General features: G+C 73.4%; 108 protein-coding genes, 2 tRNA genes and 3 pseudogenes (1 of these 113 running past the window's edge). 46 read left to right on the top strand and 67 right to left on the bottom strand.

Features of this window, described 5'->3' with window-relative positions; translation table 11 throughout:
- Window positions 1-508, top strand: the 3' portion of a protein-coding gene (locus tag ACFP3R_RS18025) for a dolichyl-phosphate-mannose--protein mannosyltransferase (RefSeq protein WP_380637377.1). It extends 1064 nt beyond the left edge of the window; 508 of the gene's 1572 nt are visible here — the last part of the coding sequence; its start codon lies off the left edge, out of view; it ends in the stop codon at window positions 506-508.
- Window positions 509-559: 51 nt separating this feature from the next.
- On the opposite strand, the gene ACFP3R_RS18020 is transcribed toward ACFP3R_RS18025, so the two are convergent.
- The 5 genes from ACFP3R_RS18020 to ACFP3R_RS18000 form a co-directional block, all read right to left on the bottom strand.
- Window positions 560-1954 carry a hypothetical protein gene (locus ACFP3R_RS18020; protein ID WP_380637376.1) on the bottom strand — a complete coding sequence of 465 codons (1395 nt, stop codon included), beginning with the start codon at window positions 1952-1954 and terminating at the stop codon, window positions 560-562.
- A gap of 164 nt (window positions 1955-2118) precedes the next feature.
- Complete coding sequence (locus tag ACFP3R_RS18015) at window positions 2119-4116, bottom strand: serine/threonine-protein kinase (protein ID WP_380637375.1); 1998 nt, start codon at window positions 4114-4116, stop codon at window positions 2119-2121.
- Window positions 4117-4372: 256 nt separating this feature from the next.
- A complete protein-coding gene (locus tag ACFP3R_RS18010) occupies window positions 4373-5686 on the bottom strand; it encodes an alpha-lytic protease prodomain-containing protein (protein ID WP_380637374.1) in 1314 nt (437 codons plus the stop codon).
- Window positions 5687-5804: 118 nt separating this feature from the next.
- The gene (locus ACFP3R_RS18005; RefSeq protein WP_380637373.1) at window positions 5805-8789 is read right to left on the bottom strand and encodes a UvrD-helicase domain-containing protein; all 2985 of its coding nucleotides are present in this window, start codon (window positions 8787-8789) and stop codon (window positions 5805-5807) included.
- Window positions 8790-8838: 49 nt separating this feature from the next.
- A complete protein-coding gene (locus tag ACFP3R_RS18000; RefSeq protein WP_380637372.1) occupies window positions 8839-9180 on the bottom strand; it encodes a winged helix-turn-helix transcriptional regulator in 342 nt (113 codons plus the stop codon).
- A gap of 157 nt (window positions 9181-9337) precedes the next feature.
- Here ACFP3R_RS18000 and ACFP3R_RS17995 point away from each other — a divergent pair, with 157 nt between their 5' ends.
- The gene (locus ACFP3R_RS17995; RefSeq protein ID WP_380637371.1) at window positions 9338-10204 is read left to right on the top strand and encodes an NAD(P)-dependent oxidoreductase; all 867 of its coding nucleotides are present in this window, start codon (window positions 9338-9340) and stop codon (window positions 10202-10204) included.
- Between the two features lie 35 nt (window positions 10205-10239).
- Here ACFP3R_RS17995 and ACFP3R_RS17990 read toward each other — a convergent pair whose 3' ends face one another.
- The 6 genes from ACFP3R_RS17990 to ACFP3R_RS17965 all read right to left on the bottom strand — a co-directional run bounded on the left by ACFP3R_RS17990 (window position 10240) and on the right by ACFP3R_RS17965 (window position 16497).
- The gene (locus tag ACFP3R_RS17990; protein WP_380637370.1) at window positions 10240-10845 is read right to left on the bottom strand and encodes a hypothetical protein; all 606 of its coding nucleotides are present in this window, start codon (window positions 10843-10845) and stop codon (window positions 10240-10242) included.
- A 43-nt stretch (window positions 10846-10888) separates the two neighbouring features.
- Window positions 10889-11554, bottom strand: coding sequence for a Crp/Fnr family transcriptional regulator (locus ACFP3R_RS17985; protein ID WP_380637427.1), 666 nt, complete (start codon window positions 11552-11554; stop codon window positions 10889-10891).
- 336 nt (window positions 11555-11890) lie between these two features.
- Window positions 11891-13177: a histidine--tRNA ligase gene (gene hisS / locus ACFP3R_RS17980; RefSeq protein ID WP_380637369.1), complete on the bottom strand. Its 1287-nt coding sequence runs from the start codon at window positions 13175-13177 to the stop codon at window positions 11891-11893.
- A gap of 539 nt (window positions 13178-13716) precedes the next feature.
- On the bottom strand, window positions 13717-14745 hold the full coding sequence (locus ACFP3R_RS17975) for a helix-turn-helix domain-containing protein (protein ID WP_380637368.1): 1029 nt from the start codon (window positions 14743-14745) through the stop codon (window positions 13717-13719).
- Between the two features lie 207 nt (window positions 14746-14952).
- Window positions 14953-16155, bottom strand: a complete 1203-nt coding sequence (locus ACFP3R_RS17970) for a helix-turn-helix domain-containing protein (RefSeq protein WP_380637367.1) — start codon at window positions 16153-16155, stop codon at window positions 14953-14955.
- Between the two features lie 198 nt (window positions 16156-16353).
- A complete protein-coding gene (locus ACFP3R_RS17965) occupies window positions 16354-16497 on the bottom strand; it encodes a hypothetical protein (RefSeq protein WP_380637366.1) in 144 nt (47 codons plus the stop codon).
- A 108-nt stretch (window positions 16498-16605) separates the two neighbouring features.
- Between ACFP3R_RS17965 and ACFP3R_RS17960 the strand changes: the two genes are divergently transcribed.
- Window positions 16606-16797, top strand: coding sequence for a hypothetical protein (locus tag ACFP3R_RS17960; protein WP_380637365.1), 192 nt, complete (start codon window positions 16606-16608; stop codon window positions 16795-16797).
- 278 nt (window positions 16798-17075) lie between these two features.
- On the opposite strand, the gene ACFP3R_RS17955 is transcribed toward ACFP3R_RS17960, so the two are convergent.
- From ACFP3R_RS17955 to ACFP3R_RS17935, 5 genes are all read right to left on the bottom strand, one after another.
- Window positions 17076-17148 (bottom strand) — tRNA-Ala (locus ACFP3R_RS17955).
- A 70-nt stretch (window positions 17149-17218) separates the two neighbouring features.
- Window positions 17219-17878 (bottom strand): divisome protein SepX/GlpR, encoded by a 660-nt coding sequence (sepX, locus tag ACFP3R_RS17950; RefSeq protein ID WP_380637364.1) that lies wholly within the window; start codon window positions 17876-17878, stop codon window positions 17219-17221.
- Between the two features lie 157 nt (window positions 17879-18035).
- Complete coding sequence (locus ACFP3R_RS17945; protein ID WP_380637363.1) at window positions 18036-18692, bottom strand: GNAT family N-acetyltransferase; 657 nt, start codon at window positions 18690-18692, stop codon at window positions 18036-18038.
- Window positions 18693-19916, bottom strand: coding sequence for a molybdotransferase-like divisome protein Glp (glp, locus tag ACFP3R_RS17940; protein ID WP_380637362.1), 1224 nt, complete (start codon window positions 19914-19916; stop codon window positions 18693-18695). It lies immediately after the preceding gene.
- Window positions 19917-19933: 17 nt separating this feature from the next.
- Complete coding sequence (locus ACFP3R_RS17935; RefSeq protein WP_380637361.1) at window positions 19934-20815, bottom strand: UTP--glucose-1-phosphate uridylyltransferase; 882 nt, start codon at window positions 20813-20815, stop codon at window positions 19934-19936.
- A gap of 35 nt (window positions 20816-20850) precedes the next feature.
- Between ACFP3R_RS17935 and ACFP3R_RS17930 the strand changes: the two genes are divergently transcribed.
- The 4 genes from ACFP3R_RS17930 to mscL all read left to right on the top strand — a co-directional run bounded on the left by ACFP3R_RS17930 (window position 20851) and on the right by mscL (window position 23020).
- The gene (locus ACFP3R_RS17930; RefSeq protein WP_380637360.1) at window positions 20851-21417 is read left to right on the top strand and encodes a 5-formyltetrahydrofolate cyclo-ligase; all 567 of its coding nucleotides are present in this window, start codon (window positions 20851-20853) and stop codon (window positions 21415-21417) included.
- A gap of 101 nt (window positions 21418-21518) precedes the next feature.
- Window positions 21519-21872 (top strand): FmdB family zinc ribbon protein, encoded by a 354-nt coding sequence (locus ACFP3R_RS17925; RefSeq protein WP_380637359.1) that lies wholly within the window; start codon window positions 21519-21521, stop codon window positions 21870-21872.
- An 84-nt stretch (window positions 21873-21956) separates the two neighbouring features.
- A complete protein-coding gene (locus ACFP3R_RS17920; protein WP_380637358.1) occupies window positions 21957-22466 on the top strand; it encodes an SAF domain-containing protein in 510 nt (169 codons plus the stop codon).
- A gap of 119 nt (window positions 22467-22585) precedes the next feature.
- Complete coding sequence (mscL, locus tag ACFP3R_RS17915; protein ID WP_380637357.1) at window positions 22586-23020, top strand: large conductance mechanosensitive channel protein MscL; 435 nt, start codon at window positions 22586-22588, stop codon at window positions 23018-23020.
- A gap of 575 nt (window positions 23021-23595) precedes the next feature.
- Here mscL and ACFP3R_RS17910 read toward each other — a convergent pair.
- From ACFP3R_RS17910 to ACFP3R_RS17885, 6 genes are read right to left on the bottom strand one after another with little or no spacing between them, the layout of a single operon-like run.
- Window positions 23596-23787: a hypothetical protein gene (locus tag ACFP3R_RS17910; protein WP_380637356.1), complete on the bottom strand. Its 192-nt coding sequence runs from the start codon at window positions 23785-23787 to the stop codon at window positions 23596-23598.
- Window positions 23784-24284, bottom strand: a complete 501-nt coding sequence (locus ACFP3R_RS17905; protein ID WP_344033797.1) for a MogA/MoaB family molybdenum cofactor biosynthesis protein — start codon at window positions 24282-24284, stop codon at window positions 23784-23786. The genes ACFP3R_RS17910 and ACFP3R_RS17905 overlap by 4 nt, the downstream gene beginning before the upstream one ends.
- 53 nt (window positions 24285-24337) lie before the next feature.
- On the bottom strand, window positions 24338-25357 hold the full coding sequence (locus ACFP3R_RS17900) for a sensor histidine kinase (protein WP_380637426.1): 1020 nt from the start codon (window positions 25355-25357) through the stop codon (window positions 24338-24340).
- Window positions 25357-26052: a response regulator transcription factor gene (locus ACFP3R_RS17895; RefSeq protein ID WP_380637355.1), complete on the bottom strand. Its 696-nt coding sequence runs from the start codon at window positions 26050-26052 to the stop codon at window positions 25357-25359. Before ACFP3R_RS17895 ends, ACFP3R_RS17900 begins: the two co-directional genes overlap by 1 nt.
- Window positions 26007-26297 (bottom strand): hypothetical protein, encoded by a 291-nt coding sequence (locus tag ACFP3R_RS17890; protein WP_380637354.1) that lies wholly within the window; start codon window positions 26295-26297, stop codon window positions 26007-26009. The genes ACFP3R_RS17895 and ACFP3R_RS17890 overlap by 46 nt, the downstream gene beginning before the upstream one ends.
- Before the next feature lie 27 nt (window positions 26298-26324).
- Window positions 26325-27749: a S1C family serine protease gene (locus ACFP3R_RS17885; RefSeq protein WP_380637353.1), complete on the bottom strand. Its 1425-nt coding sequence runs from the start codon at window positions 27747-27749 to the stop codon at window positions 26325-26327.
- A 413-nt stretch (window positions 27750-28162) separates the two neighbouring features.
- Here ACFP3R_RS17885 and ACFP3R_RS17880 point away from each other — a divergent pair, with 413 nt between their 5' ends.
- Window positions 28163-28759 carry a proteophosphoglycan 5 gene (locus tag ACFP3R_RS17880; protein WP_380637352.1) on the top strand — a complete coding sequence of 199 codons (597 nt, stop codon included), beginning with the start codon at window positions 28163-28165 and terminating at the stop codon, window positions 28757-28759.
- On the opposite strand, the gene galT is transcribed toward ACFP3R_RS17880, so the two are convergent.
- The 8 genes from galT to ACFP3R_RS17840 all read right to left on the bottom strand — a co-directional run bounded on the left by galT (window position 28748) and on the right by ACFP3R_RS17840 (window position 37494).
- Window positions 28748-29827, bottom strand: a complete 1080-nt coding sequence (galT, locus tag ACFP3R_RS17875; RefSeq protein WP_380637351.1) for a galactose-1-phosphate uridylyltransferase — start codon at window positions 29825-29827, stop codon at window positions 28748-28750. The genes ACFP3R_RS17880 and galT overlap by 12 nt on opposite strands.
- Window positions 29824-30621 carry a DeoR/GlpR family DNA-binding transcription regulator gene (locus ACFP3R_RS17870; RefSeq protein ID WP_380637350.1) on the bottom strand — a complete coding sequence of 266 codons (798 nt, stop codon included), beginning with the start codon at window positions 30619-30621 and terminating at the stop codon, window positions 29824-29826. The genes galT and ACFP3R_RS17870 overlap by 4 nt, the downstream gene beginning before the upstream one ends.
- A 1-nt stretch (window position 30622) precedes the next feature.
- Complete coding sequence (locus ACFP3R_RS17865) at window positions 30623-32617, bottom strand: beta-galactosidase (RefSeq protein WP_380637349.1); 1995 nt, start codon at window positions 32615-32617, stop codon at window positions 30623-30625.
- Between the two features lie 123 nt (window positions 32618-32740).
- Window positions 32741-34165: a sensor histidine kinase gene (locus tag ACFP3R_RS17860; RefSeq protein ID WP_380637348.1), complete on the bottom strand. Its 1425-nt coding sequence runs from the start codon at window positions 34163-34165 to the stop codon at window positions 32741-32743.
- A complete protein-coding gene (locus ACFP3R_RS17855) occupies window positions 34162-34857 on the bottom strand; it encodes a response regulator transcription factor (RefSeq protein WP_380637347.1) in 696 nt (231 codons plus the stop codon). The genes ACFP3R_RS17860 and ACFP3R_RS17855 overlap by 4 nt, the downstream gene beginning before the upstream one ends.
- Before the next feature lie 51 nt (window positions 34858-34908).
- Window positions 34909-35520 (bottom strand): trimeric intracellular cation channel family protein, encoded by a 612-nt coding sequence (locus ACFP3R_RS17850; protein WP_380637346.1) that lies wholly within the window; start codon window positions 35518-35520, stop codon window positions 34909-34911.
- A gap of 11 nt (window positions 35521-35531) precedes the next feature.
- On the bottom strand, window positions 35532-36659 hold the full coding sequence (locus ACFP3R_RS17845) for a GNAT family N-acetyltransferase (protein WP_380637345.1): 1128 nt from the start codon (window positions 36657-36659) through the stop codon (window positions 35532-35534).
- A gap of 10 nt (window positions 36660-36669) precedes the next feature.
- Window positions 36670-37494: a 3-hydroxyacyl-CoA dehydrogenase family protein gene (locus ACFP3R_RS17840; RefSeq protein WP_380637344.1), complete on the bottom strand. Its 825-nt coding sequence runs from the start codon at window positions 37492-37494 to the stop codon at window positions 36670-36672.
- A gap of 75 nt (window positions 37495-37569) precedes the next feature.
- Here ACFP3R_RS17840 and ACFP3R_RS17835 point away from each other — a divergent pair, with 75 nt between their 5' ends.
- On the top strand, window positions 37570-38223 hold the full coding sequence (locus ACFP3R_RS17835; RefSeq protein ID WP_380637343.1) for a histidine phosphatase family protein: 654 nt from the start codon (window positions 37570-37572) through the stop codon (window positions 38221-38223).
- A gap of 4 nt (window positions 38224-38227) precedes the next feature.
- Here the strand turns inward: ACFP3R_RS17835 and ACFP3R_RS17830 are convergent, their stop codons facing one another.
- A complete protein-coding gene (locus ACFP3R_RS17830) occupies window positions 38228-38530 on the bottom strand; it encodes a hypothetical protein (protein WP_380637342.1) in 303 nt (100 codons plus the stop codon).
- Between the two features lie 85 nt (window positions 38531-38615).
- On the opposite strand from ACFP3R_RS17830, the gene bluB reads away from it, so the two are divergent.
- The 4 genes from bluB (at window position 38616) to ACFP3R_RS17810 (ending at window position 42529) form a co-directional block, all read left to right on the top strand.
- The gene (gene bluB / locus ACFP3R_RS17825; protein WP_380637341.1) at window positions 38616-39248 is read left to right on the top strand and encodes a 5,6-dimethylbenzimidazole synthase; all 633 of its coding nucleotides are present in this window, start codon (window positions 38616-38618) and stop codon (window positions 39246-39248) included.
- A 75-nt stretch (window positions 39249-39323) separates the two neighbouring features.
- Window positions 39324-40829: a diguanylate cyclase gene (locus ACFP3R_RS17820; protein WP_380637340.1), complete on the top strand. Its 1506-nt coding sequence runs from the start codon at window positions 39324-39326 to the stop codon at window positions 40827-40829.
- 54 nt (window positions 40830-40883) lie between these two features.
- The gene (locus ACFP3R_RS17815; protein ID WP_380637339.1) at window positions 40884-41462 is read left to right on the top strand and encodes a TetR/AcrR family transcriptional regulator; all 579 of its coding nucleotides are present in this window, start codon (window positions 40884-40886) and stop codon (window positions 41460-41462) included.
- 71 nt (window positions 41463-41533) lie between these two features.
- A complete protein-coding gene (locus tag ACFP3R_RS17810; protein ID WP_380637338.1) occupies window positions 41534-42529 on the top strand; it encodes an alpha/beta fold hydrolase in 996 nt (331 codons plus the stop codon).
- 51 nt (window positions 42530-42580) lie between these two features.
- On the opposite strand, the gene ACFP3R_RS17805 is transcribed toward ACFP3R_RS17810, so the two are convergent.
- Entirely contained in the window at window positions 42581-43228 is a 648-nt protein-coding gene (locus tag ACFP3R_RS17805) for a response regulator (RefSeq protein WP_380637337.1), read from the bottom strand.
- Between the two features lie 252 nt (window positions 43229-43480).
- Here ACFP3R_RS17805 and ACFP3R_RS17800 point away from each other — a divergent pair, with 252 nt between their 5' ends.
- Window positions 43481-46681, top strand: coding sequence for a penicillin acylase family protein (locus ACFP3R_RS17800; RefSeq protein ID WP_380637336.1), 3201 nt, complete (start codon window positions 43481-43483; stop codon window positions 46679-46681).
- A gap of 84 nt (window positions 46682-46765) precedes the next feature.
- On the opposite strand, the gene ACFP3R_RS17795 is transcribed toward ACFP3R_RS17800, so the two are convergent.
- Window positions 46766-47791, bottom strand: a complete 1026-nt coding sequence (locus ACFP3R_RS17795; RefSeq protein ID WP_380637335.1) for a hypothetical protein — start codon at window positions 47789-47791, stop codon at window positions 46766-46768.
- A 199-nt stretch (window positions 47792-47990) separates the two neighbouring features.
- Here ACFP3R_RS17795 and ACFP3R_RS17790 point away from each other — a divergent pair.
- A tRNA-Arg gene (locus ACFP3R_RS17790) sits at window positions 47991-48063 on the top strand.
- 188 nt (window positions 48064-48251) lie between these two features.
- Here the strand turns inward: ACFP3R_RS17790 and ACFP3R_RS17785 are convergent.
- The 9 genes and pseudogenes from ACFP3R_RS17785 to ACFP3R_RS17745 all read right to left on the bottom strand — a co-directional run bounded on the left by ACFP3R_RS17785 (window position 48252) and on the right by ACFP3R_RS17745 (window position 54992).
- Entirely contained in the window at window positions 48252-48875 is a 624-nt protein-coding gene (locus ACFP3R_RS17785) for a tyrosine-type recombinase/integrase (RefSeq protein ID WP_380637334.1), read from the bottom strand.
- A 160-nt stretch (window positions 48876-49035) separates the two neighbouring features.
- The gene (locus ACFP3R_RS17780; RefSeq protein WP_380637333.1) at window positions 49036-49308 is read right to left on the bottom strand and encodes a hypothetical protein; all 273 of its coding nucleotides are present in this window, start codon (window positions 49306-49308) and stop codon (window positions 49036-49038) included.
- Window positions 49305-49514 carry a helix-turn-helix transcriptional regulator gene (locus tag ACFP3R_RS17775; protein WP_380637332.1) on the bottom strand — a complete coding sequence of 70 codons (210 nt, stop codon included), beginning with the start codon at window positions 49512-49514 and terminating at the stop codon, window positions 49305-49307. Before ACFP3R_RS17775 ends, ACFP3R_RS17780 begins: the two co-directional genes overlap by 4 nt.
- 12 nt (window positions 49515-49526) lie before the next feature.
- A pseudogene (locus ACFP3R_RS17770) lies at window positions 49527-51100 on the bottom strand (replication initiator).
- Between the two features lie 26 nt (window positions 51101-51126).
- Window positions 51127-52320: an FtsK/SpoIIIE domain-containing protein gene (locus ACFP3R_RS17765; protein WP_380637331.1), complete on the bottom strand. Its 1194-nt coding sequence runs from the start codon at window positions 52318-52320 to the stop codon at window positions 51127-51129.
- A gap of 579 nt (window positions 52321-52899) precedes the next feature.
- Window positions 52900-53748: a helix-turn-helix domain-containing protein gene (locus ACFP3R_RS17760; protein ID WP_380637425.1), complete on the bottom strand. Its 849-nt coding sequence runs from the start codon at window positions 53746-53748 to the stop codon at window positions 52900-52902.
- 367 nt (window positions 53749-54115) lie between these two features.
- The gene (locus tag ACFP3R_RS17755) at window positions 54116-54400 is read right to left on the bottom strand and encodes an AMED_5909 family protein (protein ID WP_380637330.1); all 285 of its coding nucleotides are present in this window, start codon (window positions 54398-54400) and stop codon (window positions 54116-54118) included.
- Window positions 54400-54606: a hypothetical protein gene (locus ACFP3R_RS17750; protein WP_380637329.1), complete on the bottom strand. Its 207-nt coding sequence runs from the start codon at window positions 54604-54606 to the stop codon at window positions 54400-54402. The genes ACFP3R_RS17755 and ACFP3R_RS17750 overlap by 1 nt, the downstream gene beginning before the upstream one ends.
- 5 nt (window positions 54607-54611) lie before the next feature.
- A complete protein-coding gene (locus ACFP3R_RS17745) occupies window positions 54612-54992 on the bottom strand; it encodes a plasmid replication, integration and excision activator (RefSeq protein ID WP_380637424.1) in 381 nt (126 codons plus the stop codon).
- Between the two features lie 227 nt (window positions 54993-55219).
- Here ACFP3R_RS17745 and ACFP3R_RS17740 point away from each other — a divergent pair, with 227 nt between their 5' ends.
- Both ACFP3R_RS17740 and ACFP3R_RS17735 read left to right on the top strand, forming a co-directional pair.
- Window positions 55220-55963 (top strand): DUF5919 domain-containing protein, encoded by a 744-nt coding sequence (locus ACFP3R_RS17740; protein ID WP_380637328.1) that lies wholly within the window; start codon window positions 55220-55222, stop codon window positions 55961-55963.
- Between the two features lie 10 nt (window positions 55964-55973).
- On the top strand, window positions 55974-56447 hold the full coding sequence (locus ACFP3R_RS17735) for an NUDIX hydrolase (protein ID WP_380637327.1): 474 nt from the start codon (window positions 55974-55976) through the stop codon (window positions 56445-56447).
- Here the strand turns inward: ACFP3R_RS17735 and ACFP3R_RS17730 are convergent.
- Both ACFP3R_RS17730 and ACFP3R_RS17725 read right to left on the bottom strand, forming a co-directional pair.
- Window positions 56432-56992 (bottom strand): HD domain-containing protein, encoded by a 561-nt coding sequence (locus ACFP3R_RS17730; protein WP_380637326.1) that lies wholly within the window; start codon window positions 56990-56992, stop codon window positions 56432-56434. The genes ACFP3R_RS17735 and ACFP3R_RS17730 overlap by 16 nt on opposite strands.
- Before the next feature lie 109 nt (window positions 56993-57101).
- Window positions 57102-57302 (bottom strand): hypothetical protein, encoded by a 201-nt coding sequence (locus tag ACFP3R_RS17725; protein WP_380637325.1) that lies wholly within the window; start codon window positions 57300-57302, stop codon window positions 57102-57104.
- Between ACFP3R_RS17725 and ACFP3R_RS17720 the strand changes: the two genes are divergently transcribed.
- From ACFP3R_RS17720 to helR, 4 genes are all read left to right on the top strand, one after another.
- On the top strand, window positions 57286-57726 hold the full coding sequence (locus tag ACFP3R_RS17720; protein ID WP_380637324.1) for a hypothetical protein: 441 nt from the start codon (window positions 57286-57288) through the stop codon (window positions 57724-57726). The genes ACFP3R_RS17725 and ACFP3R_RS17720 overlap by 17 nt on opposite strands.
- 797 nt (window positions 57727-58523) lie before the next feature.
- Entirely contained in the window at window positions 58524-59003 is a 480-nt protein-coding gene (locus tag ACFP3R_RS17715) for an NUDIX hydrolase (RefSeq protein ID WP_380637323.1), read from the top strand.
- A 418-nt stretch (window positions 59004-59421) separates the two neighbouring features.
- A complete protein-coding gene (locus ACFP3R_RS17710) occupies window positions 59422-60624 on the top strand; it encodes a glycosyltransferase (RefSeq protein ID WP_380637322.1) in 1203 nt (400 codons plus the stop codon).
- A gap of 113 nt (window positions 60625-60737) precedes the next feature.
- Window positions 60738-62939 carry an RNA polymerase recycling motor ATPase HelR gene (helR, locus tag ACFP3R_RS17705; protein WP_380637321.1) on the top strand — a complete coding sequence of 734 codons (2202 nt, stop codon included), beginning with the start codon at window positions 60738-60740 and terminating at the stop codon, window positions 62937-62939.
- 187 nt (window positions 62940-63126) lie between these two features.
- On the opposite strand, the gene ACFP3R_RS17700 is transcribed toward helR, so the two are convergent.
- Entirely contained in the window at window positions 63127-63441 is a 315-nt protein-coding gene (locus ACFP3R_RS17700) for a helix-turn-helix domain-containing protein (RefSeq protein ID WP_380637320.1), read from the bottom strand.
- Between the two features lie 167 nt (window positions 63442-63608).
- Here ACFP3R_RS17700 and ACFP3R_RS17695 point away from each other — a divergent pair, with 167 nt between their 5' ends.
- Both ACFP3R_RS17695 and ACFP3R_RS17690 read left to right on the top strand, forming a co-directional pair.
- On the top strand, window positions 63609-63839 hold the full coding sequence (locus ACFP3R_RS17695) for a transcriptional regulator (RefSeq protein WP_380637319.1): 231 nt from the start codon (window positions 63609-63611) through the stop codon (window positions 63837-63839).
- A gap of 180 nt (window positions 63840-64019) precedes the next feature.
- On the top strand, window positions 64020-64940 hold the full coding sequence (locus tag ACFP3R_RS17690; RefSeq protein ID WP_380637318.1) for a hypothetical protein: 921 nt from the start codon (window positions 64020-64022) through the stop codon (window positions 64938-64940).
- Here ACFP3R_RS17690 and ACFP3R_RS17685 read toward each other — a convergent pair.
- Window positions 64921-65088, bottom strand: coding sequence for a hypothetical protein (locus ACFP3R_RS17685; protein ID WP_380637317.1), 168 nt, complete (start codon window positions 65086-65088; stop codon window positions 64921-64923). The two genes, ACFP3R_RS17690 and ACFP3R_RS17685, sit on opposite strands and share 20 nt — an antisense overlap.
- A gap of 31 nt (window positions 65089-65119) precedes the next feature.
- The gene (locus ACFP3R_RS17680) at window positions 65120-66262 is read right to left on the bottom strand and encodes a Fic family protein (RefSeq protein WP_380637316.1); all 1143 of its coding nucleotides are present in this window, start codon (window positions 66260-66262) and stop codon (window positions 65120-65122) included.
- 470 nt (window positions 66263-66732) lie between these two features.
- On the opposite strand from ACFP3R_RS17680, the gene ACFP3R_RS17675 reads away from it, so the two are divergent.
- Complete coding sequence (locus tag ACFP3R_RS17675) at window positions 66733-67362, top strand: MBL fold metallo-hydrolase (RefSeq protein WP_380637315.1); 630 nt, start codon at window positions 66733-66735, stop codon at window positions 67360-67362.
- A gap of 836 nt (window positions 67363-68198) precedes the next feature.
- On the opposite strand, the gene ACFP3R_RS17670 is transcribed toward ACFP3R_RS17675, so the two are convergent.
- From ACFP3R_RS17670 to ACFP3R_RS17660, 3 genes are all read right to left on the bottom strand, one after another.
- Window positions 68199-68507, bottom strand: a complete 309-nt coding sequence (locus tag ACFP3R_RS17670) for a hypothetical protein (protein ID WP_380637314.1) — start codon at window positions 68505-68507, stop codon at window positions 68199-68201.
- The gene (locus ACFP3R_RS17665) at window positions 68491-68730 is read right to left on the bottom strand and encodes a DUF397 domain-containing protein (protein ID WP_380637313.1); all 240 of its coding nucleotides are present in this window, start codon (window positions 68728-68730) and stop codon (window positions 68491-68493) included. The genes ACFP3R_RS17670 and ACFP3R_RS17665 overlap by 17 nt, the downstream gene beginning before the upstream one ends.
- Window positions 68731-68879: 149 nt before the next feature.
- The gene (locus tag ACFP3R_RS17660) at window positions 68880-69755 is read right to left on the bottom strand and encodes a helix-turn-helix domain-containing protein (RefSeq protein ID WP_380637312.1); all 876 of its coding nucleotides are present in this window, start codon (window positions 69753-69755) and stop codon (window positions 68880-68882) included.
- A gap of 260 nt (window positions 69756-70015) precedes the next feature.
- On the opposite strand from ACFP3R_RS17660, the gene ACFP3R_RS17655 reads away from it, so the two are divergent.
- Complete coding sequence (locus ACFP3R_RS17655; RefSeq protein WP_380637311.1) at window positions 70016-70849, top strand: SAM-dependent methyltransferase; 834 nt, start codon at window positions 70016-70018, stop codon at window positions 70847-70849.
- 402 nt (window positions 70850-71251) lie between these two features.
- Here the strand turns inward: ACFP3R_RS17655 and ACFP3R_RS17650 are convergent, their stop codons facing one another.
- The 6 genes from ACFP3R_RS17650 to ACFP3R_RS17625 form a co-directional block, all read right to left on the bottom strand.
- Window positions 71252-72046, bottom strand: coding sequence for an alpha/beta fold hydrolase (locus ACFP3R_RS17650; protein WP_380637310.1), 795 nt, complete (start codon window positions 72044-72046; stop codon window positions 71252-71254).
- Window positions 72047-72337: 291 nt separating this feature from the next.
- Window positions 72338-73054, bottom strand: a complete 717-nt coding sequence (locus ACFP3R_RS17645) for an SRPBCC family protein (RefSeq protein ID WP_380637309.1) — start codon at window positions 73052-73054, stop codon at window positions 72338-72340.
- A gap of 2 nt (window positions 73055-73056) precedes the next feature.
- Window positions 73057-73641 carry an ArsR/SmtB family transcription factor gene (locus ACFP3R_RS17640; protein WP_380637308.1) on the bottom strand — a complete coding sequence of 195 codons (585 nt, stop codon included), beginning with the start codon at window positions 73639-73641 and terminating at the stop codon, window positions 73057-73059.
- A gap of 182 nt (window positions 73642-73823) precedes the next feature.
- Window positions 73824-74315 (bottom strand): methylated-DNA--[protein]-cysteine S-methyltransferase, encoded by a 492-nt coding sequence (locus ACFP3R_RS17635; RefSeq protein WP_380637307.1) that lies wholly within the window; start codon window positions 74313-74315, stop codon window positions 73824-73826.
- 13 nt (window positions 74316-74328) lie between these two features.
- Window positions 74329-75786, bottom strand: a complete 1458-nt coding sequence (locus tag ACFP3R_RS17630; RefSeq protein WP_380637306.1) for a DNA-3-methyladenine glycosylase 2 family protein — start codon at window positions 75784-75786, stop codon at window positions 74329-74331.
- A 118-nt stretch (window positions 75787-75904) separates the two neighbouring features.
- Window positions 75905-76090: a hypothetical protein gene (locus ACFP3R_RS17625; protein WP_380637305.1), complete on the bottom strand. Its 186-nt coding sequence runs from the start codon at window positions 76088-76090 to the stop codon at window positions 75905-75907.
- A gap of 293 nt (window positions 76091-76383) precedes the next feature.
- On the opposite strand from ACFP3R_RS17625, the gene ACFP3R_RS17620 reads away from it, so the two are divergent.
- Together ACFP3R_RS17620 and ACFP3R_RS17615 are read left to right on the top strand one after the other, a co-directional pair.
- Window positions 76384-80445 (top strand): nSTAND1 domain-containing NTPase, encoded by a 4062-nt coding sequence (locus ACFP3R_RS17620; RefSeq protein ID WP_380637304.1) that lies wholly within the window; start codon window positions 76384-76386, stop codon window positions 80443-80445.
- A gap of 426 nt (window positions 80446-80871) precedes the next feature.
- Window positions 80872-81363, top strand: a complete 492-nt coding sequence (locus ACFP3R_RS17615) for a DUF2165 domain-containing protein (RefSeq protein WP_380637303.1) — start codon at window positions 80872-80874, stop codon at window positions 81361-81363.
- 71 nt (window positions 81364-81434) lie between these two features.
- On the opposite strand, the gene ACFP3R_RS17610 is transcribed toward ACFP3R_RS17615, so the two are convergent.
- The 4 genes from ACFP3R_RS17610 to ACFP3R_RS17595 all read right to left on the bottom strand — a co-directional run bounded on the left by ACFP3R_RS17610 (window position 81435) and on the right by ACFP3R_RS17595 (window position 87487).
- On the bottom strand, window positions 81435-82937 hold the full coding sequence (locus ACFP3R_RS17610; protein ID WP_380637302.1) for a carboxylesterase/lipase family protein: 1503 nt from the start codon (window positions 82935-82937) through the stop codon (window positions 81435-81437).
- Between the two features lie 25 nt (window positions 82938-82962).
- Window positions 82963-83538 (bottom strand): TetR/AcrR family transcriptional regulator, encoded by a 576-nt coding sequence (locus tag ACFP3R_RS17605; protein ID WP_380637301.1) that lies wholly within the window; start codon window positions 83536-83538, stop codon window positions 82963-82965.
- 290 nt (window positions 83539-83828) lie between these two features.
- Window positions 83829-86222, bottom strand: coding sequence for a helix-turn-helix transcriptional regulator (locus tag ACFP3R_RS17600; RefSeq protein ID WP_380637423.1), 2394 nt, complete (start codon window positions 86220-86222; stop codon window positions 83829-83831).
- Between the two features lie 8 nt (window positions 86223-86230).
- A complete protein-coding gene (locus tag ACFP3R_RS17595) occupies window positions 86231-87487 on the bottom strand; it encodes an Hsp70 family protein (protein WP_380637300.1) in 1257 nt (418 codons plus the stop codon).
- A gap of 243 nt (window positions 87488-87730) precedes the next feature.
- Here ACFP3R_RS17595 and ACFP3R_RS17590 point away from each other — a divergent pair, with 243 nt between their 5' ends.
- The 3 genes from ACFP3R_RS17590 (at window position 87731) to ACFP3R_RS17580 (ending at window position 92003) form a co-directional block, all read left to right on the top strand.
- Window positions 87731-88636 carry an IniB N-terminal domain-containing protein gene (locus tag ACFP3R_RS17590; protein ID WP_380637299.1) on the top strand — a complete coding sequence of 302 codons (906 nt, stop codon included), beginning with the start codon at window positions 87731-87733 and terminating at the stop codon, window positions 88634-88636.
- 95 nt (window positions 88637-88731) lie between these two features.
- Window positions 88732-90564 carry a dynamin family protein gene (locus ACFP3R_RS17585; protein ID WP_380637298.1) on the top strand — a complete coding sequence of 611 codons (1833 nt, stop codon included), beginning with the start codon at window positions 88732-88734 and terminating at the stop codon, window positions 90562-90564.
- The gene (locus ACFP3R_RS17580) at window positions 90564-92003 is read left to right on the top strand and encodes a GTPase family protein (RefSeq protein ID WP_380637297.1); all 1440 of its coding nucleotides are present in this window, start codon (window positions 90564-90566) and stop codon (window positions 92001-92003) included. The genes ACFP3R_RS17585 and ACFP3R_RS17580 overlap by 1 nt, the downstream gene beginning before the upstream one ends.
- A 19-nt stretch (window positions 92004-92022) precedes the next feature.
- On the opposite strand, the pseudogene ACFP3R_RS17575 reads toward ACFP3R_RS17580, so the two are convergent.
- A pseudogene (locus ACFP3R_RS17575) lies at window positions 92023-92820 on the bottom strand (LysR family transcriptional regulator); the annotation flags it as partial.
- 76 nt (window positions 92821-92896) lie between these two features.
- Between ACFP3R_RS17575 and ACFP3R_RS17570 the strand changes: the two are divergent.
- On the top strand, window positions 92897-93715 hold the full coding sequence (locus ACFP3R_RS17570; protein WP_380637296.1) for a PhzF family phenazine biosynthesis protein: 819 nt from the start codon (window positions 92897-92899) through the stop codon (window positions 93713-93715).
- 10 nt (window positions 93716-93725) lie between these two features.
- On the opposite strand, the gene ACFP3R_RS17565 is transcribed toward ACFP3R_RS17570, so the two are convergent.
- Complete coding sequence (locus tag ACFP3R_RS17565; protein ID WP_380637295.1) at window positions 93726-94151, bottom strand: nitroreductase family deazaflavin-dependent oxidoreductase; 426 nt, start codon at window positions 94149-94151, stop codon at window positions 93726-93728.
- A gap of 366 nt (window positions 94152-94517) precedes the next feature.
- Here ACFP3R_RS17565 and ACFP3R_RS17560 point away from each other — a divergent pair, with 366 nt between their 5' ends.
- A complete protein-coding gene (locus tag ACFP3R_RS17560) occupies window positions 94518-95501 on the top strand; it encodes a LysR family transcriptional regulator (RefSeq protein WP_380637294.1) in 984 nt (327 codons plus the stop codon).
- Window positions 95502-95651: 150 nt separating this feature from the next.
- Here ACFP3R_RS17560 and ACFP3R_RS17555 read toward each other — a convergent pair whose 3' ends face one another.
- On the bottom strand, window positions 95652-96449 hold the full coding sequence (locus ACFP3R_RS17555; protein ID WP_380637293.1) for an NAD(P)H-binding protein: 798 nt from the start codon (window positions 96447-96449) through the stop codon (window positions 95652-95654).
- 95 nt (window positions 96450-96544) lie between these two features.
- On the opposite strand from ACFP3R_RS17555, the gene ACFP3R_RS17550 reads away from it, so the two are divergent.
- From ACFP3R_RS17550 to ACFP3R_RS17535, 4 genes are all read left to right on the top strand, one after another.
- Window positions 96545-96919, top strand: a complete 375-nt coding sequence (locus ACFP3R_RS17550; RefSeq protein WP_380637292.1) for a winged helix-turn-helix transcriptional regulator — start codon at window positions 96545-96547, stop codon at window positions 96917-96919.
- Window positions 96920-97070: 151 nt separating this feature from the next.
- The gene (locus tag ACFP3R_RS17545) at window positions 97071-98132 is read left to right on the top strand and encodes a gamma-glutamylcyclotransferase (protein ID WP_380637291.1); all 1062 of its coding nucleotides are present in this window, start codon (window positions 97071-97073) and stop codon (window positions 98130-98132) included.
- A gap of 90 nt (window positions 98133-98222) precedes the next feature.
- Window positions 98223-98819, top strand: a complete 597-nt coding sequence (locus tag ACFP3R_RS17540) for a DUF4232 domain-containing protein (protein WP_380637290.1) — start codon at window positions 98223-98225, stop codon at window positions 98817-98819.
- Window positions 98820-99605: an alpha/beta fold hydrolase gene (locus ACFP3R_RS17535; RefSeq protein WP_380637289.1), complete on the top strand. Its 786-nt coding sequence runs from the start codon at window positions 98820-98822 to the stop codon at window positions 99603-99605.
- Between the two features lie 201 nt (window positions 99606-99806).
- On the opposite strand, the gene ACFP3R_RS17530 is transcribed toward ACFP3R_RS17535, so the two are convergent.
- Window positions 99807-100229 carry a hypothetical protein gene (locus tag ACFP3R_RS17530; RefSeq protein ID WP_380637288.1) on the bottom strand — a complete coding sequence of 141 codons (423 nt, stop codon included), beginning with the start codon at window positions 100227-100229 and terminating at the stop codon, window positions 99807-99809.
- A gap of 335 nt (window positions 100230-100564) precedes the next feature.
- Here ACFP3R_RS17530 and ACFP3R_RS17525 point away from each other — a divergent pair, with 335 nt between their 5' ends.
- The 5 genes from ACFP3R_RS17525 (at window position 100565) to ACFP3R_RS17505 (ending at window position 105244) form a co-directional block, all read left to right on the top strand.
- On the top strand, window positions 100565-101362 hold the full coding sequence (locus ACFP3R_RS17525) for a hypothetical protein (protein WP_380637287.1): 798 nt from the start codon (window positions 100565-100567) through the stop codon (window positions 101360-101362).
- Window positions 101363-101496: 134 nt separating this feature from the next.
- Window positions 101497-101757: a hypothetical protein gene (locus ACFP3R_RS17520; RefSeq protein WP_380637286.1), complete on the top strand. Its 261-nt coding sequence runs from the start codon at window positions 101497-101499 to the stop codon at window positions 101755-101757.
- A 1-nt stretch (window position 101758) separates the two neighbouring features.
- Window positions 101759-102010: a hypothetical protein gene (locus ACFP3R_RS17515; RefSeq protein ID WP_380637285.1), complete on the top strand. Its 252-nt coding sequence runs from the start codon at window positions 101759-101761 to the stop codon at window positions 102008-102010.
- A gap of 1 nt (window position 102011) precedes the next feature.
- Window positions 102012-104816, top strand: coding sequence for an FtsK/SpoIIIE domain-containing protein (locus ACFP3R_RS17510; RefSeq protein ID WP_380637284.1), 2805 nt, complete (start codon window positions 102012-102014; stop codon window positions 104814-104816).
- Window positions 104813-105244, top strand: a complete 432-nt coding sequence (locus ACFP3R_RS17505; RefSeq protein ID WP_380637283.1) for a hypothetical protein — start codon at window positions 104813-104815, stop codon at window positions 105242-105244. Before ACFP3R_RS17510 ends, ACFP3R_RS17505 begins: the two co-directional genes overlap by 4 nt.
- Window positions 105245-105301: 57 nt before the next feature.
- Here the strand turns inward: ACFP3R_RS17505 and ACFP3R_RS17500 are convergent, their stop codons facing one another.
- Window positions 105302-105709, bottom strand: a complete 408-nt coding sequence (locus tag ACFP3R_RS17500; protein WP_380637282.1) for a GNAT family N-acetyltransferase — start codon at window positions 105707-105709, stop codon at window positions 105302-105304.
- A gap of 35 nt (window positions 105710-105744) precedes the next feature.
- On the opposite strand from ACFP3R_RS17500, the gene ACFP3R_RS17495 reads away from it, so the two are divergent.
- The 3 genes and pseudogenes from ACFP3R_RS17495 (at window position 105745) to erm (ending at window position 108566) form a co-directional block, all read left to right on the top strand.
- Window positions 105745-106461 carry a GNAT family N-acetyltransferase gene (locus ACFP3R_RS17495; protein WP_380637281.1) on the top strand — a complete coding sequence of 239 codons (717 nt, stop codon included), beginning with the start codon at window positions 105745-105747 and terminating at the stop codon, window positions 106459-106461.
- A gap of 41 nt (window positions 106462-106502) precedes the next feature.
- Window positions 106503-107510 (top strand): NADP-dependent oxidoreductase, encoded by a 1008-nt coding sequence (locus ACFP3R_RS17490; protein ID WP_380637280.1) that lies wholly within the window; start codon window positions 106503-106505, stop codon window positions 107508-107510.
- A 198-nt stretch (window positions 107511-107708) separates the two neighbouring features.
- Window positions 107709-108566 (top strand): annotated as a pseudogene (gene erm, locus ACFP3R_RS17485) (23S ribosomal RNA methyltransferase Erm).
- Here the strand turns inward: erm and ACFP3R_RS17480 are convergent.
- Window positions 108502-110202, bottom strand: coding sequence for an FAD-binding oxidoreductase (locus ACFP3R_RS17480; RefSeq protein WP_380637279.1), 1701 nt, complete (start codon window positions 110200-110202; stop codon window positions 108502-108504). The pseudogene erm and the gene ACFP3R_RS17480 overlap by 65 nt on opposite strands.
- Window positions 110203-110218: 16 nt before the next feature.
- On the opposite strand from ACFP3R_RS17480, the gene ACFP3R_RS17475 reads away from it, so the two are divergent.
- Together ACFP3R_RS17475 and ACFP3R_RS17470 are read left to right on the top strand one after the other, a co-directional pair.
- On the top strand, window positions 110219-110785 hold the full coding sequence (locus ACFP3R_RS17475) for a TetR/AcrR family transcriptional regulator (protein ID WP_380637278.1): 567 nt from the start codon (window positions 110219-110221) through the stop codon (window positions 110783-110785).
- Window positions 110782-112287 carry a glycerol-3-phosphate dehydrogenase/oxidase gene (locus ACFP3R_RS17470; protein WP_380637277.1) on the top strand — a complete coding sequence of 502 codons (1506 nt, stop codon included), beginning with the start codon at window positions 110782-110784 and terminating at the stop codon, window positions 112285-112287. The genes ACFP3R_RS17475 and ACFP3R_RS17470 overlap by 4 nt, the downstream gene beginning before the upstream one ends.
- Before the next feature lie 229 nt (window positions 112288-112516).
- On the opposite strand, the gene ACFP3R_RS17465 is transcribed toward ACFP3R_RS17470, so the two are convergent.
- Window positions 112517-112730, bottom strand: a 214-nt coding sequence (locus ACFP3R_RS17465) for a hypothetical protein (protein ID WP_380637276.1), incomplete at its 5' end; no start/stop codon positions are given.

The raw sequence follows: 112730 nt of genomic DNA, 5'->3' as shown, positions 1-112730 counted from the left end.
CCCGTGGGAGTCGAAGCCGTGGACGTGGCCGATGGGCCTGCGGCCGATGCTCTACTACTTCGAGGGCGCGGTGACGGGCTGCGGCGCGGCGACCTGCGTGGGAGCGATCATGCTGGTCGGCACGCCCGCCATGTACTGGCTGGCGTTCCCGGTGCTGGCGTGGGCGCTGTGGCAGGCGATCAGCCGGCTTGACTGGCGGTACGCGGCGGTGCTGGTCGGGTACGGCGCGGGCTTCCTGCCCTGGTTCATCAACGTCGACCGGCAGATGTACCTGTTCTACGCGTTGCCGATGGCGCCGTTCCTGGTGCTGGGCATCGCGCTCGCGCTGGGCGAGGTGCTGGGCCGCGCCTCGGACGGCCCGGAGCGCCGCGGCACGGGCCGCCTGGCGGTGGCCCTGTACGTCGGCCTGGTGGTGGCCAACTTCGTCTGGCTGTGGCCCATCCTCAACGGCAACCCGATCACCCCCGAGCTGTGGGACGCCCAGAAGTGGCTGCCGTCCTGGAACTGAGCCCGCGGTGACGGCGGCGGTCCCGGCCGCCGCCGTCGCGCCCCCGCCCGGTCAGGCCGGGGATCCGGCGGGCCCGGGAGCGGCCGCCGTCCTGGCGGTGACCTCGGGCCCGTCCTGCGAGGACGGCGCGGTGGACACCAGGGCGGGCGGCACGTCGGCGGGCGGCGTGAACACCTCTTCCGGGCGGATGCGCGGCGGCGTCGTCGACGTCCACGGCCTGAGGTTCTGCACGACGTTCTCGTAGAAATCGGTCACGGCATCGAGCACGGAATCGATGAACGAATTCCGACCCGTTCCGCGCTTGCTCCCCATCGGCGTCGTGGTGGCCACCCGGAAACCGCGGATCTCCTTCGCGGGATCCACCACGAGAACCGCCGGATCGGTCCTCACCACCCGCAGCAGCTCCGACGCGCCGGCACCGCGCCCGTGCAGCGTGAACGCCTCCAGCCGAACGGTTTCCGGGGCGTCCCTCAACTGCCGGACCAGCCAGTTGACCCGCGTGGTGGGACGGCCTTCGCGGGGACCGTCGAAGTCGACGTGGCAGACGACCCGACCCGCGCGCAGGTCGGCGGTCACCTGGAGGGTGCCGACCGTGCCCGGGATGCGGATGCCACCGGTGAGGCGCCCGTCGGAGACGAGCTGCCCGACCTGCGAGGTGACGCGCAGCTGGGGCTCGGCCAGCTCCTTGCGGGTGAGGGCGGGCGTGACCTCCGCGCCGAGGCGACGGCCGAGCTGGAGGCAGGCGAAGCGGATCAGCGCGTCGAAGCGCACCGCGACCTCGGGGGCGGCCTTGTCGGTGGCGCGCAGCGTCCCGGCCTGGATCGCCTCGCGCAGCGGGACCCACGAGGCGCCCATGTCCTCGAACGCCATCGCGCCTGATCGCGGGTGCTCCAGGTAGCGGATCAGCTCACCGAGGATCCACGCCTGGTCCGCGTCGGCGACGCCCCGGTGCTCCTTCTGCACGACGGCCTCGCAGAGCACCTGGGTCCACGACCAGTGGTGCAGGGCGACCTTCTTCAGCTTGCGCCGGTCGACCGGCGTCGGGTGCAGGCCGGGCAGCGCCGGGATCTGGTTGGAGATCGTGACCACCGCGTCGAAGCCCTGCTCGCGGGCCACGTCCAGGTAGTTCTCCAGCTGCTCGGCGCGCAGTTCGTTGTTGCCGGTCTTCACCTCGACCAGCGCGGTCCACGACCGCTGGCCGCGCACCACCCGGATCAGGCCGTCCGGGATGAGCCTGCGCCCCTCGAACTCGAAGGGCACCTCGATGAACGTCTGCACGGCCGCCGCGGGGGCGCCGAGCGGTTGCGTGAGGGTGCGCCCGAATTCACGCACCGCGGACATCACCGCGAGCAACGCGGAAGTCGCTCGGCGTTCCTGTTCCTCCGCGCCGTTGATCCCCGAAGTGGGAATCAGCCGGGCGGCGTGCCAGCTTTCCTCGGACGACATCGGCCACCTCGCGCATCATTCCCGGCCACACCGATCACCGCCTTTTTCGGGAGCGGCCGGGCAGGTGTTACCGGAGCACCGCGCGTTCACCCTTTTGCCGCAACGGCCCGCACCGGGCACGGCGGACCCGACCGCCGCCGTGCTCGCGCGCCCCTCGGACCGGGTCAGCGCACGGGCCGGGTCGGCGGCTCCGGCCGGTCGATCATCCTGGTCACCGGGCCCTCCTTGCTCAGCCCCGCCTGCGACAGCCACGAGGACAGCTCGGCCCGGATGGAGGCCAGCGACGGCCGCTTGGCCGGGTCCGCGTCCAGCGCGCTGGTCAGCAGCCGGACGTGGGCGCTGCGCTGGGGCAGCTTCACGCACGGCTCGCCCTGCGCGGCCGCCATCAGCGAGGAGATCGGGTTCTCCCGCGACCCGCGCGGCGGGTGGCCGGTCAGCGCGTAGCTGACCGTGGCGGCGAGCTGCCAGGCGTCCGAGGCCGGGCTGGCGGCCTCGCCCCGGGCGGTCTCCGGGGCCAGGAAGTCGGGGGTGCCGACCATCATGCCGGTGGCGGTGAGCGTGCTGTCGCCCTTGGACCGGGCGATGCCGAAGTCGATCAGGTGCGCGGTGCCGTGGGTGTCGACGATGACGTTCGACGGCTTCACGTCCCGGTGCAGCACGCCCTCCTCGTGCGCGGCGACCAGCGCGTCGGCCATGTTCACCCACAGCCGGGCGGCCAGCGTGTCGGCCAGCAGGCCCTGCTTGAGCACCACCTCGGACAGCGGCTGCCCGTCGATGTACTCCATGATGATCGCCAGGCCGTCCGGGTCCTGCACGATGTCGAACACGCGCACGCAGTTCGGGTGCCGCACGGCCGCCAGGGCGCGGGCCTCGCGGACCATGCGCTGCTCGGTCTCGTTGTCCGGGGCGTGCGCGAGCTTCACCGCGACCGTGCGGGCCAGCTGCTCGTCCACGGCCAGCCAGACCGTGCCGAACCCGCCCCGGCCGAGCTGGCGGACGCGCCGGAACCGGCCGCTCGCCGGGTTCCACACCCTGCCGGAGTCGGTCACCGGGGTCGGGTTGGAGCCGCCCGTCGAGTGCCCGCCCGCGTTCGGCCCGAACGGCAGCGGACCGGGGGTGTCGGCCAGCTTGGCGGGCTGCTCCACGCGCGTGGGCGGGTAGGAGGTGGGCGGCCTGGGCGTCGGCTGCGAGGGCGCCGGCTGCGAGGGCCGCCCGTCGGCGACCCGCGTCGGCGGGTACTGCCGGTGGGGCGGCGTCACGGGCCGGTACGGCGCGGGCTGGTAGGGCGGGATCTTCGCGGGCTGGTAGGGCGGCGGCTTCTCCGACTGGTAGGGCGGCGGCTTCTCGGGCTGGTACGGCGGCGGCTGGTGGGCCTGCGGCTGGGTCTGCCTGGGCTGCGGCTGGGTCTGCTTGGGCTGGGACGGCAGCTGCTTCTGGGACGGCTGCGGCGGCGGCGTCCTGGACGCCGCGGGTTGCGGGTTCGGGTTCCCGCGATCGCGACCGGGGCGGTTGAGCATGGCGGTAGTCAACCCGAAAACCTTGACCACCAGGGAGCCCATCAGGGCGATCGGGAAGAACCCGAGCAGCAGGTGGCCCACCAGCGTCACGGGCAGTGCCGACGTGGCCACCAGCAGCACCAGGAACGGCGGCCAGAACACCCGGCGCGGCCAGCTCGGGCCGAGCCGGAAGGCCGAACCGGCCTGGAGCATGACGAACAGCAGGCACAGCAGCGCCAGCAGGCCCGTCACCCCGCCCGCGATCATGAACACCACGCCGCCGTTGAACGCCTCCAGGATCGACGGCGCGCCGACCAGGTAGTCGAACTGGGTGAACGCCACGCACGGCGACCCGTCCAGGGACCGGACGCCCTCGGCCGCGCCGGTGCGCAGCAGCTTGTAGGTGGCCGAGAAGGCCACCCACGGCAGGACCAGCGTGCTCGTCACGCCGAGCACGGCGAAGATCGCGCCCGTGATCGGCCCGTAGGAGTTGCCGACCACCCGGCGCACGGTGATCGACAGCAGCGCGGCGACGGTCGGCAGCGCGCCGACGAGCGCGCCGAACGCGGTGGCGGTCCACGCCCAGTCGCCGGGGCACAGCCCCACGCCGGCCCAGCCGTGCAGCCACGCCAGCAGCGACTCGGCCAGCTCCACGACGCGCACCACCCCTTCTCCTCGCCCCTCAGGGTACGGGTGCGGGGCCCGCCGCCGGGGTCGCTCGACCGACGCGGTCCCGTTCCGCACCGGTCACGCCGGTGTCACGGCGGGTCGGGCGGGCGGGTCGGGCGGGCGGGTCCGGGAGCGGGTTCGGCGGTGGGTTCGGCAGCCGGGCCGGGAGCGGGTTCGGGAAGTCCGGGGAGCGGGTTCGGGAACGCGGGGAAGGGGCCCGGCCGGAGCCGGACCCCCGCGCGTGCGGTCGCCGCTAACCCACGCGCTCCCACAGGGCGGGCACCGTCGGTGGATCCCAGCCCGTTTGGGACGTGTGCCCCTGCAAGCACCTGTACCCGGCGCCGGCGTACGTCACGAGGGAGCCCGCCGCGTACGCGACACCCGGCTGCCAGGTGGTCTGACCCGGGTTCGTGGTCGTCGTGGTCGGTGACGTCGGGTCCGTCGTCGGCGACCCGCCCTCGACCACCAACCGCAGGCCGTAGACCTGGAGGATCTCGTTGACCGGCTGGAAGTAGATCGTCCCGCCGGACGTGCAGTTCCCGGAACCACCGGAGGTGACGCCCTGCGCCTGGTCACCGGTCAGCCACGAGCCGCCGGAGTCGCCGGGCTCGGCGCAGGCGTTCGTGCGGGTCAGACCGGTGATGGTGCCCTCGGGGTAGGTCACCGAGGCGTTCTTCTGCTGGATCGTGCCGCAGCGCCAGCCCGTGGTGGAGCCGGAGCGGCACACCGACGCGCCCACCGCCGCCTCGGTGCCGCCCCGCACCGGCACCGTGCCGGGGTAGCGGTTGACCAGCGGCCGGCCGGTGTTGCCCGCCGCCGTGCGCACCCACGCGTAGTCGTTGCCCGGGAAGCTGGACGCGACGACCGACCCGGTGGGCTGGGTGGTGGCGGTGCCCGCGCGCCCGCAGTGCCCGGCCGTGACGAACCCGCCCTCGACCGGGAACCCGACCGAGCACCGGGAGCCGCCGAAGTAGTAGGCGTTGCCGCCGATCACGTCGATCAGCGGGCGCGGTTCCTCGGCGGAGCGCTCGACCCGGACCGCGTCCCCGGTCAGGCCGCCGGCCTCGGCGAACGCCCGCCCGGCCGCGACGTCGCGGGCCAGCACGACGACCGCGTTGGTGGGCGTGTCGACGTACCAGCCGGGCACGCTCTTGGGCGCGTTGCGCGCGTTCGCGTCGAGCCTGGCCTTGAGCGCGTCGAGCTGCGCCAGGGTGCGCGGAACGAGCCTGGGGGTGGCGCCCGCGTCCCGCACCGACCGGACCTGGGAGGCGGTCGTGACGCCGACCACCAGCTCGCGGGCGTCGGCTTCGAGCCAGGCGCCCGCGAACGCGGGGCCGAGGCGGGCCTTCAGGGTGCTCTCGGTCACGGCCGCGGCCGCCTCCCGGTCGAGGCGGTCGCGCGCCTGGTCCGGGGTGATGCGGAAGTCGCGGGCCATGGCCGCGACGAGGCCGCCGTCCGGGTCGGTGCGCGGGGGTGGGCCGGCGCTCGCCGTGGTGGTCAGGGCCGCCGCCAACCCGGCAGCGCCCAGGACCGCCGCGGCGATCGCGGCAACTGGTCGTCGAGTCATCCGCTGTCTCCTCGCAGGGGGTGGTGACACGGGATCCGAGGACCGACGCTAGCCGGCGAGGCGGTGCGGGGGATGTGCCAGTCGGGTCCTAACGTCGCGTTATGGTCCAGTCCAATTCCTAGAGCAGGCTGAGCTGCGTGCCCTTGCGCCTGCGCCGCGGCCGGGGGTCGCCGACCTGCTCGAAGGACGCCAGCGACGCCAGGAACGGCGACCGCGGCCGCGCGGTGGTGTGGCTGAGGAACAGGTGCCGCCGCGCCCGGGTCATGCCGACGAACAGCAGGCGGCGCTCCTCGGCCACGGCCTCCGCGTCGTCCTCGCCCGGCCACCGCATCGGCAGCAGGCCGTCCTCGCAGCCGACGACGAACACCACCGGGAACTCCAGGCCCTTGGAGGCGTGCAGGGTCAGCAGCGAGATGCGGTCGGCCCGCGGGTCCCACGTGTCGACCTCGACGCCCAGCGCCAGCTCCGTGCGGAACCGCTCGACGTCCGCGCCGCACTCGCCGGCGAGCGGTTTGAGCAGCTCGTAGGCGGTGTGGTCGTCCCCGGCCACGGCGCGCACGCGCTCCAGCACGGTCCCGCCGGGCGCGTGCGCGACCTCGTGCGCGATCCGGGCCACGCCGGGGCGGTCGGCCAGCCGGTCGTGCGAGCGCTTCTGGAACGGCAGGCCGGACCTGGTCAGCGCGTCCACCAGGGCGCGCGACTGCCGATCGGTCCGGTAGAGCACCGCGAAGTCCGAGAAGCCCAGGCCCCGCGTGCCGTCGGAGGACACCCGGCCGCTGTCGAACGAGTGGAACGAGGCCCCGCCCAGCACCTGCTCGACCGTCCGCGCCACGAACGCCGCCTCGGCGGCCTCCGACGGGGCGTGGTGCACGCCGATCGCCGCGTCGCCGTGGTCCACCACCGGCGTCAGCTCGCGACCGGGCACCAGCGACGACGGCGCGATGACCTCCAGCGCGCCGCGCACCACCGCCGCGGACGACCGGTAGTTGCGGGTCAGGTGCACGGTCCGGGCGGTCGGGAAGTCCTCCCGGAAGCGCAGGAAGAACCCGACGTCCGCGCCGCGGAACCGGTAGATCGCCTGGTCCGGGTCGCCGATCGCGGTCAGGTTGCCGTCCGGCGGCGCGAGCAGCCGCAGCAGCCGGTACTGCTGCTCGTCCACGTCCTGGTACTCGTCGACCGACACCCACCGCCACCGGTCGCGGTAGGCCGCCACCAGCTCGGGCGAGCCCTCCAGCAGGGCCAGGGGCAGCGCGATCAGGTCGTCGAAGTCGACCAGGTCCTGCTCGCGCAGCGCCGCGAGGTACCGCTCGTCCCGCGTCGCGACCAGCGCCTTGGCGGCCTTGTCGTCGGCGGCCAGGGTCCGCGCCACGGCCAGCTGCCGGTCCGGGTCGGCCACGCCGAATGACGCCGACAGCCCCACCGCCGCGTGGTGCTCGCGCAGCACCAGCACCCCGAGCGAGTGGAACGTGGCGATGGTCAGGTCGGCCGCGTGGTCGGGCGCGAGCACGGCCAGCCGCTCGGCCATCTCCTCGGCCGCGCGGCGGGTGAACGTGATGGCCAGGCACGACGGGGCGGGCACGCCGCGCGCGGTCACCAGGTCCGCGATCCGGTGCGTCAGCGTGCGGGTCTTGCCCGTGCCCGGCCCGGCGATGATCAGCAGCGGCCCGCCCCCGACCTCGGCGGCCGCGCGCTGCTCCGGGTCCAGCCCGTCGAGCAGCGACCCGTCCCCGCGGGCCGGTTCCGGCTCGGCCGGACCCTCCACAACGGACTCCTCCGGCGCCTTCGCGGGCGCCTTGCGCGGCGCCTTCGCCGGCACCGCGGGCTCGACGGGCTCGGCGTCGAACAGGGCCGGCGAGGACGCGCGCCGGGTCAGCTCACCGGGCTCGAACACCCGGATCACGCCGTACTCGCCGTCGTAGCCGGAGTCCCGCACCACCTCGCCGCGCCGCAGCCGCGCCACCGCCTCGGCCAGCAGCGGCGAGTGCGCCCCGATGTCGTCCACCGGCACGTCCTGGAGGATGACCAGCTCCGGCCCCAGCGCCGCGGTGAGCTTGTCGACCTGCGCCAGCACCCTCTTGCTCTTCGGCCCCACGCCGAGGATCTCGCCCACGATCTCCGGCAGCGGCACCAGGCTGGTGAAGCCGCCGGAGGGCGCCGGGGTGTCGCGGTCGGCCAGCTCCTCCACCCGGCTGAGCACGCCCACCGTCAACGGCTTGGCGCAGACCGGGCAGATCCCGTTGTGCGCCAACGTCTCCCGCGGCTCCAGGCGCACACCGCACTTGCGGTGGCCGTCGACGTGGTACTTGCCCTCCTCGGGGAAGAACTCCAGCGTGCCGCCGAACCCCTCGCCCGTCTCCAGCGCGCGCCGCACCGCGTAGTAGTCCAGGTCGGTGTCGAACACCGTGGCCTCGCGCCCCAGCGCGGGCGGCGAGTGCGCGTCGGAGTTGCTGACCAGCCGGTACCGGTCCAGACCGGACACCCGCCGGTTCATGTCCGGGTCGGACGACAGCCCCGTCTCCACCGCGAAGACGTGGTCGGCCAGGTCGGCGTAGCAGTCCTCGACCGCGTCGAACCCGGACTTCGAGCCGAGCACCGCGAACCACGGCGTCCAGACGTGCGCGGGGACCAGGTAGCCGCCGCACTCCAGGGTGATCTCCAGCAGGTCGCGGGAGTCGAGCCCGAGGATCGGCCGCCCGTCCGAGCCGATGTTGCCGATCCTGGCCATGCGCGCGTTGAACCGGGCCGCGGACTCCAGGTCCGGCATGTAGACCAGGTGGTGGACCTTGCGCGTGTGGCCGTCGCGCTTGTAGATGGTCGAGATCTCCACCGACAGCATGAACCGCACCGGCGCGGCGGCCAGCGACGGCGGCAGCGTGCGGTCGATCTCCCGGTCGAGGTCCTCGCGCAGCCGGAAGAGGCCCGGCGCCGCCTCGACCAGGTTCTCGGTCAGGTGGTCGTACCAGGCGGGGTGGGTGAAGTCCCCGGTGCCCACGAGCGAGATGCCCTTGCGCCGCGCCCACCACGTGAGGTGTTCGAGGTCGCAGTCGCGGCTGCACGCCCGTGAGTACTTGGAGTGGATGTGGAGATCGGCCACGAAACGCACCGAACCGATGGTAGTCCCGACCCCCGACACCGCCCGGACGGGCCGCCGCTCAGCCGGTGGCCCCGTCGACCGACGGCACCGGGACGTTCTCCCGCCCCCACTCCCCCAGCGGCTCCAGCGCCAGGTTGAGCGCGCGCCCCCGGTCGGTCAGCGAGTACTCGACCCGGGGCGGCACCTCGTCGTGCGCCTCGCGCCGCACCAGGCCGTCCCGCTCCATCTCGCGCAGGTGCGAGGCGAGCACCTTCTCGGTGACCCCCGGCAGCAGCCGGCGCAACCGGCCGAAGCGGCAGCACGGGTGCTCGCCCAGCGCCCAGAGGATCGAGACCTTCCACTTGCCCTCGATCACGGTCATCGCCGCGTCGAGCCCGCACCCGTGCGCGAACGCCCTCATGCCCCCACCCCTCCGGGCCTCATCCCCCTGGCCCCCATCCCTCCGGCGCCCATCCCTCCGGCGCCCACCCCTCTGGCCTGCTCGCTTCCCCCAGGGTAACCACGCACCCGCAAGTGCGTACTTGATCAACTGAGCGGCCCGCGGCGACCCTGGGCCCGTGACCAAGACCCCGCTGACCCTCCTCGGCCTCGGCGCGATGGGCGCCGCCCTCGCCGAGTCCTGGCTCGCCGACGACCACCCCCTGACCGCCTGGAACCGCACGCCCGCGCGCGCCGAGGCCCTCGCCGGCCGGGCGGCGGTGACGGGCACGGCCGCCGAAGCGGTGGCGGCCAACCGCCTCGTCGTGCTGTGCCTGCTGGACGACGCCTCGATCACCGAGGCCCTGGACGGCGTCGACCTCACCGGCAAGGACGTCGTCAACCTGACCACCGGCACCCCGGCCGAGGCACGGGCCCGAGCCGGGTGGGCGCGGGAGCGGGGCGCCCGCTACCTCGACGGCGGGATCATGGCCGTCCCGCCGATGATCGGCGTGCCGGACTCGGGCGGCTACGTGTTCTACAGCGGCTCGCCGGACCTGTTCGAGGAGCACGGGTCGACCCTCGCCGTGCCCGCGGGCGCCCGGTACGTCGGCGAGGACGCGGGCTTCGCCGCCCTGCACGACCTGGGGCTGCTCAGCGCGATGTACGGGATGTTCGCGGGGGTGACGCACGCCTTCGCCCTGATCCGCGGTGAGGACGTCTCCCCCGCCGCGTTCGGCGTGCTGCTGGCCGAGTGGCTCACCGCCATGGGGGGGCACGCGGTCGAGACGGGGAAGCGGCTGGAGAGCGGCGACCACACCACGGGCGTCGTGTCCAACCTCGCCATGCAGGCCGCGGGCATCCCGGCGTTCCTCGACACGGCCGAGGCTCAGGGCGTGAGCCCCGAGCTGCTGGCGCCGTTCTTCTCCCTGGTGCGACGCCACGTCGCCGAGGGGCACGGCGACGAGGACGGCGCGGGCCTGGTCGACCGGCTCCGCGTCGGCTGACCGGTGGTGGGCGTGGCGACGCCCACCACCGGTCCTCAGCCCGTGTGCTCGCGCTTCGGCACGTGGATCCAGGCCACCTGCTGGAAGCCCTTCACGTCCACCTCGACCGGCCGGAAGGCGATCCGGTCGAGGCCGCGCTCGCCGCTGAGCACGACGTCGGTGTGGAAGCGGTCGGACACGACCAGGCCGAAGTCCTCCTCCGGGGCATCGGCGACGGCCTGGCGGAACGGCGCGGCGTCGATCAACCTGGCCGCCGCGACCACCGCCTCACCGGTGACGTTCGGCGGGTCGATCACGGTCGCGCCCGCGTCCAGGGAGATCCGCAGACGCAGGCGGTGTTCGTCGTTGAAGGGTTTGTTGACGTCGGCCAACGCCAGGTCGAGCTCGTGCAGCACGATGTCCGCCGCGACCCACGCCTTCGGGATGCCCGCCTCGAAGGCGAGGAGCGCGCTGTCCCCGTCCGTGCGGCGGAAACGCCGCACGGACGCGTAGACCGAGTGGTGGTCCAGGCTTTCCAGGGCTTGGTCGAGCGCCGAGGTCAACGCCTGGTCGAGGTGTGCCTGCCTGCGCCGACCGCTGGAGCTGGAGTTCGCCACGTCCAGCTTCACGACGGTGCAGTCGGTGGCAAGGGGAACGCTCACGGTACGCCTCGCTGATGGGGTTGTTGATCGGGAACGTTGCCTTTTACCTTTCAGGGCACTCCCCGGTCCCACCACATCCGTTGATGTCTTCTCCGCAGATTTGCCTTGACAAGGCCGCGCGGAGGCAGCGGAGGCACGGGACGAGCACCTTCCGCTTCCGCGGCATCGGGTCTAGGAGGTTGCGCCTGCGCAACGCCTGCACGGCCCGGTGCGCGGACGGCCCCGAGATCTCGGCCAGTTGACCCAGTTCCTCCTGGGTCAGCGGCACCAGCAGGCTCCCGGACGCGGGATCGTCGGCGTAGACCTCGGCCACCTCGACCAGGACCCGCAGCAGGCGCGGCACCGCCGTGCCCGGCCCGCCCTCCAGGCGCTTGCTCTCCAGTTTGTGCAGCTTGCCGACGACCAGGCGCAGGATGTCGCCCTGCACGAGCGGGTGGTCGTAGAGGAACCGGAGAAATCGGTGGCCCGGGATCTTCACGACCGCCACTTCGTCGTGCGCCACCACGGAGGCGGTCCTCCGCCCCTCGGCGAAGAACGCCATCTCGCCCAGCAGCTCACCGGGGCGACGGATGCCCAGCAGCCGGACGCGGCCCTCGGTGTCCCTGTTCTCGATCTTGACGTGACCGCGGCGCAGCACCATCACGCAGTCACCGGTCTCGCCCTGCCTCATGAGGCAGGCGCCCGCGCCGAACCGGGCGAGGCGACCCATGCTGATCAAGTCGTCGAATTGTTCGAGGGGAATCCTCGACTGGAAGGTGTGCACGCCCCGAACCGCCCCCTGCCGTTCACGGAGAGTCCAGCTGTTCACCACATGGAGGAACAGGATGCCCGTTCGCCGCCCGGAATTCCAGTCGAGACAACCAAAAGATCAAGGTCCGTTCACCTGGCGGCGCAGGGAATTCCACCCAACGGGAAATGGATCACGCACAATTCCTTTATGGACAGCCCGGACCGGCGGGTCCTCGCGCGAGGTGAAAAGGAAACAGCGTTGTTTCCACGCGACCGGGCGGGGGTGGCCGACGACCACCCCCGCCCGGAGCCGGGATCAGTCGGCCCCGTCGGCGCCCAGCGGGCGCTCCGGCTCGGCGGTCCCGTCGGCGGAGCCGGCGCGCAGGTGGACGAACCCGGTGAAACCCTGCGCCTCCAGGCGGTTGAGCTGCGCCGGCAGCTTGCCGCTGCGCCGCAGCACCGTGGTCTCCCGCCCCCGCGCGCGTTCGGCGCGGGCGCGCTCCAGCGCGTGGGAGACGGGCACGTCGGCCTCGAACAGCACGGCCAGGGCCGAGCGGGCGGGCACCTCGGGGATCAGGTCCACGATGCGCTCGAAGCCCAGGGAGAACCCGCAGGCCGGCACGTCCCTGCCCAGCGAGCGGCCCACGAGCCGGTCGTACCGGCCGCCGCCCGCGACGGACGAGGACGAGTCCGGGTGCGAGATCTCGAAGATCTGGCCCGTGTAGTAGCCCATGCCCCGCACCAGCGTCGGGTCGAACTGCCAGCGGATCGGGCGGGTCGAGTCGAGGTCGGCCAGGCACCCGACCGTCGTGGCCAGGTCGGACACCACCTCGTCGGCCAGGTTCGGCACGGCGTCGGCGAGCCGGTCCGCGACCTGGTCCGCCAGCCCGGTCAGCCCCTCGATGACCGACCGGACCTCGTCCACGGCCGTCGCGGGCAGGCCGCGCTTCTCGACCAGCTCGGCGCGGACGCCGTCCCAGCCGATCTTGTCGAGCTTGTCCAGGCCGATGAAGAACCCGGACCACTCGGCCTCCGCGAGCCCCGCGTGCGCGGCCAGCGCCGACAGGAAGCGCCGGTCGGACAGCCGCACGGTGGTGCCGGTGATGCCGACGGCGTCCAGCGCCTCGGTCGTCGCCTCGATCAGCTCGACCTCGGCGAGCACCGAGGCGTCGCCGACCAGGTCGATGTCGCACTGGTAGAACTGGCGGTAGCGGCCCTTCTGGGGGCGCTCGGCCCGCCACACGGGGGCGAACTGGAACGCCCGGAAGGGCGTGGGCAACGCGGCGTGGTTGTTGGCGTAGAAGCGCACCAGGGGCACGGTCAGGTCGAACCGCAGGCCCAGGTCGACGAGATCCCCGACCGGGGTCCCGGCCTCCACGTCCTCACCGAGGCCCCGCCTGAGGACCTGGAAGATCAACTTCTCGTTCTCGCCGCCCTCGCCGCCCCGCAGCCGCCGGATGTCCTCCAGCGCGGGCGTCTCGATGCGGTGGTAGCCGTAGCGGTGGTAGACCTCGCTGATCCGGCCCAGGACGTGGTCACGCGCGGCGACGCGGTCCGGGAGCAGGTCACGGGTGCCACGCGGCGGACTGTTGTCGATCTTCACCTATCGGCCCTCTACGACTCGCGTTCTGCGGGTTCGCCCGGCCCGCGGCGCACTTCGGGGCACCCACCGGGGCCCGCCCCACCACGACCCGAACCGCTGAAAGGTACCCCTCCGACGACGAGCGCGTTCACCTACCGACACCGGACGGGAACGAAGGGTCCCGAGAGGACCCGAACCAAGACGTGGACCGGAATCCGGGACCCGGCCCCGAATCGGAGGTCCGGGGGCACACCCCCGGGACAAACGACGAGGCGAGGCGGTTTGCGCTCTCCGCAAACACACCCCGCCCCTCGACGAGTGGACCTGAGTACACAGCATGAGAACTCCGTTGTGGCTGCTCAGGGGCCTGAGCTGCTGATCAGGACCGTTGGCTCCCGAGACACCCACACCTGAGGTTGTGCACCTCTCCAGCCCCTGGGCTGTCTCCCCCACACCCCTGGGAGACAGCCCAGGGGCTGTTGCCACCTCCACAGGGAGGCAAGGACCCTGTTCGCCTCCCGCTTGCCGTGGTCAAGCAGAAGACTCGGGCGCTGACCCCGTCAGAGGTCTGTCACGACTGTGCAGTCGCGGAGTGACCGCACCAGTTTCGAGGCGAGGACCCAGCGGATGGCGGGGTCCTCGAAGGCGACCGGTTCACTGGTGACGGGGATGAGGGTGTCGGCTCCCTGGCGGTAGTGCAGGCCGTCGACTCCATGAATCGGGTGTTCACGTGCACGGATGACGAAGTGCCCTTCCTTGCGCAGGGCGGGGCAGACACGGGTCGCCAGATGGGCGCAGGGCAGGCAGATCGGGGGTTCGGCGACGACCATCCCTTCGGGCCACCCCGACCACTCACGGGTGCGGTCGGGAATGAGCCAGAGGGTGCCGTCGTCGTTGCGGTCGGCGGGGTTTCCGCAGACCTGGCAGAGCAGCTTGCGCATGGCGCGGCGTTGGCGGTGGACGTGGATCTGGGCGAACCTGGGCGTGCCGTGGCCGGGGTTGATGGTGGCGCGGTCCCACAGGACGCCCTGGCTGTCGCGGTCGCCGAGGATCTCGTCCGCGTAGGCGATTCCCCTCCCGCCGGGGAGCACCACCAGTCGCGGGTCCTCCACCACCTCCTCGCTCCACATGGCGATGTAGGGGACGACGAGACGTGACCTGCCCATCCCCACGTTGCCGGGGTGGTCCGGGACGCACGCTGTCAATGCTGATGGCATCAGTGCTGTTGCCTCCGTCGACATGGGTCTGTTCGGGCAGCGGGCAGGACGGGTGAGGTCAGGCGGTTCGTCGAGCGTGACCGGTGTCTTCGACATTCCCGTGCAGCGCTCTGCCGCTGTCGATGCCGGGCACCACCACTTCGGTTTCGCCCTCACGACCTCGAAGTAGCGGTCGAACCGGGCGAACACAGCGACCACGCCCGCGATGAACGCCGCACCCGGCTGGAGATCACCCGCGAGAATCCGCGTGACGGTGGAGCGATTCACCCCAATGGCCCTGGCCAGAGCAGAGTCGGATCGCAGACCAGCGGCTTCGCGGGCCCGGCACAGCTCTTCCCTGCGAAGCCGAATGCCGTACAACGAAGGTTCCACCACGTCCCTCCTCGCCGTTTTATCAGCGGATTGCGGCGGTGCTCGGCCACGGGGTCGCACCGCAGCACTCGCATTAGTTCGACACCTGCTCACGAGCGCATCCGAAGTCCTCCGAAAACGCTCATAGCGTCACCTCCCGTGTCGGAAGTGACGCTATGAGTGATTGGCCTGCGCCCGGTAGGACAGAGCGTCCTACTTTGTCCCCGATCAGGTGGTGGAGTCCACACCCAGCCGGCGCGCCAGGCCGAAAAGCGACGATGCCTTCACGCGGCGTCGCTGGTTCTCGACCAACTCGCCGACCACGAGCCGCGGCAACGTCTGGTAGCGAATCCAGTCGGGCGCCATTCTTTCCATCGTCAACAGGGTGTCGAGCGCCTTCTGATCTTGGCCGAGCCGCGCGAGAGCGCAGGCGCGGTCGGCCAGGTGCCGGGCACTGGACGCCAGTGGCAGCCGTCCGTCTCGCGGCATCTTCTTAGCGGCGTTCAGGGCGTCGGCGTAGTTCTCCGTCACCACGTGCACGTCGACGGTCTGCATGACGACCTGGCTGGGACCGAACGCCGTCTCGTAGTCGTCGCGGTCGTACCCGATCCGATCAGCCGCCTCCCCCGCCGACCTCATGAAATCCCGTGCGTCATCCACCCTCTGAGCACGTCCGGCCGCCGTCGCGGCGGTGATCAGCAGGCTGCCGAACGCGGACAGGTGCTCAGGCGCAACATCGCCGCTCGGCTCGATGCCGACCGCCGTAGCGGTCGAAACCCGGATCGACTCGTCGTAGCGACCCTGCACGAGGAGCTGCCAGGCAACCGAACCGCGCAGCGTCGCGTGCAACAGCGGATCATCAGCGCCTTGTGAGGCGGTCAGCGCCATCCGAATGGCCAGGTACGCCGGGTCCGGTTGTCCCATGTGCACCAGGGTGCAGCCTGTTACCCAGTACAACCGGGCCAACAGGTCGTTGGCCTTGCTCGACTCCGCCGGACTTGCGGCGTGCACCGTGGCGCGCACCTGGGTGAGAGCCGACGGCAGGAGCGACGCCAACAGCTCGTACCTGCCGGCCCAGTAGGCACCCCAGGCGTAATCCACCGTGCGCTTCGCCTCGTCAAGCGACAATGCATCACCCTCAACGTGCCCGAGAAGATCATCAACCGAGGTGAGTGCGTGGCGGATCGCCACAACGCCGGTATTCGGCTCCTCGGAGGGCACCGATGCCCCCTTGGCGAGCAACGAAGACGTGTCGAGATCGAGCGCACGCGCGATCTTGTGCAGGGTGCCGATCGATGTTCCCCGGCGGTTCTGCTCAAGCTTGCGGATCACATCGACGCTCACCCCAGCCCTGGCGGCCAGGTCTTGCTGAGTCATCTGCCTGCCACGGAAGCGGCGGATGCGATCTCCGATAGTGGTTTCCGGGTTCATCTGCGGAACCTCCCGTTCAGCGGACGGTACCTACGGTACGCATTACCCAGTCAGATGAGGACGCCGACGGCATGGCACCTCCCGGCAACGGAAGAGTGCGCCACAGCCCGAACCAAGCTCCGTTGCTTAACTCCAGACACCCGAATGGATTAACGTCAGTGGTCCAAGGCTGAGTGACGTAGTTGCCCCTACGCAACGTCAGAACAACAGCGCGGCCCCGAGGCCGACGAGCAGGGTCGCGAACATCGCGAGTGCGAGCGCGATCATCTGCCGGGGAGCGTCACCAAGCACGAGAACCGCGATGCCGACACCGAGGGAGGTGATGCAGGCGATGAAGGGCACCACCCGATCGCCAGGGGAAGGACGAGCACCCAGACCCAGGGGGCGAGCACTTCGGTGGCCACCCTGACGATCCACCGGTGAACGGTCCTGGTGTCAGTGGACGTGGTCATGGTGGTCCTGGAACTCCTTGACAGCGGCTGTGACGAGGTCCGAGCCGGCGAAGGCGTCCGCGATGCGGACGAGCTGCGCGGCTCATCGATCTCACCGATGACGACGGGCGCGGTGGTCAACGGCGGCAGGTTCCGGCGCTTGGCTTCGAGCGCGACGGCGACGCTGAAGCCGAACCGCCAGGCGACGTAGAGCAGACCGGCGACGCTGCCCGCGCCGAGCAGCCGCAACCCGAGCCGCAGGTTCGGCCGGCTGACGTGGCGCGCCGGCCGGGACATCAGCAGGACGTCGAGCAGCACCCGGCCGAAGCAGGTCGAGTACACGGCGAGGTACCGGGTCACCCAGGGCCGATCACCGTATGCGGAGTGGACCTCGGTGATCCCGTGCTGCCGCGGACGCATATGCCAAAGGGCGGACACCGGCTTATCCGGTTCCCGCCCCTGGAGGTGTTCGTACACCTTGGTCTTCGGTGGAGCTGAGGGGAATCGAACCCCTGACCTACTCGATGCGAACGAGTCGCGCTACCAACTGCGCTACAGCCCCGTGTTCAGTTGTCGTTCCGTCGTGCGGGCGAAGCATATCAGGCCCGAGGGGGTGGTCCAGCCACCCCCCTCTACTCCCCCACCGCCCGCCGGTACGGCAGCGCCTCCGGCCCGTCCAGCTCCACGAACACCGGGTCCTCGTCGTCGGTCTCCACCACGACCGTGCCGGGGCGGACCTCGTGGCGGAAGCGCGGCTGCGGGGCCAGGCCCGCCTCGTCCTCCACCTCGCCGACGACCTCGTCCGCGTGCCGGGCAGGCTGCGGCGCGTGCCGCCGCCGGGCCTGGGCCAGGCGCGCCTGCCGCCGTGCCCGGACGTCCTCCTCGATCTTCACCTGGCGGCGCAGGTACCCGAGGTAGGACACGAGGGTCACGTCCACCGCGGCGTGCGCCCACCACAGCACCGGCAGCACCAGGCCCGCGACCAGACCCGCGACCAGGGCGAGCACCAGGAGGGCGCCGACGACCCGGCGGCGGAACGCGTACTTGGCCTGGGCCGCGATCGCCGCGCCCTCCGGGTCGTACCCGCCGCGACCGGGGCGGAACGGCCGGGGCGCGTACTCCAGGTCCGGCTCGTCGTACTCGTCGTAGTCGTCGAACTCGTCGTCGGGCATGGCGTCGTACTCCTCCTCCATGCTGCCGCGCGACGCATCGGCGCGCTTGCGAGCGACCATCGGGACGAGGACGACCAACCAGGCCACGACCAGTCCCACGACGATCAGCGAACTCGGCATCCCCGTCACCTCCCCCTACCTCGCGGCGCGCTCGGTGCGCACGCCACGCTAGTCACAACAGTCACACCTGTGTCGGAGGCTCGCCGCCCGGCATACGTACGAAAGTGTGGTGTATCACCCACTTTCGGGGTATCCGAATAAGCCTCTTGGCCCAAGATCACGCGGTTCGGACGTACCCCTGGGCGGCCAAACGGCGCACCAGACCCTCCGGCGAGGTCTCCTCGGAGGTCATCGCGAAGCACAGGTGGTCGCGCCAGGCGCCCGCCACGTCGAGGTAGCGCCGGAACAGGCCCTCCTCGCGGAACCCGGCCTTGGTCAGCACCCGCAGCGACGCCGCGTTCTCCGGCCGCACGGTCGCCTCCAGCCGGTGCAGGCCGCCCTCGCCGAAGCAGTGGTCGACCGCCAGCGCCAGCGCCGCCGTGGCCACGCCGCCGCGCGCCCGGTCGGCCGCCACCCAGTAGCCGACCCACGCCGAGCGCAGCGAGCCGCGCACGACGTTGCCCACGGTGATCTGCCCGGCCAGCTCACCGTCCACGGTGATCGTGAACGGCATCGCCTGGCCGCGCCGGGCCGAGGACTTCAGCGCCGACCACTGGGCGGGCCAGGCCAGCGCCGCGTTGCGCTCGTGCCACCCGTCGACCGCGGTGGGCTCCCAGTCCTCCAGGTACGCCTGGTCGCGCAGCCGGATCCGCGACCACGGCGAGGCGTCGAGCAGCTTCGGCGGGCGCAGCGCCACCAGGCCCGCGGCGACCCGCAGCGGTCCGAGCCGCGCGGGCCAGCCGGGGTGTCGCCCGCCCTCCCACGCCAGACCCATCTATCCCCTTTGCGCCAGGAAGGTGACCAGGACCTCGTCGCCGACCGCCACGTCCGTCACGTCCTCGTCGACCACGACCAGGCAGTTCGCCTCGGCCAACGAGGCCAGCAGGTGCGCACCCGACGTACCCAGCGGCTGCACCAGGTACTCGCCGCTCTCGGCGTCGCGCAGCAGTTGGCCGCGCAGGTAGCCGCGCCGCCCCTTGGTCGAGGTCAGCGGCGACAGCAGCCGGGCGCCGACCGCCCGCCGGTACGGGTTGCGCTTGCCCAGCGCGGCCCTGATCAGCGGCCGGACCAGCACCTCGAACACGACCAGCGCGCTCATCGGGTTGGCGGGCAGCAGGAACGTGGGCACGGCGTCCGGGCCGAGCCGCCCGAAGCCCTGCACCGAACCGGGGTGCATGGCCACCCGGGTGCAGTCCAGGTCGCCCAGGTCGGCCAGCGCGGCGCGCACCTCGTCGCCGATGACGCCCCCGACGCCACCCGCGACGACCACGATCTCCGACAGCAGCAGCCTGCCCTCGACGACCTCCCGCAGCCGGCGCGGGTCGGCGGACAGGATGCCGACCCGGCTGACCTCGGCGCCCGCGTCCCGCGCGGCGGCGGCCAGGGCGTAGGAGTTCACGTCGTAGACCTGCCCCTGGCCGGGGGTGCGGTCGACGTCCACCAGCTCCTCGCCGACGGAGATCACCGACACCCGCGGCCGGGGGTGGACCAACACCTTGTTGCGCCCGACGGCGGCCAGCAGGCCGACCTGGGCGGCCCCGATGGACGCGCCGCGGCGGACCGCGACGTCACCGGTCTGCACGTCCTCGCCGGTGCGGCGCACGTAGGCGGCGGACGGCACGGACTGCCGCACGGCCACCTTCGCCGGGTGCTCGTCGGTGTGGCCGAGGGGCACCACGGCGTCGGCCAGCGTCGGCAGGGGCGCGCCGGTCGCGACCCGGACCGCCTGGCCCGGTTGCAACCGCCGCGGTTGGCGCGACCCGGCGGGGATCTCGCCCACCACCGGGAGCGTGACCGGGTCCTCGTCGGCGTTCTGCACGTCCACGCTGCGCACCGCGTAGCCGTCCACCGCCGCCTGGTCGAACCCCGGCAAAGCGCGCTCGGCGACGACCTCCTCGGCGCAGAGCAGCCCCTGCGCCTCGGAGATCGCGACCCTCACCGGGGCCGGCCGCACCGCGGCGGCCACCACCCTGGCGAGCTGCTCGTCCACTGACCTCATGTGTTGTTGACCCTCGTTCAGGAGTTGTCGAGGCGTTCCCGCAACCACTCCCCCAGCTCGGCACCGTAGTCCGGGTGCTCTAGTGCGAAGTCAACCGCAGCCTTGAGGAAACCCCCGGGATTGCCGAGGTCGTGTCGCCCACCCCGGTGGACGACGACGTGCACGGGGTGACCCTCGTTGATCAGCAGCGCGATGGCGTCGGTGAGCTGGAGCTCGCCGCCGGCGCCCGGCGTGATGCGCTTGAGCGCGTCGAAGATCGCCCGGTCGAGGAGGTAGCGGCCGGCCGCGGCGAACGTCGAGGGCGCGTCCTCGGCCTTGGGCTTCTCCACCATGCCGATGACCTGCTTGACGTCGTCGTCACCGGTCTCGCGCACGTCGAAGACGCCGTAGGCGGAGATCTGCTCCCGGGGGATGTCGAACGCGCACAGCACGCTGCCGCCGAACTGCTCGCGGACGGCCGCCATCTTGCCCAGCACGCCGGTGGGCAGCACCAGGTCGTCGGGCAGCAGGACGGCCACGGCCTCGTCCTCGCCGGTCAGGTTGCCCTCGGCGCAGCCGACCGCGTGGCCCAGGCCCAGGGCCTTGTCCTGGATCGCGGTCTCGACGGTGAGCAGGGTGGACGCGCGGCGGACCTTGTCGAGCAGGTCGGACTTGCCGCGGGCTTCGAGCGTCCGCTCCAGCTCCGGCTGCGGGCGGAAGTACTCCGCCACCGCGTCCTTGCCGGGGGAGGTCACGATCACCAGCTTGGTCGCGCCCGCCTCGGCGGCCTCGGTGGCGACCAGTTCGATGCCGGGGGTGTCGACGACCGGCAGCAGCTCCTTGGGCACCGCCTTGGTGGTCGGGAGGAAGCGCGTGCCCAACCCCGCCGCGGGCACGATTGCTGTCTGGAAGGCGCTCATGAACTGCGAGGGTAACGGCGTGCGTGAGGTGATCTGTGACGACGTCCGGTGAACGTGACCAGAAGCTCACGCTGCGCACACGGCTGCGGGCCCTCCGGCGCAGCGGACCGGTGCCCGACATGTCGGCCGAAGTGCTGCTCGCCGTTGATGCTTTTGCCGTTTCCGCCGGTCAGACCGTGTGTGCTTATCTCGCTTCGCGGTTCGAGCCGGGGTCGTTGGCGATGGTGGGGGCGCTGCGGTCGCGCGGGTGCCGGGTGCTGCTGCCGGTGGTGGTCGGGCCGGCGCTGGACTGGGCGGTCTACGACGGGGAGCTGAGGGCCGGGGCGTTCGGGCTGCGGGAGCCGGTGGGGCCGCTGCTGGGCCCGGCGGCGGTGGGGTCGGCGGCGCTGGTGCTGGCGCCCGCCCTGGCGGTCGACCACGCGGGGGTGCGGCTCGGCAAGGGCGGCGGGTACTACGACCGGGCCCTCGGGTTGTCCACAGGTCCGGTGGTGGCGGTTGTGCGCGACGAGGAGTTCGTGCCCTCCCTGCCCGCCGAGCCCCACGACGTGCCGGTGGACGCGGTCCTGACGCCGTCGCGGGGGCTGGTCCGGCTGCCGCTGTGACGCTGACCTGTGGTGTTTGCGCGGTCTATGCCGGGTGACGCATCATTGGTGTTGGCACTCTCGACGTCCGAGTGCCAAGAGGACTCGTTGGAGGGCTTGCCGTGCCGACCTACCAGTACGCCTGCACCGAGTGCGACCACCGGTTCGAGGCGGTGCAGTCCTTCTCCGACTCCGCCCTGACCGAGTGCCCGCAGTGCTCCGGCAGGCTGCGCAAGCTGTACGGCGCGGTGGGCGTGGTGTTCAAGGGCAGCGGCTTCTACCGGACGGACAGCCGGGCCTCGTCGTCCGCGGCCGCGTCCTCCTCGAAGGGCGAGTCGAAGGGCGAGTCGAAGGGTGACTCGAAGGGCGGGTCGAAGAGCGAGTCGTCCTCTTCGCCCGCTTCGCCGACGCCCTCGTCGTCGTCCGCGTCGTCGTCTTCCTCGTCCTCGTCCGCACCGGCCTCCGCCGCGTCCTGACGTTCCCGACCGCCGCCCCCGAGTTGTCCACAGCTCGGGGGTTCGCCCTTTTCCACCCCCCGCCACCCCCCTAGCGTCGAAGCCGTGATCCTCCACCTGAGAAGGTTCCTGGCCCTGCTGCTGGCGCTGGTGGCCGCCGTCCTGGCCGTGCTGCCGGACGGCCCGCTGGTCGACGTGCTCGTGGCGGCGCGCGACCTGCCGCCGGACGTGCCCCTCACCGAGGCCGACATCCGCGAGGTCGCCATGCCACCGCCCCTGGCGCCGTCCGGGGCCGTGTCGCGGGCCGCGGCCGTGGGGCGCGGGCTGGTGGGCGCCGCGCGGGCGGGTGAACCTCTGACCGACGCGCGGTTGGCGCCGGTCGACCCCGGGGTGTCGGCCGTGGCGGTGCGGCTGGCCGACGGCGGCGTGGCCGGGTTGCTGCGGCCGGGCAGCCGGGTGGAGGTGGTCGGCGCCGGGGCCCAGGTGCTGGCGGCGGACGCCTCGGTGGTCGCGGTGCGCGACGAGGAGGTGGTCGTGGTGTCGGCGGCGCGCGCGGCGGCCCGGCGGGTGGCCGCCGAGTCGCTGGCGGGGCCGGTCACGCTGATCCTGCGCTGATCCCGCGCCGACCCCGCGCCGAGGAGTCCGGACGCGTACCCGGCACCTCCTCGGGGTAGGTCGTGGGGTCGTTACCCTCCGCTCGCCCCATAGAACTCATGCGAACAAGGAGCCGGCTCGTGATCAAGGGCTTCAAGGACTTCCTCATGCGCGGGAACGTCATCGACCTGGCCGTGGCCGTGGTCATCGGCACCGCGTTCAACGACATCGTGAAGTCGTTCACGGAAAAACTGATCAACCCGATCGTGGCGTCCTTCGGCGGCGCGAACGTGAACGGGCTGGCGGTCCAGCTCGGCGACAACGAGAAGACGGTGATGGATTTCGGCTCGGTCATCACCGCGATGATCAACTTCCTGATCGTCGCGGCGGTCGTCTACTTCATCTTCGTGCTGCCGATGAACACGATCAGGGAACGGCGCAAGCGCGGCGAGGAAGCCGGGCCGCACGAGCCGACCGATGTCGAGCTGCTGAAGGAGATCCGGGACCTGTTGGTGGCGCAGCAGGGCGGGTCCGGGCCGAGCGTGCCGAGGAAAGGACCGTTCAACGAGAGCTGACCGACGCGGCGCACCGGGCTGGTGAGCCCGGTTCGGCGCGCCTCTGGTGTCGCAGGTTCGGTGTCGCAGGTTCGGTGTCGCAGGCCGGGCACCACGGGCCTGATGCCCCGGACGGGTGCTGCGAGCCCGGGTGCCGCGAGCCCAGGTGCCACAAGCCCGGGTGCCGCGAGCCAGGTGGCACCGAGGCAGGGGTGCCGCAGGTTCGGCACCGCCGGCCGGGTCGTGCCGCGAACCCGGTCCGGCGGTGGGCGCGGGAAGGGGTTGTCCAACCGACGCGGCCGGCGGCTGGCCGTTCCCAACATCGGGCGGTCACCACCCTGAACCCATCGGAGGTCCCGTGCTCACCGCCGTCCGTTCCGCGGCCGCCGCGCCGGCTGTCGCGGCCGGTCTGACCGTCGTCACCGCGCCGGCCGCCACCGCGGCGCCCCGCGTCCTCTACTTCTCGGACCTGGACCGGTGCCGCGTGGCGCAGCTCAACTACGCCCGTTCGGGGTGGTTCATCCGCCAGGGCTGCACCGCGGACGTCCACGTCAACGGCACGCCGGCCCGCCGGCGGCTGATGGTCGAGCAGCGGGTCAGCCGTGGTGGGGCGGGCGGTTCTCCTCGTACCACTCGTCCCCCCGCGCCGCGGGGCGCGGCTCGTCCGACGACGACTCCGGCAGCACGTCGCCGAAGACCTCCGCCAGGCGCCGGCGACGTGCCGCCTCCTCCGCGTCGGCAGCGGCTGCCGGCGCGGAGGGGGCGGCGGTGTCGTCCGGTCCGGTCACGCCTCGTCCAGGCCGGACAGCTGGTCGATCACGTACGGCACGAGCGCCGACAACGTCGCCATGCCGTCGCGCACCGCCGCCCGCGAACCGGCCAGGTTCACCACGAGGGTGCTGCCCGACACGCCGACGAGGCCGCGGGAGATGCCCGCGTCCACCGCGCCCGCCGCCAGGCCCGAGGCCCGCAGCGCCTCGGCGATGCCGTTGATCGGCCGGTCGAGCACGCCCTGCGTGGCGTCCGGCGTCATGTCCCGGGGCGACACACCAGTGCCGCCGACGGTGACCACGAGGTCGACGCCACCGATGACCGCGGTGTTGAGCGCGGCGCGGATGCCCGCCACCTCGCCCTCCACCGCGACGGTGCCGTCGACGATGAACCCTGCTTCTTCCAGCAGCTCCGTGACCAGCGGCCCCGTGCTGTCGTCGTGCTCACCGTGCGCCACCCGGTCGTCCACGATCACGACCAGGGCGCGTCCGAGGCGCTGCGCGCTGCGTTCCATGCGGATCACCGTATCCGGTGCCCCGATCCGGTGGTTCCGTGCCCTTCCGGCCGTCAAGCGGCGCGCGACCGGTCCGACGCGCTCAGCGGCAGGCGCACCTCGAACCGGCAGCCCGGCCCGTGGTTGCGGGCGGCGATCGTCCCCCGGTGCGCCTCCACCAACCCGCGCGCGATCGCCAGCCCCAACCCGCCACCCACCGGCTGCCGGTGCGGCGCCCCCCGGAAGGCCACCTCGAACACCCGGGGCAGGTCGGCCTCCGGGATGCCGCCGCACGAGTCGTCCACGCGCAGCAGCGCCGACGAGCCGTCCACGTCGACGCGCACGGCCACCGTCCCGTCCGGCGGCGTGTGCCGGATCGCGTTGGACAGCAGGTTGCGCACCACCCGGGCCAGCTCGGGGTCGCTGCCGAGCACCACGGGCCAGGTCGCCGCGTCCGCCCTGAGCACCACGCCCTTGCGCGAGGCCACCGGCCCCTCCGCCGCCACCACCTCGCTCACCACGTCCGCCAGCGGCACCTCGGACAGCGTCAGCCTCAGCGCGCCCGCGGTGATGCGCGACAGCTCGAACAGGTCGTCGACCATCCCGGACAGCGCCGACGCCTCCCCCGAGATCCGGTCCGCGTAGTCGGCCACCTCCTCCGGGCGCGCCACCACGCCGTCCGCCAGGGCCTCGGCCATCGCCCGGATGCCGGCCAGCGGCGTGCGCAGGTCGTGGCTGATCCACGCGACCAGCTCGCGCCGCGACGCCTCCGCGGCGCGCTCCCGGGCCCGCGCCTCCCGCTCCCACACGCTGCGCCGCGCCAGCGCGCGCCCCAGCAGCACCGCCGTCGGCACCGTCACCACCGCGACCAGCAGGCACACCAGCAGGGTCGTCGTCAGCACCGGCGTGAACATGAACCCGCTGACCGCCAGCACGCCGCCGATGGTCGACACCACCGGCACGAGCCCCAGCACGGTCAGCGCGGTGGCCAGCGACCCGTGCGACAACCGCCGCAGCAGGACCGCGCCCAGCAGCGCCGGCGGCAGCGAGAACAGCACCGCGTACGGGAGGACGTGCCAGATTTCGACCAGCATCACGCACCGCCGCCGTACCGGTAGCCCACGCCCCACACGGTCAGGATGCGCCCGGGACGCGCCGGGTCCGCCTCCACCTTCTCCCGCAGCCGCCGCACGTGGACGGTCACCGTGGACTGGTCGCCGAACTCCCAGCCCCACACCCGCGACAGCAGCTCGGCGCGGCCGAACGCGGTGCCGCGGTGGGTCATGAAGAACACCAACAGGTCGAACTCGCGGGTGGTCAGCGCCAGCTCGCGGCCGTCCAGCCCGGCCGACCGCGCGCCCACGTCGACCCGCAGCCCGCCGTCGACGAGCACCGACGACGACCGCGCCGGCGCCACCCGCGACCGCCGCAGCACCGAGGTCACGCGCAGGGCCAGCTCGCGCGGGCTGAACGGCTTGGTCACGTAGTCGTCGGCGCCCAGCCGCAGCCCGGCGATGCGGTCCTCCTCCTCGCCGCGCGCGGTGAGCACCACCACCGGCACCGCGCCGCGCGCCCGCAGCCGCCGGCACACCTCCAACCCGTCCACGCCGGGCAGCATCAGGTCCAGCACCACCAGGTCCGGCTCCCGCTCGGCGAACCGGCGCAGCGCGCCCTCGCCGTCACCGACCAGCTCGACCTCGTGCCCGGCCAGCTCCAGGTACCGGCGCACGACGTCGCGCACCGTCACGTCGTCGTCCACGACGAGCACCCGTCCGACTGCTTCTTCCACCAGAGCCTCACCAGTTGGTCGACAGGAGGTGGTCGACCGCGGGAGCGATCACCGCTCGCGCCGCGGGCCGCGGTCGTCGCCGGCACCACCGACCACATGGTGGACGACAGCCGGGTCCGCTCGACCCCGGCCTTGCCCGGCCCGGACACGTCGGCCGGCCGGATCGCCGCCGAGAACAGGAGGCCGCACGCCGGCAGGTGAGGGGCGGCCTGCCGGTATGCGGCCTCGGTACCGGCTCGGGGCACGTGAGCCGGGGTCTTCGGGTGTGCCGGTCAGCGCACCTCGACGGGCTGGCCGCCGAGGGTGACCTCCACGGTGCGGCCGTCACCGGTGGTGAGCTGCACCTTGTCGCCGGGCGCGCGGGACCGGACGGCCGCCACCAGGGCGTCGGAGCTGTCGATGGGCCGGTCGCCGAACCGGGTGATGACGTCGCCGTCCCGGATGCCGGCCGACGCGGCGGCGCTGCCCGAGGTGACCTCGCTGACCTGCGCGCCACCGCGGGGCGCGTCGGTCACCTGCACGCCCAGCACGGTCTGGGTGGCCTTGCCGGTCTCCGCCAGCTCCTTGGCGGTGCGGCGGGCCTGGTCGATCGGGATGGCGAAGCCGATGCCGACCGAGCCGGCCTGCGACTGGCCGGTGTTCGGGCTGTAGATGGCGGAGTTGATGCCGACGACCCGGCCCCGCATGTCCACCAGCGGGCCGCCCGAGTTGCCGGGGTTGATCGCGGCGTCGGTCTGGATGGCGTTGAGCACGGTCGCCTGGCCGCCGCGCTCGCTGCCGGCGCTCACCGGGCGGTTCAGCGAGCTGACGATGCCGCTGGTCACCGTGCCGTTGAGGTCGAACGGCGAGCCGACGGCCACCACCTGCTGGCCGATCCGCAGGTCGCCGGAGTTGCCCAGCTCGGCGGTCGGCAGGTCGGAGACGTCCTCGGCCTTGACCACGGCCAGGTCGGACGTCGGGTCGCGGCCGACGACGCGGGCGTCGAACGCGCGGCCGTCCTGGAGCTGCACCTGGATCGCGCCGCCGTTCGCGGCGGACTCGACCACGTGGTTGTTGGTCAGCACCAGGCCGTCGGAGCTGAGCACGAAGCCGGAGCCCGCGCCGCCCTGCACCTGCACCTGCACCACGGTGGGCAGCACCCTGGCCGCCACCTGCTCGATGGAGCCGTCGGGCGAGCTGCCGGTCTGCTGGGCGGGCGGCACCTGGTTGAGCGCGTTGACCACCGGCCCGGACCGGTCGGCCGCCTCGTAGCCGACGTAGCCGCCGACCCCGCCCGCCACCCCGCCCACGGCGAGCACGAGCGCGGCGATCCCCGCGACCACCTTCCCCCGGCCCCGGCGCGGGGCGGGAGCGGGTCCGAGCGATCCGGGTGGCGCGTAGTAGGGGCCGGGCGAGCCGGGTCCGAACGGCGGCATCGCGCCCGAGGGGGTGGGCGACGACGCGCCGTGGTCCGCGGCGTGGGTCTGCGAACCGGGGTGGGTCTGCGAACCGGGGTGACCGGGGTGGAAGCCTCCCTGCCAGGCTCCCGCCCCGGCGCCCGGCAGTCCGGCGCCGCCCTGCACGGCGCCGAACGAGCCGGTCCCCGTCTGACCGGTGCCGCCCTGCGCGGCACCCGTCGAGTCGAAGTCGGTCCGGCCGGGGTCGCCCTGCACGACCCCGGCCGAACCGGAGGTGGTCTGACCGGCGTCGCCCTGCACGCCACCGGTCGAACCGAACGGGCTCTGACCCGAGCCGCCCCGCGCGGCACCCGCCACACCGGGGCCGGGCTCGTCGGATCCGAATCCACCCGGGCGGCCGGCGCTGCCCTGCACAGCGCCCGCCGGCCCGGTGTCCGACCGACCGGTCCCTGCCACCGGTCCGTCGGGGTCCGGCCGACCAGCACCCTGCTGCCGGTGACCGGAGTCCTCATGACCTCGCTCGGCGCCGCCGCGGGCCCAGGGGCTCGACTGCTGGGGATCGCGCGGCTGCTCGCTCTCGGTCATGTCCACAACTCTGCGGTTTCCGCCTGAGAGGAGCCTTAAACGAAACTGGGCATCAGTTGTGAAGTCCTCGGGCGGACCCCTCGGGGGTTCACGCACCGTGACGGCCACCCGCTGGGACCATTGGGCCCATGCGCGAGGTCCAACTGCCCGAACCCCGGTGGATGCGGGCGCGGTGGGCCGCGTTCGCCGCCGTCTGCGCCGCTCGCGGCTGGGGCGACAACTGCCGCGCCGCCGGCCCGCGGTGGCACTACGACGACGGCGGCGGCAACTGGGCGGACCTGGTCCACATCGACGCGGACCGGGCCGTGCTGCTCGGGCACGACCACGAGTACTCCGAGACCTACCACGGCCGGGCCGCCGAGTACTTCGGGGAACCGGAGACCGACCTCCTGGCCGGCGCGCCCGACTGGTGGGCGGGCCCCGTGCGCGCGGCCGAGGCCGACGGGCTGTGGGTCGGGTTCGCCTACGGCTTCCGGGACGGCTGGCTGCGCGCCGACTACGACGCCGACGACGGCTTCGACTCGGTGAACCCGCCGTTCGCCGACGAGGCCCGCTGCCGCGGGCTCATCGACGAGTACACCGGCGGGCACGCCACGACGGCCGCGGTCGACGCGCTGATCGCGGCCGACGCCGACGTCACCGGGGAACTGGTGGCCGCCGTCGTCGGTCCCGGGCTCGACGCGCGGGCGGGCGCGGCCGCCGCGCGGGCGTTCCTAGGCGCGTAGCCGCTCCGCGATCTGCTCGGGCGTCGCGTCGTTGATCCACACGCCCATGCCGGACTCCGAGCCGGCCAGGTACTTGAGCTTGTCCGCGGTGCGCAGCACCGAGAACACCTCCAGGCGCAGCCACGCCAGGTCGCGCCCGGTCCGCACGGGCGCCTGGTGCCACGCCGCGATGTAGGGCAGGGGCCGGTCGTACAGGGCGTCCAGCCGGTGCAGCACGGTCAGGTACAGCGCGGCGAAGTCGTCCCGCTCGGCGTCGGTCAGCGCGGGCAGGTCGGGCACCTGCCGGTGCGGCACCAGGTGCACCTCGACCGGCCAGCGCGCCGCGGCGGGCACGAACGCCGTCCAGTGCTCCCCCTCCGCGACCACGCGCGTGCCCGCCGCCCGCTCGGCCGCCAGCACGTCGCCCACCAGGGGCCGGCCGTGGGCTTCCCGGTACCGCCGCGACGCGGACAGCACCCGCTCGGTCCGGGGCGTCACGAACGGGTAGCCGTACACCTGCCCGTGCGGGTGGTGCAGGGTCACGCCGATCTCCTCGCCCCGGTTCTCGAACGGGAAGACCTGCTCGACGCCCGGCAGCGCGCCCAGCGCGGAGGTGCGGTCCGCCCACACGTCCACCACGGTGCGCACCCGCGACACCGGCAGCCGCCCGAACGAGCTGTTGTGGTCGGAGGTGAAGCAGACCACCTCGCACCGGCCGCGCCCGGCGGCCCGCGCCACCATCGGCATCCCGTCCACCGCGGCGGGCAGGTCCGGCACGCTCTCCGCGAAGGACGGGAACCGGTTCTCGAACACCGCCACGTCGTAGGACGGCTCGGGGATCTCGGTCGGCTTGCCCGGGGTGGACGGGCACAGCGGGCACAGGTCGGCCGGCGGCTTGTACGTGCGCGTCTGCCGGTGCGCCGCCATCGCCACCCACTCGTCGGTCAGCGGGTCGCGCCGCACCTCCGAGAGGGGCTGCGCGCGCGGCAGGTCCCGGGTGTCCACCGCGTCGCGCGCCGGCGCGTCCGGGGTGTCGTCGAAGTAGATGATCTCCCGGCCGTCCGCGAGCCTGCCCGTCGTGCGCCTCACGCCAGTTCCTCTCCCCGCCCCGGCACCCGCGCCAGGACCAGTTCACCGACCTGCTCCCCCAGCACCACCCGGGCCTGCTCGGGCAAACCCCCGTCGGTCACCAGCACGTCCGCCTCGTCCAGCGCGGCGATGGTGGAGATGCCGACGGTGCCCCACTTGGTGTGGTCGGCCACGACCACCACCCGGCCCGCCGCGTCGACCAGCGCGCGGTCGGTCTCGCTCTCGTTGAGGTTGGGCGTGGTGAAGCCGGAGCGCTCGGCCATGCCGTGCACCCCCAGGAACACCACGTCCAGGTGCAGCGACCGCAGCGCCTGCACGGCCACCGGCCCGACCAGGGCGTCCGACGGCGTGCGCACCCCGCCGGTGAGCACCACGGTCCGGTCGGTGCGCCCGCTCTGCTGGAGCACGTCGGCGACCCGGATCGAGTTGGTCACCACGGTCAGGTCCGGGATGTCGTCCAGGAACCGGGCCAGCGTCCACGTGGTGGTGCCGGCGGACAGGCCGATCGCGGTGCCGGGGCGCACCAGGCCCGCGGCGAACGCGGCGATGGCCTCCTTCTCCGGCAGCGAGCGCACGGACTTGGCCTCGAAACCGGGCTCGTCGGTGCTGCGGCCGACCACGGAGGTGGCACCGCCGTAGACCTTCTCCACCAGGCCGCGGGCGGCCAGCACGTCCAGGTCGCGGCGCACCGTCATGTCCGAGACGCCCAGCCGCACCACCAGGTCGCTCACCCGCACCGCGCCCGTCCGGCGGACCTCTTCCAGGATCACCGCTTGCCTCTGCCGCGCCAGCACCTCACACCTCTCCCCTGACCACGACCACGCCGCCGGCGGGCACCACCACGCGCCCGGTCACCCGCTCACCGGACAGCAGTTCGACGCCCGCCGCGGGCAGCTCCGCGTCGCCGCCCCCGTGGTTCACCGCGACCAGCCACGATACGGGCGCGCCCGCCCGCTCCCCCCGACGGCGGACGACCTCGACGCCCTCGGGCCCGCGCGGCACGCCCGCGTGCGCCAGCACCCCGCGGACCAGCCGGTCCAGCCCGTCGCCGGTCAGGCCGCACGCGAGGTACCAGGCGGCGCCGTCGCCCCGGTCGTTGCGGGTCACCGCGGGCACGCCGGCCAGCGGCCCGTCGGCGTAGGAGGCCAGCACCTCCGCGCCCTCGGTCCGCAGGTCCTCGGTCCACACGCGCGCGGTCGAGCCGTCGTCCAGCGCCACGGCCGCGCCCTCGCCCAGCGGGTGGAACTCCTCGGTCCGCACGCCCAGCAGCTCCCGGAACGCGCCGGGGTAGCCGCCGAGGTGGACGTGGCCGCGGCCGTCGGTGATGCCGGACAGGTAGGTCACCAGCAGCCGGCCGCCGCCCTCGACGTAGCGCTCGTAGGGGGTGGCGTCGTCCACCAGGTACAGCGCGGGCAGCACGGCCGCGGCGTAGCCGGACAGGTCCGCGCCGGGCGGCACGAAGTCGACCGTCACCCCGGCCCGCCACAGCGCGCGGTACAGCGCCAGGGCGTGGTCCTGGTAGGAGAAGTCGGCCGTGGGGTGCGCGGGCTGCCCCAGCGCCCACCGCGACTGCCAGTCGTAGACCAGCGCCACCGACGCCTCGACGGTCGAGCCGACCAGCTCGGCCAGCCGCGCGTACTCCGCGCCCACCCGCTCCACCTCGCGGAACACCCGGGTGTCCGGGCCCGCGTGCGGGACCATCGCCGAGTGGTAGCGCTCCGCGCCCGCCCGCGACTGCCGCCACTGGAAGAACAGCGTGCCGTCCGCGCCGCGGGCGACGTGCTGGAACGAGTTGCGCCGCAGCTCGCCCGGCTCCTTGGCGAGGTTGCGCCGCTGCCAGTTCACCGCCGAGGTCGAGTGCTCCATGAGCAGCCACGGCCGCCCGCCGGCCAGCCCGCGCACCAGGTCCGCGGAGAACGCCAGCTCGACGTGCCGCTCCGGGTCCTCGGCGCGGGTGTAGTGGTCGTTGGACACGAAGTCGACCTCGGCGGCCCACCGCCAGTAGTCCAGCGCGCCGAACGTCCAGGTCACCATGAAGTTCGTGGTCACCGGCACGCCGGGGGTGACCTCGCGCAGCACGTCCCGCTCGGCCGTGAACAGCTCCAGCAGGGCGTCGGAGGAGAACCGGTCGAAGTCCAGCAGCTGCCCGGGGTTGCCGAGGGACGGCGTGGCGCGCGGCGGCAGGACCTGCTCCCACGAGCCGTAGCGCTGGCTCCAGAACGCGGTGCCCCACGCCTCGTTCAGCGGCTCCAGGTCGCCGTACCGGGCCCGCAGCCACGCGCGGAACGCCACCGCGCACCGGTCGCAGAAGCACCGCGACACGTGGCAGCCGTACTCGTTGCCCACGTGCCAGGCGGCGAGCGCCGGGTGCTCCCGGTACCGCTCGGCCAGGGCGCGGGCCAGCGCGACGGCCTTCTCCCGGTAGACGCCCGAGGAGGGGCAGTAGGACTGCCGGGAGCCGTGGGAGAGCCGCACGCCCCCGGCGGTCTCGGGCAGGACCTCCGGGTACGCGGTGGTCAGCCAGGGCGGCGGCGAGGCGGTCGCGGTGGCCAGGTCGACCCGGACGCCGCCCTCGTGCAGCCGGTCGAGCGCCCGGTCCAGCCAGCCGAACTCGTAGCGGCCCTCCTCGACCTCGATCAGGGCCCAGGAGAAGATGCCCACGCTGACCAGGTTCACCCCGGCCCGCCGCATCAGCGCGACGTCCTCCGCCCACACGGACTCGGGCCACTGCTCGGGGTTGTGGTCGGCGCCCCAGGCCAGGCCGCGCACACCGGTGGGCCACGTCGTCATGCCGTCAGGGTGCTCGATCCAGAGCGCAAACGTCAACACAGTCCAACAAGAGCACTCGTCGGAACCGGCGGTTTTCCCGACGATCACCACACCCTGGTGAGTCTTGTTTACTGTGTGTTCGGTCTACCGGCTTGCGTCACCCGACGAGTGGTTGACCGGGTGCGCCAGCGGCGTCGGCCGGCCGGGCAGCCGCAGCGCGAACAGCGCGCCGCCCTCCGGGGCCCGCCCCACGTACGCGGCGCCGCCGTGGCGCTCCGCGACCTGCTTGACGATCGCCAGCCCCAGCCCGGAGCCGGGCAGCGTGCGCGCCTCGTCCGAGCGGTAGAAGCGCTCGAACACGTGCGGCAGGTCGTCGTCCGCGATGCCCGGACCGGAGTCCGCCACCTCGACCACCGCGCTGCCGTCGCCGAGCTGCCGCAGCCCCAGCCGCACCACGCCCCGCGCCGGGCTGAACTTCACCGCGTTGTCCAGCAGGTTCAGCACCGCCCGCTCCAGCGCCGAGGAGTCGCCCAGCAGGGACCACGGCTGCGCGTCGACGACGAACCGCACGTCCGACGCGCGGCGCCGGGCCCGGTCCAGCGCCCGCTCCACCACCTCGACCAGGTCCACCGGCTCGTGCACGACCTGCGGCGCGTCCTCGCGGGCCAGCTCCACCAGGTCGCCGATCAGCGTGGTCAGCTCGTCGAGCTGGGCGCGCACGTCGGCGTGGATCTCGGCCTTGTCCTCGTCGGCCAGCGTCGGCGAGCCGGGCCGCTCCGAGGCCAGCAGCAGCTCCAGGTTCGTGCGCATGGACGTCAGCGGCGTGCGCAGCTCGTGCCCCGCGTCCGCGACCAGCCTGCGCTGCCGCTCCTGCGACTCGGCCACCGCGCCGAGCATCGCGTTGAACCGCTGCGACAGCAGCGCCAGCTCGTCGTCGCCGGAGACCGGGATCGGGCGCAGGTCGCCGGTCAGCGCGACCCGCTCGGTGGCCTCGGTCAGCCGCTGCACCGGCCGCAGCCCCGTGCGCGCCACCGCCGTGCCCGCCACCGCCGCGACCAGCACGCCCAGGCCGCTGATCACGAACAGCACCACGGCCAGCTTGCCCAGCGTGGTGTTGAGCGGCTTGGTGGACTGGGCGATCAGCATCGCCTGCCCGTCGCCGTAGGGCAGGGTCAGCACCTGGAACCCCGACCGGGTGTCGACCCAGGAGTTCTCCAGCGCCACCCCGCGCGCCACGTCCAGGTCGGCGGGCTGGGTGGGCGGCGGGCTGGTGCCCTTCGGGTAGTAGATCTGGCCGGAGGTGTCCAGCACGCCGATCCGGATGTCCCCCGCCGCCAGGAAGGCGCCGGGGATCTCCGTCACGTCGTTGTTGACCTTGGGCGCGGTGACCGCCGCCTGCGCCCGCTGCCGGAGGTTGGACTCCAGCTGGTCGTGCAGGTTCCGGCTCACGGTCATGTAGGCGCCCAGCGAGACGACGGCCACCGCGCCCGCCACGCAGAACGCGGCGAGCAGGGTGACCCGGGCGCGCAGCGAGACCCGCTGCAACCGCCCGTTGGCGGCGTCGATCACGGAGGGGTCTCCCGCAGCACGTAGCCCACGCCGCGCACGGTGTGCAGCAGCCGGGTCTCGCCCTCGGCCTCGGTCTTGCGGCGCAGGTAGCCCACGTAGACCTCCAGGGCGTTGCCCGAGGTCGGGAAGTCGTAGCCCCAGACGTCCTCCAGGATGCGGCCGCGCGTGAGCACCTGCTTGGGGTGCGCCAGGAACAGCTCCAGCAGCGCGAACTCGGTCCTGGTCAGGCTGATCGGCCGCTCCCCGCGCCGCACGTCGCGCGTCCCGGGGTCCAGCTCCAGGTCCGCGAACCGCAGCACCGCGGCCGCCGACCCGTCCCTGGGGTCGTCCGGCGTGGCGCGCCGCAGCAGCGCCCGCAGCCGGGCCAGCAGCTCCTCCAGCGCGAACGGCTTGGGCAGGTAGTCGTCCGCGCCCGCGTCCAACCCGGACACCCGGTCGGACACGGCGTCGCGGGCGGTGAGCACGAGGATCGGCAGGTCGTCGCCGGTGCTGCGCAGCCGGCGGCACACCTCCAGGCCGTCCAGGCGGGGCATCATCACGTCCAGCACCATGGCGTCGGGGCGCTGGTTGACGACGGACTCCAGGGCCTGCTGGCCGTCGCCGGCCAGCTCCACCTGGTAGCCGTTGAACTGCAGCGAGCGCCGGAGCGACTCCCGCACGGCCCGGTCGTCGTCGACAACGAGGATGCGCATGGGATCAGTTTTGCCGGTGGTCCTGAGAGCCGCCTGAGAAGCCCGTGTGAGCTACCCGTCAAGTTTTCCGGGCACCGGGGCGTTCCAGTCGCGCCACAGGGCGAGCAGCCGCAGGCCGACGATGAGGGCCGACCCGACCGGGCTCACCAGCGCCGCCGGCAGCCCGAGCTGGTGGCCGACCACGACGACGACCGCGCCCACCAGGGCCGCCACCGCGTAGATCTCGCGCCGCAGGACCAGCGGGATCTCGCGCAGCAGCAGGTCCCGCAGCGCGCCGCCGCCGATGCCGGTGGTCATGCCGACCAGGCACGCCGCGTACGGCGGGGCGCCCAGGGCGAGCGCGGTGGCGGTGCCCCCGGTGACGAACAGGCCCAGGCCGACCGCGTCGAGCAGCAGCACGGCCCGCCGGAGCCTGGCCACGGTCGGGTGAGCCCAGGACACGACCAGCCCGGTGCCCCCGGCGACGGCCAGGTAGGGCCAGTTCACCAGGGCGGCCGGCGGGTGCACGCCGAGCAGGACGTCCCGGATCGTGCCGCCGCCCAGCGCCGTGGTCAGGGCCAGCACGACCACGCCGAACACGTCCAGCCGGGCGCGCACCGCCGCGACGGCCCCGGAGGCGGCGAACGCGGCGATCCCGACCAGCTCCAGCGCGGCGAGCAGCACGGGTGGTCAGGTTAGAAGAAATCCGCCAGGCGGGGGACACCCGGTGCGCCGACCAGCCGATCGAGCACCCGGCCGTCACCGTCCAGCAGGCCCGCGCGCCGCAGCGCGGAGCTGTCCTGCATCCCGCTGAACCAGGGCCCCAGCGCGCGGGCGTGCAGCCGCACGTCGCCACCGCCGCCCGCCTCCACCCGCACCCGGCCGTCCTCGACCACGAGCCGCCGCCGGCCCGCGTGCCACGGCGCGTGCTCGTCGACGACCTCCAGGTCCACGGTCGTGGTCAGCCCCTCGGCGGCGGGCCAGCCGCGCGCCGCCACGGCCGCCGGCAGGTCCACCACCCGCAGCAGCCAGGCGGACGCGGTCGTGGTGAACCGGATCGCCTGGTCGGTCAGCAGCCCGGTGGTGGCGGGGTCGGTGACCCGCACCGCCACCCGCTCCAGCACCCCGGCCCAGCTGCGCAGCTGGGCCAGCAGCCCGAGCTGGGTCGCCGCGTCCCGGGCGACCAGGTCGTGCACCCGCAGCCCCTCGGCGTCGCGCTCGGCGGTCAGGTAGCCGCGGACCTCGCCGTCGTGGCCGGGCACCACCGACACCACGGCGCGCTCCAGCACGTCCGCCGCCCGGAAGGCGGGTGCGGCGCGGTCGAGCATCCCGTTGACCGTGGACGCGAGGTCGCAGTAGCAGGCGTGCAGGGCCGCGAGGTCGCCCTCGACGGCCGGGCGGGTGTCCGCGCGGGCGCCCGCGGGTATCCGGTCCAGCGGGAAGTCCAGGCGCTCGAACACCCCGGACCGCTCCCACCCGCGCGACCGGTACAGCGCGGGCACGGTGGCGTACAGCACCGACAGCGCCTGCCCGCGGTCGCGCATGTCGCGCAGGGCGGCGTCCAGCAGGGCGCTCGCCACGCCACGACCCCGCGCCCACGGGTCGACCGCCACCCCGCCGATCCCGCCCGCGGGCACGGTCGAGCCGCCCCAGAACTGGTGGAAGTCCGAGATCGCGAGCGCGCCCGCGAGCCGCCCGTCCAGCTCGGCGGCCAGCCCCCGCGTGCCGGGGCGCGCCTCGACCGGGTCGGACCGGCCGAACGCGACCCGGTGCAGCCGGCCCAGCGGCTCCAGGTCGTCGGGGGTCAGCTCGCGGATCGGCACGGGTCCCCGCCTACCAGGTGAAGAAGCCGCGGCCGGTCTTGCGCCCGAGGTGGCCGGCGGCGACCTTCTCCCGCAGCAACGCGGGCGGCGCGAACCGGGGGCCCAGCTCGGCGGCCAGGTGCTCGGCGATGGCGAGCCGGACGTCCAGGCCGACGAGGTCGGTCAGCCGCAGCGGTCCCATCGGCCAGCCGTAGCCCAGGCGCATCCCGGTGTCGATGTCCTCGGCGCTCGCCACGCCCTCCTCCAGCATCCGGATCGCCTCCACCCCGACGGCGACCCCGAGCCGCGAGGTGGCGAACCCGGGCGCGTCCCGCACCTCGATCACGGTCTTGCCCAGCTGCTCGGCCCAGGCGCGGGCCCTGGCCACGACCTCGGGCGACACGCCGTCGTGGTGGACCAGCTCGACCAGCTGCTGGACGGGCACGGGGTTGAAGAAGTGCATCCCGAGCACCCGCTCGCCGGGCAGGCCCGAGGCCAGCGCGGAGATCGAGAGCGACGAGGTGTTGGAGGCCAGCACGGCGTCGGGGCAGGCGCTCGCGGCGGCGGCCAGCACGCGCCGCTTGAGCTCCACGTCCTCGGGCACCGCCTCGACCACCAGCGCCGCGGCCACCGGCTCCAGCCGCTCCGCGACCACCAGCCGCGCGAGCAGCTCCTCCGGGTCGGCGTCGAGCCTGCCCCGGTCGGCGGCCTTGCCCAGCGACGCCGCCACGGCCCGCCGGGCGGCGGGGACCCGGTCCGCCCCGGACTCGACCAGCACCACCTCGTGGCCGCCGGCGAGCAGGAGGTGCGCGATCCCGGCGCCCATCGTGCCGCCACCGATCACCACGGAGATCATCGGACCGCCTCCATGTAACACCCGAGGGCTGGTTTTCCGGCGAACTGTAACACCGGGGCCGGGCACCATGGTCCCGTGAGGATCATCCTGCTGCGCCACGGCCAGAGCCTGGGCAACGTCGACGAGCTGGCGTACTGCCGCATCCCCGACCACGCCCTCCCGTTGACCGAGACCGGCGAGCGGCAGGCCCGCGCGGCCGGCTCGCGGGTCAGGGGACTGCTGGGCGGGAACCCGGTCGCGGTCTACGTGAGCCCCTACACGCGCACCCGCAACACCCTGCGGCTCCTGGACCTGGGCGCGCAGGCCGAGCGGACCACCGCCGAGCCCCGGCTGCGCGAGCAGGACTGGGGCAACCTCCAGGACCCGGTCCAGCAGGAGGTGCTCAAGCAGCAGCGGCACGCGTTCGGCCACTTCTTCTTCCGGCTGCCCAACGGCGAGTCGGGCGCGGACGTGGACGACCGGCTGGCCGCGTTCCTCGTCGACCTGGAGGCGCGGATGCGCGAGCCCGGCCACCCGGCCGACGTGCTGGTGGTCTCGCACGGCCTGACCATCCGCCTGCTGTGCCGGCGGCTGTTCGGCTGGAGCATCGAGCTGTTCGAGTCGCTGTCCAACCTCGACACGTGCGAGGACCGGGTGCTGACGGACGACGGCGGCGGCTGGCGGCTGGACCGGCCGTTCGAGCAGTGGCGCGACTCCCCGGACGGCGAGGTCCAGGGACCGCTCGGCTAGGTCGTCACAGCTCCTCCGGCCCGGAGCGCGCCAGGCCGCCGAGCGAGGCGGTGCCCGCCACCGCGAGCACCAGCAGGGCGTGCCAGTCGGGCGCCAGGTGGCCCTCGTCGCCCACGACGAAGCCGGCGTAGAGGCCCCAGCACTGCGCCGCCGCCAGCAGGGAGCCCGCCGGGGTGGTCCACCAGGAGACGACGAGCACCACCACGACCAGCAGGGCCAGGGCCGGTGCCGGCCAGCGGCCCACCACCGCGGTCACCACGACCCCGCCGGCGAACCCGAGCGCGGACCCGTGCGCTGTGCCCATCATGACCGGGCATTCAACGCCCGGCTGAGACGCACACCACCCCCGTCGACGAGGAGTTCACCGGATCGCGTGAGGCACGATCGTCCGAATGAGGTTCTACGACGTCCTGCACCGCCGGAGGGACACCCGGGGTGAGTTCACCGGCGCCCCGATCCCGCCGGAGGTGCTGCGCCGGGTGCTCAGCGCCGCGCACGCCGCACCCAGCGTGGGCCTGTCCCAGCCGTGGGACTTCATCGTGGTGCGCGACGAGCGCACCCGGCGCGCCTTCCGCGACCACGTCCAGGCCGAGCGCAGCGTCTTCGCCGCCGAGCTGGACGGGGAGCGCGCGGAGCTGTTCGACCGGATCAAGGTCGAGGGCGTCCTGGAGTCCACCCTCGGCGTCGTCGTCACCTACGACCCGGAGCGGGGGTCGCCGGCGGTCCTGGGCAGGCACGCCATCGCCGACGCGGGCCTGTACTCGGTGTGCCTGGCCATCCAGAACCTGTGGCTGGCCGCGACCGCCGAGGGGCTGGGCGTGGGCTGGGTGAGCTTCTACCGCGAGGACGTGCTGCGCCGGCTGCTGGACGTCCCGGCGCCGCTGCGGCCGGTGGCCTGGCTGTGCCTCGGACCGGTCGCGGCGCTGCCGGACACCCCCGACCTGGAGCGGCACGGTTGGCGCAACCGGATGCCGCTGGAAGAAGTCCTGCACGAGGAGCGGTACACCCGGCGTCCGGGCCGGTAGCCTGTGGTAGCCGTGCCGGCGGCGGGCGGGCTCCGCGTACCCGTCCCGCCGAGTCGGAATGGGGTGTCAGCACGAGTGGAGCAGCGAGAGCCACCGGCCTCGGAGCAGGCGTCGCAACCCGACCACGAGGTCAGGGAGTTGCTGAACGCCGGTCGGCTGGCGGAGGCGAACACCCTGTTCGACCGGGTGGTGAACCACGCCCCGGCCGGGCAGGACCGCTGGGAGCGCTCCGCGGTCCTGGTCAACCGGGCCAAGCTCGCCTGGCGGCTCGGCCGCATCCCGCTGGCCCTGGAGCTGGCCGCCGAGGGCTGGACCGACCTGGAGGGCGAGCCGAGCGACAAGCCGGCCGCCGCGCAGGCCATGCACGCGCTGGGCTACCTGCTGGAGGGCATCGGCAACCGGCGGGCGGCCGTGGACATGCTCCGGCTGTCGGTCCAGGTGGCCCGGCGGGCGGCGCGGGCGTCCGGGTCGGCCACCGAGGTGCTCGCCTACTGCCTCCAGGCGCTGGGCGGCACGCTGAACTTCCGCGCCATCTCCTCGCCGCCCGAGCTGGCCCCGGCGATCTTCGAGGAGGCCCGCGGCTACCTCGGCGAGGGCCTGGAGCTGGCGAAGGACGAGCAGATGCGCCGCGCGCTGCTGGGCGCGTACAGCCGGTCGCTGGCGGGCGTCGGCGAGCTGGAGCAGGCCGAGGAGCACGCCCGGGAGACGCTGCGGCAGGCGCGCGAGGCCGACGACAAGTGGGCGCTGGCGGTGGCCAACTGGGTGCTGGCGGTGGTGTGCCGCGAGCAGGACCAGCTGGTGCGGGCCCGCACCCTGGCCAGCCGGGCGGTGGCCGCGTCCGAGGCGATCAACGACCCGTCGCTGCTGCTGCGGTTCTCCCTGGACCTGGCCGACATCTGCGCGCGGATGAACGACCACGTGGGCGAGGCGGCGGCGCTGCGCTGCTCGGTCGCGGCGGGCCGGACCGCCACCGAGACGCTCCAGGAGGGCCTGGCGCAGGCGCTGGAGCAGCGGCGGGTGGCGGTGCAGGCCCAGCGGCTGGCGGTCGCCGCGCAGGAGGCCGCGGCCCGGGACCCGCTGACGGGCCTGGCGAACCGGCTGGGCCTGGAGCGCTCGGCGCCCGCCCTGCTGGAGGGCACGGCCGCGAAGGGCCGCGTGCCGTGGCTGGTGCTGGTGGACGTGGACCGGTTCAAGGGCGTGAACGACGACGCGGGCCACGCGGCGGGTGACGCGACGCTGCGCGAGATCGCCCAGCTGCTGCGCCGCGAGTGCCGGGCCGACGACCTGGTGGCGCGGTGGGCGGGCGACGAGTTCGTGGTGCTGCTCGGCGACGCGGGCGGCACCCGGGACGTGGGGCCGGCGGTGGCCGAGCGCATCCGCGCGGCGGTCGACGACCACGACTGGACCGTGGTGCTCGGCCCGGTGCGGCGGCCCACGGTGAGCGTCGGCGTGGCCGCCGGCCCGGCCGCACTGGACCAGCTGTTCGCGGCCGCGGACATGGCGCTCTACCGCGCGAAGCGCCACGGCCGCAACCGCGTCGAGGTGGAGCCGCTGGTCTCGGGGCTCGTGAGCGGGAACTGAGCCGGCGGGGTCGGTTTTGTTGACCGACCGTTCCATTATGGCTAGCGTGGCGACATGGCCAGGACGAAGGAGTTCGACCCGGACGCGGCGCTGCGGGCGGCGCTGGACCTGTTCTGGCGCAAGGGGTACGAGGCGACCTCGGTGCAGGACCTGGTGGACCACCTGGGGGTCGGCCGGGCCAGCCTCTACGCCACCTTCGGCACCAAGCACGAGCTGTACCTCCGGGCGCTGGACCGGTACTGCGAGGAGACCGTCGGGCGCTCGGCCTACCTGCTGTCGCCCGCGGGTCCCGCGCTGCCCGCGGTGCGGGCGCTGATCCGCTCGTTCGCCGAGGACGCGCTGACCGACCCGGACCGCCGGGGCTGCTTCGTCACCAACACCGCCGTGGAGTGCCTGCCGCACGACGAGGCCGCGGGCCGGCGCGTGGACACCGGCCTCAACGGACTGGAGTCGGCGATCGCCGGCGCCCTGGTCCGGGCCCGCGACCAGGGCGAGCTGGGCGCGGACCGGGACCCGCACTCGCTGGCCCGGTTCCTGGTCACCCTGGCGCAGGGCCTGCGCGTGATCGCCAAGCGCCCGGACCCGCGCCGCCTGCGCGACGCCGTGGACCACGCGCTGTCGCTGCTCGACTAGCGCTCGCCGCGCCCTCTTCGGCGTTCGCACTGCCCCAATAATAGAACGATCAGTCAAGAATGGATGCCATCGTGGACCGACGAGCACTGCTGGCCTCCGGCCTCGCGACCGCCGCCCTGGCCGCGACCGGCCCGAGCGCCACCGCCTTGGCCGACACCTCTTTGACCGACACCTCTTTGGCCGACACCGCCGGCACGCCCTCGGACGCGGCGCTGGCCCGCTCCCTCGGCTTCCGCAGCGCCCACGCGGAGGTCAACGGCACGCGCCTGCACCACGTCACGGGCGGAGAGGGGCCGCCGCTGGTGCTGCTGGGCGGCTGGCCGCAGACGTGGTGGCAGTTCCGCAAGATCATGCCGCCGCTGGCCCGGCGGCACCGCGTGGTCGCGGTGGACCTCCGCGGCATGGGCGGGTCGGCCACCCCGGCGGGCGGCTACGACAAGAGGACCATGGCCCGCGACGTGCTGGAACTGGTGCGGGAGCTGGGGCTCGGCCGGGTCGACGTCGCGGGCCACGACATCGGCGCGATGGTCGGCCACAGCCTCGCGGCCAACCACCCCGGGGCGGTCCGCAGGCTCGCCCTGCTCGACGTGGCCCACCCGGACGAGAGCATGTACGACCTCACCCTGGTGCCCCGCCCCGGACAGCCCCTCTTCCTGTGGTGGTTCGCCTTCAACCAGGTCCGGGCGCTGCCCGAGCAGCTGCTCGCCGGCCGGTACCGGCTGCTGGTCGACCACCTCTGCGCGATGCTGCTGAAGGACCAGAGCGCCATCACCGACCGGGACCGGGCGATCTACGCGGCCGCGTACTCCTCCCCCGACCACGTCCGGGCGGCCAACGGCTGGTACCAGACCTTCGGCCAGGACGTCGAGGACCACCGGGGCTACCCGCGGCTGGCGCTGCCGGTGCTCGGGCTGGCGAACGAGGACGCGCCGGAGTACCTGGCGGAACCGCTGCGCCGCCACGTCGTGGACCCGGAGCTCGTGGTCGTCCGGGACAGCGGGCACTACCTGGCCGAGGAGCGGCCGGAGGTCGTGACCCGCGAGCTGCTGGCGTTCTTCGGCCGGTGACGGCGGGGCGCCCGGCCGGGGGTCGTCGACCGGGCGGGCGTCGCCCGGGACCTAGGCGATCAAGCCGCCGCGGAAGGCGACCAGCGCCGCCTGCACGCGGTTGACCGCGCCGATCTTGCCCAGCACCGAGGAGACGTACCCCTTCACGGTCGCCTCGGACAGGTGCAGCGTGCCGCCGATCTCGGCGTTGGACATGCCCTGCCCGATCAGGACGAGCACCTCGCGCTCCCGCTCGGACAGCGAGGCCAGCAGCCGGCGGGCGGGTTCCGCGGCCCGCTCGCCGTCCGCGACCGCGGCCAGCACCCTGGCCGCCACGCCCGGGTCGAGCACGGCCCCGCCCAGGGCGAGGTCGCGCACCGCCCGGACCAGCTGCTCCGGTTCGGTGTCCTTGAGCAGGAAGCCCGAGGCGCCCAGGCGCAGGGCCTCGGACACGTACTCGTCCACGTCGAACGTGGTCAGCATGGCGATCCGCGGCGGGTCCGGCATGGTGCGCAGCTTGCGCAGCGCCATCAACCCGTCGGAGGAACGCATCCGGATGTCCAGCAGCACGACGTGCGGGCGGTGCTGGCGCGCCAGGTCGGCCACCAGGTGCCCGTCGTCGCACTCGGCCACGACCTCGATGTCGCCGGCGCTGCTGAGGATCATGCGAAGGCCGGACCGGACGAGGTCTTCGTCGTCGGCCAGCATCACCTTGATCACGACGCCTCCCCGCGTTGGCGTTTCGTGTTCGTACCCGCCCAGCATCGCGCACGAACACGCAAGCTGACGTTAATTCACCGTTATCTCACCACGGAACCACACGGTCACCGCCCGTTGACAGTTGCCAGGCGGAAAGCGAGGTCAGGCGGGTACTCAGGGTAATTTCCGCAGGCTAACGCGAAGGACTTTCGCGAATCTTTACTTCTGAGTAACGTGCGTCACACGACCCCTGCCTGGAAGGAGCTTCGCGTCATGCGAAGAGCCGCCCGATCGCTCGCCGTCGTGCCCTTGCTGGCCGCCGCCCTCGCCGTGCCGCCCGTCTCGCCCCTCGCGGCCGCCGCGCCGCCCGAGCAGGTCCGGACCGCCGCGTTCGCGCCCGACGACCACTGCCTCGGCCAGTGCCACGACGTGCTGCCGCCCGGCCAGAACGGCAACGCCACGCTCACCGACATCCTCGCCCACCAGGTGTTCGGCACCCGGCCGGCGCACTCCGCCGACCAGCTCGGCAAGTACGACGCCCTGCCCTCCGGCTACGGCGGCCTCACCAACGAGCAGCTGGGCGCGTTCTTCAACGACGCCTCCTTCGGCGTGCCCGCCGACCAGGTGGAGAGCACGATCCGGCCGCGCGAGGACGTGACCATCGTCCGCGACAAGACCCTGGGGATGCCGCACATCCACGGCACCACCCGCTCCGGCACCGAGTTCGGCGCCGGGTACGCCGCCGCGCAGGACCGGCTGTGGCTGATGGACCTGTTCCGCCACCTCGGGCGCGGGCAGCTGTCCGGGTTCGCGGGCGGCGCCGAGGGCAACCGGGCGCTGGAGCAGAGCTTCTTCGGCCAGATCCCCTACACCGAGGCCGACCTCCAGCGCCAGATCGACCAGGTGGCGACCCAGGGCCCGCGCGGCGCGCAGGCGTTGCAGGACGTGCGCGACTACATCGCGGGCATCAACGCCTACCTGGAGGACGCGGTCGAGGGGCGGTACTTCCCCGGCGAGTACGTGCTCACCGGCCACGCCGACGCCATCACCAACCGGAACGACATCCAGCCGTTCCAGCCGACGGACCTGGTCGCGATCGCCGCCGTGGTCGGCGGGCTGTTCGGCGCGGGCGGCGGCGGCGAGGTGCAGAACGCCCTGGTGAAGCTCGCCGCCCAGAACCGCTACGGCGCGGTGGAGGGCGAGCGGGTGTGGCGGTCGTTCCGCGAGCAGAACGACCCGGAGGCCGTGCTGACCCTGCACGACGGGCAGCGGTTCCCCTACGCCACCACGCCCGCCGCCCCGCAGGGCGTGGCGCTGCCCGACGACGGCGCGGTGACGCCGGAGCGCATGGTCTACGACGAGACCTCCTCCCGGGCGTCCACCGTGGACGTGCCGGACGGGCTGGAGGCGGTCGAGGGCCTGTTCTCCGACGGCGTGCTGCCGCGCGACCTGCTCAGCCGCAAGCAGGGCATGTCCAACGCGCTGGTCGTGTCCGGCCCGCACACCGACAGCGGCAACCCCATCGCCGTGTGGGGACCGCAGACCGGGTACTTCGCCCCGCAGCTGCTGATGCTCCAGGAGCTGAACGGGCCGGGGCTGCGGGCGCGCGGCGTGTCGTTCGCGGGCGTGTCGATGTACGTGCAGCTGGGCCGGGGCCTGGACTACTCGTGGAGCGCGACGTCCTCGGGCCAGGACATCACCGACACCTACGCGGTCGAGCTGTGCGAGCCGTCCGGCGCGCCCGCCGCCGCGGGGTCGCTGCACTACCGCTACCACGGGCAGTGCCTGCCGATGGAACGCCTGGAGCGCAAGAACTCCTGGAAGCCGACCGTCGCCGACCCGACGCCCGCCGGCTCCTACACGCTGGTCGTGCACCGGACGAAGTACGGGCTCGTGCAGAGCCGGGCGCGGGTGGGCGGGAAGTTCGTCGCCTACACCTCGCTGCGGTCGACCTACCTGCACGAGGTGGACTCCATCATCGGGTTCCAGGAGTTCAACGACCCCGACGCGATCCGGTCCGCACCGGACTTCCAGCGCGCCGCCGAGCGCGTCGGGTACGCGTTCAACTGGTTCTACGTGGACTCCCGGGACACCGCGTACTTCAACTCGGGCGCGAACCCGGTGCGCGGGTCGACCGTCGACCCGCACCTGCCGGTGAGGGCCGAACCCGCCTACGAGTGGGAGGGCTGGGACGCCGACCGCAACACGGCGACCTACGTGCCGTTCGCGCAGCACCCGCAGTCGGTGAACCAGGACTACTACATCAGCTGGAACAACAAGCAGGCGCTGGACCACTCGGCGTCGGGCTACGGCATGGGCTCGGTGCACCGCGGCGACCTGCTCGACGACCGCGTGCGGGCGCTCATGGCGCGGGGACCCGTCACCCGGGCGTCGCTGACCAGGGTCATGGCCGAGGCGGGCCTGGCCGACCTGCGGGCCGAGCAGGTGCTGCCGGTGCTGCTGCGGGTGCTGGACTCCGCGCCGGTGACCGACCCGGCGCTGGCGCAGGTCGTCGCCGGGCTGCGCGAGTGGCAGCGGACCGGCTCGCTGCGCACCGAGACCAGGCGCGGGAGCAGGGCGTACGCGCACGCCGACGCGATCCGGGTGCTGGACGCCTGGTGGCCGCGGCTGGTGGAGGCCCAGTTCAAGCCCGGTCTGGGCGACGCGCTCTACGGGCAGCTGACCCGGGCGCTCCAGGTGGACGAGGCGCCGTCCGACCCCAACGGCACCACGCCGCACAAGGGTTCCGCGTTCCAGAACGGCTGGTGGAGCTACGTGCACAAGGACCTGCGGTCCGTGCTCGGGGACTCCGTGCAGGGCCCGCTGGGCGGGCGCTACTGCGGCGGCGGTCAGCTGTCGGCGTGCCGCCAGGTGCTGCTGGACAGCCTGCGTGCGGCGGCGGCCGTGCCCGCCACGGCGGTCTACCCCGGTGACGGCACCTGCGCGGCCGGTGACCAGTGGTGCGCGGACAGCATCGTGCACCGGGCCATGGGCGGCATCACGCACGACGAGGTGAACTGGCAGAACAGGCCCACGTACCAGCAGGTCGTGCAGTTCCCGTCCCGGCGCGGGGCGGACTTGCGCAACCTGGCGGCCGGCGCCACCGCGACCGCGAGCAGCTACGAGAAGGGCTGGTACAGCTCGCCGCCGTCGAACGCGGTGGACGGCAGGTCCGACACCCGCTGGGCCAGCGACTGGTCGGACGACCAGTGGTTGCAGGTCGACCTGGGCTCGGTGCGCCGGGTCGGCCGGGTCGTGCTGTCCTGGGAGGGCGCCTACGCCAGGGCGTACCGCGTGGAGCTGTCGACCGACGGTTCCCGGTGGCGGACCGCGTACGAGACGACGGCGGGCGACGGGGGAAACGACGTTGCGCCGTTCACACCCGATGAGGCACGATTCGTACGAATGACGGGTATCCAACGGGCCACGAGTTACGGATACTCGGTTCACGAGCTTGAGGTCTACGTTTCGTAGACCGGTCCGCAGGAAGACCCCGGTCCACCCCCAGGGACCGGGGTCTTCCGCCTTTTCCGGGCCTCTCCCCCGGCTCGTGCGGGCTCAGGGCAGGGGCCAGGCGCCGTTGGCGGGGTGGGTCCCGTTGCCCGGCGTGCCGTTGTTCCGGACCCCGTTGTTCTGCGCCGCACCGCTGCCGTGCGTCCCACTGCCGCTCGGCGTGGCACTGCTGCTCGGCGTCGAGCCGCTCTGAGTCCCGCTGTTCGGCGTCGCACTGCTCTGCGTCGCACTGCTCTGGGGCAGCTCGTGGTGCTCGTGGTGGTGGACCGGCAACCCCACCTGCTCGGCGAACTCGGTGGCGACGTTCGAGCCCCCGTACACGCCCAACGCCTTGGCCAGGTGCAGCCGCACGTCGGCGCGGCTGCCGTCGTCCAGGCGCGGGAGGGCGTTCTCGAAGCTGGTCACCAGGGTGTCCGCCCAGTGCCGGTCGCGGCGGTTCGCGGCGATCTCCACCAGCTCCGCGAGGTGCCTGCTCAGCGCGACGGCCTGCTCGACCTGGTAGCCGTTGCGCGTGAGCCACCAGACCGTGGCGCTGGACAGGTCGCCGAACACCTCCTCGCGGAGGTACGCCATCTCGGCGCGCTCCGCGTCCCGCTCGGCCTGGCGCATCGCGCTGGTCTGCAACAGCTCGATGTGCTTGCGCGCCACCGCCAGGTCACCCTCGGCCACGCTCAACACCACCCCGTCGGCACGGGCCCACACGTGCGTGCCGTCGACCTGCCGTTCGGCCGCCAGCTCATCCCCGAGCTGGTGCTGGAGCGGGACGTGGTGCACGAGCATGGTCCGCTCGGTCAACCCCCTGGCCCGCTGGATGATGTCGTTGACCGCGGCGTTGCGCGGCGAGTTGTGCCGGGCGCCGCTCGTCAGGTCGACCCGCCAGTGGATCGTCATCTTGACGTGGAAGTCCAGCCCGTAGACGGCGCTGGGCAGCGGCGACTCGAACTGGTGCTGGTGGGTCGTCGAGGCGGGCACGAACGTGTACTCGTCCGCGTCGGCCCGGTTCCGGCGCCACCAGGCGCGGGTGGAGGCGAGGGGGCCGGGACGGAAGTCGGGCCAGGGTCGACTGGTCATGGAGTGGCTTTCGTCAGAGGGGAGGTGCCCTCTCTGTACCCCACCGGACGCGGGCGGAGAAGATGGTCCGCACCACTTCCCCCGGACAGCCGCAGTGCGGAGACCCCGGATCTCACCGGGGGTGCACAACGCTGCCCCCAGGCGGGTGACACCCCCGTCGGCCGGAGCTCGGCGGGGGACGCGGTAGGATACTGCACGCGCCCTCGTAGCTCAGGGGATAGAGCATCGGTTTCCTAAACCGTGTGTCGCAGGTTCGAATCCTGCCGGGGGCACTCACCTTTCGCCGGGTGAATCAGGCCCTGAGCTGCGGCAACGCGCTCGGGGCCTGATCTTTTACCTCAGTCGTCGTCGGTGGGAATCTGCCCCTGTTTGCCGCCGTTCACGGACTCACCACGGACTGATCTTGGACGTGACGAAGGCCCTCGAACGTGGTCCGAGGGCCTTCCGACTCGCCTGGCGATCACTCGTCGAACAATCCTTCGATGGTCCTGTTCACGGTCTCCCGCTGCCCGTCGATGCACTTCGCGTAGACCTTCAGCAGCACGTCGACCGAGTGGCCCGCGCGCTCCGCGACCTCCGGGGCGGGAACGCCTCCGTTGAGCCACAGGGAGACCGCCGCGTGCCGCAGGTCGTAGGGCCGCCCGGCGAGCGGAGAAGCCGCCTGAGCGGGCGGCAGGGCGTAGCGGCGCGCTTCTTCCCACACGCGGGAGTAGGTGGACGAGGACACCACCCCACCGCCCGGCGAGCGGAACAGCCTCCCGTCAGGACCGGTGCCGTACCGGTCGAGGTGGTCCCGCAGCGCTCCAACCAGGACCGGAGGAATGGGCACCGGCCGGACCTCCTTCCGCCCCCGGTGCTTCAGGCCGCGCCGGTCGTGCACCTCCCCCGAGTCCGTCCACCGCTTGCCCGCCGCCGGACGTGACTCACCGAGCATCAACATCCCCCAGCCCTCTTCCGGAAGGGCGCAGTCGTCCACGCGGAGCGCCAGGCCCTCAGCCGGTCGCGCCGCCGCGTAGTAGCCGGTCGCGAAGAACGCCGCCAGGTGCGCGCCCCGTTCCCGGTTCCGCCGTCCCACGTAGGTCACCGCCGTCCGTCCCGCGTGGTCGGGGGCAGCAGAGGTACCGCGACAGCACGCCCCGCAGCTCCGCCACCTCAGGCCGCCCGATCCCGTCCCGGACGAACGCGGCCCCCGCCGTCGCCAGGGCCTCCACGGTGCTCCCCCGCGTCGTCGCAGCCGCATCCGGTCACTTAATGTCTACATAGGACTGTGAGAACTCCAGTAAGGACAACGAGTTGCGCCGCCGGAGTTCCGAGACAGGAAGCCCGGAGTCCACGTCGAAAGGCTCGCCGTTCCGCGCCGCCCGGGTCAACTCGGACAGCCGACCGGTGGCCAACGCCTTGGTCGCGTACCACTCCGAGTGCTCCCGCTTGTCCGTCAGCCACCGGACCGGGTAGGGCCGCTTCCGCCCCGCCCGCTTCTTGACCTCCCAGAACTTGACCTTGAACGTGGTGCTCATGCCGCCGCCCCGTAGAGGTCGTCGAGCCACGTCAGGAAGTCGGTCCGCCTGCACCGCAGCTCACCGTTGGGCAGCGTGAAGCAGCGAGGCCCCTTCCCCGTCTGCCGCCACTTGTAGAACGTGTCCCGCGAGACCTCCCCGCCGAGGGCTTCCAGCATCTCCGGGACGGACATCAACTGACCCAGCTCACGCACCTTGCCGTTCATCGTTTCCCCTATTTATGCAGCTTGAGCGGTTGCCGAACTACTGGGAGGACCGGCCGAGGCGAGCAGCGCCGCCGTGTACTCGGCCTTCCACCGACGCCGCTCCGCGACCGCCCGCAGCAGCAGGTGAGGTCGTGGGGGCACGTTCGGGTCACCGGGCTGCACGTTGTTCCAGACGACCCGTTTTGGCTGGTCGTCCGGGGTGATCCCGACATCGGCCAGCAGTTGCCGAACGAACTTCACCCGGTCGTGCTCGTGGTCGGCCAGCGACTTGCCCGACCACTTCCGCGACACCAGCACCCGCCGCCCGGCCACGCCGAGGGTGGAGCGCTTGTGCGCCTTGCCCTTGCAGCGGCCGGGTTCCATGGACAGCCGAGCGCCCTTGGGTTGGACGCCGTAGAGCAGCCACACCGGGCACTGAGGCGAGCACGGGGTGACGGCCAGCTCCGCGCACAGCCGCTCCGCGTGCTGCTCCTGGCGGGCGGTCTTCGCTTCGAAGCACTCCCCGATGCTCTTGGTCAGGTACTTCGTCAGGTAGCCGATGTGCCGCCCGGCCTCTTCGGTCCCGCCGAGGATGCCCTTCGCGTGGACCTGGACGCCGAACCGGGCGACGTGCGCGGGCGCATCCACCTGGTCGAGGGCCTGCTCCCAGGTGGGCAGCGGTTCGCGGGTGGCCGGGTCGACGAACCCCTTGGCCCGCGCGTCCCACACCGGCCGGTGGTCGCCGCCGTACTTGATCTCGTCGTGGGCGGGCCACCACACCTGGTGGTAGGTGGCTTCCGCGACCGCCCGCAGCTCCGCCCGCGAGACCGAACCACGGATCGCGGCGTGCCAGTGCGGCGCCAGGCGGCGCTGGGGTTCGACGGTGGAGAAGTACTGCGCCTCCCAGCCGACGCAGCGGCGCAGGTTCTGCACGAACCGGTCCAGCAGGGCCGCGAAGTGCACCGCGTCCCGAGCCGCCCGCCGGTAGTCGTAGGTCGTCGGGTCGACCGGGGTGCCGTCGCTGCGCACCTTGCCGTAGCTGTCCAGGGTCAGCGTGAGGAACGTCGAGGGCTGGTACCTGCCCCCGAACACCCGTCCCACGGTCCGCTTGCTGACCGGCCGTCGAGGCAGGTTCGGCGCATCCTGTCGCCGCCTGGTCGACCGCTTCCGGGCAGCCCGGGACCGGGCCCCCAGAGCGGGGAGCGCACCGCGGACCCCGAGTTGCCGCAGCTCCTCATCGACCCCGGCGACCTCGTCGCGCACCTCGTCCGCCCCGATCTCGTCGTCCTCATCCACGGCCGCCCGGTACGCCTTGACGAGATCGGCCCGGTAGGCGGTCAGCGCCCGCTGGTCCTCACTCGGGGTGTTCGGCGTGAAGTCGGGTTCTTCGGCCAGGTGCCAGCCCTCCCGGCACTGAGCCATCCGCAGCCGCCGGTTCTTCTCCGCACAGGTCGGGCACACGCTCGCGACCGTCGAGCCGCACGGCACGGGCACGATGTCCACGCGCCCGGTGTCCAGGTCGATCCGCTCCTTGGCCAGCGGCCGGACGCACCCCCGTGTTCCTCCGCCACCGCCCGAGCCACGTCCAACGCCGCCGGCTGCCTCATCCGGTCGGCACGGGTCAGGTACTCGCTCACGCCGCCACCTCCCCCGTACCGCCCGGCCGGGTCGGGAAGTCGTGCACGGTGGCGTCAGCCAGGAACGCGCCCAGCTCGACAAGGTCGGCGTCGGTGACGTGGAAGGCCCGAGCGCGCTCCGGCTCCCGCTGCCCGTCCTGCTTCACCCAGGCGACGCCGGGGGTGTTCTCGCTGATCTCGTGCGCTGCCGCGCCGCGCTGCCGGACGCCGTCGCCCAGGACCATGTCGACCTGTTGCGGTTCGTCCAGGCGCAGGGCGACCCGCGTGGTGAACAGGTGCCGGAAGCCCACGACCTCCTTGCGCGGGTCCTGGACCAGACCGACCACGGCATAGCCGGGTGCCCGCCCCTGGGAGGTGATCGTCTGGATGGCCCGTGCCGCCCGTTCCCGTAGCTGCTTGTCCGGCTGGTAGGCGATCAGGTCCGCCAGCTCGTCGACCACCAGGACGGTGAACGGCTCGCCGGTGGAGCGTGCCCACAGGCGTCGGACGCCCCGGTAGCGGGTGGCGCGTTCCTTGACCTCTGCGGCGATTTCCTCAAGCAGGGCAACGGCTTCCGGCCCGTTGTCGTAGACAGCGCGGTCGAAGGCGTCGGGGCACTGGCCCAGCTCCATCCCGCCCTTGGGGTCGATCCCCACGAGCCGCACCAGGCCCGCGCGGATGGCCGGAGCGAGCTGCCACACGATCGACCACAACACCGAGCCCTTACCCGCGCCGGGTACACCGACCACGAGCACCTGAGAGCCCAGCAGCCGCAGCCGCCACGGCTTACCGGTCTCCGTACGCCCGACCACCACCCGCTTGAGGTCGACTTCAGCGTCAGCCAGCGCAGGCACCCGCAGTGGACGGTTGAGCGGGTCGCGGTGGACGAAGTCGAGTTCGATCACCCTCGGCCGGATCACCCGGACCCGGCAGGACTGCGCGTGGAACGAGTGCGCCAGGCCATCCCGCCGCAGCTCCCAGACCTCCGGCGACTGAGCCGGGACCATCCGCACCCGAACCCGATCCCGCCACCCCTCCAAGCGAACCCGCCGCAGCTTCGGCCGGTACTCGCGGCCCCGATCACGCTTGGCCAGGTCCGCCAGCCGCATCACCGACCGCCAACGCGGCACGTACACGACCGCCCGCCGCCACTCGGTGACCAGCCTGAACCAGCCATGCCGCAGGAACGACGCCCGGTCATACCCCGCCACAACAGCAGGAGCGCGACCAGCGTCAACAACGTCAGCACCAGCGGCGACAAGCCGAAACGCCACCAGCACCAGGCCCCCGACACCGGCACGACTATGGCCACCTGGTACCGAACCGCGACGAGCACCAAGCGCACGACGCCGAGGACCACGAACCACACCAGTGCTACCAACGCGGCCAGCCACTTCGCCTTGCCCGGAACCAGCGCCCACCAGGGCAGCCGGGGCCGAGCGCCCTCGAACGGAGCCGGATCGACCCACTTCCCGCCGTTCACCGCACACCCCCTACGGGGGCGAAAATCAACGGCAGCCAACCCAGACACGCGCAACAAACAAGCTGGTTGGGCGCATAAACACCAAACCGCTTGCACGCCCCACAGGGGCGACCATTGGACAGCTTCCACGCACTCGGGGCAACCGCACGACTTGACGCACGTCCCCCGTCAACAGATACCCTCGACATGACCGGACCTCTTTGGCTGAAGTATGTGGAACGGTCACGTGAGTCGCCGGGAGACAGTCCAACGCCCGCCAAGACTGCGGACTGCTTCCGGCGACCCACACCAACCGAAGAACAGTGGCTCAGTTCCCAGAGCCGTCGAGCCTGTCCACCTCATCGGCCAGGCCCGCGATCAACTCTCGCGATCGCTCCGCGCTCAGCGCGTTGTCCAGAAGCAACTCTGCCGCCCTCTGGTACTCCCCGGTTTCCCGAGGCTCATCGAGGAAAATGCTGCACGTCATGACACCGATGTGGACCACCGGACGAAATTCCGGCGACTGCATCAACGTGAACGAGTAGCTTTCCCAACAACCGGCCGGGGCATCACACGCGATCACGCGCACCTCAACGTTCCCGCTATCACCCAACCAAATCAGGTTCATCAACTGGCCCCACGCCACCTCCGGGTCAGACCCCAGGTGCCGCAACACCAGCTCCCGCACCATGAACGTGTACCTGGCCGACAGCCGCCCGCCCAACACCGCCTGACGCTTGCCACGGGCGGTCACACGCCGCTCGATCTCCGCGTCACAGCCGAACACCTGCCGCACATAGTCATCGGACTGCACCAAAGCCGGTACCGATGCTGCCTCGTAACAGAAGATTTCGTGCGCCGTCGCCTCGTGGCCGAGCACCACCGGCACCTCGTCCACACCACCCGGACCGTGCTCCCACACCAGGACACCGTCATCCACATCCCGGCACAGCCCCATCACCCGGTCGAAGGTCTCGGAATCCACCCGGTAGAAACCCAACAACCGGGCGACGTTGCGCGCATCGGTCCGCCGGTTACCCGTCTCCAACTTCGACAACCACCCGGGGGAAACACCCAACACCTCCAACAACGCGGCCACCTTCAGCGACAACCTACGCCGCGCCGCCCGCAACTCCGCACCCAACGCCCGACTGCGAACAGTCGAACCCAACCGCACATCATCAACATCAGCCACGACAACCCCGAGTATTTGGGCACAGCTCTCCCGTGTCCCGAATCCAACAAACCGACAGCACCCTACGAGCGACAGCTCACGATCTCGAACAAATCGTCGAAGGCCATCGGAGCCAACGCCGTCAACGCACCACCGATGAACGCCGGACCAGGCCGAAGAGACCCCGCCCGCACCCGCAACACCGTCGACCGGTTCACCTTCATCGCCCGCGCCAACGCAGAATCCGACACGAACCCCGCCAACCGCACAGCCTTGCCGAACGCCTCACCACGAAGCCGAACCGAATAACACGGCGGGTCCCTACGAACAACGGCACGACGACCCGAACCCCTCAACGCGCCACGCCCGGTCACCCGCCCTCACCATCCCCCGACGACCGGGCCGCAAGAGCACGAGCGATCTCCTCACCCTTCTCCCGCTCACGCTGCACCCAGTACAACGCCTCGTGGTGATGCCCCCGGTCGACCTCCGCGACCCGCGCGTACACCTCCACCGACACCCGATAGAACACCTGCCACCGCGACAACTCCGCATCCGGCGCAGGCATCACCCTCCCCAACGCCTCATGCGCGCCCATGAGCGTCGTAGCCGCCCGAGCCGCCGCCCACCGATCGGGCCGCTTCGGCTGCGCCATCACGCACCCCCGGTTCCCGGGACGGCGTCCAGCGCGGCTCGCCCCTCCGCGACGGCCTGAGCCAACCGTGGCAAAGCCTCGCCGTCGACCACGAGCACGGCCGGGAAGGCATTGCCGAGCCGCAGCTCGATCCGCCCGGCGAAGACCAGGGGCTGGACTCGGATAGGTAGGTCAGCGGTGAGATGCAGGCGCACGAGGTCCGCCACCGGGCTCACGCAGCCTTGGCGGACTTGGCGATCACCGACGTCATGCCCGAGGCCCGCAGGCTGTACCCGAGCTTGGCCCGGCACCGGTGCCGCTCACCCCCATGAGCACCCCGGCACGCCTTGTCATCGATCCACGGCGTCACCGTCAGCCCTTCGAACACCACCGGTCGTACGTCCGTCCCCGGGATCGCCTCCGGCGGCACCGGCTGATGCGGAGCGGCGATCTTCACCGTCACCACCGCGTCGGCCTTCCGCTCCGCCGCCTGGTCGATCGCCAGGACCGACCACACCAGCAACCCGGACTCCTTGTCCGTCTCCTGCTGGGGCGGCAGCCCCTTCGCCCGTTCCTCCGCCGACTGGAACCGCACCACCGGCTCCACACCCATCACCAGAGCCCCACGCGGAAACACGAAGTCGTGCGTCGTGGGGAGCCTGCTCCCACCCGTGATCGCCACAGCCGCTCTCCTACCTCAGCGTCGGCCGGACCCACTGTCCGACACCTTGACACCGATCACTTTCGGCGGAAAACGGGGACGTCAGCACCGCATGGCGGGACATCTAAAGACGTCCTTGTTACCGTGAAGACGTCCCGAGCCGTGATACGGGGGTACTCATGCCCAACCAACGCCTACGAGACTCGTTGCTGCGCAACGGTTTCGACCTCAACGCGGCAGCAAAGGCCACCGGCGTGGACCCCAAGACGGTCGAACGCTGGATCAACCAGAACCGGATTCCCTACCCCCGCCACCGCCAAGCCATCGCGGCGATGGTCAGGGAGCCCGAGAGCTACCTCTGGCCGGACGCGCTCGCCCCGGAAGCCAAGAAGGAGATCACCAAGTCCGAGGTCGTGCAGGTCTACCCGCACCGCCACTCGGTGCCCCAGGAGCTGTGGAGCCAACTCATCGACCACGCCCGGATGAACATCTCCGTCCTGGTCTACTCGGGCATCTTCCTCACCGACAACCCGAGTCTGATCAAGACTCTCCGCGCCAAGGCCGAGGCAGGCGTCAAGATCCGCCTGCTCCTGGGCGAACCCACCAGCCGCGAGGTAACCCGCCGCAGCGAAGAGGAAGGCATCGGCCGGGGCACCCTGGGCGCCAAGGTCCGCAACGCCCTCGCGTTCTTCAAGCCCCTGGCGGACACCGGGCACGCCGAGGTCAGGTGCCACCGCACCACGCTCTACAACTCGATCTACCGCTTCGACGACGAGATGCTGGTCAACACCCACGTCCACGGCTTCATGGCAGCTCACGCCCCGGTCCTGCACCTGCGCCGCCTCTCAGGAGGCGACCTCTTCGAGACCTACGCGGAGAGCTTCCAAGGCGTCTGGGACGACGCGAAGCCACCCAAGTGGTAGGCAAGAGGCCATGGCGCGCACAGACCACTACAACGACCCGAACGCCCCCAAGGCGACCAACATCGTCGTCGCGGTAACCGCGTTCGTCCAAGACGACCAAGGCCGCCTACTGATGATCAGGCGCACCGACAACGACCTGTACTCGATTCCTGGCGGAGCCCAGGACGTAGGCGAAACCATCGGCCACACCGTCATCCGCGAGGTCAAAGAAGAAACCGGCATCGACGTAGAGCCAACCGACATCATCGGCGTCTACTCCAACCCGTCCCACGTCATCTCCTACACCGACGGCGAAGTCCGCCAAGAGTTCTCCATCTGCTTCCGCGCTCGCCTGGTCGGCGGCGAGCTGCGCACAAGCAACGAGTCCAGCGAAGTCCACTGGGTAGCCCGCGAAGACCTTCAAGCTCTCAATATCCACCCATCGATCCGACTCCGCATCGACCACGGCTTCGCCAACCGCACCACGCCTTACTTCGTCACGTGACCCAACCTAGCCGCCCGCAACCGCTCCTCAGTCCGCTCCACGGCCCCTACCAAATCATGGGTGGCTTGTCGAATGAAGGTCGTGACCAGATCATCTGGCCCGTACCTCTCCTCGATCTCCGCGATCCGATCGTGCACATTGGTTGACTCACCATCTGGCGTTGTCGTCATGTCGGCCCACCAGAGCGCATCCCGCAGAGGACTTTTCTCGTCCTCCCACTCACTCAACTCATCCGTCATCACACGAAGCCTTGCTTCACGGTACGAGCAGGAGTGGTGCGCGACGAGCGCACAGAGTCTTTCCGGATGACCAGAGTCGCGCAAGTAGCGCGCCCCATCCAACGGATGGAACCCGGTCAACGCCAAGTCCGGAGCGTAACCAATGTCATGCAGTACCGCTGCTTCCACAAGGATTGACGCCTCGCCGTAGGGAAACAGCGCCGAGACAGAACGTGCTCGCTCCGCTACGCCCCGGACATGCGCCCATCGACGCGGAAGCGGTGCTTTGAGCAGGCGCTCCGCTAGCTTGAAAGCCCATACCGCCATGCCTACACCCTAGCCACTCCCGAGTTGGGGACGCCAACACCCTTGCGGTAACGCTCGCCGCACAGCGGCCGATATGAGATCCAACCGGTCAACACAATGCACAGGCGGATCAGATGCTACGACGATTCTTACTCTGCTCTTTTTTAGTTTTGACGGCGACCACAGGCTGCGGCAGTGGGACGACGATTTTATCACCTGCATCTGATTCACCCACCACCGATGGCCCCTCGAAAGCGACGACAACTACGACCACGACTTCACGCGTCAATACATTCGACTCGTCCATAAATGACGTGATCGACCAGATCAACCTACAACTGCCGATTCTAGCGGATGAATCTTCACCTCTCCCGACGACAGTTGTAAAGCAGGGAATTTTCGGCGGCAAGGTTACACCCGTCACCGAAATCTATCTTCTCCCGGAAAGCAGCGCATTTAGCAAGACTCGCGCTGTTACCGTGTACGTAAAGGGAAGAAATGGCACAGTTCAGACTCCCGCTCGCTTGTTGAGCGGCATCGGAGCATCACTAAACACGCTCTCCAGCGAAGCGGTTGAAGCATTCCATAAGGACGCACTACCGCAACTTTCGATGCTGACGAAGGTACGCACCACCATTACCGTAGGATCGTTCTACGATTTAACCATCTTGGTGCGCAGTTCGACCTCACTCACCTTCATCTACACGCCGGTCGGAGCCACACCTCCATCTGAAGCTGAAACGCTCGGGCTGTAGAACGCGTAAGCAGCCACTGCAAGAAGCGGCATCATCTGCCGAATTCAGCTCTACAGGATCAAGGCGCGCCGCCTGCGGCAGCGCGCGGGCGGGCAGTCACCGCGTTGGCACCGACTCCCCGCATCACGGCACGCCGGGCTCCCGCTCCGCTCCGCCCGGCGGCCGTGCGCGGAGTCGGCGCACGTGGTCCGGTGGCGGCGCGCTGAGGCAGGGTCGAGCTGGAGGCCGAAGAGTCTTGCGGCTTGCCGGTCGGGACGATCGCGCGGTGACGTGGCTAGGGTGGGCTGGGCGCGGCGATCGGCTGCCGCGACGGCTGCGCCGTCTTGCCATCGGGTCATGAGGCAGGCCGACCGGCACCGGGACAGCGGCTACACGCGGACTGCGGACTCCTCACGGACTGAGGCTGCGGCGCATCGAGGCGGAGTGCAGCGTTCACGCTGGTCAGCGGACATGGGCCATCGTGTAGCCCACGCGCCTTCCTAAACCGTGTGTCGCAGGTTCGAATCCTGCCGGGGGCACTTACCTTTCGCCGGGTGAATCAGGCCCTGAGCAGCGACAAAGCGCTCGGGGCCTGATCTTTTCCACCAGTCGCCGTCAGCCGGGATCTGCCCCGGTTCACCGAGGTTCACGGACGTGCTCCCCGATTCCTCGCGGTCGGGCCAAGCCCCTTCACGTCCACGTAGGACCGGGCGAACTCCCGGAAGGACAACGAGTCGCAGCCCGTCAGCCACGCGGGTTCACCCGCACCGCCACTCGACCCTCTGTGAGTCGCCAACCCAACTGGTAGGCAGGAAGGCATGGCACGCACGGACCACTACCACTACCACGACCCCAACGCCCCCGAAGCGACCACCATCGTCGTCGCGGTGACCGCGTTCGTCCAGGACGACCAGGGCCGCCTGCTCATGATCCGCCGCACCGACAACGGCCTCTACTCGATCCCCGGCGGGGCCCAGGACGTGGGCGAGACCATCGGCCACACCGTCGTCCGCGAGGTCAAGGAGGAAACCGGCGTCGACGTGGACCCCACCGACATCATCGGCGTCTACTCCGACCCCGCCCACGTCATCTCCTACACCGACGGCGAAGTCCGCCAGCAGTTCTCCCTCTGCTTCCGCGCGACCCCCACCGGCGGCGAACCCCGCACCAGCGACGAGGCCGGCGAGGTCCACTGGGTCACCCGCGAAGACCTCGACGCCCTCGACATCCACCCCTCCACCCGCCTCCGCATCGACCACGGCTTCGCCGACCGCACCACGCCCTACTTCGCCGGGTAACCGGACCCGGTCAACGCCCGGCAGTGCCGCTTCCCCGCACCACGGCCCGCCCACCTTCCCGCCCCACTCCACCCGGCAGACGTGCACGTGGTCCGGAAGTGGTGCGCCCGCGCAACAACCCGACAGGGAGCGCGGAAGCAACAACGGCCACCCGGGACGGAACCGCGGGCCGAAAAAACCCGCGGCCGGGCACACCGGTCGGCCGGGGTCGTGCGGGAGTGGGGCGAACACCGGCCAGGCGGGAACGGGGGTTCGCACCGCGGAGGGCCGAGCGAAGACCACCGGCAACGGCGGAAAGGGGATTACCCGCTCCTCTCCACCATCAACGTATAGCGCACCGGGGGTCTTGCCACAAGCCCCCGGCAGTGCCGCAGAATTCCCGGCCGAAGCCAAGACCTGCGGAAACGGGAGTCACCGGATGCGTGTGCTGTTGTCGACCTACGGATCACGCGGGGACGTCGAACCGCTGGTGGGGCTCGCGGTGCGGTTGCGCGAGCTCGGGGCGGAGGTGCGGGTCTGCGCCCCTCCCGACGAGGACTTCGCGCGGCGGTTGGCCGGGGTCGCGGTGCCGCTGGTGCCGGTCGGGCCCTCGGCCCGCGCGTTGACGGTCGCGGCGCCGTCGCCGGCCGACCTGCCGCGCCGCGCGGCGGAGTTGATCGCCGACCAGTTCGCCACGCTCACCGCGGCGGCCGAGGGGTGCGACGTGGTGGTGGCCACCGGGATGCTGCCCGCGGCCGCCGGTGCGTTGTCGGTGGCGGAGAGGGTGGGGCTGCGCTCGGTGTCCGTGACGTTCCAGCAGCTCACCCTGCCCTCGCCGCACCACCCGCCGCTGTCCTACCCGGGTCGGCCCTTCCCGCCCGGGGTGACCGACAACCGGGTGCTGTGGGAGCTGGACGCCGAGAGCGTCAACGCCCTGTTCCGCGAGGCGCTCAACGGCAACCGGGCCTCGGTCGGGCTGGCGCCCGTGGCGGACGTGCGCGACTACGTGATCGGGGAACGGCCGTGGCTGGCCACGGACCCGGTGCTGGACCCGTGGCGGCCGGCGGATTTCGACGTCGTGCAGACCGGCGCCTGGACCCTGCCCGACGAGCGCCCACTACCCGACGGGGTGGAGGCGTTCCTCGCCGCCGGGCCGCCGCCGGTCTGCGTGGGCTTCGGCAGCATGCCCCTGCACGCCGCGCGGGACGCCGCCGCGGTGGCCGTCGCGGCGGTGCGGGCCCACGGCCGGCGCGCGGTCGTCCTGCGCGGGTGGGCCGGGCTGGGGCCGGTCGACGGCGGGGACGACTGCCTCGGCGTCGGCGAGGTCAACCACCAGGCGCTGTTCGGTCGGGTGGCGGCGGTCGTGCACCACGGTGGCGCGGGCACGACGACGACCGCCGCGCGGGCGGGCGTGCCGCAGGTGGTGGTGCCGCAGGCGGCGGACCAGCCGTACTGGGCCTCGCGGGTGGCGGAGCTGGGCATCGGGGTGGCGCACGACGGGGCGGTGCCCACCACCGCGTCCCTGTCGGCCGCGCTCGGGGTGGCGCTGGACCCGGGAACCTCGGCACGGGCCCGCGAGGTGGCCGGTTCGGTCCGCGCCGACGGGGCGGCGGTGGCCGCGGGGATGCTGCTGGCCGGGTGAGCGGAACCGCGTGGCTTGACACGGGGTGGACAATAAAAAATTGGCGTGCTCTCCACTGATAAAATGGAAAACCCGCCTTAAAGTAATTTCAGGTTAGCCGTTGTGAGGGGCATGTGTCAACTCAGGGGTACGAAGAGGAACTGCGGTCCGAGCGCGCCTACATCGCCGGGCTCTACGCGCGGCTCGACGCCGAGCGCGCGCGGGTGAAGGGCGCGTACGACGCGGCGCTGCTGGGCACCGGCGGGACCCCCGTGGAACGAGACTCCGAGGTCCGCGCGCTGGCCGCGACGGCGAAGCGGCTGGACGTGGCGGACAACGGGCTGTGCTTCGGCCGGCTGGACACCGCGTCGGGCGAGCACTCCTACATCGGCCGGATCGGGTTGTTCGACGAGGGGGACGGGTACGAGCCGGTGCTGCTCGACTGGCGGGCGCCGGCGTCGCGCGCCTTCTACGTCGCCACCGCCGCGAACCCGGAGGGAATGCGCCGCCGCCGCCAGTTCCACACGCGCGGGCGCCGCGTGGTCGAGTTCACCGACGAGGTGCTCGGCCGCCCCGACGGCGACGAGCGGGGTGACGCGGCCCTGCTCGCGGCGGTCAACGCGCCGCGCGGCACGGGGATGCGCGACATCGTCGCGACGATCCAGGCCGAGCAGGACGACATCATCCGGCTCGACCACCCCGGCGTGCTGGTGATCGAGGGCGGTCCGGGCACCGGCAAGACCGTGGTGGCGCTGCACCGCGTCGCGTACCTGCTCTACACCCAGCGGGAGCGGATGGAGCGCCACGGGGTGCTGGTGGTCGGGCCCAACCCGGCCTTCCTGAACCACATCGGCCGCGTCCTGCCGTCGCTGGGCGAGTCGGACGTGGTGTTCACGACCCCCGGCGACCTCGTGCCCGGCCTGCGCGTGACCGCCGAGGACGAGCCGGGGGTGGCGCGGCTCAAGGGGTCGCTGGAGATCCTCGACGTGCTCGCGGCGGCCGTCGCCGACCGGCAGCGGCTGCCGGCGTCCCCGCTGCCGGTCGAGCTGCGGGACGTCGCGCTGCGGATCGACGCCGGGACCGCCGAGTGGGCCCGGGAGGAGGCGCGCGCGAGCGGCCTGCCGCACAACGAGGCCCGCTCGGTGTTCACCGAGATCGTCACCTACGTGCTCACCGAGCGGGCGATCGCCCGGATCGGCCGGGGCTGGCTGACCCGGGAGGACCGCGAGGCGTGGGAGCAGCTGCGCGCGGACCTGCTCAAGGACCTCGCGGAGGACGAGGCGTTCACCGCCGCGCTCGACGAGCTCTGGCCGGTGCTGACGCCCGCCGCGCTGCTGTCGTCGCTGTACTCCTCCCCCGAGCGGCTCCGCGCGGCGGGCGGCGACCCGGCGCTGGCGCGCGTCGACGGCGAGGCGTGGACGGTGTCGGACGTGCCGCTGCTCGACGAGCTGGTGGACCTGCTGGGCCGTGACGGGACGGTCGACCGGGCCGCCGAGCGGGAGCGGAAGAAGGAGGCCGAGTACGCGGCCGGCGTGCTGGACACCATGGTGGACCGCCGGGACATGATGGACGACGAGGACCACCTGTTCGCGCAGGACCTGCTCTACGCCGAGGACCTGGCGGAGCGCTTCCTCGAACAGGACACCCGCGAACTCGTCGAGCGCGCCGCCGCGGACCGGGACTGGACCTACCGGCACGTCGTGGTCGACGAGGCCCAGGAACTGTCCGAAATGGACTGGCGGGTGCTGATGCGGCGCTGCCCGGGTCGGTCCTTCACGGTGGTCGGCGACCTCGCCCAGCGCCGGTCGGCGGCCGGGGCGACCTCGTGGGGCGCGGTGCTGGAGCCGTACGTGCCCGGCCGGTGGGTCTACCGGTCGCTGACGGTGAACTACCGCACCCCGGCGGAGATCATGACCGTCGCCGCCGCGCTGCTGGCCGAGTTCGCGCCGGGGGTCCGGCCGCCGGAGTCGGTGCGCGCCTGCGGCGTGCGGCCGTGGTCCAGGAGGGTCGACGGGGACGGGTGGGCCGCCGCGATCGAGGAGTTCACCCGGGACGAGGCCGGGCGCGAGGGCACCAGCGTGGTGATCGGGCCGCCGGGGGTGCCGGGCACGGTGCCCGCCTCGGGGACGAAGGGCCTGGAGTTCGACGCCGTCCTGGTCGTGGCGCCGGAGCGGATCCTCGCCGAGGGCCCGCGCGGCGCGGCCGAGCTCTACGTGGCCCTGACCCGGGCCACCCAGCGCCTCGGCGTCCTGCACCGGGACCCGCTGCCGCCGGCCCTGGCCGGGCTCGTCGAGGCCGGGGAACCGGTCCGGTCCGGGGACCGGCGGCCGGTGTGACGCCGTCGCGGTTCCGGCGGGGGGCCGGAACCGCGACGGGCCCCGGGGCGTCCCGCGTCCCGGTCGGCCGTGGCCGGCGGGGCGTCCCGGGGCGTACCCGCGGCCACCGCCTCGACCCGCGGGCCGGACACCGCGCGTGTTCGGGCTCGGCCGGTGACCGCTGGTCCACAGAGGACCCGGCGGGACGTCAGTCCCGGGTCCGCTCCAGCCGGCGGGTCAGCTCGGCGACCAGCTCCTGGTCGGTCAGGTCGGCCGGGTCGGGGCGGGCGCGCTGGAGCCGCGCCTCCTCGTCGGTGATCAGCTCGGCCGCCACCCACGCCTCCAGCGGGCTGACCTCGAACAGGCGGGCCACCGCGCGGGCCGTCTCCAGCGAGACGCCCCGGCCCCGCTTCCACTCGCTGATGCGGCTGCGGTCGACGCCCGTCACCCGGGTCAGGTCGCCCGTCTTCAGGCCGCGGTTGCGGAGGTTGGTCTCGACGTACTGCCACCAGCGCGTGGTCACCCGGCGATATTAGTGGCCCGGACGCAACACGCGCCACGCGCGGCCAACACGGTGAAGTGCGTAGTTGTTGGCGCACAAGGAAAACCGTCGTTGCGTCGAGGAAACCGAGCTAATGTTGTGTTGCCACACCGGACGGTGTGCGCACACGACAGAGTCCGAGGCCGGCCATGCCCCACACCATCAGGCTCCGCTCCGAAGCCTTCTCCAAAGCCGTGCGACTCGCGGGGTTCCGGTCCGACTACGCCCTGGCCCGGGCGATGGACGTCAACCGCTCCACGGTCACCCGCGTGCTCAGCGGCGCGCTCCAACCCGGTCCGGCGTTCATCGGCGGCGCGCTGGTCGCGCTGACGCCGATGCAGTTCGATGACCTGTTCGAGATCATCCGCGTGCCCCGCTGACCACTCTCCGTGTTGTTCGCGGGGGTCTTTTCAGGTACGCGGAGGCGTAGGCGAGTGGAGTGCGGGAGCCCGTGATGTGGAGCCTCACCCGAATGCGTGACACTAGAAGCGTGGGACCGATCTGACTCGATGTGACCATTGGCCAACGCTCGAGGTTCGGCGGCGGAAGGACAGCGGCAGGTGAGCGACGAGTCGCGGCACGCGGCTTCGGCATTGCGCCGGGACCTGGGGGACGCCCTGCGCGCACCCGACCCGCGGGCCTGGTTCGACGCGAACCACGAGCGCGTCGTGGACGTCCTGCGCGCGGCGGTGGACGAGCCGGAGGCGGCCGCGGCGCTGCTGGCCGAGGTGTGGCCGGCGGTGCCCGCCGACGCGGACGAGGACTGGTGCCGGGCGCTGCACGAGGTCGGCGCGCGACTGGCCGGGGCGCTGCCCACGTCGCTCGTGCTGGCCACGGCCTTCCGCCGGGGCGCGCGGGCGCTGCGCGCCAGGGGGCTGCTCCCGCTGGCCGCCGCGCAGGGGATGCGCGAGCTGGCCGTGCACCGGACCCGCGACGACGACCCGGCCGCCACCGCGGACGCCCTGCGGGACCTCGCGGCCACCTACCGGGCGCAGGGGCGGGTGCACCGGGTCGTCGGTTGCGCCGACGAGGCCCTGGAGACCTTCTTCCGGCACGGCGACCGGGTCGGGGCCGCGCGGGCGCTGACCCACCTCGGCGAGCTGATGACCGAGGTGGGCAGGCTGGACGCGGCGGTCCGCTACCTGACCCGCGCGGACCGGGTGTTCGGCGAGGTGGCCGCGGGGTTCGGCGCGGAGACGGGCACAGGGACGGTCGCAGGGGCGGGCACAGGGACGGTCACAGGGACGGGGTCGGCGGTCGGCTCGAAGGTCGGCGCGGCGGCCGGCGCCGGGGCGAACGCCGCCGACCGGGCCGCGGCGCTGGCCCCGCTGGGGCGGGCGCTGTGGCTCTCCGGCGACCGGGCGGCCGCCCACCGCGCGTTCAACCGGGCGCTGGCCCTGCTGATCGGCGTGGACGACGCGGCCGCGCAGCGGGTGCGCGACCTGGCGGCGGAGCTGGAGCTCACTCCCGGAACAGGGTGACCAGCGCCAGGACGACCTGGATCAGCAGGCCGGTGGCGAACCGGGGCCCGGCCGGGCCCCCGGAGCGGTGGCGCGACCGGCGGCAGCGGGCCCGGTGGCAGGCCGGGCGGCGGCAGGGGCGGGTCGGGGGTCCATCGGGCTCGTTCATCACTTCGGTGTGGTCCCTGGTGGTCGCGGGGTCAGAACGCGGCGGTGGTGTCCGGGTGGTCGGCGAGCAGGTCGAGCACGTCCCGGCAGAGGAACACCCGGCGGTAGCCGCGGAACTCCCACGGGACCAGGATGCCGAGCTCGACGAGCCGGTTGGTCAGGTCGGCGGCGGCCCTCTTGCTCACGCCGTGCCGCTCGCACAGCCCGGGGTGGTCGACCACCGGGAAGCCGATCAGCTCGGCGGCCACGCGCGGGAGCCTGCCCTTGTCGGGTAGCCGGCGGGCGTAGTCGGCGGCGAGCGCCTCCAGGTGGTCGATCAGGCGCAGCTGGGCGAGCGCCTGCTCGCGCAGGCCGGTGGTGAAGAACTCGACCCAGCGGTGGACCAGCCCGGTGTCGACCACCGCGCGCAGCTGCCGCCGGTAGTCGGGCATGGCGTCGTCCAGCCACACCGACAGCGGCAGGACCTGGTCGCGCAGCAGGCCGGTGCGCACGAGCTCCAGCAGCGAGAACAGGCGCGCGACGTGCCCGTTGGCGGTCGGGAAGGGTTGCAGCACCTCCAGCTGGTAGTGCGCGATGGCGATCCGCGCGCTGCGGGGCTGCCCGTCCTCCTCCCGCGACCACGTCGACCACTGCTCCAGCGACCCGACCAGGTGGGCGCCGGTGGCCGTGAGCAGGTAGGCGCCCTCCGGCCCGGCGCCCAGCCGGCCCGGCGCGTCGCGCAGCACGTCCCCGGGCCGGTCCGGGGAGCGGCCGGCCATGATCGCGGCCATCTGCCCGACCAGCGCGACGTCGGTGGGCTCGTCGGGGCGGACCCGCCCGACGCCGTGCTCGTAGGCCCGCCGGTAGGGCGCGACGGCCTCGTGGGCGGTGCCCTCCAGCGGCGCCGCGCCCCGGGAGGCCAGCAGGTCCACCGCGAACGCCTCGCGCAGGCCCACCGCGATCCCGGCCAGGCCGGCCGAGCTGTTCGCGTCGCGCACCTGCGTCGCCCGCACGAGCGCGGAGCGCGCGCCGAGCCGGTCCGCCGCCTCGTCGAGCCTGCCGAGCGCGTGCTCGGCGTCGGCGCAGGCGCGGTAGGTCGACACGGGCAGCCGCAGGTCCGAGGGCAGCGGCGGTGGGAGGTAGGCGCCTTCGCGGAGGAGTTCCCCCGGAACGCCGGGCTGGTGGGGGACCGGCACCCATTGACCCGGCGGCAGAGGCCGAAAATCCATGGCGGGAAGCATCCACGAAGAACACCACCTTGGCAATAGTTCAACGAAGTGAAGTCAGATGGCAGTTCTCTTCTCTTTACCCAGAGTGCCCGGACCGGGCTGCCCGGGACGGAGAGCTGCTCCACCCGGGTCACCCGCATTTGTGCGGATTCGCCACCGGTGACGGGGAAATGATAAGCCCAGTTCACGAATGGTGGAGCGGGCGATCCGAGTGGACCACCGGTCAATTCTCGGCGGATCCGGTCCGACCAGCTTTATTCCACTCGACGGGAAGCGCCGGCGCCGGGCCCGGCCGAAAACCCGCCGGCCCGGCGACCGCTCCCCGCCCCTCACCCGATCGAGAAGCGCCATTTCCACGACCCGGCCCGCGGGCCGCGCCACCGGAACCGCCGCGTCGAGCGGTCCGGACGGCGCCGGGCGGCGCTACGATCCCGGGCGTGCGCCCCCTGGCCCCCGGAGTCCACCAGCTGCTTGGTCGGCCTCCGCACATGATGAACGCCTACCTGGTCGAGGACGTGCTGGTGGACGCGGGCACGCCCGCCGCCCGCAAGCGGATCGCGCGCCAGCTCGACGGCCGCCGGCTCGCCGCCCACGTCGTGACGCACGCCCACCCCGACCACTTCGGCTCCAGCCACGCGCTGTGCGAGCGGTACGACGTGCCGCTGTGGGCAGGCAGCCGCGACGTCGAGGCGATCCAGGACGCCCGCCCGGTGCCCGCGCCGGGCCTGCTCCCCGCACTGCTGGCGAAGATGCCGATGCCCGACCCGCACCCGGTCGCCCGGGGCCTGGTCGAGGGCGACGAGGTCGCCGGGTTCACCGTGCTGGACGCGCCCGGCCACTCCCCCGGCCACATCGCCCTGTGGCGCGACCACGACGGCGTGCTGATCTGCGGCGACGTGTTCTTCAACGTGCTGCGCCCCGCGCCGCCGCCCCGATTCCTCACCCACGACGTCGAGCGCAACCGCGAGTCCATGCGCCGGCTCGCGGAGCTGCGGCCGAAGCTGGTGCTGTTCGGCCACGGCCGCCCGCTGCGCGACCCCGACCGGCTCCGACGCCTGGTCGGATGAGCGCCCCGGCGCCGTCCGGACCGCCGGTGGCCCCCACCATCTTCTCGAACGCCTGTTCGATCCGTCCACACCTGGGGACAGACCTGTGGACAACTGGGTCTTACCTGGTCAGCGCCTGTGCATGAGCGAGCAGTTCGTCCACGGTCCACTGGTCGTGGGCGTGCTGCCCGCGCTTCTCCGCGACGATCCGCCCGTCGGGGGAGATGAGGAAGTCCGCCGGCAGCCCGAGCCGACCTCCCGGCGGGTCGGGCAGCGGGCCGAGGATGTCGCTCTACCGGTACGTGGCCGACCGGGGCGAGCCGGAAGCGCTCGCCGCGGAACTCGTGCTGTCCGAAGTGGACACCTCACCACCCCGCACGCGTTGTGGGACGAGCAGGTCGCGGTGCTGGTGGAGCGGGTGCGCGCGGCGGTGGGGAAGCACCCCAACGCGGTGCCGCTGACCACGGCGCACCGGCGCCGGTGCCCGAGCGTGCTGCGCTGGTCCGAGGCCGTGCCGGGGGTGCTGACCCGGGCCGGGCACCGCCGCGATGACGGGGCTGGGCGCGGAGTTCCGGCGCGGCCTGGCCGTGGTGCCGCGCGGGTTGCGGCGGCCCCGGGAGCCGGCGGTCGCGGGGTTTGGCCGGTGCGGGGACCGAAGCCGACCTCGGTCCCCGCACCGAACGCGACGAACACGGAGTTGCGCTCCGAGCGTGGTGTCGACGTGGGCGCGGCCGACTCCCGCTGCGTCTCCAGGTCAGGTTCGCCGAAGAGGGACCGGGTGGTCCCTCACCCGTCCACCACCGCGGACGCGGACGGGACATCGTCGGGCGGTCCGAACCGCGGGGGAAGCGGGTCGGTCACGCGATCCGGTCATCGGGCAGGTCGAGCAGCTCGTCGAGCACGTTCGTCGCGGGGCCGTGCGCGCGCCAGGAGAAACGGCTGGGCGCCAGGACGTTCACCTCGTCGGCGGGCATCCGCATCGCGATCGCGTCGTCGGCCGTGTGCAGCCGCACGACGTCGATCACCGCGTCGTGGGCGCGGACGCCGACCACCGCCGCGATCTCACCCCGGGCGTCCCGGGGGTGGAGGAACTGGAAACCGCGTGCGATGAGTTCTCGCAGTTGGCGGGACGTGCGGTTGGCCGTCTGGTCAGCCCACGAGGTCATCGAACTCCCCGTCCCTGGCCCCGGCCACGAAGGCCGCGATCTCCGCCCTGGTGTAGACCAGGGCGGGGCCCTCGGGGAAGCGGGAGTTGCGCATCGCGACCGAGCCGTCGATCAGCGCGGCGAGTTCGACGCAGTTGCCGAGCGCGCCGCTGCGGGCGCTCTTGCGCCACGCCACACCGGCGAGATCGGCAGCGGACATACCGTTGTGGACCTCGGCGGTCATCGACATCACCCTCCAACCCCGGACGACGCGTCGTCGCGGTGATGCATCTGCACGTGCATTCGACTGTGCACGGACCGTAGCACCGGCCCGCGCACGGGTAAATGCACGTGCAGATGCAGAGCGCGAACTTCCCCCGTACGGACGAAGGGCTACAGGTCCGCTCGGATCTTGCTCAGCAGTTGCCTGCTGCGGTCGGGGGTCTCCGCGTCCACGGTGAGCCGGTCGAACACCCGGCTGTAGACCTCCAGCTCATCCAGTTTGTCCAGGTAGAGGGCACCGGCGAGGTGTTCGAGGTACACGATGTCCGGCAGGTCGGGCTCCCCGAAGCGCAGCATCGTGAAGGCGCCCTCCGCCGCGTAGCCGCTCAGCTGGTAGGGAACCACCTGGAGGGTGATCGAACTTTCCCTGGTCACGCTCAGCAAGTGCTCGACCTGCGCCAACAGCACGCGCCGCCCGCCGATGGGCCGGTGGAGCACCGACTCGTCGATCACCGCCCACAGCCGCGGGGCGCCCGGCCGCTGGAGGATCTTCTGCCGCTGCATCCGCAGCGCCACCCGCCGCTTCACCGCGGGACCCGCCAGCTCGGGACGGCCGTGGCTGGCGATCGCCATGGCGTAGTCCTCGGTCTGGAGCAGGCCCGGGATGAACTGCGTCTCGTAGGTGAGGATGCGCGAGGCCGCCTCCTCCAGGCCGACGTAGTCCTGGAACCAGTCGGGCATCAGGTCGGAGTAGCGGTGCCACCAGCCCGGCGAGTTCGAGCGGCGGACCATGTCGAGGAACTTCGCGCGGACCTCGTCCTCGGTCACCCCGTACATCGTGAGCAGGTCGTTCACGTCGCGCTCCTTGAGCCCGACGCGGCCCAGCTCCATGCGGCTGATCTTCGACTCCGAGCCGCGGATCGCGTAGCCGGCGTCCGCGCGGCTGATCTCGGCCGCCTCGCGGAGCCTGCGCAGCTGCGCGCCGAGCACGATCCGCAGCGCGGTCGGCCCGCTCTCCCGCTCGGGGGTCGGCTCACCCGTGACCACCGTGGCACCTCCCGACCGTCATGCCCCTGAACCACTCCCGGCCCACTGCCGGTCGACGCCCACCCGGAGCCGTCCACCCGAACAGCGGTTGCGCCCGAACGGGGCCAACTCGCATCGTCACTGAACGTACACCCCCGATCTTGTCGCGCCAGACGTACGCGGTCCGCTCACGCGATGGGCCCATACGCTTACGCTGAGCGGACTGTGACGCGGTGCACGGAAACATCGCCCTTCTCCCCCCATTATGCGAGGTCATCACAATGTCGGGTACGTCCTCGGACGCCGCCACCCCCGTCTACATCGACACCACCAAAGCCAGCATCGCCAGGGTTTACGACGCCTTCCTCAACGGCAAGGACAATTACGAGATCGACCGCGAGGTTCTGCGGCGGGTCCAGCAGGTCGCTCCGGAGGCGGCGACGCTGGCCGTGGACAACCGCAACTTCCTCATCCGCGCCACCCGTTTCGTCGCGAGCCAAACGGGGATCACGCAGTTCCTCGACTGCGGCTCGGGCCTGCCCACCGCCGAGAACACCCACCAGGTGGCGCAGCGGATCAACCCGGATGTACGAGTCGTGTACGTGGACAACGACCCCGTGGTGCTGGCGCACGGCCGGGCGCTGCTGGAGGAGAACGACCAGACCCACTTCTCGGCGGCGGACATCTTCACGCCGCAGGAGATCCTGAACGACCCGGTGGTGCGCAAGCACATCGACTTCTCCGAGCCGGTGGCGTTCTTCCAGATGGGGACGCTGCACCACTACAACGGCACCTCGCCGACGTCGGCGGAGATCATGGCCGAGTACGTCGAGGCCCTGCCGTCCGGGTCGTTCGTCGGCATCTCGCACTTCCTCGACCCGGAAACCGAGGAGCACTCGGCCATCGCGCGGCGGATGGAGGAGACGTTCCTGCACTCGCCGATGGGGAGCGGGCGGTTCGCGACCATGCGCGAGCTGGAGGGGCTGTTCCACGGGTTGGAGCTGGTGGACCCGGGGATCGCGATCTGCGCGGAGTGGTGGCCGGACGGGCCGCGGTTGAAGGAACTGGACGCGGTGAGCTACTGCATCGCGGGCGCGGTGGGGCGCAAGCCCTGACGATCTTCGGTAGCCTCGTGCGCCGCGGGGAGGGCACGAGGCTGTCCGTGGGGTCTGCCGCTACACGATCGAGTGAATATCGCCGGATGATGTACGGAAACGGTGTTCCCGATCATCGGTAGAGGAGAAATCGACGGCCGAGCGACCACCCCGCTCCGGGCCGACGGGGCTTCGGGCCGACGGGGCGGTGCGCGTGACGACGGGGCGGTGCGCGTGACGACGGGGTGGTTGCCCGGCCGGGGTGGTTGAGTTGGGTGGGGTGGTCGAGTTGGGTGGGGGTGGACGGGTGCGGGGAGCGGGTTGCGGAGGACGGGCTGTCGCCGCGAGGTGAGCCGAGGATGAGCCGAGCAGCGGGCCGAGGATGAGCCGAGCGGCGCGGTGACCAGGGGCCGGTGGGGACGGTCAGCCGGTGAAGAAGCCGGTCAGCACCGGGGCCGTGACCTTGGCCTTCACCATGTGCGTCTGTCCCGGTAGGACGACCAGCTCGCCCTTCGGCAGCGCCGAAGCCAGGTACCGCTGGGCGTTGCGCATGTACTCCGGGCTCTTCCCGCCCGCGATCACCAGCGCGGGCACCGCCGCCCCCGACCACCGCCCCGCGGGCGGCGGGGTGCCGTGCTGGTACTCGCCCACCACGGCCAGGTCGTTCGGCAGCGTGTGGGCCACCCCCTTGAGCTTCTTCCACGGCGGCATGAGCTGGAGCGCCACGACGAAGAACCCGGGCGTGCCGACGTAGCGCATGAACAGCTTCACGGCGTCGCCCCGGCGCTCCTCCGCGATGGCCTGGGCCACCCGCGCCGGGAAGTCGGGTTCCATCGGCCGGTGGGTGTCGTCGATGATCATGGGCGACTCGTAGATCGCCACCCGCTCCGCCGCGACGCCGCGGTGGACCGCCTCGGCCACCAGCGTCCCGCCCGACGACATGCCGAACAGGTGGGCGGTGCCGCCGGCCTCCTCGATCAGCGCGGCGATGTCCTCGACCTCGCGCCCGACGTCGTACGGCCCCGCGTCACCGCTCTCGCCCCGGCCCCGCCGGTCGTAGGTGTAGACGGTGAAGTCGGACGACAGGGCCTTCGCCAGCTCGGTGGCCGGGCCGAACTCGCGGTAGCACATGGCGCCGTCCACGATGATCAGCGCCGGGCCCGACCCGGTCCTGCTGTACGCGATCCTGGTGCCGTCCGCGGACACGACGTGCGTCATCTTGCTCGGTTCTCCTCAAGCTGGTCGGGGTGCGGTCTCGCGGACCACGAGCGGACCACGAAGGGGGACCCGGCGCCCGGGACTGGGGCCGGAGCGGGCGACGACACGCCTGCCGGCGCGATGACCGGCGGGCGCGGGCTTGGCTGATGGGTGCGGGCTCGGCGGGCGCGGGCTCGACCGGCGGGCGCGCACGGCCGGCGAGCACGAGCACGGCCGGCGAGCACGAGCAGGGCCGGCCGGCGCGCGTTCGACCAGCGTCCCCCGGACGTGTCCAAGGGGCATGGCGCGCGGTCAGGACAGGTCGGTCAACCAGTCCGCCCAGGCGCGCTCGTCGCGGTCGTCCCCGGCGAACACGTGGTGCATGGCGACCAACCCGCCGGGCCGGCCGCGGAAGAACCGGTACATCGCGTCGGACGTGCGGACGCCCGCGGTCTGGGAGTTGGCGAAGTACACGGTGCCGGGGACACCGTCGAGGGTGACCTCGTCCCCGGTGCGCGGCGCGCGGTCCAGGCCGAGGCGGCGGCCCAGGCCGGTCCACGTCGCGGGCCAGTCGTCGACCGGCGGGCCGAAGGCGGTGACCGGGCGGGCGGTGCGGCCGGTGAAGTGGCGCAGGTAGGTGACGAGCGTCCACCGGAACATCTCGCCGCCGACCCCCATGGCCTCGAACTCGTCCGCCCAGTCGTCGCCGGGCAGGAAGCCGCTGGTGACCATGCGCAGCACGGTGCTGCCCCGGTCGCGCCCCTCGATCAGGAACTCGTAGGCGATGAACCGGCCGTCGGGGGCCTGGTCGCCGCCGTAGGCGAGGCGCTTGCCCGGTTCCCAGGCGGTGACGGGGTGGCTGGGCTCGTACCCGCCGAACGCCTGCCGCACCGCGGTGCCGGGCTCGACCTCGTTGCCGCCCATGAACCAGGAGTCCAGGCCGGGTCCGGTGGCGATCGCCTCCCAGACCTGCTCCGGCGTCACGTCGGCCAGCTCGACCTCGTCGGAACTCTCGAACGCGTGGCCCATCGTCACTCCTGGGGGATGCCGGGGTGGACGGCGACGACGACGCGGTGCGCGCGCCCGCCCTCCGCCGACTCGTCGTGGTACTTGGCGACCAGGCCGGTGACGGCGGCCGCGAGTTCCTCGGCGAACGCCGCGCGTTCGGCCGCGGAGGCGAAGCGGACCTCGCCGTCGAGCGCGAAGGTGGCGACCCGCTTCCCCGCCTTGGTCGCGCCGGTGATGAGGTGTCCGACGTCGCGGACCGTGCGGGCGGCGACGGCCAGCAGCCAGCGCGCGGACAGCCGGTCGGGTGAGCGCGCGGGATCGGGCTGCACGGCGGCCAGCGCGACGGGCGAGATGACGTAGGACGCGGCGGTGGCGCGCATGACCCGCTCGGTCATGTTGCCCCTGCGGCGTTCCTCGGCCAGTTCGACCAGGCCGTGCTGCTCCAGTGTGCGCAGGTGGTAGTTGACCTTCTGCCGCGGCAGCCCCACCTTGGCCGCCAGCGTGGTGGCCGAACCCGGTTCGACGAGTTCGGCCAGCAGCCTCACCCGTACCGGGTCCAGCGTGACCTCGGCGGTCGCCGGGTCCTCGATCACTGCCACGTCAAGCATGGGGGAACCCTCGCACCGACAACTTGAGTTGTCAAGACAAACTTTGTTGTCGGCGCAGGGCTGGAGAGGGTGGCCCGCTTGGGGAAAGGGGTGGCCCTACGTGGAAAGGGGTGGCCCTACGTGGAGAGGGGCGGCCCCACCTGGGAGGCCGCCCCACCCGCAGAAGGGCCGGCCTGCCCGGCTCAGAGCGGCAGTCGGTCCTCCTCCGCGCCGCGCTCGAAGTCGAGCAGCTGCCGCTTGCGCGCCAGCCCGCCGCCGTACCCGGTGAGGCCGCCGGTCGAACCGACGACGCGGTGGCACGGCACCACGATGCCGACCGGGTTCTTCCCGTTGGCCAACCCGACCGCGCGCGCCGCCGACGGCCGGCCGAGCAGCGCCGCCAGCTCCCCGTACGACACGGTCTCCCCGTAGGGGATCCCGCACAGCGCCTGCCACACCGTCCGCTGGAACGGCGTGCCGATCAGGTCCAGCTCCAGGTCGAACACCGTGCGCTCACCGGCGAAGTACTCCGCCAGCTGCCCGATCGCCCGGCCGAAGGGCGCGGGGTCCTCCGGGCCGAACGTCTCCTGCGCCGGCCGGTGCCGCTGGTCGGTCATGTAGACGCCGGACAGCGCGTCGCGGTGCGCGACCAGCGTCAGCGGGCCGACGGGGCTGTCGACCACGGTGTGGGTCATCGATCTCCTCCTGTCACGCGGGCATCCGGTTGACCGCGTGGTCACCGGTCGCCCAGAGGTGCTGGACGGCGTAGGCCCGCCAGGGGCGCCACGCCCGAGCCCGCCGCACGAGGGCGGCGGGGGTGCCGGGCAGTCCGAGGTCGCGGGCGGCGACCCGGATGCCCAGGTCGGTGGGGATGAACGCGTCGGGGTCGCCCAGCGCGCGCATGGCGATCACCTCGACGGTCCACGGCCCGAAGCCGGGCAGCGCGAGCAGGTCCGCGCGGGCGCGGTCCCGGTCGGCGCCGACGCCCAGGTCGAGCGAGCCGTCGGCCAGGGCGGTGACCAGGGCCCGGAACGCGGTGCGGCGCGACCCCGGCACGGCGAGCACGGCCGGGTCCAGCTCGGCCAGCGCCCCGGGGGTGGGGAACAGGTGGGTGAGGCCGACGTCCTCGACCGGGTCGCCCACCGCCCGGACCAGCCGGGCCGCGTGGGTGCGGGCGGCGGCGGTGGAGACCTGCTGCCCCAGCAGGGCCCGCACGGCGAACTCGTCGGCGTCGACCGTGCCGGGCACGCGGCGACCAGGGGCGCGGGCGACCAGGGGCGCCAGCAGCGGGTCGGCGCCCAGCTGTTCGTCGACCGCGACCGGGTCGGCGTCGAGGTCCAGCAGCCGGCGGCAGCGGGCGATGGCGATCGACAGGTCGCGCAGGTCGCTCAGCGACAGCCGGCACGCCACGTGGTCCGGTCGCGGGCTCAGCGAGACCACGCCGTGCCCGTGCGGCAGGCGCAGCGTGCGCCGGTACGCGCCGTCGCGCCACTCCTCCACGCCGGGCACGCCGGTCGCGGCCAGGTGGCCGAACAGGTTGTCCGGGCACAGCGGCGCCCGGAAGGGCAGCCGCAGCGACAGCACGCCGGGCGTGTCCGGGGCGGGGCCCCGGCGGGCGCGCAGGTCGGTCGGCGACAGGGCGAAGACCTCGCGCACCGTCTCGTTGAACGCGCGCACGCTGGCGAACCCGGAGGCCGCCGCGACCTCGGCCATCGGCAGCGAGGTGGTCTCGACGAGCAGCCGGGCGGTCTGCGCGCGCTGCGCCCTGGCCAGCGCCAGGGGTCCCGCGCCCAGCTCGGCGAGCAGCAGCCGTTCGAGCTGGCGGACGCTGTAGCCGAGGGCGCGGGCCAGGCCGGGCACGCCCGCGCGGTCGACCACGCCGTCGGCGATCATCCGCATCGCCTTGGCCACGGCGTCCGCGCGGTGGCTCCACAGCGGCGAGCCGGGAGAGGCGTCGGGGTGGCACCTCTTGCACGCCCGGAATCCCGCTTGTTGCGCCGCCGCGGCACTCGGGTAGAAGCGCATGTTCTCGACCTTGGGCGGCGCCACCGGACAACTCGGCCGACAATAGACACCGGTGGTGAGCACCGCCGTGAAGAACCAGCCGTCGAACCGGGAATCCTTGGACCGGACGGCTCGGGCACAGCGTTCCGCGTCTTCGTGCACCGCACCAGCATCCGTCAACGGCGGGCCGTTGGCCGGCGGAAAAGCGACATCGGGTTGCCGGGCCGAGCCGAACCGCGCGGTGCGCGTCCGCCCGGTCGGACCGGGAGGAGGGACGCGGTCAGCCGCGCGGCGGGGTGACCAGTCGGGCGAGCAGGTCCAGCCTCACCTCGGCCCGGTCCCGGCCGTGGGCGTCGGCGGCGGTCCGCAGGATCGGGCAGACCCGTGCTTCACCGGGGAGTCCCCGGTCCTCACGGGCCGTGACCGGCGGCGCGCCGGTCGGATCGCCGTCAACCGCGGTCGGCATGGCGGGTCGCCGCGCCGTTCCACCGACCGCGGCCGCTGGGCGCGCACCGTTGAGAAGACCCCCAGGACTCCTCAACCGGGGCCGCGCCGCCAGGGGCGTCGGTTGCCTGCAGAACCACTTCGACCGGTACCTCCGCACCACATCCGTGACGTCACCGGCAACGTCCGGGCCAGCTTGGCACCGGAACTGGTTAGGGTGGACCGCCTGCTGCTCCACCGGTCCACAAAAGACCTGTTCACGCGCTCACACCGGTTTTCCGGTCCGGAAGAACGGCCCGAGGAGGCTCGCCGCGGATGACTGCTTCCGGCCGGGGTTCGGGTCCCCGGGCCCTGTTCGCGGAGCGGTTCGCCCTGCTCTACGCCGAGGCGGGTGACCCGCCGCTCAAGCGGGTGACCGAGTCGGTGGGCCGGGCCAGGCGCACCGACGAGCGGGGCAGGCCGGTCCGGGCGAGCGCCCAGCGGGTCAGCGACTGGCGTCGCGGGCGCAACGTGCCGGCGCGGTTCTCGGCACTCTCGGTAGTCCTGGAGATCCTCATCGGGGAGGCGCGCAAGATCCGCCCGCAGCCGCCCGCGCCCGACCTGTACGACCTCGACGCGTGGCGGGCGCTGTGGGAGGAGGCGCTGGCCAGCCCGGCGTCGCCGACCGAGGACGAGGAGCCGCCCAGCTCCGACGAGATCGGCGTGTGCCCCTACCGGGGACTGGCCGCGTTCCAGTCCGAGGATTCGAGTTGGTTCTTCGGCCGGGAACGCAGCACCGCCGCATTGGTGTCGCGGTTGGGCAACGCCGCGGAATCCGGTGGAATCGTGATGCTGGTCGGCGCTTCGGGCGCCGGGAAATCGTCACTGGTGCGCGCGGGCGTCATTCCGGCGGTGCGCTCGGGCGAGTTGGCCGTGGACGGTTCCGGTAAATGGCCCGCGGTGGTCGTCACGCCCGGCGCGGACCCGATCGGGGAACTCGTCCGGCAGGTCCCGGAGCTGGCCGACGTGCTGGCCCTGGCGCTCGGCCCGGGCCGGGTGGAGCGGGACCCGGGGGCGGGCGGACCGGCCCCGGACACGTTCCTGGGGCAGACGCTGCTGGGGGTGATGCGGTTCGCCGGGCAGATCCGGGCCGCGTTCGCCGCGTACGCCGCGCGGCACGGCGGCGACCGGGTCGTGGTGGTGGTCGACCAGTTCGAGGAGGCGTTCACGCTCACGCGGGACGAGAACCGGGTGCGGGTGTTCGTGCAGGCGCTGCACGTGGCGAGCACGCCCGCGGTCCCCGGCGGCGAGCCGGCCGCGCTGGTGCTGGTGGGCGTGCGGGCCGACTTCTACGGCCGCTGCCTGGCGTTCCCGGAGCTGGCCGACGCGCTCCAGGACCGGCAGATGGTGCTGGGCCCGATGACCTCGGCCGAGCTGCGCGAGGCGGTGTCGCGGCCGGCGAGGGCGGCGGGGCTGCAACTGGAGCCGGGCCTGGTCGAGCTGATGCTGCGCGACCTGGGCGTGCGCAGCAACCGGTCGCCGTCGCGCACCCGCCAGGACGCCTACGACGCGGGCGCGCTGCCGCTGCTCTCCCACGCCCTGCTGGCCACCTGGCAGCGGCGGCAGGCGGGCAAGCTGACCATCGCGGGCTACCGGTCGGCGGGCGGCATCCAGGGCGCGGTCGCGGCCACCGCCGAACGCGCGTGGGCCGACCTGGCGCCCGAGGCCCAACAGGCCGCCCGGCCGCTGCTGCTGCGCCTGGTCCGCGTCGGTGAGGACACCCAGGACACGCGCCGCCGCTCCACCCGGCACGAGCTGGTCGAGCAGACCGCCAACCGGACCGCGGGCGAGCAGGCGCTGGAGACGCTGGCCCGCGCCCGCCTGGTCACCCTCGACGCGGGCTCGGTGGAGCTCACCCACGAGGCGCTGCTCCAGGCGTGGCCGCGGCTGCGCGGCTGGATCGACCAGGACCGCGAGGGCCAGCTGCTGCGGCAGCGGCTGGAGGAGGACGCGGCGGCGTGGGCGGCGCAGGACCGCGACTCGTCCCTGCTCTACCGGGGCGCGCGGCTGGAGACCGCCCGGCACTGGGCGGGCGCCGCCGGACCCGGCGGGCTCACCGGCACCGCCCGGGACTTCCTCGCCGTGTCCACGCAGCACCGCAGGCGGGCCGCGTGGGCGGTGCGCGCGGCGGTCGCGTTCGTCGTCGTGCTCGCGCTCATCGCCGCCACCGCCGCCGTGGTGGCCGTGCGGCAGCGCGACGACGCGGTGTTCCGGCAGGTCGTGGCCGAGGCCGACCGGTTGGAGGAGAGCGACCCGTCGCTGTCGGCGCTGTTCGACCTGGCCGCCCACCGGATGCGCCCGGACGACGCCGAGGTGCGCACCCGCCTGCTGTCCACGCAGACCGCGCCGCTGGCCACGGTGCTCACCGGGCACACCGGCCCGGTGTACCTGACGTCGTTCTCCCCCGACGGCAGGACGCTCGCCACGGCCAGCTACGACCAGACCGTGCGGCTGTGGGACCTGCGCGACCCCGATCACCCCCGGCCGCTCGGCTCGCCGCTGCCGGGGCACCGCAGCTGGGTGTCGTCGGCCGTGTTCAGCCCGGACGGCAAGACCCTCGCCACCGCAGGCAACGACCGCACCCTGCTGCTGTGGGACGTCAGCGACCCGGCCCGGCCGCGCTCCCTGGGCGAGCCGCTGGGCCGCGACCACGACACCATCTACCTGCTGGCGTTCACCCCGGACTCCAGGACGCTGGTCACCGCCAACGCCGACCACACCGCGCAGCTCTGGGACGTGACCGACCCGGCGCACCCCGAGCGGCTGGGCGAGCCGCTGCGCGCGCACACCGGGCAGGTGCGCTCGGTCATGTTCAGCCCCGACGGGACCCTCCTGGCCACCGCGGGCGACGACGACGCGATCGCGCTGTTCGACGTGCGGGACCGCACCGCGCCCCGGCTGCTCGGCACGCCGATCACCGGGTTCGACGACGACGTGCACTCCGTCGCGTTCAGCCCCGACGGCCGGGTGCTGGCGGCGGGCAGCGAGGACTGGACCGTGCGGCTGTTCGACGTGACCGACCCGACCGCCCCGACCCCGCTCGGGCGCCCGCTCCCCGGCCACACCGGCGGCGTGTGGTCGGTCGGCTTCGCCCCCGGCGGCCGGGTGCTGGCCTCCTCCGGCGCCGACGGCACCACCCGGCTGTGGAACATCACCGACCCGGCCCGCCCGCGCTCCCTGGGTCCGCCCCTGACCGGCCGCAACGGCACCGTGTACGCGGTCGGCTTCAGCCCCGACGGCCGCACGCTGGCCACCGGCAGCCACGACTCGGCCGTGCGGCTGTGGTCGATGCCGGGCGGGGTGCTGGTCGGGCACTCCGCCGGCACCACCGACCCCCGGTTCACCCCGGACGGCCGGCGGCTGGTGACGGCCGCCGAGGACGAGGTGATCCGGGTGTGGGACGTCCGGGAGCCGGGCTCGCCACGCGCCACCGCCGCCGTCCGGCACGGCGCGGCCGTGTGGGCGCTGGCGCTGAGCGACGACGGGCGGACGCTGGTCAGCGCGAGCGACAAGGTCGTGCGGCTGTGGGACCTCACCGACCCCGACCGGCCCCGGCCGCTGGGCGGCCCGATCGAGGTCGGCACCCGGTACAGCTCGCCGGTGGCGCTGCGCCCGGACGGGGAGGTGCTGGTGACCGGGCACGACGACGAGTCCGTGCAGCTGTGGGACATCAGCGACCGCGAGCACCCCGAACGCCTCGGGGACCCGCTCGTCGGCCACGAGGGCTACGTCTACTACGCCGGGTTCACCCGGAACGGCCGGACGCTCATCACCGGCGGCGCGGACCAGACCGTGCGGCTGTGGAACGCCACCGACCCGGACGCCGCCCAGCCGATCGGGCAGCCGCTGCGCGGGCACAGCGGCGCGGTGCGCGCGGGCGACGTCAGCCCGGACGGGAAGGTGCTGGCCACCGCCAGCGACGACAAGACCATCAGGCTGTGGGACCTGGGCACGCCGAACCGGGTCAAGCCGATCGGCGTGCCGCTCACCGGGCACGTCGAGGGCGCGGTCACGGTCGACTTCAGCGCCGACGGGCAGTACCTGGCCGCCGGGGGCGAGGACCGCACGATCCGGCTGTGGGACGTGCGCAACCCCCAGCGGCCCTCGTCGCTCGGGGACGTGCTGGGCGGGCACGAGGGTCCGCTGCGCGGCATCGCGTTCGGCCCGGGTCGGGCCACCACGATAGCGTCCGCCAGCACGGACGGCACGGTGCGGTTGTGGGACCTCTCGCTCGACCACGTGATCCAGCGGATCTGCGCCAAGACCCGGGGGACGCTGACCGAGGAGCTGTGGCGCGAGCACCTGCCGCAGTTGGAGTACGAGCCGCCCTGCTCGTGATGCTCTCGCGGGATCGGGGTGGGCGGCTCGCGCTGGGTGGGGAGTGGTGTCCCGCCGGCGGGTGGGGCAGGGCTCGGGGGACGGGGAGGACCGGGCTCGGGTGAGGGCAGGGCTTGGGCGAGGACCGGGCTTGGCGAGGACCGGGCTTGGGTGGCGGGTGGCAGACGACCGGCGGGCCGGTTTCCGGACGGCTGACTGCGGGGGGCGGGCGGTGAGGCGGGCTGCCGGGCGGTGAGGCGGGCTGCCGGGCGGTGAGGCGGGCTGCCGGGCGGTGAGGCGGGCTGCCGGGCGGTGAGTCAGCAGCCAGCGGCGGGCGGCCAGCGGCGGGCGGGAGCTGCGGCGGGCACCAGGCGGCGGGTGGCGGGTAGCGGGTCGTCCGCCGACAACCCCGTGGACTTCCGGCGGATTCTGGCTATGTTGCGCTACATGCGTTTTCTCGCCCGGGTGGGGAGCCCGCAGACCGCGATCGCGGCGCTGACCGGCGTCACCGCGCTCTACATGGCTCTCGTGGTGTTCGGCAACATCACCGACTACGAGACCAACCACGCGTTCGTGCGGCACGTGCTCGCGATGGACACCACGTTCGGCTCGCCCAACACCTCGTGGCGCGCCATCACCAACCCGACCCTGGTGACCACCGCCTACGTGCTGATCATCCTGTGGGAAGCGGTGACCGCCCTGGTGCTGATCGCGGCCCTGGTGTCCTGGCTGCGGCGCCGGGAGGACCTGGCGCGGCGGCTGTCGTCCACCGGTTGGGTCATGCAGGCGCTGCTGTTCGGCGCCGGGTTCATCGCCATCGGCGGCGAATGGTTCGCCATGTGGCAGTCCAAGGAGTGGAACGGGCTGACGCCCGCCTTCCAGAACTTCGTCATCGCGGGCATCGGCCTGGTCCTGCTGCACGCGAGCCGGCGCGACTGACCCCGTCCCGGACCGCCCCGCTCCGGACCGGCCGGCCGGCCCCGGAACGGGTGGGAGCCCGCCCGGTCCGCCTACTCGTCCTCCCAGAAGTCGAGCCGGTGCGCCGCCCGGAAGTCAACACCGGTGATCGCGCCCGGCGCGAGCGTCTGCACGTGCTCGCCCTCGGCGAAGCCGGGCCACGCCGGCAGGCCGTCGCCGTTCGGGTCGCCGGTGCGGGCGAAGTTGGACCAGTACTCGATCATCACCTCCGACAGTTCGCGTTGACCACCGGTCAACTCCTCGTCCGGGAACAGGTACCCGATGTCCGTGCTGTGGCTCGCGCCCAGTTCCGAGGCCGCCGGGTCGGCGAACTCGAACGCGAACGTCGGCGTGTGCGCGGCCAGCAGCCGGTGCTGCCGGAACGCCGGTCTCGCCCACACCCGGTCCGTGAGCACGGTCGCCCACGCCCGGGTCGCGTCGTCGAACGCGTGGAGCGGGTACTCCCGCTCCACCTCGGCGGCCCGGTCGCCGAAGGCGAGCGCGAGCAGCCGCGGGTAGTCCTCGGCCCCGACCTCGCCGCGGAAGGTCGCCACGATGCCGCGGTGCTCGTCCCGCGTGGTGCCCGTCAGCACCGGGACCCGCGCGAACCCGCCGGCCCCCAGCGCCTCGGCGGGCACCACGGGCAGGTCGGGGTTGCCGTAGCCGTAGGGCTGGAAGATGTTCATCACCATCGGGTGCCCGACCACCCGGGCCGCGGGCAGCCCGCGCAGGCAGGCGATGTCCGCGCAGCCCAGTTCCCCGGCCACGACCTGCCCGGCGGCCTGGACCTCGGCGGTGTCGCGCCAGCCCAGCCACGGCAGCGCGGGCAGCTCCGGGTACCAGGTCTCGGCGGGCAGGTCGGCCAGCGCGAAACCGCTGTGCATCACGGCCTTGTCGAACAGGCCGCGCGACTTCGGCGAGACCAGGTGCGCCGCGATCGAGGTAGCACCGTAGGAGACGCCGAACAGCGTGACGTTGCCCGGGTCCCCGCCAAAGCTCCCGGCGTTGCGCCGCACCCACTCCAGCGCGGCCCGCTGGTCCTGGAGGCCGAACGTGCCCGAACCCTCCAGGCCCGGCAGCCCGAAGCCGCCGAACACGCCGAGCCGGTAGTTCAGCGTCACCACCACCACGTCGCCCCGGGTCGCCAGGGCGCGGGCGTCGAAGTGGTGGCCCGCGCCGACCGCGCCGTCACCGTGCACCCACACCAGGACCGGCCGGCTGCCCTCGGTGCCCGGGGTGGTGACGTTGAGGAACAGGCAGTCCTCGTCCGTCGCCGCAGTGTCCGAATAGGACGATCCCACCTGCGGGCACGGGTTGCCCGGCCTGGTCGCGTCCCGGACCCCGCCCCAGGGCAGCGGGAGCCCCGGTGCCCGCCACCGGAGCTCCCCCTCCGGCGGCGCGGCGTACGGGATGCCCTGGAAGACCACGCGGTCGGCGTGCGCGGTGCCCCGGACCTCCCCGGTCTCGACCCGCACCACATCGGCCCGCACCACATCGCCTCCCGCTCGCGCTCCCCCGTCGCCGCCGCACGCCGTCGCCAGCAGTGCGGCGGTCAAGACCAACGTCCCCCGACGCATGTGCCTACCCCCTCGTCACGGCGAGCCCCACCAGGGTGATCAGCTCGCGTTCACAGAGGTCGAGGTCGACCTCCGCGTGATCGGCCGCCCGTGCGAGCACCCCGTTGCGCAGGGCCAGGACGAAGATCGCCATCGCGTCCGCGTCGAACTCCCGGAACTCCCCCGCCGACCGGCCCTCCCGGAGGAGGTCGGCCATCTTGCGGTGGTCGTCGTCGGCGTTGTCCGCGGCGGAGACGTGCGGCCGGACCTGGAGCAGCGCCACCGTGTCGGCCCGGTGCGCCGCCATGAACCGCAGGTTGGCCCGGAGGAACGCCTCCAGCTCGCCCAGCGCGGTGCCCGACCGGTCCACCCGGTCCAGCACGAACGCGGTGAACCGGCGGTGCACCTCGGCGTAGACCTCGTCGACCAGCTCCTGCTTGCCCTTGAAGTGGTACGAGATCAGGCCCGTGCTGCTGAGGCCGGCGCGGGCGGCGATCTGCTTGAACGACGTCGCCCCGTAGCCCAGCTCGGCCAGCGTGGCGATCGCAGCGTCCACGATCTGCGCTCGACGGGCCTGCTCGGTCAGCGACTTTGCTCGCATGAGCAAAATTTAGCACGCTTGAGCAATGAGGTGGGGACGAGAAAGTCGCGGAGCCGAGGATCGGCAGGTGGGAGGTGGTGGAGTGGAGGCTGGGTGGAGTTCGCATGACTCCATGTTCGAACCGTTGTTCGAATGGCGCAAGATCACTTTAGAGTGATCAACCGACCAGGTGGCCGGCTGGGGGGATGGATGGCGGGCCGATGGCGGGATGGCGGGGCGGCGGCAGGGCGGCGGCGGGTGGCGGGCCGGCAGTGGGACGGCGGCCCCGCGGCGGGATGGCGGGCAGCCCCTCAGCCGACGATCTGGCGGAGTTGTTCCAGCAGCTCCGCCCGGCTCCCGCACCCGAGCCGCTGCCTCATCCGCGCCACGTGGTGCTCGACCGTCTTCGCCGAGATGAACAGCCGGTCGCCCACCTGCTTGTACGTCAACCCGCCCACGACCAGCTCCGCCACCTCGCGCTCCCGGTCGCTGAGCTTGCCCGCGTCCGACTCGGCCACCGGTTCCGACTGCTTGCGCCCCGACCCGGCCCCCGGCCCCGCACCGGCCCCCGCACCACCACCGGACCCCGCGACCCGCCCCTGCAACAACCGCGCGCAGTCCAGCAGCCGCACCATCGCCTGCCGGTCGGACGTCCGGATCGCCGCCTGCCCCGCCAACCGCGACGCGTCCCACCACTGCCCCACCGCGTGCAACCCCCGCGCCGCCCCCTCGACCCGGTCCGCGTCGACCTTGCCCGCCAGCACGTCCAGCCAGCTCTCCGCCGCCGCCGACACCACCGCCGCGTACCGGCTCCGCGACGCGCACGCCGCCAGCGACGCCGCGTGCTCCTCGGCCACCGACGTCTCCTCCGCGATGATCGCCGCGTGCAGCGCGCTCCAGTGCAGCGGCACCGCCCACAGCGGCGGATCACCCAGCTCCCGCAACAGGTTCCGCGCCGCGCCCAGGTGGTGGGCCAGCCGGTGCTGGTCGCGCAGCCGCGCCGCCGCCGCCGCGAACTCGCCCAGCGGCAGGAACGCGAACAGGTCGACCGGGTGCCGCAGCACGGCCTCGCACGCCTGCTCCCAGGTGCGCTTCAACGTCGCCAGGTCGCTGTCGCGCCGCGCGATCCCGACCTCCAGCGCCACCGCGAACAGCCAGTCCCGCGCCTCCAGCGGCCGCCCGGCCCGGCGCAGCGCCAGCAGCGCCTCGCGCGCCGAGCCGAGGTTCCCGCGCAGCATCGCGGCCCACGCCCGCAACAACCGGTGCCGCACGACCATCAGCGCCCCGCCCAGCGACGTCGCCACCGCCCGGTCCAGCACCGACTCCGCCACCGGCAGCTCACCGCCGTGCAGCGCCACCAGCGCGGCCAGCGCGGCGGGCGTGTCCGGCAGCAGCACCGACCGCCCGGCCGGCTCCAGCAGCCCGGTCGCGCGCACCAGGGTGGACAGCGCCGACGTGGCCGGCCCGGTGACCGACTCCACCACCCCCTGCGCCATCAGCGAGGCCGCGCCGTCGAGCATCGTCGGCGGGGCGGGCGGCAGCGCGGCGGACGGCAGCCTCCCCGTGCCGACCTGCCCGATCACCGCGAACGCGCCGGAGGTGGCGCTCGGGGACCACCGGTGCAGCTCGGTGCTGCGGGCAAGCTGCCCCCGGTGCGCCAGCGCGATGGCGGCCACCTCGGCGGCCGCGCCCCGGTGCGCCGAATCCCCGGCGATCACCTGGTCGGCCAGCCGCAGCGCCGCGTCGAGGTCGCCGGCCATGGCCGAGGCCACCGCCCGCCGCACCGCGACCTCGGCGGTGGGCGTGCCCACGGCGGCCAGCAGCCGGGCCGCCAGCGCCGGGTCGGACGGCAGCGCCTCGACCGCCGCCGCCTGGAACGCCTCCGCCATCTCCGGGCCCGCGACCCCGACCAGGGGGCGCACCAGCTCCAGCACCGGGCCGCCGGAGCGCAGTTGCAGCTCGGCCAGCCGCTGCCGCACGGCGATGCGCCGATCGGTCCGGCTCAGCGCGGCCACGGCGGCGCGCGCGATCGGCAGCAGCGCCCCGTCGGGCCCGAGCAGGCCGGTGGCGCGGGCCGCCTCGATGACGTCGCCGACCGCGTCGCCGTCCAGGCCGAGCAGCCCGCCGAGCAGGTCCAGCCGCAGCGCGGCCCCGGCCTCGGCGGCCAGCAGGAACTTCCGCACGTCCGGTTCGAGCCAGTCCAGGTCCGCCCGGAACGAGGCGATCACCTCGGCGGGCACCTCGGGCGCGGTGAGCCCGGACAACCGCGCCACGAACCTCGGCACGCCGCCGGTCTGCCGGTGCACGAACTCCGCCAGCCCCCGCGCGGGCGCGGGCAGCACGGCCCGCACCTCGTCGCGCGTGAGCGGTTCGGGCATCAGCGCGGGCCGGACCCGCCCCAGCGACTCGGCCAGCGCCGCCAGCGCCCGCGGCCTCGGCCACGGCCGGTGGGCCACGACGACCGGCCGGTCGCCCCGCTCGACCGCGGCGCGCAGCTCCAGCAGCTCGCCCTCGGGCAGCAGGTGCGCGTCGTCCACGACGACCGCCTCCACGCCCGCGTCCTCGAACGCCCGCGCGAACTCCCGCAGCACCGCGCTCTTGCCGTACCCGCCGGGGGCGACGACGCCGAGCCGCACGGCGACGCCGGACGCGATCTCCTCCAGCACCCCCTTGACCTGCCCGGACAGCAGCGGTGGCGACATCATGGCCTGGTTCAACGACCGTCCTCGTGGTTGCGGGTGCGGCGGTGGCCGCCGATCGGGGCGAGGCCGCGCACGACGCGCTTCACCGAGCGCCGCTCGGGCAGCTCCAGCGGGGGGATGTCGACGGGCGGCCGGGGCGGCGGCGGGGTGAACTCGACGTCGGCCGGGTCGGCGCCGCCGACGGGGAAGCGCAGCAGCGGGTCGTCGTCGCGCAGCATCACGGAGGTCTCGATGGGCTCGGGTTCCGACCCGGGCCCGACGACCAGCCGGCGGGCCGCGAGCGCCGCGCCCTTGACCACCGAGGTCTCCGGCGCGGCCTCCACCAGCACCGGGCCGGGCAGCGACGCGGCGACCAGCGGGATGCGGGCGCTGCCGCCGACCAGCACGGTCGTTCCCACGCCGGTGGCGAGGCGCGCGTGCAGCGCGGCGGCGTGCTCGACCGCCGGCCGGATCAGCTCCTCGAACCGGGCCCTGGTCAGCGGCACGTCCACCCGCCCGGACGGCAGGTGCACCGGGATCGAGGTCTCCGCGGTGCCCGAGAGCAGCCGCTTGGCGGCCTCGCAGTCGCGCCGCAGCCGCGCGAACAGCGCGCGGGCCCTCGGGTCCTCGGCGTCCGGTTCGGCCAGCTCCCGCCCGAGGCAGGCGCGGACGTGCGCGAACACCGCGTCGTCGAAATCGGCGCCCGCGTCCTGGTCGACGCCCTCGACGGCGGCGACCAGCTCGAACCCGCTCCCGACGACGGCCGAGGAGAACGCGTGGCTACCCAGGCCGAACACCCCGAGGGTGCCGGTGAACGGCCGGTTGAACGCGTGGTTCTCGGCCGCCGCGACCGGTTCGGGCACGAGGGACGCCTCGACGCCGGCGGTCCGCAGCGCCCGGTGCAGCAGCCCCTTGGCGTGCCCGCCCCAGCCGGGCGGGTGGGTGACGACGACGTGCGCCGGGTGCTCGCCCTCGCGGGCGGCGACCTGGTTGACGACCCACTTGACCAGCAGCGCGGTCAGCTCCTCGGGCGTGCACCGCTCGTGGCCCAGCACCAGCGGCACCGGGTCCCCGATCCGCCGGGCGAACCCGGTCGCCGTCCACGCGGGGTCGCCGGGCTCGCCGACGAGGACCGTGCCGTCCGCGGTGAGCTGCACCGTCGTCGCCACCCCGCCGCCGGGGCCGCCCAGGCCGACCGGCTCGGGCTCGCCGCGCCCGCCGCCGCCCAGCCGGCACACGGCCGCCGCGGTGCGCGTGGTGCCCACGTCGACCCCGAGGACGTACGGCAACGCGACGCCTCCTTCACTCGCCCGATCGAAGTACGGCTCTCCCTACACGGGTCACGGGTAGGTCACAAGGCCATCCCCTAATCCCCTAGGGAGTGAACGAATACCACCCCATAGTGGATGCGGGATCTACAGGGAGTAATCCCCGATGGCCGCTCGATCCCCCGGCGATACGGTGATCACCACACCGACCCCACCCCTGCCAGGTCGGCTCACCGCGTCCTATCTGACCAGGAGAAATCCACCATGGGCACCAGCCCCAACACGCTGCACGACTTCGTCCTCGACCTGCTCAGCGACCCGACCGCGCTGGCCGACTTCCAGGCCGATGCCGCGGGTTCCCTGGCACGGGCCGGTCTGGGCGACATCAGCGCAGCTGACGTGCAGGAGGTCATTCCCCTGGTCCTCGACTACGTGCCGACCGGGAGCCTGCCCGCCCTCGACGGCTCGCTGCTCGACGACCTGCCGCTGGACCTCGCCGACGCCGGCACCGCGGCGGCGATCTTCCGCCTGAAGGTCGTCACCGACCAGCTCGCGGTGTCCGGCGCGACCGGCGCGTCCGACCTCAAGGCCGCCGTGGCGGGCACCCTGAGCGCGGACGCCGGCGGCCTGACCGTGTTCGGCGGCGTGTCCAGCTGGGACCTCCTCGACGCGTCGGCCGCGGCGAAGCTGACGGTCGGGGGCGACTTCTCCGCGGTGAACGACGTGACCGCCACCCTGGACGGCACGCTGCACACCGCCACGGGTCAGGCGCACGACCTGACCGCCACGGCGACCGGCTCCCCGGACGGCGCCACCGCGGGTGGGGTCACCGGCGCGTTGCCGGACGCGGGGAGCCTGACCAGCACCGCGTTCGGTTCCCTCGACACGCTGACCGGCGTGGTCGACGGCGTGACCGGTGGCCTCACCAGCACCCTGCCCGGCGACCTCGGCGGCGTGACCCGGGTCGTCGACCTCGACATCGAGGCGCACGCGGCCGGGCAGCACCACTCCTTCGACACCGACGCGCCCCTGGTGACCGTGACCGAGACGGTCGCGAGCACCGCGCACACCGTCGGCGTCGGCGGTGTCGTGAGCAACGTCACCGACGCGGTGAGCGACGTCGACCTCCCGGTCGTCGGCTCCCTCGGGGTGGACGACCTGCTCTTCTGAGACTGATCCACTGCCGGAGAGCCGGTCCCGTCCGACCAACGGGACCGGCTCTCACTTTCCCCCGGGTGGGATTTGGCGGCACACTCTGACGGGTGATGTCCGCGCCTTGGCTCGACGTGCTAGACGACACGATCCGGGCTTGCGCCGCGCACCACCGGCCCGACCTGGCCGAACGGTTGCGCGACAAGCGCGCCCGCCAGCTCGACCCCAAGCTCCGGGTCCTCGTGGTCGGGGAACCGAAGCAGGGCAAGAGCCAGCTGGTGAACGCGATGGTGAACGCGCCGGTGTGCGCGGTGGGTGACGACGTCACCGGCACCGTGCCCACCTTCGTGCAGCACGCGGAGACACCCTCCGCGGCGCTCGTGCGCGGCGCGTCCCCGGCGAACACCCCCACCGAGCGCTTCTCCCCCCACCACGTGCCCACCGAGCGCATCCCGGTGCCGATCGACCAGCTGGCCAGCCAGGTCAGCACCGGCCAGGGCGACCTGGTCCGGGCGGAGGTCGGCATCCCGCGCGCCCTGCTCGACTCCGGCCTGGTGCTGATCGACACCCCGGGCGTCGGCGACCTGCGGCCCGCGCACACCGCCAGCACGTTCACCGCGCTGCTCCAGGCCGACGCGGTGCTGATGGTGTCCGACGCGACCGCCGAGCTGACCGACTCCGAGCTGGAGCTGCTCAAGCAGGTCATGACCTCCTGCCCGAACGTGGTCGTGGTGCTCACCAAGATCGACATCGCGGCGCAGTGGCGGCGCGTGGTCGAGGGCAACCGGGCGCGCCTGGCCCGCGCGGGCGTGACCGCGAAGCTGATCCCGGTGTCCTCGGCGCTGCGGCTGCGCGCGGCCAAGACCGGCGACACGGCGCTCAACGCCGAGTCCGGGTTCCCCGAGCTCATGGCGTGCGTGCGGCAGGACATCCTGGCCGCCGCCGACCTGCTGGCCCGCCGCTCGGTCGCGGTCACCGCCGCCTCGGCCATCCGGCAGCTCGTCGTCCCGGTCCGCGAGGAGCTCTCCGCGCGGGCCTCGCACCGCGCCGAGGACACGATGGCCGCGCTCAACGAGGCGCAGCGCCGCATCGACGAGCTGCGCCGCCGGTCCGCGCGCTGGCAGACGGTGCTGGCCGACGAGATGGCCGACCTGGTCTCCGACATCGAGCACGACCTGCGCGACCGCACCCGCCGCATCCTGCGCGAGGTGGAGCGGACCTTCGAGACCGCCGACCCGGCGCTGGGCTGGGACGAGTTCGAGAGGTGGCTGGAGGACAACCTCACCGAGGCCGCCACGACGAACTTCGCCTGGCTGCTCGACCGCTCGGAGTGGGTGGCGGAGAAGGTGGCCAAGAGCTTCCCGGTGGCCCGCGACGACCTGCTGCCCGGGTCGGTGTTCCCGGACGACGTGCTGGACCGGCCGGCCCCGCTGGACAAGCCGCTGATCGAGAAGTTCGGCCTGGCGCAGAAGGCGTTCACCGGCCTGAAGGGCTCCTACGGCGGCGTGCTGATGTTCGGCCTGGCCACCAGCCTGGCCGGGATGCCGCTGATCAACGCCATCTCGCTGGGCGCGGGCGCGCTGTTCGGCGGCAAGTCGATCCTGGACGAGGGCGACCAGCGGCTGCGCCGCCGCCAGGCCGCCGCCAGGGCCGCCGCCGCGCGGCACGTGGACGACTTCTTCCTCAAGTTCGGCAAGGACTGCCGCGACGCGGCCCGGCACGTCCAGCGCAGCCTGCGCAACCACTTCACCACGCTCGCCGAGGAGCTCCAGGAGACGCTGCTGGAGTCCGCCCGCAGCGCGCGCCGGGCCGTGCAGGAGGACGCCACCGAGCGCGAGCGCCGCACCCGCGAGGCGCGGCGCGAGCTGGACCGGCTGGTGACCCTGTACCAGCGGGTGCAGGCGCTGGCGGGCGGGCAGGCGCCCCCGCTGGGGATCAGCGCCTGATGGCCGTGGAGGACGAGGTCCGGGCGCTGCTCGCGGACGCCCTGGCGGTCTACCGCGACAGCCCGCGCGCGGTCGCGTGGCTGCGCGGGCACCTGGAGCGGATGGACGAGCCGGTGCGGGTGGCCGTGGCGGGCGCGCCGCGCTCGGGCAAGTCGACCCTGGTGGGCGCGCTGGTCGGCGAGGAGTTCGCGCCGCCGGCGGCGACCACGTGGTACCGGGACGGGACGCGGGCGCGGGCGTTCGCGGGCCAGTACGAGGTGCCGGTGGGGCGGCGCGGCGGCAAGGCGTTCGTGGACGCGCCGGACGCCGAGCGGGTGGTGGTCGAGTGGCCGTCGCGCGCGCTGCGGGACCTGGTGCTCGTCGACACCGCGGCGGGCGCGCCGGTCGAGCAGGTGTGCGGCGAGGCCGACGCCGTGCTGTACCTGACCAGGCACGTGCACGCCGACGACGTGCGGTTCCTGCGGGCCGCGCACGACCACCCGGTGGCGCGGGCCGCGCCGGTGAGCACCGTGCTGGTGCTCGCGCGCGCCGACGAGATCGGCGGCGGCCGGATCGACGCGCTGTCCTCGGCCAAGCAGATCGCCCGCCGCTACCGGCGCGAGGCCGCGGTCCGGCCGCTGTGCCAGAACGTGGTCGCCGTCGCCGGGCTGCTCGCGGTGGCCGCCCGCACGCTGCGGCCCGAGGAGTTCGCCGCGCTGGCCGCGCTCGCGTCGCTGGCCCGGACCGAGCTGGAGGACCACCTGCTGTCCGCCGACCGGTTCGTGGGCGAGGACTTCCCGGTGCGGCTCGACCCGGAGGTGCGGCGCGGGCTGGTGGACCGGTTCGGCATCTTCGGCGTGCGGCTGACCACCACGCTGGTCCGGCAGGGCTTCGACACGCAGGTCAAGCTGACCGGCCAGCTGGTGCAGCGCAGCGGCCTGGGCGAGCTGCGCGACTCGATCGGCGTCTACTTCACCGAGCGCCGCGGGGTGCTCAAGGCCCGGTCGGCGCTGCTGGGCCTGGACGTGGTGCTGCGGGCCGAGCCGCGCCCCGGCTCGGCGGGCCTGGTCACGGCCGTGGAGCGGGTCCTGGCCTCCGCGCACGACTTCCGGGAGCTGCGGCTGCTGGCCGCGCTCCAGGGCGGGCGCACCCGGCTGCCCGGCGAGCTGGACGCCGAGGCGTCCCGGCTGGTCGGCGGCCTGGGCACGGACCTGCTGACGCGGCTGGGCGTGGAGGACGACGTGGACCCGGGCGAGTACGGCGCGGACGAGCTGCGGCACGTCGTGCTGGACGCGCTGGTCCGCTGGCGGGACCAGGCGGTCAACCCGGCGCTGGACCACGCGCAGCGGCGGGCGGCGGCGGTGGTGGTGCGCAGCTGCGAGGGGGTGCTGGCCGGGCTGGAGCGGACCGGGCCGGAGCGGACCGGGCCGGAGCGGACCGGGCCGGAGCGGACCGGCTGATCGCGCCGACCGCCTCCACCACCGCCCGCACCGCCGCGGACGGCGTGCGGCGCGGATCGGAGACCAGGAACAGCGTGGTGTCGGGCAGCCCGCGCACGCGCCGGAGCGTGCCCGCGTCCAGCTGCTCGGCCACGGCCACGCGCGGCAGCACGGTCCGGCCCAGGCCCGCCACCACGCACGACCGGACGGCCTCGATGCTGCCGAACCGGGTGATGCCCGACGTGGCGGGCAGCCCGCGCACGAACCGGTCGCTGTAGGAGCAGCCCTCCTCCAGCAGGAAGTACCGCTCGTCCGGCACCGCGCCGGGCGCGGCGACCAGCTCGATCGGCTCGACGCCGACGGCGGTCGCCTCCAGGCCCGGCGCGACCACGGACTCCTCCAGCACCAGGGCCAGGTCCAGGGTGCCGTCGCGAACCCCGGCCAGCGCGCCCCGGGTGCCGGCGGGCGACAGGTGCACGGTGATGCCGGGGTGCCGCAGGGCCACGGCGGCGATCCGCTGCGGCAGCCGGTAGGCGCACACGGACTCCGGCGCGGCGACCCGGACGTCACCCTCCACGGCGGTGCCGCCGCGCACCGCGTCCCGCAGGCGCTGCTCGGCGGTCAGCACCTCGCGGGCGTGCTCGACGGCCTGCCGGCCCGCCCCGGTCAGCCGGGCGCCACCGGGCAGCCGGTCGAACAGGCGCGCGCCGAGGTCCCGCTCCAGGGCCTTGACCTGGCTGGTCACCGTGGACTGCACGAGGTGCAGCTCGGCCGCGGTGGCGGTGAAGCTGCCCGTGCGCGCGAGCACCAGGAGGGTGCGCAGGAGGCGGGTGTCCACCCCATCGACACTACCGATAGGACCGATCGCCGGGAATCGTTGGACTCGATGACCGCGGACGGGGGACGCTCAAGCCATGACCGCAGAAGTGCTCCGCTACAGCGCCTTCACCACCGACCCCGCGGGCGGCAACCCGGCCGGCGTCGTGCTCGACGCCGGCGGCCTCGACGAGGCCGCCATGCTCCGCGTCGCCGCCGAGGTCGGCTACTCCGAGACCGCGTTCGCGTTCCCCCGCGCGGCGGACGGGGAGTTCGACGTGCGCTACTTCAGCCCGCTGGTGGAGATCCCGTTCTGCGGGCACGCGACCGTGGCCACCGCGGTGGCGCTGGGGCGGACCGGCCGGCTGCGGTTCCACACCAGGGCCGGGCTGGTCGAGGTCGACGCCGCGCCCGGCACCGCGAGCCTGACCAGCGTGCCCACCTCGTCGGAGGCGGCGGCGCGGGAGGACGTGCGCGCCGCGCTGGCGGCGCTCGGGTGGTCGGCCGACGACCTCGACCCGCGCTACCCGGCGCACTGGGCGTTCGGCGGGGCGCGGCACCTGGTGCTGGCCGCGCGCACCCGCGAGCGGCTGGCGGCGCTGGACTACGACTTCGACGCGCTCGGCGACCTGCTGCGGGCGCACGACGCGGTGACCGCGCACCTGGTGCACCGGCGCGGGGACGGCGTGTTCGACGCGCGCGACCCGTTCCCGGTCGGCGGGGTCGTGGAGGACCCCGCGACCGGGGCGGCCGCGGCGGCGTTCGGCGGCTACCTGCGGGTCGTCGGCGAGATCACCCGGCCGAGCGTGCTGACCATCCACCAGGGCGTGGACCTGGGGCGCCCGAGCACGCTGGAGGTCCGGGTCTCGCCCGACGACCCGCGGGTCACCGTGACCGGCGCGGCGGTCCGGATCTAGCGGTCCGGACCTAGGCGCGCTCCAGGACCACCACCGGGATCTCCCGGTCGGTCTTCCTGGTGTACTCGTCGTAGTCCGGCCACACCTCGGTCATCAGCCGCCAGAGCCGCTCGCGCTCCTCGCCGGTCGCCACGCGGGACCGGACCTGGAACCTGTCGGCCAGGACCTGCACCTCGGCGGTGTTGTCGGCCCGCATGTTCTTGAACCACGCCGGGTCGTCGCTCGCGCCCCCGTTGGAGGCGACGACCACGTAGGCGTCGCCGTGGGGCTGGTAGATCAGCGCGGTGCGCCGCGGTTGACCCGATTTGCGCCCCTGCGTGGTCAGCAGGAGCGTGAAGACGCCGGGCCGCCACTCGTGACCCTCGGCGCCGTCGGTCTCGACGTACTTCCGGATGTGCTCTTTCACCCAGCTGACGGGACTGTCCACCACTGACATGCCCTCGACGCTACCGACGGGGGCGGTCGGCCGCCCGCCGGGAGCGGTGCGCCGGGGCCGCCGGTCGCTACTCCGCAGTCACGACCGGCGGCCCCGCGCGGGGTGGGGACGTCCGCCTCGCACCCCTCCGGCCCACCCCGGTCCTCCGGCGCCGCCGGACCCCGCCCGCGTGAACGGGGCCCGGGTCGCCCGACCGCGCCCGTGGGGACGCGGTCCGGACCGGGGTGGCCGCGGCTCCCTAGTAGATCTGGCTCGTGCGGTTCATCCGCTCTCCTCGGCTCTCTGCCCGCCCCGCTCCGGGGACCTCGCCCACTATGACCGGACAGGGGGCTGGCGGCTCATACGAAAGGGGGATAGAAGAGCGTTATGCCCGAGCTGGAAATCCGCCACCTGCGCGCGGTCTGCGCGATCGCCGAAGAGGGCAGCCTGACCAAGGCCGCCACCCGACTGGGGCTCACCCAGCCCGCGATGAGCGCCCAGCTGCGGACCGTCGAGCGGATCATCGGCGGCCGGCTGTTCGACCGCACCCCCACCGGCTCGGCGCCCACCGACCTGGGCAGGCAGGTCGTCGGCACGGCCCGGCTGGTGCTCGACGAGGTCGAGCAGCTGGTCACGTTGGCGCGGGGGCGCAGCCGCGGCGGCACGCCCGGACCGCTGCTCGTCGGCGGGGTGCCCACGCTGTTCTTCGGGTACTTCGTGGAGGAGCTGCGCAAGGCGATCCCCTGCTCGGAGGTCCGCACCGAGATCCTGCCCGGCGCGTCGGACCTGCTGGAGCTGCTGGTGTCGGGGCAGGTCCACCTGGGCGTGCTGGACCGGTTCGAGGGGCTGGAGCGGCGCGAGCTGCGCGGCCTGGAGATCCGGCGGCTGGTCAGCGAGCCGCAGTTCGTCGCGCTGCCCGAGACCGACCCGCTGGGCGCGCAGGAGGAGGTGGACCTCGCGCAGCTCGCCGACCGGGACTGGGTGTCGCGGCCGGACGAGATCGTCGGCAACCGCCTCCAGATCCTCACCGCCTGCGCGGAGGCCGGGTTCACGCCCCGGTTCACCCACCACGTCAACGAGGCCGGCACCGCCCGCGGCCTGGTGGCCAACGGCGCGGTGTCGTTCGCGATGCCCCAGTCGCGCGGCGGCGACGGGATCGTCATCCGGCCGCTGCGCGGCGCGCCGCTGATGGTGGACCTGCTGCTGGCCACCCGGCGCGAGGGGCCCGCGGCCGGTCGGGCCGACGACGTGTTCGCCGCGGCGGCCAGGGCGTACCGGGAGGTGCTGCCCCGCAACCCGGGGTACGCGACGTGGTGGCGGGAGCACCCCGAGGCGCACCGCGAGATCGACGCGGCCCTGCTGCTGGGGTGAGTGCCGGGTCGAGCCCGCGACGGCGCGGGCAGCGACGGGGCAGGGCAGCGACGGGGCGGGTGCCAGGGCGCCAGGGGCGGCGCGGGTGCGGGCCGGCGCGGTCAGGAGGGGCGCTCTCCCCCGCCCCCCGCCGGCCGCCCCCCCCCCCGCTCAGAGGGCGCGCACCGCGTCCTCGATCGTGGTCGGCGGGCGGCCGATCAGCTTCTCCAGGTCCGGCCGCACCTCCGCCAGCACCCCGCGGCCGATGTTGACCTCGATGTCGGCCAGCAGCTCGGCCACGAAGCCCGGCAGGCCGAAGCCCTCCAGACCCGCCACGCGCTCCGCCCCCGTGACCCTGGTGTGCGTGGTGCCGCGCAGCGCGGCCAGCTCGTCGAAGCTCCACGCCCGCGGCCCGGTCAGCTCGTGCACGGTGTTCTCGTACCCGGCCCCGGTCAGCGCGACGGCGGCGGCCAGCGCCAGGTCGTCCCGCGAGGCGCTGGCGACGCGCCCGTCCCCGGCGGCCGTCACGACGGGGCCGGGGTTGAGGTAGTTCTCGTGGTACATGCCGTTGCGCAGGAAGGTGAACGCCACACCCGTCTCCCGGATCGCCTCCTCCGTCGCCCGGTGCGCGGCGGCCAGGGACAGCGGCGAGGTGTCGGCGTCGGTGACCGAGGTGTAGAGCACGTGCCGGACACCGGCGTCGACGGCCGCGCGCACGGCGGTCCGCTGCATCGCGATCCGCCGCTCGTCCGGGCCGTCCGCGGACACCAGCAGCAGCTTGTCCACGCCCGCGAAGGTCGCCGAGAGGTCCCCCGCGAAGTCGCCCGCGCGCACCTCCACGCCCAGGTCGCCGACCCGCTCGGGGTGGCGCGTGGCCGCGACCAGCTCGCCGGCGGGGACGCGGGTCAGGGCGTGCTCCAGGATCAGGGAACCGAGGTGGCCGGACACACCGGTGATCAACGTCGTCATGCCGGTGAACCTAGGCGAGTAACTAACTATTCGTAAGTACCTACTTTTTCGTGGGGTACTAACGATCCGGAAAGCATCCAGCTAGAGTGCCCGGCATGGTCCAGCAGGCTGACGTGTACGACCCCAACTGCCCGTCCCGGCTGATCGCCGACCACGCCACCAGCCGGTGGGGCACCCTGGTGCTCGCCAAGCTGGTGCGCGGCACGCTGCGGTTCGGCGAGCTGCGCCAGGAGGTGGGCGGGGTGAGCGAGAAGATGCTCGCCCAGACGTTGCAGGCGCTGGAGCGCGACGGCCTGGTGCGCCGCGAGGTCCACCCGGTGATCCCCCCGCGCGTGGACTACTCCCTCACCCCCCTGGGTACCCAGATCGCGGAACGGGTCAAGGGGCTGTTCACCTGGATCGAGGACAACCTGCCGAGCCTGGTGGCCGCGCAGGAGGCGTACGACGCGCGACGCGCGGAGAACGTGTGACGGGTCACGGCCGCCCTTCCGACCTGTGCCGCCCAGGAGCAAGCCGACCGCGGGTGCTCGGCGTGCCGGGAGGTGTGGACGTCCGACCTCTGGCCCGACCGGCGAACCCGACGTCGGGTGAATTTCCGGTGAGCTTTGCCAGGATGGGGTCATGACGCAGCCGTTCACGGACGACAGTCACCCGGCCGAGCCCTACCCGGGAGCTCGACCGGGTCACTGCTTCGTGCACCTGGACGGCGCCGGCTGGCCGGTCACCCCCGACCCGACCGCGGTGTCCGGCTGGCGGGTCGCGCCGGACGGGCGGGACCTCGACGACTGGCTGGCCGGGCACGGCGAACCGCCGCTGGCGGGCCGGGTGCCGGTGCTGGCCTACGGCTCCAACGCCAACCCCGCCAAGGTGACCTGGCTGCGCGAGCAGCTCGGGCTCGCCGGCCCGGCCGTGGTGCTGCGGGCCCGGTGCGAGGGGCTCGCCGCGGTGTGGGCGGCCGGGCTGCGCAAGGCCGACGGCCAGCGGCCGGCGACCCTGGCCGCCGCGCCGGGCGTCGAGGAGGAGCACGCGGTGTGGTTCGCCACCGCCGAGCAGCTGCGCGTGCTCGACCGCTGCGAGGGCCGCGGCCTGCGCTACCGGCTCGTCCGGGTGCGCACCGGCCGGGTGACCCTGTTCAACGGCGCCGTCGTCGACTCCGTGCTGGCCTACACCGGCGCGGGCCGGCGGCGGATGCCCCTGCTGGTCAACGGCAGACCGGTGCGCTGCGCCGACGTGGACCAGCGGGGCGCGCACCGCCTGGGCGGCCGGCCGGCGGACACCGACGGCCTCGACGTCACGCCGGTGCACGGCGACCCGACGCCCGACGACTGGCCCGACCGCCTGTTCGTCTACGGCACCCTCCAGCCCGGCATGGGCGCGTGGCCCCTGGTCGAGCCGTTCGTGCTCGACGACCCGGAGCCCGCCGCGCTGCCCGGCGCCCTGCACGACACCGGCCTGGGCTACCCGGCGCTGCGCCCCGCGGGCGGTCCGCTCGTGCCCGGCCACCTGCTGCGGCTGGCCCACCCCGAGGACGCCCTGCCCGTGCTCGACGAGTACGAGGGCGACGAGTACGCGCGCGTCCGCGTCGCCCTGCCGGACGGGCGGGTGTGCTGGACCTACGTGTGGACGGCCGAGGTGGGCGACATGCCCCGGCTCGACGGCGGCTGGGTCGGTAACTACCGGTGATCAACCCGATCCGGTGAATTTTTCGCCACAGCGGCCAACCGCCCGGCAACGGGGTACGTCCTCCGGGTAGTACCCGAGCAGGAGGTGGACATGAGGCGACTCGTCGTCTTCGGCGCCCTCGCGGTCGCGCTCACCGCGTGCGGCAACCCGGGCCCGGTGGCCGGGGGTTCCAGCGCCGGGATCGAACCGGGCGGCAGCGAGGCGGCGCCCGTGCCGCCGTCGTCCGCCCCCCCGACCACGACACCGGCGGCGTCGACCGCGCAGGCGTCCGGCCGGTGCACGGCCGCGGTGCTGGCCGCCGAGGTCCAACCCGGCGACCCGGCCGCGGGCAACCGGTACGCCAAGCTGGTGGTCACCAACAACGGCACGGCGCCGTGCACGCTCAACGGCTACAGCGGCCTCCAGCTGCTCGACGCCTCCGGGCAGGCGGTGCCCACCGACCTCCAGCGCACCACCGACCCCGCGCCCACCCTGGTGGCCCTGCCGCCGAAGGGCCGGGCGGTGGCGGACCTGCACTGGACCGTCGTGCCGAGCGGCGAGGACCCCGCCCAGGGGCCGTGCGAGCCGGAGGCCGCGCAGGCCAGGGCCATCCCGCCGGACGAGACCCAGCCGATGAGCCTGGACTGGTCCCTGGGTCCCGTGTGCGGCGGTGGGAAGATCGAGATCAGCGCGTTCTACCCTGCCTAGGTGATCGAGTCCAACGTTTCCGGCCACGCCGGGGAGCTCGCCGTCCACACCTGGCCGAACCTCGACGCCACGTGGCTGGCCGTGCTGGTGCACGGCTACGGCGAGCACGGCGGCCGGTACGGGCACGTCGCCGACGCCCTGGTCGGCGCGGGCGCGCTGGTCGTGGCGGCCGACCACGTCGGGCACGGCCGCTCGGAGGGCGAGCCCGCGCTGATCACCGACTTCGACGGCGTGGTGGCGGACGTGGCCGCCGCGGTCGGCTCCGCGGCGTCCGACCTGCCCACCGTGCTGGTCGGCCACTCGGTGGGCGGGCTCGTCGCCGCCCGCTACGCCCAGCTGCACCCGTTGGCCGCGCTGGTGCTCTCCGCGCCGGTGCTCGGCACCTGGCAGGGGCTGGACCTGCTGTCGCTGCCGGAGATCCCGGACACCCCGATCGACCCGAACGCGCTGTCCCGCGACCCGGGGGTGGGCGAGCGGTACGCCGCCGACCCGCTGGTGTGGCACGGGCCGTTCCGGCGGGAGACGCTGGAGGCGCTGGAGCGCGCGCTGGACGAGGTGAACTACGGCCCCACGCTGGAGCACCTGCCCACGCTGTGGCTGCACGGCGAGGCGGACGAGCTGGTGCCCCTGGCCGACACCCGCACCGGCACCGACCGGCTGCGCGGGCTGCTGTTCGAGGAGCGCCTCTACCCCGGCGCCCGGCACGAGTTGTTCAACGAGACGAACTCGGACGAGGTGCTGGCCGACGTGGTCGGGTTCGTCCGCCGGGTGCTCGCCCCGGGCTGAACCACCCGTGACCAGGAGCCGCGCGACGCGTCGTGCGGCCACCTCCCGCGCCCACGCCCACCCGCGCGGCGGGACCGCGATCGCTTCCCCGGTGCCCGACGACGCGCCCGTGACGCGACCCCCGGTTCGAGCCGGTCACGTCACGCGGGTGGAGCGGCAGGCGCGGACGCCGCGCCACCCGTCAGACGCGGGGTGGTGAGGTCAGTCGTCCTCGCCGGACTCGTGGTCGGACTCGTCGTCCCACTCGGCGTCGTCGTCGTCCCACTCGGCGTCGTCGTCGCCCCACTCCTCGTCCATGGCGGTGGCGTTGGTGTGGCCGGTCGCGGCGCCGTCCTCACCGGCGGCGCTCCACACCTCGTGGTGGCCGGCGTTGTCCCCGTACACCCACGACAGCTCGCCGAAGTAGCCGGCGCCCTCCGTACCGGCGTACAGGAACTGCTGGGCGAAGTACGCGCCGTCCTCGGACGCGCCGGAGGCGAGGCCGTGGATGAACGCGCCGTCCTCCCCCGCCGCCACGGTGCCGTGGTCGTACTCCACGGCGTCCGCGGACGCGACGCCCGCCGCGCCGATCACGAGCGGCAGCGCGGCGGTGCCGGCGACCAAGAAACGGATGATGCTGCGCATGGTGGAACCTCCTGGGTGTCGTGTGGTGCCATGCGAGGACATCGTTACCGGGGTCACCCCGACCTCGCCGGGCTCCTACCGCATCGTGTGACGCTTCGTTTGAGCAGGCAAAACGCCCTGATCAGCGGTCATCACGAGGGGTGTTCGCAAGGGTGAGCTTGTGAGTGACGGCGGATGAACCACGGTGTCCACCCGACCGGGTCGTCGACATCGCCGCGCCGAAGGGGTAATGGCTGTGGATCCCGCGTTGTCCCAGGTGCGGCGGGCGCGCCGGCGCGGGTCCGAAGCGGGTCGCTGACGCCGCGCGCGCGGATCGTGGACAATTTCACCCCGAGATGGCAGAGGACGACCTGGAGCTGCTGATCACCGCGGTGGTGGCGGCCGACGACGAGCGGCAGGCGCGCGCGGCCTGCGACGGGCTGCTGCGCCGGGTGGGCGGGCGGGTCGTGCGGGCCTCCGACTGCTCCGACGAGGAACCGGGCTGCTGGTCGGTGACCATCAGCCTGGTCAGCGGCGAGCGGGTGGGGCAGAACGTGGCGGGCGCCCTGGCCCGCGCCGTGCGGACCTTCGTGCGGCGGCTGGGCGACGAGCTGCCGCTGCCCCGGGTGGCGTGCGAGCCGCCCACCGCGTGGACCGTGCTGGACGACCCGGACCCGCTCGACGAGCTGCTGCCGGGCGTCGAGCGGCTGCTGGTCGAGGCGTGGGCGGGCGGCGACCCGCAGCACCGGGGGCGGGCCGAGCCCGCGCCGCCGGCCCTGCCCGCCGACGAGCCCGCGTCGAGCACCAGGCTGCTGCTGCGGGTCGACGTGGCCACCGACCGGTCCGCCGGGGCCGAGTGGCAGGCACGGGCCGTGGCGAGCCGGGTCGCGCGGAATGGCAAGATCACCCGGGTGGCTCCGCACGGGCATCTACTGAGCGTGCACGTCGACCTCGGGTCCACCGAGAATTCACCTGACGTGGCGCTACGGGACGCGGTGGCGTCGCTGGGCCGTTCGGGGTGGTCGGCACCCGACTGGTCCGGCCCGTCGGCGACCTCGCGCTGGTCAGCCGCCCCCGCCCCACCGGCCGGGATCACCGCGCTGGAACTCACCGCGACACCGGCTTCGGCATTCGTGTGGACGGTGCCGGACTGAGATGCCCGTCACTAATCCGATCGAGTGGATTTCGTCGCCACCCGATTAGCCGATACCGCTTGTGAAACGTGACAATTCAGGTACTAATTTCAACAATAGGAACACCAACTTTCGCAGGAGGGTCGGGAGCGCACATGGCCAGCATCGGAGAGGTCCGCGGCTTGATCGAGCAGGCCATCGCGAAGGCCAACGAGAGCGTGAGCGCCCTGCAACAGGCCGCTGACCTGGTCGAAGACGCCCAATCGCTGCTCAGCACCGCCACCGAGGGCAGCAACCGGTCCGAGGCCGATCAGGTGAACGCGCGATTCGCCGAGGTCGTCAGCGGGGTATCCGATCTGCAGAAAACCCTCAGTGCCGGGATCTCCCAGGCCGAGGGCATGAATTCCGAGCTGTGACGTGACGTCGATCGGGGAGGTGAAGCTCGCACTCGACCAGGGCTGCGAGCTGCTCCGCGACGCCTACCGGTGCGTCCGGGAGGCCCAGGGCGCGTTGGACGAGGCGGTCGACGCGCTGGGCAAGGCGAGCGCCAACCACCACCAGCCCCTGGTGCCGCCGGAGTTCGCCAGGGCCCGGGAGATGTTCGAGGACGAGCTGGAGCTGATCGTCGCGAGCCTGGAACTGGCCCGACGACTGACGACGGAGCTGTGACGTGAGCAGGCGGGAGGATCGCCAGAAGCGGATCGAGGACGCCTTCGAGGAGTTCCGGCGGTCCGTGGCCGCCGCGCTGGGCAACGCCACCCGCGAGCACCGCCTGGCGGCCGAGGAGCACGCCCGGGGCATCGTCGAGGCCGTGCTGCGCGGCGAGGGCGTCGACCGGGCGTTCGACGACCCGGCGTTGGCCGAGGTGCTGCGCAACGAGCTGTTCGACCAGCACGTGGCGCAGGCGGTGCTCGACCGCGCCGAGGCGTTCCGCGAGTGGTCCGAGCACGGGCCCGACCGGCTGACCGCGCTGGTGGGCGCGGTGGCCGAGGGCCCGGCGTCCTGGCCGCCCGAGTCGTGGCTCGGCGCGCCCGGCACCGCCGACGGCAGCGAGGGCGTGCCGGAGCTGTGGCGCGTCGGCACGGGCACGGTGCCCAGCGCGCCGGAGCGCCGCGGGTTCCCGGTCGCCGTGCCGCTGCTCGACCAGGCGCACCTGCACGTCTCCTCCACCCACGTCAGCCGCGTCGCCGCCGAGGGCCTGGTGGAGAACCTGCTGCTGCGCCTGCTCAGCCACTTCCAGCCCGGCCTGGTGCACGTCCACGTGTGGGACGTCGCCCAGCTCACCGGCGCCCTGCCCGGCCTGTACCCGCTGACCCGCGCCGGGCTGCTCACCGTGCACGACCCGGCCCGGCTGCACGAGCTGCTGGACGAGCTGTCCGACCACATCCGCCGCGTGCACACCGGCGTGCTGGTCGAGGGCCACCACTCGGTGGGCGCGCACTCGGCGGGCGTGACGGGCGGGCGGCGCACCGAGCCGTGGCGGGTGGCCGTGCTGTTCGGCAACCGCCGCCCGCTCAAGGAGGAGCACCAGCAGCAGCTCCAGCGGGTGGCCCGCAACGGGCTGGCCGCGGGCATCCAGCTGGTCGTGGTGGACATCCCGGTCACGGTCAACTCGGCGGTCGAGACCGTCACCGTGGCCGACGACCTCACCGCGAAGTGCACCATGACCGGCGAGCACGTGACCGTCGAGCTGGACCCGCCGTTCCCCCGCGACCTGGTGCCCCGCGCGTGCGCGGTCATCGCGGAGGCCCGCGAGGCGCGCCGCACCCGGCTCAGCTCGTTCGGCGACCTGCTGCCCGAGCACCTGTGGCTGGAGAGCTCCTCGGCGGGCGTGGTCGCGCCGGTCGGCTTCCAGGAGGGCGAACCGGTGCACGTCGCCCTGGGCGACACCTCGCCGCACGCCCTCATCGGCGGCCCCAGCGGGTCGGGCAAGACCAACTTCCTCTACGCCATGCTCGGCAGCCTGGCCGCCCGGTACGCGCCGGACGAGCTGGAGCTGTACCTGCTGGACTTCAAGGAGGGCGTGTCGTTCGCGCAGTTCGCGCCGGGCCGCAAGGACCCGACGTGGCTGCCGCACGCGCGCCTGGTCGGCGTGAACGTCAACACCGACCGCGAGTTCGGCCTGGCGCTGCTGGCGTTCCTGGCCGACGAGATGCGCCGGCGCGCCGACGCGGCCAAGCGGCACGAGGTCACCAAGCTGGAGCAGCTGCGCGAGGAGGACCCGCACGGGCACTGGCCGCGGGTGGTGGCCGTGATCGACGAGTTCCAGTACCTGTTCGCCGAGCGCGACCAGGTCACCGCCAAGGCCACCCAGCTGCTGGAGGACGTGGCCCGGCGCGGCCGGTCGCAGGGCATCCACCTGGTGCTGTCCAGCCAGGACGTGTCCGGCATCGAGGGCTTCTGGGGCAAGTCGGCGATCTTCGAGCAGTTCACCGTGCGGATCGCGCTGCCCAAGGCGCGGCGGGTGCTGGCCGAGCCGCAGAACGACGCCGCGGTGGAGCTGCCGCGCTGGCACGCCGTGGTCAACCACGAGTCGGGCGTGCGGCCGGGCAACGAGGTCGCGCGCGTCCCCGACGCCACCCGCAAGGGCACGATCGACGCGCTCCAGGTCGAGCTGCACCGCCGCCGCCCGGCGGACCTGGCCGAGCCGATCCTGTTCGACGGCAGCAAGGTGCCCGTGCTGGCCTCGCTGCCCGACCACCGGGCGCTGCGGTCGGGTGCGGCCCACCCGACCGTGCTGCTGGGGCAGGTCATCGACGTGGCGGGCAGCGCGGCCAAGGTGCGGTTCGCCCGCACCCCCGGCCGCAACGTCGCGGTCATCGGCTCGCTGGCGGAGGACGCGGCGGCGGTGCTGGCGGCCGCCGCGCTGTCGCTGGGCCGCCAGCACGAGCCCGGCGAGGCCCGGTTCACGCTGGCGTGCCTGGCCGAGGACGCCGCGCCGCACGCGGACAAGCTGGCCAAGCAGCTGTGCGACGCGGGCCACCAGGTCTCCCAGGTGGTCCTGAAGGACTTCTGCGAGCTGGTCCGGGAGATCGCGGACGGGCTCACCGCGGGCATGACCGGCGCGGCGGGCGCGCCGCCGGACCCCCACTACGTCGTGGTCTACGCGGTGGACGCGGCGCAGGCCCTGCTGGAGACCAAGGACGACAAGCGGGTCTCCGGCGTGGACCGGCTGCGCACGGTGCTCAAGCACGGCCCGGAGCACCGGACGCACGTGCTGGGCTGGTGGCGGGGCGTGCAGCGGCTCAAGAACAGCCTGCCGCCGGGTGTGTACGACGACGTCGGCGCCTGGGTGGCGTTCGACGTGCAGGGCAAGGACCTGGTGTCGTTCGGGCCGGAGCAGGTGCTGTCGTGGTCGCCCCGACCGCGGCGCGGCCTGTTCTTCGACCGGTTCGAGCACTCCCGTCCTCAGGTGGTCATCCCGTTCGACACCGAGTCGACCCGCGGCTCGGCCCTAGCCGGGGAGGAAGCATGATCGGACACGCGTCCTTGGTGCCGGTGCAGCGCACCAGTGGGGAACTCGTGCCGCGGACCGTGCCGGGCTCGGCGGTCGAGCGGTACAAGGAGATCGCCCGGCAGGTGGACCAGTCGCTCGACCGGATGCGCGAGCACGACCGGGAGCGGGTGCGGCTCATGGTGGGGTGGCTGATCGCGTCCCAGGAGCGGATGGCCGAGGTGATCGGGCAGGAGCGGGTCACCAGGGGCCTGGCGCGGGTGCACTGGGAGGCCGTGGTCGAGCTGCTGTGGGAGGAGCGGTGGATGAAGATCACCCCGATGCCCGCGCCCGACGAGTCGGTGCCGCCGCGCCCGCAGCGGGAGTACGACGAGGCGATGGACCGGGCCTACCGGGCGCTGGAGGAGGCCGCGCAGAAGCGCTCCCTGCTGCGCCGCAAGAGCGCCTGAGGGGACCCGTCCTGTGAGAGGACCCGTTCAGAGGGAACCCGCCCTGGGAGGACCCGCTCAGAAGCCCCAGGAGACCACGACGGTGTCGTGGTCCAGTTCGGCGCCGGTGCCGCGGTAGGTGGCCAGCGCGGCGGCGTTGTCCCGCTCGGTGCCCGTCCACGCGCCGGTGCAGCCGCGCCGGCGGGCCAGGTCGAGCAGGGCGCGCACGAGCGCGGTGGCGATGCCGCGGCGCCGGTGCCCGTCGTCCACGCCCAGCTCGTAGAGGAACATCTCCACGCCCTTGTCGGGGTGGATGGTCTCGACGCCGGAGGCGAATCCGGCGGGGTGGCCGTCCACGTAGGCGATGAGCAGGTGGTGCCGGTCGTCGGCGAGGAACGCGCGGGTGGCGTCCTCGCGCGGCGGGGCGTCGAACAGGTGGCCGGCGGCCACCACGTCGTCGAGCGAGGTGACCCGGCGGATGTCCACTCGGGCGAGGGTAGCCCGTGGGTGATGATGCGGTCATGCGCGTTCTCCCCACCCCCGCCGACGTGGCCTCGGCCTCCCCGGACCCGCTCCTGCGCTGGGCGGCGCAGGCCCTGCTGCCCGGTCGCGGCGGGTCCGCGTGGGCGCGCGGCGACGCGGTGGCCGTGTGGGCGCCGGGCCTGTACCGGCACGACCGGCTGGTGCTGGCCGGGCCGCCGGGCGACGTGCTGGCGCTGCTGCGCGAGCACTCCCGCCCGGGGTGCCGGCCGGTGGTGACCGCGGCGCTGGCCGAGGAGCTGGACTGGCCGCTGCGGGGCGTGTTCGGCTGGATGGACCGCACCGGGCCGCCGGCCGGGCCCGCCGCCGGCGCCCGCTGGCTGGCCGAGGACGAGTGGGACGAGGTCGGGGCGCTGCTGCGGCGGGCCAACCCCGACTCGTGGGCGTGGCCGGGCGAGCCGGGGCCGACCAGGTGGGCGGGGGTGCGGGCGGGGGGCGGCGAGCTGGTGGCGGTGGCCGCGGACGCGTGGTCGACGCCCGGGGTGGGGTTCATCGCGGGCGTGGCGACGCACCCGGAGCACCGGGGCCGGTCGCTGTCGGTGCGGGTGTGCTCGTTCGTCGCGGCCGCGCTGCTGGCCGAGCACGGCACGTGCGCGCTGATGGTGGACGCCGGGAACGGGCCCGCGATCGGCGTCTACCGGCGGTTGGGGTTCGCCTACCGGGGCCTGGCGGCGCTGCGGGACGCAGGTCACAGCTGAGGGCCGGAACAGCGCCCGTGGCCCGCGCGGTTGTGGTGCACATGACCGCACCGAGCACCGCGCGCGAGATCCGCCTCGCCTCCCGCCCCGTGGGCTACCCGACCGCCGCCGACTTCGAGCTGGTGGAGGTCCCCGTGCCGACGCCCGGCGACGGGCAGCTGCTGGTCCGGAACCTGGTGATGAGCGTCGACCCGTACATGCGCGGCCGGATGAACGCGGGCGAGTCCTACGTGCCGCCCTTCGGGCTGGGCGAGGTGCTGGACGGCGGCGCGGTCGGCGAGGTCGTGGCGTCCCGCGCGCCCGGTTTCGCCGCGGGCGACGTGGTGCTGCACGGCGCGGGCTGGCGCGAGTACGCCGCGGTGGACGCCTCCTCGGCGGTCCGGGTCGACCCGGACGCCGCGCCGCCCGGCGCCTACCTGGGCGTGCTGGGGATGCCCGGCATGACGGCCTACGCGGGCCTGCTGGACGTGGCCGGCCTCCGGGAGGGCGACGTGGTGTTCGTCTCCGGCGCGGCGGGCGCGGTGGGGCAGGTCGCCGGCCAGGTGGCCAGGCTGCGCGGCGCGAAGCGGGTCATCGGCAGCGCGGGCAGCGCGGCCAAGGTGAAGCACCTGGTGGAGGAGCTGGGCTTCGACGCGGCGTTCGACTACCACGACGGCCCGGTGGCCGACCTGCTCGCGGCGGCCGCGCCGGAGGGCGTCGACGTGTACTTCGACAACGTCGGCGGCGAGCACCTGGACGCGGCGCTGCTCTCGTTCAACCCCCACGGGCGCGCCGCGCTGTGCGGCGCGATCTCCAACTACAACACGCCCGACCCGGTCGGCCCGCGGCACCTCGGCCTGGCCGTGGGCAAGCGGCTGACCCTGCGCGGCTTCCTGGTCCGCGACCACGAGCACCTGCGCGAGCGGTTCACCCGCGAGGTCGGCGGCTGGGTGGCCGACGGCAGCCTGCGCTACCGCGAGACCGTCACCGAGGGCATCGAGCGCGCGCCGGAGGCGTTCATCGGGATGCTGCGCGGCGAGAACCTGGGCAAGGCGCTGGTCACGCTGTAAATCGTTGGCGGGCCCGCCGCGCGACGCGCTAGGTTCGCCCGCATGTGCGCAGCCTCGACGGCAGTGACCCGGATCCGCCGCTCCTAGCGGCGGTCCTCCTCACTCTTCCGACGACGAGTTCCGCCGCTCCCGCGAGTTCATTCGCCGGGCGGCCCGTTCCGCGCTGCCCGGCTCCACTCCCAGAGCCGCGGAGCCCCTGTGCGCACCCACCACGACGGCCGGCACGAACTCGGCCAGAACTTCCTCACCGACCCCGCCGCGATCCGCGCGGTGGTGGACCTCGTCGCCCGCACCAGCGGCCCGATCGTCGAGATCGGACCCGGCGCCGGCGCGCTGACCCTGCCCCTGGCGGCGCTCGGCCGCCCGCTGACCGCCGTGGAGGTGGACGGGCGGCGGGTCCGCGAGCTGCGCGACCGGCTCGGGCCCGGCGCCTCGGTCGTGCGAGCCGACTTCCTGGACTTCCGGCTGCCCGCCGCGCCGCACGTGCTGGTGGGCAACCTGCCGTTCCACCGGACCACGGCGGTGCTGCGGCGGGTCGTCCACTCCGGGCACTGGACGGACGCGGTGCTGCTGGTGCAGTGGGAGGTCGCGCGCCGCCGGGCGGGGGTGGGCGGCGCGACCATGATGACCGCGCAGTGGTGGCCCTGGTACGACTTCGCGCTGCACCGGCGGGTGCCGGCGGAGGCGTTCCGCCCGCGCCCCGGCGTGGACGGGGGCCTGCTGACCGCGACCCGCCGGACCCGGCCGCTGGTGCCCGACCCGGACCGGCGGGCGTACCAGGCGTTCGTGCACCGCGTGTTCACCGGCCGGGGGCGCGGGCTGCGGCAGGTGGTGCGCGCGGCGTTCCCGGCGGCGCGCACCTCGGCGTGGGCGCGGCGGCACGGCGTCACCGACCGCGTGCTGCCGCGCGACCTGCGCGCCGAGCAGTGGGCGGAGCTGTTCGAGCTGGTCCGCCGGGCTTAGCCCCCCGGTCCGCTGTGGACGGACCGGGTCAACGGCCGTCGGCCGCCCGGCCAGGCCGGGTGCCGCCGTCGGCGAGGAGCTTGCCGGGGTTGAGCACGCCGGTCGGGTCGAGCGTGCGCTTGACGGCCGCCAGCACGTCCAGGCCGAGCGCGCCGACCTCCGCTTCGAGGTAGGGGGCGTGGTCGACGCCGACCGCGTGGTGGTGGGTGATCGTGCCGAGCCCGGCGATGGCCTCGCTCGCGGCGGCCTTGGCGACCTGCCACTGGCCGACCGGGTCCCGGGGGTCGCGGGCGGCGATGGCGGTGAAGTACAGCGACGCGCCGGTCTCGTAGGCGTGCGAGAGGTGGCACATGACCACGCACCGGCCCAGCGCGTCGAGCAGGGCGCCGCGCACGGCGGTCCGCAGGTCGTCGAGCCGGGACCAGTGCGCGGCGGTCTCCAGGGTCTCCACGCACACGCCGACCTCCATCAGCGCGTCCCGCTGGCGCGGGCCGTGGAACCGGCCGCGCCGCCACGCCTCGCCCAGCGGGCGGCCCAGCGACACCAGGCGGTGGCCCCGCAGGGTGTCGCGGCGCTTGCGCGCGACCTCCGCCTCGTCGCGCCCGTGCCAGCCGAGGACCAGCAGGCACGGCCGCGCCACGCCGCGCGCCCCGAGGTACGCCTTGAGCGCGGTGGTCTTCCAGCCGCCGGCCAGCGCCAGCGACACCTCCGTCTCCTCCACGTCGGACAGCCGGGTCACGTCCGCGAGCACCCGGTCCTGGGCCAGCGCGCGCACGACCCGCTGCCCGTGCTCCCAGCCGTCGACGACGAAACCGCCGTAGCGCTCGGCCCGGGGTCGCGGCCGCACGCGCAGCGCCACCTCCGTGATGACGCCGAGCGCGCCCTCGCTGCCGACGACCAGCTGCTTGAGGTCGGGGCCGGCGGCGGACGCGGGCGCGCCGCCCAGCCGCCACTCGCCCGCGGGGGTGGCCAGGCGGACGCCCTCCACCAGGTCCTCGAACCGGCCGTAGCCGGAGGACGCCTGGCCGGCCGACCGGGTGGCCGCGAACCCGCCGATCGTGGCGCGCTCGTAGGACTGGGGGACGTGGCCGGTGGTCAGGCCGTGCGCGGCGAGCAGGTGGTCCGCCCGCGGCGCGGTCACGCCGGCCTGGAGCACGGCCAGCCGGGAGACCGGGTCGACGTCCACCAGCCGGTCCAGCCTGGCCAGGTCGAGCGCGACGACCGCGGCCTTGTCGCCGCGCAGGGCGTTCACGCCGCCCACCACGGACGTGCCGCCGCCGAACGGCACCACCGCCACGTCGTGCTCCGCGCACGCCTTGAGCACGTCGACGACCTGCTCCGGCGTGCCGGGCAGGACCACCGCGTCCGGCACGGCCAGGACGCCCTCGCCGCGCTGCCGCAGCAGGTCCACGTAGGACAGACCGCCCGCGCGGCCCAGCCGCGAGTCCCGGTCGACCCGCACGAAACCGGGGCCGACGACGTCGTCGAGCGCGGCGCGCGCGTCGTCGTCGAGCGCGGACCCGGGCACGGCGGGCAACCGCACGGGCGTGGCCTCACCGGTTCCGGTTTCGGCCCCGGTTTTGCCCCCGGCTCCGGTCCGGTCTCCGGTCCCGGCCCCGGTCCCGATGGGGCCGATCCGCTGCCCGAGCCACTTCAGGGCGTGCGGCGGGAGGTGCCCGGCCCCAGGGGTCCAGCGAGCCCGGAGGGTGTGGTCGATGCGCTCCGTCACCGCTACAGTGTTACACATGACGTCCCAACGTCACAGTGATGACGCCCTGCTCGACGCGGCCCGCGACTGCGTGGTCGAGGTCGGGGTCCGCCGCACCACGCTGACCGACGTCGCCAAGCGCGCGGGCGTGAGCCGGATGACCCTGTACCGGCGGTTCCCCGACGTGAGGACGCTGGTCCGGACCCTGATGACCCGGGAGTTCACCGCGCTGCTCGGGCGCGTGGAGGTGACCGGGGACAACGCGCGGCAGCGCCTGGTCGCGCGGGCGATCGCGGGCATCCGGCTGCTGGCCGCCGACCCGCTGATGCGGCGGGTGCTCGACCTGGACGCCGAGCTGATGCTGCCCTACCTCGTGCAGCGGCTGGGCAGCACGCAGAAGCTCGTGGAGGCGTTCCTGGTGGCGCGGGTCGAGGAGGGGCACGCGGACGGCTCGATCCGGCCCGGCTCCGCCGCCGCGCAGGCCCGGCTGGTGCTGCTCACCACGCAGTCGCTGGTGCTGTCCGTGCGACCGGCGACCACCGACCTCGACTTCGAGGAGCTGCTGGCCGAACTGTCCGCCTACCTGGAAGCGGCCCTGACATGACCCCCTCCCAGCACGCCTCGCCGGGCACGTCGCCGGACATTTCCCCGGGCACGTCCCTGAACGCGGCCCGCCGCGCCCGCGACCTGGACCACGTCGCCGCCGAGCCGGTGGACCTGCTCGTGGTCGGCGGCGGCGTGACCGGCGCGGGCGTGGCCCTGGACGCGGCGTCGCGCGGCCTGTCGGTGTGCCTGGTGGAGGCGCACGACCTGGCGTTCGGCACGTCGCGCTGGTCGAGCAAGCTCGTCCACGGCGGCCTGCGCTACCTGGCGCAGGGCGAGGTGGGCCTGGCCCACGAGAGCGCGGTCGAGCGCGGCATCCTGATGACCCGCACCGCGCCGCACCTGGTCCGGGCGCTCCCCCAGCTCGTCCCCCTGCACGACCGCTCGCGCTCGTCCGTGGTGATGGCCGGCCTGCGCGCCGGCGGCGCGCTGCGCCACCTGGCCCGCACCCCGGCGGGCGTGCTGCCGCCGCCGCGCCGGGTGCCCGCGGCCGAGGCCCTGGCCCTGGCACCCGGCCTGCGCCGCGCCGGGCTGCGCGGCGGCCTGCTGAGCTTCGACGGCCAGCTGGTCGACGACGCCCGCCTGGTGATCGCCCTGGCCCGCACCGCCGCCGGCCACGGCGCGCGAATCCTCACCCGCGTCCGCGCGGTCGCCCTGACCGGCACGGGCGCGCAGGTCGTCGACACCCTGACCGGCGAGTCCCTCGACCTCCGGGCTCGCGCGGTGGTGAACGCCGCGGGCGTGTGGGCGGGCGACCTGGTGGACGTGGACCTGCGCCCGTCGCGCGGCTCGCACCTGGTGCTGTCGGCCTCCACCGCGGGCCTGACCGGCACCGCCCTGACCGTGCCCGTCCCCGGCGCGCGCAACCGCTTCGCCCTGCTGCTGCCCCAGCACGACGACCGCGTCTACGTGGGCCTGACCGACGAACCGGTCACCGGCCCCGTCCCCGACGTCCCGACCGTGCCCCGGTCCGATGTGGACTTCCTGCTGCGGGTCGCCTCCTCGGTCCTGGAGCGCCCCCTGTCGCCGGCCGACGTCCTGGGCGCCTTCGCCGGCCTGCGCCCGCTGCTCAACGGCGGCGGCGGCCCCAGCGCCGACCTGTCCCGCCGGCACGCCGTGCTGACCTCGGGCAACGTCACCACGGTCGTGGGCGGCAAGCTGACCACCTACCGCCGCATGGCCGCCGACGCCGTGGACGCCACCCGCCTGACCACCGCCCCCTGCCGCACCGCCACGCTCCCCCTGGTCGGCGCCACACCCCCGACCACGCCCGCCCCCGCCCACCTGGTGGCGCGCTACGGCGGCGAGGCCCCCCGCGTGGCCGAGCTGGGCGAGGTCGCCTGGGCCGTCCACCACGAGGGCGCCCTGACCGCCGACGACATCCTCGACCGCCGCACCAGGATCGGCCTGGTCCCGGCCGACCGAGCCGCCGCCGAACCCGCCGTCACCGCCCAACTAACAACCCTGACCACCGACCACGAACGCAGAACTCACCAGTCCTGAACGTGGGACACGGTGGTCCTGAACGTACGACACGCGCGACCTGAACGTACGACACGCGAGGTCTGAACGTACGACTCGCGGGGGCTGGGTGTTCGACACGCGCGCGAGTCGTACGTTCGGGACCACCGTGTCGTACGTTCGCGACCCCCGAGTTCAGCGTTCGGGATTCCCCGGGTGGTTGTGGACATGGAAAGGGGGGACCTCCGTGGAGGTCCCCCCTTTGGGTTGGTTATTCGCCGATGGTCGGCTTGGACGCCTTCGGCGGTTCCTCCACCAGGGCCTCGCCCTCCAGGCGGACCTTGCGCTGGTGGTCCTTGCCGTCGCCGCCCTGGCCCGGGGGCGCCATCATCGGGGCGCCGCCCATCATGCCCGCGCCGCCCGCGACCAGCGTGGTGACGAGCAGCATCCGCACGGCGTCCCCCCAGCGTGAGCAGAGACGTGCA

This window comes from Saccharothrix lopnurensis (assembly GCF_042658445.1).
GTDB classification, from domain to species: Bacteria; Actinomycetota; Actinomycetes; order Mycobacteriales; family Pseudonocardiaceae; genus Actinosynnema; species Actinosynnema lopnurensis.
Note: the sequence above shows the minus strand (reverse complement) of the source record. Positions and strands in the feature narration are given on the sequence as shown.

Excerpts from the sequence above, each read along its gene's own strand:
- ACFP3R_RS17855 (WP_380637347.1), bottom strand. The coding sequence starts at position 34,857 with ATGCGCATCCTCGTTGTCGACGACGACCGGGCCGTGCGGGAGTCGCTC.
- ACFP3R_RS17590 (WP_380637299.1), top strand. The coding sequence starts at position 87,731 with ATGGGCACCAGCCCCAACACGCTGCACGACTTCGTCCTCGACCTGCTC.
- ACFP3R_RS17970 (WP_380637367.1), bottom strand. The coding sequence starts at position 16,155 with ATGAACCCGGAAACCACTATCGGAGATCGCATCCGCCGCTTCCGTGGC.
- ACFP3R_RS17745 (WP_380637424.1), bottom strand. The coding sequence starts at position 54,992 with ATGGGTGTGGAGCCGGTGGTGCGGTTCCAGTCGGCGGAGGAACGGGCG.
- ACFP3R_RS17710 (WP_380637322.1), top strand. The coding sequence starts at position 59,422 with ATGCGTGTGCTGTTGTCGACCTACGGATCACGCGGGGACGTCGAACCG.
- ACFP3R_RS17495 (WP_380637281.1), top strand. The coding sequence starts at position 105,745 with ATGCGCGTTCTCCCCACCCCCGCCGACGTGGCCTCGGCCTCCCCGGAC.
- ACFP3R_RS18020 (WP_380637376.1), bottom strand. The coding sequence starts at position 1,954 with ATGTCGTCCGAGGAAAGCTGGCACGCCGCCCGGCTGATTCCCACTTCG.
- ACFP3R_RS17585 (WP_380637298.1), top strand. The coding sequence starts at position 88,732 with ATGTCCGCGCCTTGGCTCGACGTGCTAGACGACACGATCCGGGCTTGC.
- ACFP3R_RS17520 (WP_380637286.1), top strand. The coding sequence starts at position 101,497 with ATGGCCAGCATCGGAGAGGTCCGCGGCTTGATCGAGCAGGCCATCGCG.
- ACFP3R_RS17780 (WP_380637333.1), bottom strand. The coding sequence starts at position 49,308 with ATGAGCACCACGTTCAAGGTCAAGTTCTGGGAGGTCAAGAAGCGGGCG.
- ACFP3R_RS17470 (WP_380637277.1), top strand. The coding sequence starts at position 110,782 with ATGACCCCCTCCCAGCACGCCTCGCCGGGCACGTCGCCGGACATTTCC.
- ACFP3R_RS18010 (WP_380637374.1), bottom strand. The coding sequence starts at position 5,686 with ATGACTCGACGACCAGTTGCCGCGATCGCCGCGGCGGTCCTGGGCGCT.
- ACFP3R_RS17715 (WP_380637323.1), top strand. The coding sequence starts at position 58,524 with ATGGCACGCACGGACCACTACCACTACCACGACCCCAACGCCCCCGAA.
- ACFP3R_RS17475 (WP_380637278.1), top strand. The coding sequence starts at position 110,219 with ATGACGTCCCAACGTCACAGTGATGACGCCCTGCTCGACGCGGCCCGC.
- ACFP3R_RS17650 (WP_380637310.1), bottom strand. The coding sequence starts at position 72,046 with ATGACGCACGTCGTGTCCGCGGACGGCACCAGGATCGCGTACAGCAGG.
- ACFP3R_RS17755 (WP_380637330.1), bottom strand. The coding sequence starts at position 54,400 with ATGGCGCAGCCGAAGCGGCCCGATCGGTGGGCGGCGGCTCGGGCGGCT.
- ACFP3R_RS17580 (WP_380637297.1), top strand. The coding sequence starts at position 90,564 with ATGGCCGTGGAGGACGAGGTCCGGGCGCTGCTCGCGGACGCCCTGGCG.
- ACFP3R_RS17945 (WP_380637363.1), bottom strand. The coding sequence starts at position 18,692 with ATGGGTCTGGCGTGGGAGGGCGGGCGACACCCCGGCTGGCCCGCGCGG.
- ACFP3R_RS17695 (WP_380637319.1), top strand. The coding sequence starts at position 63,609 with ATGCCCCACACCATCAGGCTCCGCTCCGAAGCCTTCTCCAAAGCCGTG.
- ACFP3R_RS17735 (WP_380637327.1), top strand. The coding sequence starts at position 55,974 with ATGGCGCGCACAGACCACTACAACGACCCGAACGCCCCCAAGGCGACC.
- ACFP3R_RS17635 (WP_380637307.1), bottom strand. The coding sequence starts at position 74,315 with ATGACCCACACCGTGGTCGACAGCCCCGTCGGCCCGCTGACGCTGGTC.
- ACFP3R_RS17655 (WP_380637311.1), top strand. The coding sequence starts at position 70,016 with ATGTCGGGTACGTCCTCGGACGCCGCCACCCCCGTCTACATCGACACC.
- ACFP3R_RS17665 (WP_380637313.1), bottom strand. The coding sequence starts at position 68,730 with ATGACCGCCGAGGTCCACAACGGTATGTCCGCTGCCGATCTCGCCGGT.
- ACFP3R_RS17985 (WP_380637427.1), bottom strand. The coding sequence starts at position 11,554 with ATGGGTCGCCTCGCCCGGTTCGGCGCGGGCGCCTGCCTCATGAGGCAG.
- ACFP3R_RS17540 (WP_380637290.1), top strand. The coding sequence starts at position 98,223 with ATGAGGCGACTCGTCGTCTTCGGCGCCCTCGCGGTCGCGCTCACCGCG.
- ACFP3R_RS17625 (WP_380637305.1), bottom strand. The coding sequence starts at position 76,090 with ATGCCGACCGCGGTTGACGGCGATCCGACCGGCGCGCCGCCGGTCACG.
- ACFP3R_RS17605 (WP_380637301.1), bottom strand. The coding sequence starts at position 83,538 with ATGCGAGCAAAGTCGCTGACCGAGCAGGCCCGTCGAGCGCAGATCGTG.
- ACFP3R_RS17815 (WP_380637339.1), top strand. The coding sequence starts at position 40,884 with ATGGCCAGGACGAAGGAGTTCGACCCGGACGCGGCGCTGCGGGCGGCG.
- ACFP3R_RS17525 (WP_380637287.1), top strand. The coding sequence starts at position 100,565 with ATGGCAGAGGACGACCTGGAGCTGCTGATCACCGCGGTGGTGGCGGCC.
- ACFP3R_RS17865 (WP_380637349.1), bottom strand. The coding sequence starts at position 32,617 with ATGACGACGTGGCCCACCGGTGTGCGCGGCCTGGCCTGGGGCGCCGAC.
- ACFP3R_RS17600 (WP_380637423.1), bottom strand. The coding sequence starts at position 86,222 with ATGATGTCGCCACCGCTGCTGTCCGGGCAGGTCAAGGGGGTGCTGGAG.
- bluB (WP_380637341.1), top strand. The coding sequence starts at position 38,616 with ATGAGGTTCTACGACGTCCTGCACCGCCGGAGGGACACCCGGGGTGAG.
- ACFP3R_RS18000 (WP_380637372.1), bottom strand. The coding sequence starts at position 9,180 with ATGAGGGCGTTCGCGCACGGGTGCGGGCTCGACGCGGCGATGACCGTG.
- ACFP3R_RS17505 (WP_380637283.1), top strand. The coding sequence starts at position 104,813 with ATGATCGGACACGCGTCCTTGGTGCCGGTGCAGCGCACCAGTGGGGAA.
- ACFP3R_RS17800 (WP_380637336.1), top strand. The coding sequence starts at position 43,481 with ATGCGAAGAGCCGCCCGATCGCTCGCCGTCGTGCCCTTGCTGGCCGCC.
- ACFP3R_RS17830 (WP_380637342.1), bottom strand. The coding sequence starts at position 38,530 with ATGATGGGCACAGCGCACGGGTCCGCGCTCGGGTTCGCCGGCGGGGTC.
- ACFP3R_RS17880 (WP_380637352.1), top strand. The coding sequence starts at position 28,163 with ATGCGCGAGGTCCAACTGCCCGAACCCCGGTGGATGCGGGCGCGGTGG.
- ACFP3R_RS17840 (WP_380637344.1), bottom strand. The coding sequence starts at position 37,494 with ATGATCTCCGTGGTGATCGGTGGCGGCACGATGGGCGCCGGGATCGCG.
- ACFP3R_RS17730 (WP_380637326.1), bottom strand. The coding sequence starts at position 56,992 with ATGGCGGTATGGGCTTTCAAGCTAGCGGAGCGCCTGCTCAAAGCACCG.
- ACFP3R_RS17960 (WP_380637365.1), top strand. The coding sequence starts at position 16,606 with ATGGTGGTCCTGGAACTCCTTGACAGCGGCTGTGACGAGGTCCGAGCC.
- glp (WP_380637362.1), bottom strand. The coding sequence starts at position 19,916 with ATGAGGTCAGTGGACGAGCAGCTCGCCAGGGTGGTGGCCGCCGCGGTG.
- ACFP3R_RS17900 (WP_380637426.1), bottom strand. The coding sequence starts at position 25,357 with ATGCTGGTCGAAATCTGGCACGTCCTCCCGTACGCGGTGCTGTTCTCG.
- ACFP3R_RS17640 (WP_380637308.1), bottom strand. The coding sequence starts at position 73,641 with ATGCTTGACGTGGCAGTGATCGAGGACCCGGCGACCGCCGAGGTCACG.
- ACFP3R_RS17775 (WP_380637332.1), bottom strand. The coding sequence starts at position 49,514 with ATGAACGGCAAGGTGCGTGAGCTGGGTCAGTTGATGTCCGTCCCGGAG.
- sepX (WP_380637364.1), bottom strand. The coding sequence starts at position 17,878 with ATGCCGAGTTCGCTGATCGTCGTGGGACTGGTCGTGGCCTGGTTGGTC.
- ACFP3R_RS17685 (WP_380637317.1), bottom strand. The coding sequence starts at position 65,088 with ATGAACGAGCCCGATGGACCCCCGACCCGCCCCTGCCGCCGCCCGGCC.
- ACFP3R_RS17570 (WP_380637296.1), top strand. The coding sequence starts at position 92,897 with ATGACCGCAGAAGTGCTCCGCTACAGCGCCTTCACCACCGACCCCGCG.
- ACFP3R_RS17560 (WP_380637294.1), top strand. The coding sequence starts at position 94,518 with ATGCCCGAGCTGGAAATCCGCCACCTGCGCGCGGTCTGCGCGATCGCC.
- ACFP3R_RS17530 (WP_380637288.1), bottom strand. The coding sequence starts at position 100,229 with ATGCGCAGCATCATCCGTTTCTTGGTCGCCGGCACCGCCGCGCTGCCG.
- ACFP3R_RS17490 (WP_380637280.1), top strand. The coding sequence starts at position 106,503 with ATGACCGCACCGAGCACCGCGCGCGAGATCCGCCTCGCCTCCCGCCCC.
- ACFP3R_RS17645 (WP_380637309.1), bottom strand. The coding sequence starts at position 73,054 with ATGGGCCACGCGTTCGAGAGTTCCGACGAGGTCGAGCTGGCCGACGTG.
- ACFP3R_RS17670 (WP_380637314.1), bottom strand. The coding sequence starts at position 68,507 with ATGACCTCGTGGGCTGACCAGACGGCCAACCGCACGTCCCGCCAACTG.
- ACFP3R_RS17905 (WP_344033797.1), bottom strand. The coding sequence starts at position 24,284 with ATGGAACGCAGCGCGCAGCGCCTCGGACGCGCCCTGGTCGTGATCGTG.
- ACFP3R_RS17795 (WP_380637335.1), bottom strand. The coding sequence starts at position 47,791 with ATGACCAGTCGACCCTGGCCCGACTTCCGTCCCGGCCCCCTCGCCTCC.
- ACFP3R_RS17555 (WP_380637293.1), bottom strand. The coding sequence starts at position 96,449 with ATGACGACGTTGATCACCGGTGTGTCCGGCCACCTCGGTTCCCTGATC.
- ACFP3R_RS17550 (WP_380637292.1), top strand. The coding sequence starts at position 96,545 with ATGGTCCAGCAGGCTGACGTGTACGACCCCAACTGCCCGTCCCGGCTG.
- ACFP3R_RS17565 (WP_380637295.1), bottom strand. The coding sequence starts at position 94,151 with ATGTCAGTGGTGGACAGTCCCGTCAGCTGGGTGAAAGAGCACATCCGG.
- ACFP3R_RS17935 (WP_380637361.1), bottom strand. The coding sequence starts at position 20,815 with ATGAGCGCCTTCCAGACAGCAATCGTGCCCGCGGCGGGGTTGGGCACG.
- ACFP3R_RS17740 (WP_380637328.1), top strand. The coding sequence starts at position 55,220 with ATGCCCAACCAACGCCTACGAGACTCGTTGCTGCGCAACGGTTTCGAC.
- ACFP3R_RS17615 (WP_380637303.1), top strand. The coding sequence starts at position 80,872 with ATGCGTTTTCTCGCCCGGGTGGGGAGCCCGCAGACCGCGATCGCGGCG.
- ACFP3R_RS17545 (WP_380637291.1), top strand. The coding sequence starts at position 97,071 with ATGACGCAGCCGTTCACGGACGACAGTCACCCGGCCGAGCCCTACCCG.
- ACFP3R_RS17620 (WP_380637304.1), top strand. The coding sequence starts at position 76,384 with ATGACTGCTTCCGGCCGGGGTTCGGGTCCCCGGGCCCTGTTCGCGGAG.